Origin of the sequence: Microbacterium wangyouchuni, assembly GCF_051546305.1 — a bacterium.
Taxonomy (GTDB): Bacteria; Actinomycetota; Actinomycetes; order Actinomycetales; family Microbacteriaceae; genus Microbacterium.
Genome location: NZ_JBPTMA010000002.1, coordinates 1 through 115,343, shown reverse-complemented (window position 1 = coordinate 115,343; position 115,343 = coordinate 1). Strand labels below are relative to the sequence as shown.

Here is a 115,343-nt window from a genome sequence, read left to right as displayed (position 1 = left end):
CACCGTGCGTCGGGCGCTCGAGCACGTCGAGGCCACCCACCGCCGATTGTCGAGACAGGGCACACGCTGGGTCGTGCACCCGGAGCGGCTCGCCCAGGATGTCACGGAGCTGCGCTCCTTCGGGCAGTGGGCGAAGGCGATCGGGCACGAGCCAGGCGGACGCACGGTCTTGTGCTGCGAGGGCCGCGCGACACCGGAGGAGGCCCTGGCCCTCGCCATCAGCCCGCAGCGGCCAGTGCTGCGCATCACTCGGCTGCAGTACCTCGACGATGCGCCGGTGATGGTCAAGCGCACCACCTTCCCGCAGTGGCTCATGCAGACCATCGCGCAGCTCCCGCCGGATGCCCGCTCGATCATGGAAGTCGTCGAGCGCGAGCACGGGCCGCAGCTCGCTCACGGCGAGCACCTGATCTCGGCGGTGCTGCCGGATCCAGAGGACGCCCGCCTGCTCGGAGTGACCCGCACCACGCCTCTGCTGCGCGTGCAGCGCTCCGCGCGCACCTTCGATGGCAGGCCGTTCGAGTACAGCGATGACCGCTACCTCGCAACGGCCACGTCATTGAGCATCGTGAATTCTGCTCGACTGCCTGAGCGCGCCATCGCGCAGTGACCGTTTCCGCCGACTGTCAGTCCGCGTCACCAGGTCTTCGCTCGACGGTGTCCCAGACGTCGGGCTCCGGGCAGGGACGCGACGTGCGCGCCTTCTTGAGTGGAGTCGCCCACCCGGGCGAACCTCTCCCCTTGGAAGGAAACACTCATGACCATTCGCCGTTCGCGCTTATCGCGTCTCGGAGCTGTCTGCGTCGCCACGACCACCGTATTCGCGGGCGTTCTCGCCCCGGGCATCGCGCACGCAGCCACATCAGCTCCGACAGCCACGGATGTTCCCGTGGATGATCGCGTCTTCCTCTCCGAGTCGTTCGACTCGGGCACGATCCCGGAGAACTGGAATGCCGTCGCAGGAACCTGGAGCGTGAAGGACGGCGAGCTCGTCGGTAACGGCACCGGCGGTAACGCCAAGATCCTGTTCGGCGAAAACCGCGAGAACTTCGCGATCGAGGCCGACATCACCTTCGAATCGGCCGCGGACAGCGCACGCTGGCTGGCATTGGTAATCGATGCCCCTGCCGATGGCTCCGGCCCCTGGCAGCACGCAGCGCTGCGCAATGGCTCGAGCTCGGGCAACGGCGTCGAGTTCGCACAGCTCAATGCATCCGGCAACTGGAATGTCACGGACGCCGGTTCCACGGCCAGCGACATCGGCATTGGCACCCAGGCGCACCTTCGCGTCGAAGTGAACGGAAACGTCGGAACCTGGTACATCGACGACAAGAAGATCATGACCACGCGTCAGCTGGTGCGCACCGCGGACGGCGTGCAGGGTCTGATCGCGAACAACTCGGTCGTGCGTTATGACAACGTCGTGCTCACCGAGATCGACCCGCTGCCTCCGATCACGCTCCGTCAGCCCGGCGAAACCGGCGTCATCGTCGGACACCGTGGAAACTCGACCGTGACCCCGGAGAACACGATGCCGGCGTTCGTTTCGACGACTCGTGCCGGTGCCGAATACTTCGAGATTGACATGTACCTCTCCAAGGACCGCGTGCCCGTGGTCATCCACGATGGCACGGTGGATCGCACCACTGATGGCACCGGCTCGGTGACGAACATGACACTTGAGGAACTGCGTGCGCTGGATGCCGGATCCTGGTTCTCTCCTGCATTCGCCGGTACGAAGATCCCCACGTTCGACGAGGTGCTCACCTATGTCGCGAATGGTGGGGCGGATGTCGTCATCGAGTACAAGGGTGAGTGGAATGTCGAAGACACCCAGCTCACGGTCGACATGATCGAAGCCGCCGGTGTCGAGAACAAGGTCCTCGCGCAGAGCTTCAGCGCTACAACGGTCGCAAACTTCGCCACGGTTGCACCCGACCTCCCGGTCGGCTGGCTCACCGGTGGGATCGACGCATCGATCATCGCGACCGCCGAGCAGATCGGCGCGGATGCCATCAACCCCTCCAACGCGACCGCGGAGAGCGTCGCTCTGGCACACGAGCACGAGCTCGGCGTCTTCGTGTGGACGAAGAACAACGCGGCCGATTGGGCCTCCCTGACGGCCATGGGCGTCGACGGCATCATCACTGACCGTCCCGACGCACTCCGTGGCTGGATGCAACGCTACAACCAGGCTCCTCCGGTCGTCGAAGAGCCCGGTACACCCGCCGAGCCGGTGCCCAACGAGCAGGCCATCAACGTGAACATCCCGGAGGCTAACCAGCCGGCTGGCGAGTTCACCTGGCGCTTCAGCTCGCAGGATGTCGTGTCGCTGGGTGAAGCGACGCAGCTCGGTGACAGCTACGTCGCCACCGGTGTATTGAACGACATCGAGATCACCGACACCCGCGCCAACCCCTCCTCGAGCTGGACTCTGTCGGGCCAGGCCGCGGCCTTCGCCTCGGCGGACGACGCGTTCGAGGCGAGCGCGCTCGGCTGGACACCGCGTCTGACGGCCGAGGGCGCTGGCGCCATTGCCGGTGACCCGGTCGAGGCTGGCGTCGGCAACGGCCTCGCAAGCGCAGCCGTGCTCGTTTCGGCTCCGAGCGACGAGTTCAAGGGCGTCGACACGGCGGTTGTCGCGGCCGACCTCGCCCTGCGCCTGCCGCTCGGCCAGGCCGCAGGCGACTACGCCTCGACCCTGACGGTGACCGTCATCCAGTAATGAACGGCGGGGTGCGGCCTCGCGGCCGCACCCCGCTTCCCCTCTTATCGATCCGAAAGGCCTCCCGATGCTCCGTCTGATCCGCCGCTCCCGATTTCTGCTCGGCGCCGTCGCTGCCGCAGCGCTCGTCGTCCTGACTTCGACAGCTACCTCCGCGCTCAGCGCCCGCGCAGATGACACTTCCCTGGCATCCTCCGCCAGCCAGGTCGCGTGGAGCATGACGCCGGTGATCACCGACGTCGGCGAGGAGCGCAGCAACTTCGCCTACGCCCTCGACCCGGGCGCGCGCGTCGATGACGCCGTACTGGTCCGCAACTCCGGCGCGACAGCACTGGATCTCGCCGTGCATGGCTCAGACGCGTTCACCGACGGCACGGGTGCCCTCGACATCGCCACCGAGTCCGTGGCCGACGGCGTCAGCGCGTGGATTTCACCGGCCGTCGACACTGTGCACATCGCACCGGGTGAACTCGTCCGCATTCCGTTCAGCGTCGCCGTGCCCGCGGATGCCCAGCCCGGCGAGCACGCGGCTGCCCTGCTCACGGTGCTCGCCAGTGCGGGCGAGACCGTCTCGGTCGATATGCGCTACGCGACACGGGTCACCGTGACAGTCGCGGGAGAGCTCACCGCCGGGCTGTCGCTGGATCAGGCGCAACTCGAGGTGACGACCGGATTCTGGCCGTGGGAGTCGGCCTCCGCCGATGTCTCCTACGCGGTCGGCAACACCGGCAATACTCGTCTCACCGCTATGCAGCTGATCACAGCCCCGGGCGTCGAACTGTACTCGTCACCGGATGCTTCGACGGGCCTGCTCAGCCTCGCCGAGCTTCTTCCCGCGGCTGCCGTTGATGTGCAGGCAACGGTTGATGGGCTCTCTGCATGGTCGCCCTTCACCGCGGTGGAGGTGTCGGTCTCGCCGACGGTCATCGCAACGACGGCCTCGGCCGAGATACCGACGATCGCCCAGCAACAGCTCAGCCTCTCCGCTCTCGCCATCGCCCCGGGATGGTGGGTCATTCTCGCGGCCGTCCTGCTGTTGATCATCGTCGCCGTACGCGTGGCCGTGCGCAGACGCGTCATTCCCCCGCGTACGCCGCGCTGAACTCTGCGGACGGTTCGATCGGCTCGATCACGTCAATGAGCACTCCACCCGGTGCTTCGATGATGAAGTGCCGCTGGCCGAAGTCCTCGTCGCGCAGAGAGAGGCGCTCCGGCAGGCCGAGAGTCTCGACCATGCGGACGTGTTCGGCCGCAGCATCTGGCACCTCCACGTTGAGCAGCAAACCGCGCACGGAGTCGCGGAAGCCTTCGGGGATGGTTTCGTGCGTGCGGTTCAGAATCGCGAGTTCGCCGCCGTCAAAACGCAGACTTACGTACCAATCAGTCTCGAACGTCGTATCGAACCCGAGCACGTCGCGGTAGAACTGGGCAACAGTGTCGACGTCGTCGACCATGAGCACAGGGTAAAAACTGGAGAAGTTCATCATTCCTCTTACATTCATCGTGTTTGTATCGGCGGATACTAAGATACATACACATCGCACGTAAGGGAAGGTTATGGCTCGAACAACTGCGGCGGAAGCCGCCGAAACCTCTCGAAGGATCCTCGAAGTCGCTACCGCTCAATTCGCCGAGCATGGTTACGCGGCGGCAGCTGTCGACGACATCGCTCGCACGGCCGGCGTCACGCGCGGAGCGGTCTACCACCATTACTCCTCGAAGCCCGGGCTCTTCACCGCAGTGGCCTCCGGGCAACAGCAGCTGATCGCGGACGCCATTGCCACTTCAACAGACGGGGCGGATGCCATGAGCGCACTCCGCCTGGGAAGTCACGCCTTTCTCGACGCGATCACGCAGGGCCCCGCAGCCCGCGTGCTCCTCGTCGACGGACCCGCCGTGCTCAGCTGGGATGAGTGGCGCCGGCTGGATGCCGATGGGCCAGCGACGCAGCTGCGGGAGGGACTGGCAGAGGCAGAAGTCCCGCCGGCGCTGATCGACGCGCTGACCGCCGCACTGTCCGGCTCAATGAATGAGCTGGCGCTCTGGCTCTCCGAACGCCCTACCAATACAGAGGCGCGCATCCGCGCACACGAGACGCTTGATCTGCTGTTGTCCGCCGTGCTGGCATCCGGCCGCGGCTGATCACACGCCGCGTTCGCCAAATATAACGAAAAGGTCTCGACGGGAACGCTCGCCTCTGGCAGGATGCAGATCATGAGCGTTCATCGTCGACGCCTGTGGTGCGCAGGAGCCGTCTGGGTTGTCATGTGGGCAGCCGTCAGCGCACTGTCATCCCCCGCACATGGCGCTCTCGCTCAGTTCCCCAGCGACGCCAGCACTTCGTACTCGTCCGCCAGCGACAGACCCTCGCTGCTGACGCTTGACACGATCATCCTGCGGCCGCTCGTGGTGCTTCGCGAGCCCGGGCAGCCGGGGGTCGTCATCGCGCATCGAGGCGATTCAGCGGTGGCACCCGAGAACACGATGCCCGCGTTCGCATCGACGACGGATGCCGGCGCCAAGTACATCGAAATCGACATCCGCATGTCGAAGGACGGTGTACCGGTCGTCATCCATGACAGCACGGTGGACCGCACAACGAACGGGACGGGCATGGTCTCGGAGATGACCATCGAGGAGCTGCGTGCGCTGGACGCGGGCTCCTGGTTCGACGATTCCTTCACCGGCACGAAGATCCCCACACTCGACGAGGTGGCATCTCACATCGCCGACAGCAGCACGGACGTCATGATCGAGTACAAGGGCACCTGGTCTCAGTCCGCCATTCAGACCACCGTCGAGATGCTTGACGCCGCGGGTCTCGACGGCCGTGTGATCACGCAGAGCTTCAGTAAGAAGACCGTCGCGAACATCTCAGAGCTCGCACCGCGACTCCCGGTGGGCTGGCTCACTGAGAAACTCGATCCGTCCACCATCGCGACAGCGCAGAAGATCGGGGCGGATGCCGTAAACCCCAGCCGCGCCAGCGCCCAGGGCGTCGCGCTCGCGCACCAGGCCAAGCTCGGGGTCTTCGTCTGGACTCATGATTCAGATCCGGACTGGGAATCACTGACGGCGATGGGCGTGGACGGCATCATCACGAACCATCCCGTTGCCCTTTACGAGTGGATGCACGGGAAAAAGTGAAGGCCCCAGGGTGGAGCCCGGGGCCTTCACTATCAGTCTAGTACTTAGAGCGACTCGACGATTGCACGCATGAGGTCAGCCGCCTCGGACGGGGTCTTCCCGACCTGGACGCCAGCAGCCTCGAGTGCTTCCTTCTTCGCCTGCGCGGTGCCAGCAGAGCCCGACACGATGGCGCCTGCGTGGCCCATGGTCTTGCCCTCCGGAGCGGTGAAGCCCGCGACATAGCCGACGACCGGCTTCGTGACGTTCGCCTTGATGTATTCGGCGGCACGCTCTTCAGCGTCACCACCGATCTCACCGATCATGACGATTGCCTTGGTCTCGGGGTCGGCCTCGAACGCAGCGAGTGCGTCGATGTGCGTGGTGCCGATGACGGGGTCGCCGCCGATGCCGATGGCGGTCGAGAAGCCGAGGTCGCGCAGCTCAAACATCATCTGGTAGGTCAGGGTTCCCGACTTCGAGACGAGGCCGATCGGGCCCTTGCCGGTGATGTTCGCCGGCGTGATGCCGACGAGTGCCTCACCGGGCGTGATGATGCCGGGGCAGTTCGGGCCGATGATGCGGGTCTTGTTGCCCTTGCTCTTCGCGTACGCCCAGGCTTCCGCCGAGTCGCCGACGGGAACACCCTCGGTGATGACGACGAGCAGCGGGATCTCGGCATCGATGGCCTCGATCATGGCGTCCTTGGTGAAGGCGCCGGGAACGAAGGCGATCGACACATCAGCGCCGGTCTCCTTCATGGCCTCTTCAACAGAGGCGAAGACGGGCAGCTCGACCGGGTTGCCTGCGGCATCGGTGTGCGAGACGGCAGTGCCGGCCTTGCGGGCGTTGACGCCACCGACGACCTGGGTGCCGGCCTTCAGCATGAGGGCGGTGTGCTTGGTGCCCTCGCCTCCGGTGATGCCCTGGACGATGACCTTGGAATCCTTGTTCAGGAAGATCGACATATCTCTAATCCTTCTGTCTCAGGCGTTCGCCAGCGCGGCGGCCTTGTCAGCGCCCTCGTCCATGGTGGCGGCGAGGGTGACGAGCGGGTGGGCGTACTCGGCGAGGATCGCGCGACCTTCGTCGACGCGGTTGCCGTCCAGGCGGACGACGAGAGGCTTGGAGGCGGTGTCGCCCAGAGTCTCGAGGGCGCCCTTGATGCCGTTGGCGACGGCGTCGCAGGCGGTGATGCCGCCGAAGACGTTGACGAAAACAGACTTCACCTGGGGGTCACCGAGAATGACGTCGAGGCCAGCAGCCATGACAGCAGCCGAGGCGCCGCCGCCGATGTCGAGGAAGTTCGCAGGCTTCACGCCACCGTGGTTTTCACCGGCGTAGGCGACGACGTCGAGCGTCGACATGACCAGGCCCGCACCGTTGCCGATGATTCCGACCTGGCCGTCGAGCTTGACGTAGTTCAGGCCCGACTCCTTGGCCTTGGCCTCGAGCGGGTCCGCAGCATCCTTGTCCTCGAGCGCTTCGTGCTCGGGGTGACGAATCTCGGACGCGTTCTCGTCGAGCGTGACCTTGCCGTCGAGGGCGATGATGGAGCCGTCTTCGGTGCGAACGAGCGGGTTGACCTCGACGAGCGTCGCGTCCTCACCCTTGTACACCTCGTACAGCTTGACGAAGACGTCGGAGACCTTCTCGATGAGGTCTTCGGGGAACTTCGCGGCCCGGGCGATTTCGACGGCCTTGGCCTTGTCGATGCCGGTCAGCGGGTCGACCTCGATGCGAGCGAGCGCCTCGGGCCGCTCAACAGCGAGTTCTTCGATCTCCATGCCGCCCTCAACCGAGCAGAGGCTCAGGTAGGAACGGTTCGCACGGTCCAGCAGCACAGAGAAGTAGAACTCCTCAGCGATGGCTGCACCCTGGGCGACCATGACGCGCTTGACGATGTGGCCCTTGATGTCGAGACCGAAGATCGTCTTTGCTGCTTCGTATGCCTCGTCGGGGGTCTTGGCGACCTTTACGCCACCAGCCTTGCCGCGGCCACCGGCCTTGACCTGAGCCTTGACGACGACGACGCCGCCAATCTTCTCCGCAGCTGCTTTCACCTCCTCGGGGGTGTCAGCAACGATGCCGGCGAGAACCGGCACCCCATACTTCTCGAAAAGGTCTCGTGCCTGGTACTCGTACAGATCCACTGTGCTTCCTTCGCTGGGCTGCGGTCCGGAAAGTCTCTCGATGTCGAGATATCGACCAGTATCAAATCTTACTACCTCTAGATGAGCGGTCCCGTCGGTCTAGGCTTCTCGCTATGCATGAAACCGCAGAACCGCGCACCGGCGTCGTGGCCGCCGCGCTGAAGCTGTTCCAGGAGCAGGGCTTCGACCAGACCTCGGTCGAACAGATCGCCAAGGCGGCTGGAGTCTCTCGATCAACGTTCTTCCGCCAGTTCGGCGGTAAAGAAGATGTGGTCTTCGCCGACCACGAGGCACTGCTGGAAGATTTGCGTGCGTTCCTCGCCGAAGGGCACAGCGACCCGTGGGAGGCCGTCTGCCAAGCGTCCCAGCACGTGTTCTCGCACTTCGCGCACGACCCGGAACTGGCCAGGCTGCGCTACCAGATCGTCCGCCGAGTACCGGCACTGCGCGAACGAGAGATCGTGACTGTGTTCCGCTACGAGCGGCTGTTCGATGACTACCTGCGTCGTGCGCTGCCGGGAATCGACCCTCTGGATGCCGTCGGCTTCGCCGCCATCGTCACCGCGGTGCACAATCATGTGCTGCGACAACTGTTGCGGGGCACGAAGAAGGTGGCGCCGTCTGTGCTGCAGAACGCACTGGACGATGCTCGCCGTCGCTATGGCGTGTTCCCGGATGCCGCAGGCTCTGCCCCCGACGACATGGTTGTCGCCGTGTTCCCCCGCGCGATGCCGCTCGCGGAGGTTTCACGGCGTCTTCAGACGCGGCTCGAGCGATAGTCGCTCAGCAGCTGCAGGTGCCCGAGGCGGTGCGCACCATGAAGCAGACATCGCACACGCCGTAGTCTCGCTCGATCGGTTTAGCTACGCGGGCCACCCGCGGCTCTGACGATGCCGTTGCCGCCTTTCGCGGTGTGCGCGACGATGCCGCCGGTGCAACCGGCCGGAATTCGCTGGGGTGCGTGACGTAGAAGTACGGCGCGCGGCCCTCGCTCGCCCGCAGGCGCAGCGTTGTGGAGCCGACGACGATCTGCTCGTCTTCGGCGAAACCATTGGTGTAGGTCTTGCCGATGTGCAACGCGGTGCCACCGTCGCGACGGACCGCTTCGATGTAGCGACCGCGGTCGATGAAGGACGAGATTCCAACAGCATCCGTGATCGCTGTGATGAACTCGTGGTTCGCAGGTTCGATTCGGTGCGCGCGCAGCGCCTCCGGGAGGTTTCGGTAGGGACGGGATGTGCCGGCGGGCGTTGGCCCCTGAGTTTCGTTCATCTTCTTCAGGATCCCATGGAAGACTGAGCGTGTGGCACAGGCAACCATCGTCGGCAGCGGCCCGAACGGGCTATCCGCAGCAGTGACGCTCGCACGCGCAGGATATGACGTCCGCGTTGTGGAGGCGTCCGACACGATCGGCGGCGGTGTGAGCACTGTCGATTCGACGCTTTCCGGGTTCCGCTACGACGTCGGCTCGTCCGTGCATCCTGCGTCCCTCGCTTCCCCGTTCTTCCAAGCGTTCGGGCTGGCCGAGCGCGTTGACTGGATTCGTCCGGAGATCTCGTACGCCCACCCTCTCGACAACGGCCGCGCCGGCATCGCGTGGCACGACATCGAACGCACTGCAGCGGGACTGGGCGTCGACAGCCGTTCCTGGTTGTCGCGCTTGCGTCCGCTCAGCCAGCACATCGACGGTGTGGTCGATTTCACCGGCAACCAGATGCTGCGCATCCCCCGCGACCCGCTCACAGCAGTGCGCTTCGCGTTGCGGATGCTGGACCAGGGCACACTGCTGGCGCGCTCGTCATTCCGCACGGATGAGGCGGCAGCTCTCATGTCGGGGGTGCTCGCACATGCCAACACTCCGCTGCCATCGCTTGCGGGAGCGGCAGCAGGTCTGCTGCTTGCCGCGCAGGCGCACGCTGGCGGCTGGATGTACCCGCGCGGCGGTGCCCAGAAGATCACCGATGCCCTTCTCGCCGATCTCGAGGCGCATGGCGGCAGCGTCGAGACCGGTACGCGCATCACTGATCTGTCCGCACTCGATTGGGGAGACGCCGAGCGGGGCGATGTGCTGCTGCTGAACTCGTCGCCGCGCCTTGCGCTCACGCATCCGGATATCCCCAGCCGGTATGCCCGAGCGATCGCCTCGTACCGCTACGGACCTGCGGCTGCAAAAGTCGATTTCGCGCTCGATGGGCCGGTGCCGTGGACGAACGATCAGGTCGCCCAGTCCCCCACCGTGCACGTCGGCGGCACGCAGGCCGAGGTCTGGGCGAGCGAGAACGCTGTGGCGAAGGGGCACGTCAGCGACCGGCCGTATGTGCTCGCTGTGCAGCCGTCCGTCCTCGACGACACCAGAGCGCCGGAGGGCAAGGCGGTGCTGTGGTCGTACATCCATGTCCCGCAGGGGTCGGATCTCGATGCCACCGAGCTCATCACCCGCCAAATCGAGCGTTTCGCCCCGGGTTTTCGCGAACGGATCCTCGCGCATTCGTCTGTTCCCGCATCGTCTCGAGAGGCGATCAACCCGGCGAACATCGGCGGTGACATCCTCGGCGGCGCATTCACGATCCCGCAGGCGATCCGGCGCCCCGTGCTATCGACGGCGCCGTGGCGCACGCCGATGCGCGGCGTCTATCTGGCGTCAGCATCCACCCCGCCCGGTCCTGGGGTGAACGGCATGGCCGGTTGGCACGCTGCGCGCACCGTGCTGGCGGATGCCGGTGTCCGCAGCCGCACGTTGCTCGGCGAGCTGTTCAGCTCCCGCTGATTCCGCAGGTACAGGTGTCGGTCGATTTCCACACCTGTCAGCCCATCCGGCGTGTTTCCGGCCGACACACGTGCTGTTCGGCTGACGCCTGTACCCCTTCCGCGACCTGCGAGATGGCGCGAGGATGGACGCATGCGCTACGAGATCCCCTCGCCGATGCTCGCGAAAGCCGCCGCCGCCGTACCTGACCCCTCGAAGGCGGCGGGTGGGATGCTGTTCGAGCCGAAGTGGGACGGCTTCCGCGGGCTCATCGCGTGGGACGGCGAAACGGTCGAGATCGGTTCACGCGGCGCAAAGCCTCTGACTCGCTACTTTCCCGAGCTCGTCGAAGCCATACCGCAGATCCTCACGGCTCCGTGCTTGCTCGACGGCGAGATCGTCGTCGCAACGGGCGAACCCGGGTCCCAGCGGCTGGATTGGGAGGCGTTGAGCCAGCGCATCCATCCGGCAGCGTCCCGCGTTGCGCTCCTGTCCGAACAGACACCGGCGATGTTCATCGCGTTCGACCTGCTCGCCCTCGGCGAGGAGATGCTGCTGGATGAACCGTTCGCGCAGCGCCGCGCGCGCCTCGAGGGGTTGCTCGCCCCGGCCCAGCATCCGCTCCACCTCACGCGCACGACGACCGACCGTGACACGGCCGTGCGCTGGCTCGCCGAGTTCGAGGGCGCCGGTCTCGACGGCATCGTCGCTAAACCGCTCGACCAGCCCTATGCGCCCGGAAAGCGCACGCTGATCAAGGTGAAGCATGCACGCAGCGCCGACGTGGTCGCGCTCGGATATCGCATCCACAAATCCGGCTCCGGGGTTGGTTCGCTGCTGGTCGGTCTGCACGACGCGGATGGGGTGCTGCGCCAGGTCGGCGGCGTCGCGGCCTGGAGCGACAAGCGACGTCAGGAGCTCATCAACGAACTAGCGCCACTGGTTGAGCGTGACGATGCGGGCGCAGCGGTGACCGGCGAAGGAGAGCGCAGCAGGTTCACCGGCTCGAAGGACGTCTCCTTTGTCCGGCTGCGCCCCGAGCGCGTGCTGGAGGTGCGATACGACCAGCTTGAGGGAGCACGTTTCCGACACACAGTGCAGTTCGAGCGCTGGCGCCCCGACCGCGACGCCCGATCGTGCACCTACGACCAGCTCGAGACAGTCGCCGGTTACGACCTCGACGACGTGCTCGCCTGACTGCAGCGCGAACGGGGCCGGGTCAGCCCTCGATCGGGTTGCCCTCTGCGTCCCAGTTCTCGGCGACCATCTTGCTGGGTTGCACGCGCGGCGGCTCACCCGGCATCTTCGGGAAGTCCGGGGGGAAGGACAACTCGCCGAGCCCGTTGTCGAGATCTCTCATCCACCAGCCGAGCAGCGTGTCAATCCGCCCGGGTGCTGTCTGAATATCGGCCCATGGATCGCCGATGTCGGCCAGACGCTGCGGGATGCTGCGCACCGTGAAGACCGTCGGATCCAGTCCGTCCAGTTCATCCCATTCCACCGGCGTCGACACCGTTGCGGCGGGAAGCGCACGCGGGCTGTAGGCACCCGCCATCGTGCGGTCGCGATTGGCCTGATTGAAGTCGACGAATATGCGCTCGCCGCGTTCTTCCTTCCACCAGTTCGTGGTGACCTGCTCAGGCATGCGGCGCTCCAGCTCTCGTCCTGCGGCGATGACCGCGTGACGCACGTCGAGGAACTCCCACTCCGGCACGATCGGGCAGAACACATGCAGGCCGCGGTTGCCGCTGGTCTTGATGAAGGGCTCGAGATCGGCTTCTCGCAGCACCTCGCGGAGACCATGCGCGGCGGTGACGGCATCCGCGAAGTCCGTGCCCGGCTGCGGATCGAGGTCGATGCGCAGCTCGATCGGGTTGTCGGTGTCGGACGCAAGTGACGCCCACGGATGAAAAACGATCGTATTCATCTGCGCAGCCCAGACGATCGCGCTCGGCCGGTTCAGAACGATCTGCGGATGCTGCCTGCCGCTGTTGTAGGTGACGGTCACAGCGTCCACGAAATCGGGCGTGCTCTTGGGTGGGTTCTTCGAGAAGAAGCTCTCGCCGCCGATGCCGGCGCGGAACCGTTCGAGCGACACCGGCCGGGCACCATTGGCATTGAGGAATGGATCGGCGACGACCTGGAAATACTCAGCGAGCTCCGCCTTCGTGATGCCGGCCCCTGAGCCCGGCGAAGGCCAGATCACTTTGTTCGGGCTCGACAGCTCGACTTCTCGCGCTCCCTCCGGGTCGGCGATCGTCAATGTCACGCGCTCACTGGCCATGCACCGACCTTAGAACGGCACCGCCGCGAACGGTAGTGGTCAGTCGCCGACGTCGACCGCGAGCACGAGCACCGCGGCGAGCGCATCCCGCTCGACGAGGATCGACGGTCCCGCCGGGTCGACGATCACACCGGCGATCGCGCTGTGCGTGGTGAGAACCTTCGCCAACTGCTCCGGTGTGAACGGCATCGGCTTGTCGCTGCGGCCGAGTGCAACAACCTCGAGCGGATGCGAGAAAACCTGCAGGTAGCGCTTGCCATCAGCCGTCTGCGCCTCAGCGATACCGATCTGGCCTCCGCCGCTGCCGTCGTTGACAGCCACGTAGACCTTGCTCTTGGCGAGCGCGTCACCGACCTTCTTCGCTGTGTCCTGTTCACGCGGGGCAGCGATCAACGTCTTGACGGCCATCGCGGGATCGGCCTGCTCAAGCGCCTTCGACAGGATCTCAGTCGGGAAAACAGCACGGTGCACACCGGAGGCGTTGTCGAGGATGATGCCGCTGAAGTTCCCGGAGACCACCTGCTGGAGCACCGCCGTGACCGGCTGCGCAACGGCAGAGGTTGCCGTCGGCTCGGTCTCGCGTTGCACAGAGTCCCGAACGGCAACAGCCGAACTGAACGCGAGCATGAAGGCGCGCTCGCCGTCTCGGACCACGGCGATCGACAGCGGCTTGCCCTCGGCGATCTGCGTTCGGGCATCACCGTGCACGCGCAGGTACAGGTGCCCCTGCATCATCTGACGCAGCACCCCGATCAGCTGCTCGTTGCTCGGGCCCTCTTCCAGCTCGGCAAGCGCCGTGCGCAGCAGGACGTTGTCCTTCATGCCCGGCACCGATTCGGTCTGCTCGGGCGGAAGAGCAGGTGCCAGCGGGAGCGTGCGCTTCTCTGGAACGAGCGGCGTCGCGGTGGGGTTCTTCGGCGCGACAGCCTGTCGCGCGGGGGCTGGCGCATCCGGATCCGGAAGAGTCACCTGCGGGCCGGCATCGGCACCGACGCCGCGGAACGCCTGCACAGAGATGCCGATCTGTGGCACGGGTTCGCTCTGCACCGCATCCGCGGGAACTTCTTCGTCCGGGGCATCCGCCTCGGCAGAGGTCTGTGATTCGGGAACGACGTCGTCGGTCTTCTTGCGGCGGGAGAACAAAGCCATATCTGTCAGCCTATCCCGCACGGCCCGTAGCATGGGGCCATGGCAGCGCCCGAGAAACTCTCTGACATCGTCACCACGTTTCTCGATGTCGTGCACGACCGTCTCCTCTCTGACCGTCGCGGCACGGTCGCCGATTACATCCCGCAATTGGCAAGCGCGGACCCCGAACTGTTCGGTATTGCCCTGTGCGGTCTCAACGGGCGCGTGTACGAGAGCGGCGACACGGGTGTCGACTTCACAATCCAATCGGCGTCGAAGCCGTTCGTGTACGCGCTCGCGCTCGATGACCAGGGTTTGGATGCTGTACATGCACGAGTCGGCGCCGAGCCCAGCGGCGAGGCGTTCAACTCGGTGAAGCTGGAAGCGGGCACCGGACGGCCGCCGAACCCGATGGTCAACGCCGGGGCGATCGTCACAACGTCGCTTGTTACCGGCAGCTCGCCCGAGCAGAGGTTTGCCCGCATTCTCTCCCGCCTCAGCGCGTTCGCCGGCAGGGATCTGAGCGTCGACGAGACGGTTTTCGCGTCCGAGGAGGAGTCCGGCGACCGAAATCGAGCATTGGCCTACCTCATGCGCAGCGCCGGATCGCTCACCGCACCGGTGTCGGAGACGCTCGACACATACTTTCGCCAGTGCTCTGTGCTCGTCACTGCCCGCGATCTTGCAGTGATGGGGGCGACTCTGGCGAACGGCGGGGTGAATCCGCTGACGCACGAACGGGTCACGAGCGCCGAAACCTGCCAGCACGTCATGACCATCATGGCCACCTGCGGTATGTACGACTATGCCGGCGAGTGGTTGCTGCGCGCCGGGCTACCGGCGAAGTCCGGCGTTGCCGGTGGCCTGGTTGCAAGTTCACCGGGTGAGTTCGGCCTTGGCCTGTTCAGCCCGCGGTTGGATGCCAGCGGCGCGAGCCTCCGCGGCGTCGTGGCCGCGCAGCGCCTCGCGAACCGGTTCGGCCTGCATGTGCTGCACCGCCCGCTCACCCTTTCGGCCGCCGAAGTGACGGCGGCGAATGATGAGCTCGCCGCGGGATTGGGGGCCGAGCAGGATGCCGTGGCCACCCAGATCCTGCAGGAGAACGCCGACGACCTCGCCGTATGGCGGCTGCGCGGGTACATCGACTTCGACGGAGCGGAACGACTGCTGCTCGATCTGGACGCGTGGCTTGACGCTCGTCCGGCGGACCGCGAGTCGCCGGCAGTCATTGTTCTGGATCTCACCGAGGTCACACAGCTGCAATCGGTCGCGGTGTGGATGCTGGCGGCCCTGGCCACCTGGTGTCGTGAGCGGGGGATTCGTGTGATCGCGAGCGATCCGCAGGGCCGCAGCCTCGGCGTCGCGGGGCTCTCGCAATCCGCCGACTTCGACGACGCCGTTCGCGACGCGGCAGCCGGTACCCAGCAGGACGAGGACTGAGCGTTACAGCTTCTCGATCGGAGCGATCTTGATGAGCAGCTTCTTCAGGCCCGCGGCGTCGAAACGCACGTGCGCGATGCGCTTCGCACCTTCGCCGGTGACGGCATCCACTCGTCCCTCACCGAAGTCGGAGTGACGGATGCGGTCGCCCGCGGTAAGTTCGAGGTCGCCGTTGTCGCGCACCTTGCCGGTGACCCTGTTGGGGAACTTGTCCATCGAGGTCGATAGCGGCTTGAGTCCGTCGCGCGCAGCGAGCGGTTTGACCGCGAACCGGTCATTGCCGCCGCCTCCTGCCCCTGCCGAAGCGCCATAGCCTCCCCCACCGAACCCGCCGCGCCGCGCATTCAGCGCACGCGACTGCATGCCACCACGCGAATTCACGTCGCCCGGCGACTGACGCCAGTCGACGAGTCCGGCAGGAATCTCTTGCAGGAACCGGCTGGGCATGGCAACGGTGACCTCGCCGAACTGTGCCCGGGTCATGGCCAGCGACAGGTGCAGGCGCTTTCGTGCCCGGGTGAGGCCGACGTAGAACAGGCGCCGCTCCTCCTGCGGGCCGCCAGGTTCCCCCGCCGAGATTCGATGCGGGATGAGGTCTTCTTCGACACCGGTGACGAACACCGCGTCGTACTCCAGCCCCTTGGCCGTGTGCATCGTCATCATCGACACTGTTCCCGACTCGTCATGCAGATCGTCCGCATCCGAGACGAGCGCGACCTCGGTGAGGAAGTCGACGATCGTGCCCTCGGGGTTGTTGCGGGCGAAATCACGCGCGACCGCGACGAACTCGTCGAGGTTCTCGACTCGAGCTTCGTCTTGCGGATCACGGCTGGCGCGGAGCGTGTCGAGGTAGCCACTCTTCGAGAGCAGCACGCTGAGACCGTCGGCCACGGCTGTCGGCGGCGGCACTTCGCCGGATGCTGGCAGCATGAGTGCGGTCGCCTCTTTCAGCACAGCATCCAAATGGCCGATCGCCGTCTGAATCTTCGGCCCGACGCCAAGCTGGCTGGGAACGGACAGGGCGTCACGGAAGCTGATGCCGTTCTCTTCGGCGAAACGGCCGATCGCTGTCTCGGTGACCTCGCCGATTCCGCGGCGCGGCTTGTTCAGGATGCGGCGCACCGCCATGTCGTCGGCGGGATTCGACACCGCGACGAGATAGGCCAGCGCATCTTTGATCTCGGCACGGTCGTAGAACTTCGTGCCACCCATGATCTTGTATGGCACAGCCGAACGGATGAAGATCTCTTCCAGAGCGCGCGACTGCGAGTTGGTCCGATAGAAGACCGCCATCTCGGAATACGGCATTCCCGCCCGGCGCAGCACCTCGACCTCATCGGCGACGAACTGCGCCTCGTCGTGCTGCGAGTAACCGGTGAAACCGACGATCTTGTCGCCGTCGCCCTTATCGCTCCAGAGCTTCTTGTCTTTACGATCGAAGTTGTTGCCGATCACGGCGTTCGCGGCCGACAAAATGTTCTGCGTCGACCGATAGTTCTGCTCGAGCAGCACCACCTTGGCACCGGGGAAATCACGCTCGAACTCGCTGATATTGCGGATGTCAGCGCCGCGGAACGCGTAAATCGACTGATCGGAGTCGCCGACAACGGTGAGCGATGCCCCCGCGACAGGATCGACTGAGGGCGCGTCGAAGATCATCATGCCGCTGTCGCCGTAGGCTTCGCCGTCTGCCTCACCCGAGACCGGCTTCGTCAACTCGTGAATCAACGAGTACTGCGCATGGTTGGTGTCTTGGTACTCATCGACCAGGATGTGCCGGAACCGGCGGCGGTACGTGTCGGCGACCTTCGGGAACGCCCGGAACAGGTACACGGTCTGGCCGATGAGGTCGTCGAAGTCGAAAGCGTTGGCCTTGCGCAGGTTGCGCTGATAGTCGGCGAATATCTCGACGAACTTGCGTTCGGCCGGGTCGCTCATGTTCGCATCGCGCGAGTAGGACTCAGCGTCTTGCAGTTCGTTCTTGAGCTTCGAGATCCGCGACTGCACGGATGCCGGGGTCAGCCCGTAGGCGTCGGCCTCGTGCTCTTTGACCAGACGCTTCAACAGCGCCCGCGAATCGCCGGAGTCATAGATCGTGAACGACTTGGTGAAGCCGAACTGTTCTGCTTCACGGCGCAGGATCCGCACGCAGGCGGAGTGAAAGGTGGAAATCCACATGCCCCGAGCAGCTTCGCCCACGATGTCGGCAACACGCTCGCGCATCTCACCGGCGGCCTTGTTGGTGAAGGTGATGGCGAGGATCTGACTCGGCCATGCTTCACGATTGCGCAACAGCGAGGCGATACGGCGCGTGAGCACGCTGGTCTTGCCGGAGCCTGCCCCGGCGACGATCAGCAGCGCCGGACCACGGTAGGTCACGGCGTCGAGCTGTTGCGGGTTAAGGCCGGAGAGGAGGTCGTCCTGATCGCCGGCAGACGAGCGTGGGCCAGCGGATTCGGGAACGATGAGAGGTGCGTCGGTCATGTCTCTACGAGTCTAGGCCGGGCCGCCGACGTTGCGATCCTGGTGCTTTCAGGGTCTCAAGTGCCACAATCATGCTCATGCGCACGATATTGAACATCATCTGGGTGATCCTCGCCGGCTGGGCGCTCTTCCTGGGTTACATCCTGGCCGGAGTCCTGTTGTGCATCCCGATCATCACAATCCCCTGGGCGATCGCCTCGTTCCGCTTGGCGGGCTACGCGCTGTGGCCGTTCGGTCGGCAGGTGGTCGAACGTCCGACTGCAGGGGTCGGGGCATTCCTCGGCAACGTCATCTGGGTGATCCTCGCCGGCTGGTGGCTGGCGATCGGGCACATCGTCTCGGGCGTCGCCCTGTGCATCACGATCATCGGCATCCCGATGGCCATCGCCGATTTCAAGATGGTGCCGATCTCGCTCATGCCGCTGGGCAAAGAGATCGTCTCCACACGCCGGGGCCCCTTCGACGCGAAGTGATCCGCACACGCAGGTGAAAGCCGAGGCGCCGAGGAACGACTGTTCCTCGGCGCCTCGGTGGTGTCAGACTCGCTGCCTGCGGCGGCGCGCAACCAGTGCGATCCCCCCGGTCAGCAACAGCGCGAGCGCCAGCACGGAAGCGCCGATCGGCAGCTCAGTTCCCGTGGTCGCAAGTGCGCCCTCCCGTTGGGTCGGTTCGTCCGGTGCGATGGGGCGCTCGGGGGCGTTTGGCTCAGTCGGAGCGTCGGGGGTGCCCGGCGCTTCAGGCTCTGTCGGCGTCTCAGGCTGAGTCGGAACCGTGGGCTCTGTCGGTGTCTCCGGCTCCACAGGAACCTCCGGCTCCACAGGAACCTCCGGCTCCACAGGAACCTCCGGCTCCACAGGAACCTCCGGCTCCGCGGCGACCGGCAGCGTTCCGGTGCGCAGCGACTCAGAGGCATAGCCGTCGGCGAACCACCACACCGGACGCTGATCGTCCACCGCGAGCGAGGACGGCGCCGTGGCGAAGCCCTCGTTGTTGATGTCGGGCAGACCTGCTGGACGGGCGAACTGCGCGATGCCGGGATCAGCTGTGCCGTTCAGTGTGATCTGCGCGGAGCGCCCCTGGCATCCGTCGTCGCACACGGCCCACAGAACTCCGAGAACGGAGTCGTAGTCCAGGCTCATGACGCCGGCAAGCCCGGGGTCGATCGTCGAGACGAGCTGCGCTGAACCGTCTGCGGCGAGCGCGAAGGCGTACACGCCGCCGCCATCCTCGACCGCGACGAAGAACAGTCCGTCGCCCGCGTACGCCGACGGATCGTATGCTGCCTGCGTGTTGTCGTCGAAGAGCATGCCCGCGAGCATCTCATCCGAGACCCATTCGACCGCTTCGATGCCGAGGTTCGCGCCGACTGCCGGAAGCAGTTCGGTGAGATCCCATTCGTTGAGCGCGATGAGGTCGGGGCCAGCTTCATCCGGATCAACCTGCAGCACCGTGTTCTGGTTGACGCCCTTCACGCTGTTGTCGCGCTCGGATGCGACGTAGACGAGGCCATCACCGTCGACGGTGATGCCTTCGGTGTCGGGTCCAGCGGCGCCCGGGGTGTCAGCATCCCTCTGAAAGCGCACCCGCTTGCCGTCTTCCCAGCCGTCCACAAGCGCGACTGAGCCATCGGCAGACGCTTCAAGCTTCCAGATGCGTCCCTCACCATTGTCAACGGCCCAGAGGAATGCGCCGTCGGCGGTCTCCTGCACGTCGAGCCCCGAGCTGTCCTCCAGGAAGGTCGGCACGGTGTCAAGAACCCGTACGTCGGCGGAACCGGGCCACGGCGTGACGGCGATCTCGCCGACGCAGACGTTGGCTGCGCCCGGGGTGGGCTCGGCGGTCTCAGCGAATGGTCCACTGATGTCCGGGCAACGACCCCATGTGGTGGCCGCGTGGGCTTCGCCCCATGAGACCTGGTCGACCAGCTGGTCGCCATCGAAGACCCGGACCGTGTCGTCCTTGCCGATTCCGAAGTCGAAATCATCGAGCACGAGGTAGCCGCCCGCGGGAATGCTGGTGGCAGGAGGGATGATGTACTCGTGCGAGTCGTCGTCATCCTTCACGATGATGCCCGAGATATCGAGGGCAGCATCGGTCGGGTTGACCAGCTCCACCCAGTCGGGCTCACCATCGGACTCGACCTCGTTGATGCGTACCGGGTTGCCGCAGGCGTTGCGGATGCCTGGAGTGCCGACTGCGACGTCGACGAAGTCGCCCGTACCGTCCTGGCAGCGGGCCCAGAAGCCCTCCGCGTGCGCGGCGTAGGCATGCTCAGCGACGGTCAAGCCGTCGGCATTGCGGATGGTGACTGTGTCGCCGTTTCCGAGGCCGAAGGTGAAGTGATCGGTGCCGTTGAACACGAAGTACCCACCGGGCTCGAGGATCGTGCCAGCGGCCAGGGGAGTCACATCCGCGGCGTGGCCCGCCGGGTCGTTGTCCATGAGCGTCCAGCCGGAGATGTCGAGCGGCGCCGTGCCGGTGTTGACGATCTCGGCCCAGTCCGGCGAGCCATTCGAGTCGATCTCGTTGATGCTGATCGTCGGCGGGACGCAGTCGTTCGCCGCGCCCGGAGTTGCATAAGCGAGGGAGAACTCTCCGACGCCATCGAGGCAGCGCGCGAGCGTGGCCGCGATCTCGTCACCGTCGATGTTGGCGTGGCCCTCCCACGCGCCGGTCCGATCGGTCAGCACACCGGCACTGTCGAAGAGCCGGATCTCGTCGGTGCTGCCGATGCCAATCGGTGCGTCGAAGCGTGCAAGCTCTCCATCGACGATGCCGATCGAACTCGCCTCTACGACGAGGAACTGCCCGGCTGCGATCGATGTCCCGTCCTGGAATGCCCAGCGGTGATCATCCGAATTGTCGCGAAGCTCGTAGCCCGAGATGTCGAAGGATTCGGTCCCGGGGTTGTACAGCTCTACCCAGTCGGCCGGACCCGAGTCGACCTCATTGAGCAGGATCGATCCGGCGACTGTCGCAACGCTGCAGTCGTTTGCGGCGCCAGGCGTCGCGGTGGTCGCATGCGCCCACTCGCCGGTGCCGTCGGGGCAACGGGCGAAGGTCGCGATCGGCGAAGTGTTCGCATAGAGGTAGGCGTCGACCTCGACGCTGTCGGCGTCGTAGAGAACGACCTCATCGCCCTTGCCGAGACCGAAGTCGAAGTCGACATCGGTGACGAGCACAGCGAATGCACCCGGGGCGAGAACCGTGCCGTCTGCGAACGGCGTGCTGAATCGATCACGCTTGTCGTCCGAGATCGTCCAGCCCCCGATCGCAACGGTCTCGGTGCCGGCGTTGTAGATTTCGACGCGGTCGCTGTGGCCGGAAATGTCGTCGTAGATGATCTCGTTGAGGACGACACCCGAGCCGGGTGTCTCAGGCTCGGCACCGAGGGCAGAGGTAGGAACAGCGAGCAGCAGAGCAGCGCTGAGGGCGCATACCGCTGTTGTCGCGAGTCCGCGTTGCAGGCGGGACATGTGACTCCATGGTCAAGAGGCGGGCGGGGTGCCTCCAGACCATCGAGTTGCGCTTACGCCTCCGCGTCGAAACGGTGTACTGCACATGAACAGCGGCTGTCCGGCGGTGCCCGCGACTCAGACCGGTCCGCTGCTCAAGCGATGCGTGTGCCCGGCGGCAGCATCCGCGCCGGCGTGCGCGTGCGCGCCCAGGCACCGGCGAACAGCCCACCGGCGATCACAATCTGGATGCCGAGACCGACGAACCAGCTCGGCACACTGTTGTCGATGACTTCCTCTGCCGTGGGCGTCATGTCGTTGCCCATTGCCGCGCACTCATCCCAGCGGTACTCCGCAGGCGACTGCTGTGCGCTGCGCAGACCGTACTTGATCTGGCCGAACAGGTCGACGGGCCAACCGCTGTCATCGAACGCTGTCGGTGTGGCATCGGCCAGCACCACGAAGGGATTAGCCGCGAGCGCCCACCAGACCCGATCGAATCGGGGTGTCTCGTAGGTGTAGCTGTCCCATCGCTCGCAGTCCACATTTCCGGCGTTGTCGTACGGGCGGCTGTAGCCGGTGACCTCGCTGCGCAGCGCCGTGCCGCCCAGTCCGAACGCAATGAGCGTGCCGATCGTCAGTGCCGCCACGACGAGGTACGTTGCGGCAACGGAGAACAGCGGGCGTGCAATGAGCCCGCTGAGCCCCACACCGACGGCTGCGACGATGATGATCTCGGCGGCAAGCACGAGCAGTGACACCGCAAAAGTCGCCGGGCGGACCCCGCCTCCGAACAGCGAGACTGCCAGGAACGGCAGCGCGACGAGCAGGAAGACCCCGCCGGTAGCGATTGCCGCCAGAAGCTTGCCGAGCATGATGTCGCCAGTGGATGCCGCGGTCACCTGCACTGCGGCAAGCGTCGCCGCCTCACGGTCGCCGTTGATGGCGTTTCCGCTGAGCGTCGGGGATACCAGGACGACAAGCAGCAGCACCATATTGACGACGATCGAGTAGACGCCCGCACCCGTCACCCCGGTATAGGAATACACCACGAACGCAAGACCGGTGACGGCGAGCAGGATCAAGGCGAAGATCCCGAGCAGGATGTACCAACCGACGCTGCGCAGGCGCTGTGTGAGCTCAAGACGCGCAACAGTGCCGATGTGTGCCAGGGTCATGATCCGGTCTCCGTCCGTGGCAGGTTGAGGAACCTATGCTCCAGCGCGCTCTGCGCCGGCACGAACTCACTCACCGCAAGACCCGCTTCCACGATCCTGCGCAGGCCGTCGGCAGCCGCCAGCTCGGATGAGAATCCGACGAGTAGGGCGGTTCGATCGATGCCGAGCGATTCCGGTGCCATGGACAGCGCCGTGGCGACCCGCTCCGCGTCGCCACGCAGCTGCCGTTCTCCGGATCCGGCAAGACGAATGCGCCAGGCGCGGACCGCCGATTGCGAGGGCGCGGCGTCCACGACGGATCCGGCCACGAGGAACACCGCATCATCGATGACCTCCTCAAGTTCGGAGAGGATGTGGCTCGAGATCAGCACCGTGCGCCCCTCACTCGCGAGTCGCCGCAGCAACCCGCGCAGCTGCACGCGAGCTTCCGGATCGAGACCGGATGCCGGCTCGTCCAGCAGCAGCACTTGGGGGTCGTGCACGAGCGCGCGGGCCAGCCCGAGCTTCTGCTTCTGCCCCCGCGAGAGCACTTTCGCCGGGGCATCCGCCAGGTCTACGAGACCAACCAGCTCCAGCAGTTCGGCGGCGCGCACGTGTGCGGCGGAGCGTTCCATGTCATAGAGCCGCGCAGTGGTGACGATCGTCTCCCGCGCCGTGAGTGACGGCCAGGCACCGAGGGCGTCCGGCATCCAGCCGAGAAGTCGGCGCGCGCCCAGGGGGTCGGCAAGCGGATCGATTTCACCGATGCGGATCATGCCGGTATCTGGCGCGAGCAGGGACGCCAGCATCAGCAGCAGCGTGGTTTTTCCTGCTCCGTTCGGCCCGATCAGGCCCGTCACCCGTCCCGGCGCGGCATGGAAACTCGCGTCTCGGACAGCCTGTACGTGGCCGAAGGCTCTGCTGACACCGTCAGCGACGATTCCGCTCATGCCGTCAGTCTGGCACCATCAGGACGCCGCGCTATGCGGCAGGCGCTCAGCCGCGGAAGAAAGCTACTCCGAGGTCTGGGTGGTCGACGAAGACACCGTCCACGCCGGTGCGTGCGATCGCCGCCCACTCCCCCTCATAGTCGCCGAATGCGGGCTTACCTCCATCGCCACGGAACTCCGCCGAAAGGAAGGCATTCTCGGGGCGGGCCGTCCAGGTGAAGACCTTCAGGCCACGGGCGTGGGCATCTGCGACGATTGTGTTCTGCTTGGCCAGCAGCATCCGCTTATTGACGCTGATGCCATCGACCTGACCGATCAGGCCATTCAGTCCCTCCGGTGTGACCGTCGCTTTGTACGTGGGTGCCGCCCGTCCGTGCGCGACAAGCTGATCGTAGGGGCGACCGGATGCCTCGATCAGATAGATGTACGACGCCGAGATGTCGTGCTTCTGCAGGTGCCGAAGCACGGTGGATTCGAACGCCTCGATCACCAGCGGAAGTTCGCCATCGGCCCACCCGGCCGCCCGCAGGTCGCGCACGATCAACGGCACGAGATCCAGTCCGATGCTCGCGAAGTACGTTGCGTGTTTGACCTCGAGCACGACGCCGATCTCGCGTCCGTGCTCAGCAGATGCGGCGCGCACCAGATCGAGAACATCGATCAGGCGCAGGATGCCCTGCGCGCCGTTGAACGACGCGCTCGAGGTGCGGATCTTCGGTAACCGCTCGGTCACCCGCAGCGTCGCCAACTCACTCCAGGTGAAATCCTCGGTGAACCACCCGGTCAGCGCTTCGCCGTCGATGCGTTTGGTTGTTTTGCGATCAGCGAACCGCGGATGCTCGGCGACATCAGTCGTGCCCGAGATCTCGTTCTCGTGCCGAACGACCAGGACACCGTCTTTGGTGGCCACGATGTCCGGCTCAACAGCATCCACACCCATTGCCAAGGCGAGCTCGTACGAGGACCGGCTGTGCTCGGGTCGGTAACCAGGCGCGCCCCGATGACCGATGACGAGGGGAAACTTCCTGGGCATGCTCTCAGCGTAGAACACCCCCTGCAAAGAAAACGCCCGCTATCGTTGAGGAAAGCGACCTATATACCCCACTTGGAGTGAGGCCCACCGATGAGCAATTTCGCGTTCAACAATCCCGCTTTCCAGAAGCAAGACCCCCGTAATGTGGCGACCTATCCGGGTAGCCCACAGGCCGGGGCTCAGACTGCTTCGTTCCAGCACGCCGGCATGGATGCTGCCGCGAACGCGCAGTTGGAGGGAATGTACGCCGCTCCCCCCGCCGGCGCCATCGAAACCGACCGGATGACTGTCGAGGACACCGTCTGGAAGACCGCAGGTCTCTTCGGGATTCTGCTGGTCACCGCCGTTATCGGCTGGATCTGGACGCTCGGTGGCACACAACTCGCCTCGGCGGCCTCCATCTCGATGGTGCCCTGGCTGATCGGTGCGCTCGGCGGATTCGTCCTCGCCATGGTGATCACCTTCACGTCGCGCAAGAAGGTACGCCCGGCGCTGATCTTCGCCTACGCGGCTCTTGAGGGTCTGTTCATCGGTGGCATCTCGGCGTTCTTCGAGATCATCTACCCGGGCATCGTCCTGCAGGCGACGCTCGCGACGCTCGCCGTGGTCGGTGTCACCCTCGCTCTCTTCGCCAGCGGCAAGATCCGCGCGTCCAAGAAGATGACCAAGATCTTCATGATCGCGATGGTCGGATACCTGGTCTTCTCGCTGTTGAACCTCGTACTCATGTGGACCGGCGTCAACGACAACCCGTTCGGCCTGCGCGGCGCTGAGATCATGGGCATCCCGCTCGGACTCATCCTCGGCGTGCTCGTCGTCTTCATGGCTGCCTACTCGCTGGTGCTCGACTTCGATCAGATCCAGCAGGGTGTGCGCAACGGCGCTCCCCGCCAGTTCGGCTGGATGGGCGGCTTCGGCATCATGGTCACCGTCGTCTGGCTGTATGTCGAGATTCTGCGCATGATCGCGATCGCTCGCAGCAACTAGTCTCTGTGCTTTAAGGGTGTCCGTCTCGTCCGAGGCGGGCACCCTTTCGCATTGAGGGCGCGCCTGTCAATGGGTTGCGTCGCTTTCTTGGGCGGAGCATGATTGCCTCACCGTCACCAACGACGTAAGGAGCACATCATGGGATTTCTTGGATTTCTTATTCTCGGCCTCATCGCCGGTGCAATCGCAAAGCTGATCCTGCCCGGCAAGCAGGGCGGCGGATGGATCGTAACGCTGATCCTTGGCGTCGTCGGAGCGCTCTTGGGCGGATGGATCGGAGGCATGCTCTTCGGCCGTGGCCTGGAGGAGTTCTTCGACCTCGGCACCTGGGCCCTCGCCATCGGTGGCGCGATCATCGTGCTCCTGATCTACGGTCTGATCGTCGGACGAGGTAACAAGGTCCGCGACTAACACCGACTACTCGGAGGCTTTCGCTTCCAGAAGGGCGTGCTCCCTGTCGTTCCCCGCAAGTTTTGCGGCGGTGGCGAACTCGGAGCGCGCCTCTTCTTTTCGTCCCAGACGCACCAGCATCTCACCGCGGGTTGCCGGCAGCAGGTGGTAGCCCGGCAGGGAATCGGATGCGACCAGCCGGTCGATAATGCGCAGAGCGGATGCCGGCCCGGTCGCCATCGCAACCGCAGCTGCCCGATTGAGCTCGATCACCGGCGAGGGCGCGATGCGGCCCAATGCCTCGTACAGCACGACGATCTGTTCCCAGTCGGTGTCATCGATGGCTGCTGCGATGGCATGGCACTCGGCGATTGCGGCCTGCAGTGCATAGGCGGTACGTCCGCCACCGAGTGCGTCGGCTCTGGCCAGCGCCGCCCGTCCACGGGTGATGCGACTACGGTCCCAGCGGGATCTGTCCTGATCGGCCAGAAGCACCGGCTCGCCCTTCGCATCCGCCCTGGCAGGAAAACGCGCGGCGGTGAGTTCCATCAGAGCGAGCAGACTGTGGGCATCGCGCTCTTTCGGCACGAGCGAAGTGAGTACGCGGGTGAGCCGGATGGCCTCGGCGCCGAGTTCGGGGCGCATCCAGTCTGCGCCGCTGCTCGCCGCGTGCCCCTCATTGAAGATCAGGTAGAGCACGCCGAAGATCGCGCTCAGACGTTCGGCATACTCCTCGCGAGGCGGCACTTCGAAGGGCACGTTCGCTGCGGTCAGCGTCTTCTTCGCTCGCACGATGCGCTGCTGCACTGTCGCAACCGGCACGAGGAAAGCGCGCGCGATCTGCTCGGTGCTGAGCCCCGCGACAACCCGCAGGGTCAGCGCGACACAGGCTTCACGCGAGAGCACAGGATGGCACGAGATGAAGACGAGCCGCAGCACGTCGTCGTCGATGACGTCGGGGTCCCAGGGGTCGGCATCCGCGGCATCAGCCTGTTCGCGTTCGAGGTCATGGGCGATCCCGGCGATGCGATCGTCATAGCGCTCTTGGCGGCGCCATCCGTCGATCGCCTTGCGTTTGGCGATGGCAGTCAGCCATGCTGCGGGATTACGCGGCACGCCCTCAGCGGGCCACTGCTTCAAGGCATCGATGAGGGCTTCCTGGTCGAGGTCTTCGGCAAGGCTGAAATCGCCGACCATGCGCGTGAGCGTCGCGATGATCTTGGCTGATTCGATGCGCCAGACAGCGGCGATGGCACGCTCCGCCTGCTCGACGGAGCGTGCCACCGCGTGGCCAGACCGATCGGTCATGACTCCTGCGCGCGCTTCGCCTGTTCGCCGCGCATGATCTCTTCCTTCTCGATCCACTCGTTGTCAGCAGGGAAGTCTTCGACTCCGGTGACCCGGCGCACCTCGAGAAAAGAGCCGGGGCCGAGCGGGGCGCGCCCTGCCCACTGCGCAGCTTCTTCCCGGGTGGAGACCTCGATGATCCAGAAGCCGTTGAACAGCTCCTTCGTCTCACCGTAGGGGCCGTCCGTGACCAGCGGCGTTTCCGCCGAGAAATCGACGACGAAGCCCTCAGCGGCGTCCGTCAGGCCCTCGCCGGCGAGAAGCACTCCGGCTTTCATCATCGACTCGTTGTACTTGCCCATGGCTTCGATGACCTGCTCGAATGGCACGTCCTTGTATGCCTCTACAGCCGCGTCGGTCGCTCGCATGATCAGCATGAACTTCATGATTGTTCTCCTTCAGTCGCGGGTCGTTTTAGACCCTCTCACTGAAGACGTCGAACGGGAAGAGCTCAGATCGACACAGAGCAGAAACTTCTTCGCGCTGAGATATCGCAGAACAGCACTAATTTCGCAGAAGCTGCCGAGGAACCTGCGAAATTCGTGTTGTTCTGCGAGAACAGTGCCTGCTAAAGCGGAAGCGGCTCGCGCCTACTCCCACTCAATGGTTCCCGGGGGCTTCGAGGTCACATCGAGCACTACACGATTGACGTCGCGCACACCGTTGGTGATGCGGTTCGAGATCTTGGCGAGCACGTCGTAGGGCAGACGCGTCCAGTCAGCCGTCATCGCATCCTCGCTGGAGACGGGACGCAGCACGATCGGGTGACCGTAGGTGCGGCCGTCGCCCTGCACGCCGACCGAGCGGACGTCTGCGAGCAGTACGACCGGGCACTGCCAGATCTCGTTGTCGAGGCCGGCCTTGGTCAGCTCTTCGCGAGCGATAGCGTCGGCCTCACGCAGAATCTCCAGGCGATCGGCTGTGACCTCACCAACGATGCGGATGCCGAGGCCAGGGCCCGGGAACGGCTGGCGTCCGACGATCGCCTCGGGAAGACCGAGGTCGCGGCCGATCTGGCGCACCTCGTCCTTGAAGAGGGTGCGCAGCGGCTCGATGAGTTCGAAGTCGAGATCTTCGGGAAGACCGCCGACGTTGTGGTGCGATTTGATGTTCGCGGTTCCCGCGCCGCCGCCAGACTCGACGACGTCGGGGTACAGCGTGCCCTGCACGAGGAACTTCACCGGCTCGCCGGATGCCTTGGCCTCGGCGACGAGGTCCAGCTGCACCTTCTCGAACGCACGAATGAACTCGCGGCCAATGATCTTGCGCTTCTGCTCGGGGTCGGTGACACCCTGGAGGTGACCGAGGAATGTGTCTGCGGCATCCACCGTGATCAGGCGCACACCCGTCGATGCGACGTAGTCGTTCTCAACCTGCTCGCGCTCACCCTTGCGAAGAAGTCCGTGATCGACGAACACGGCGGTGAGCTGGTCGCCGATCGCCTTGTGCACAAGAGCCGTGGAGACAGCCGAGTCGACGCCACCGGAGAGCGCGGAGATGACGCGGGCGTTGCCGACCTGCGCGCGGATACGCGCAACCTGCTCGTCGATGACGTTGCCGCTGTTCCAGTCCGCGGCGAGCCCGGCCGCCTTGTGGAGGAAGTTCTCGATGATCGCCTGGCCGTGATCGGAGTGCTTGACCTCGGGATGCCACTGCACGCCGTAGAAGCACTTCTCGGCGCTGCCGAATGCGGCGACCGGAGTATCTGCCGTGGATGCGAGCACCTCGAAGCCCTCGGGGGCACGGGAGACCTGGTCGCCGTGGCTCATCCACACGTTCTGGGTGCTCGGCTGGCCGCCCATCAGCACGCCGCCGTCGTTGGCGATGACCGCGTCGGTGGCGCCGTACTCGCGAAGACCGGTGTTGGCCACTTCGCCCCCCAGAGCCCGCGCCATGACCTGGAATCCGTAGCAGATACCGAGTGTCGGGACGCCGAGTTCGAAGATTGTGTTGTCCAGCGACGGCGCGCCATCGTCGTAGACCGAGGAGGGGCCGCCCGAGAGGATAAGAGCAACGGGGTTCTTCGCGCTGATCTCAGCGGCGGTGACCGTGTGCGGAACGATCTCGCTGTAAACGCCAGCCTCGCGCACGCGTCGCGCAATGAGCTGTGCGTATTGGGCGCCGAAGTCGACGACGAGGACGGGACGCTGGGCGGTGTCTGCGCTCATCGCGCTGCCTCCTGGGTCTGGGATTCAGCAGCGATCGCTGCTTCACGGGATACGAGGTAGGCCTTGACCTCACGGGAGACCTTCGCCTCCATGATGAACGAGAGCACGGGCACGATGCCGCCCAGGGCGAGCACGATGAACCGCGGGAACGGCCAACGCATCAGGCTCCACATGCGGAAGCAGGCGAAGAGGTAGACGACGTAGAACCAGCCGTGCGCCACGAGAATGAAGAGCGAGAGGTTTGCACCGCCCGCTGTCTGCCCCGTCGAATCGAGCTCGCAGCCCATCCCGCCCGGGACGAACAGCGAGTACCACTGGCATCCGTCGCCGACGATGACCGGCGCAAACCAGAGAAGGCCACCATCGCCACCGGCGAAGAGTTCCACGTGGATCGGGCTGTACTTCAAGATCATCTCGGCCAGCAGCAGAAGCAGCATGACGCCGGTGATGATCGACGCGATCTGGTAGAACGTCAGCGCCCCGCGGATCTTCGGGAATGAGGCGACTTTCGGTTCAAGCATGAAGTCCAGTCTAGCCGTGCCTGGGGTGGACGAACGCCGAAGACCGGCGGGATCACTCCCACCGGTCTTCGCGCGTTCGGTCAGCTCTCGGTGTCCTCGATCTCCCCGACTTTGCGGCGGCGTCGGAGCACGAGGAACCCGGCGCCGAGCAGCAGCAGAATCGCGCCGATCACGATGTACGGAGTGGAATCCGCACCGGTTCCTGGCAGCTGTCCGCCGCCGCCAGGAGCCGCGGTCACCACGAGTGTCGCCGTCGCTTCAGCACCATCGGGCTGAATGGCGGCGAGCGTGTGGTTGCCTGCTGCCGTGTTCTTCGGCACCGTGATGGTGGTGCTGAACGTTCCGTCTGTCGCGACCGTCACCGTGCCGACCTGCACCGGTGCAGAGCGCAGTTCCAGCACCAGCTCGAGGCCGGCTTCGAACCCTTCACCGCTGACGACCAGGGTGCCGCCGGCTACGACCGAAGTCGCGCCGAGCTTGATGGTTCCTGGTGCGTCCGGGGCATCCGGTGCGTCAGCGAACATGATCGGAAGCTGCACACTCGTGCCGGCTTCAGCCGTCGCCACGGTGAGCTCCTGAGCCCCGAAGACATCTTCGGGAACGGTGAAGGTCACGCTGGCTCGGCCTGCTTCATCGGTGGTGTCTACCGGCGTGGAGTCGACCGCAGCGCTTGCCAGCACCGACTCCCCGAGCGAAACCGTGACGTCACCCGGAGCCGCGTCACCACCGGTGAAGGCCAGCGAGGAAAGATCAAGTGTGACCTCATCTCCCGCACTGTAGCCATCGGCATCCGGGGCGCTCATCACCACGCCCACCGCGCGCTGCGCAAGATCCGGTGTTGCCGTGCCGTTGGCATCGAACCACTCCACCATCGAAGATAGGTCGCTCTTGCCGGTGTCGGCCTGGTTCGCACCGTCAGCCAGCGTGGTGAAGTTGTCGCCGCCGGATGCGAGGAACGAGTTCGCCGCAACCCGATAGCTAGCCTCAGCATCGATCGCCTCACCGTTCAGGGTGACGGAGGTGATCCGCTCCCCCGCTGCTGCCGTCGGATCGTAGGTGTACTGCACCCCTTCCGAGACGCCGAGCTTGAGGAACGGCCTGCTGGAGCCCTCCGGCTGCCACTGTTCCTCGAGCACGCTCTTGAGCTGAGCGCCGGTGAGGTCGAGAGTGACCAGAGTGTTCGCGAACGGCTGCACGGTGGCGGCCTCACGGAAGGTGACGTTGCCGTCCGGGTCAGCCGTTCCCGAGGAGGCGTACGTCAAATCGGTGCGGATACCGCCCGGGTTCATCAGCGCGAGGTCCGAGTCCGTCGCCCATTTGTGCACGTCTGCGACGAAGTTTCCGATCGTCGATTCGCCGCCGCGGTTCTCTGAAGCATCCGTCTGGCGCGCACGGTTGAAGTCGGCCGTGATCTCGCCCACCGGCTCTGCCCCGAGCACATCGGCCTCGGCGACAGCCGCGTCGACGATGTCCTGCACGCCCTGCACAGCGGGATACAACGGGGCCCCCTCCTCATCGGTGAGAGGCATGATCTCGTTGGTGATCGAGATGAGTTCCTTCGACTTGGCGTCGACCTGCAGGTTCATCAGACCGAAATTCTCGCCGTATTGACCGGCCGAGACAACGGGTCGACCGTCGATGACATGGTTATACGCGAGGTGGGTGTGCGCCGAGACGATCGCACTGACCTTGTCGTTCACGCCCGCGACGATCTCGCCCAGAGCCGATTCCGGGGTGATGCTGGCGACGTCGGTCGACGTCGCGCCCTCGTGGACGAGCAGGATCAGCACATCGGCCTCACCATTGGCATCATCACCGTCAGTAAGTTCATCGGCGACCGCGTTCACGGACTCCGCGATGTCGCGAACTTCGAGATCTGCGATTCCCTCCTGAGCGACGAGCGAGTCGAGCTCTTCCGTCACCGCGCCGATGAAGCCGACCTTCACACCATCGAGTTCCGAGACCCAGGCCGGAGCGAGCGCCGTCTCACCCGTTTCGGTCAGGAACACGTTCGAGGAGATGTACTCCCAGTCCGCGCGATCCTGCACGCGGTCACGCAGGTCTTCCCAGCCCTGATCGAACTCATGGTTTCCGGCGGCGCTGACATCGAGCCCCGCGGCGTTGAGAGCGTCGATCGTCGGATTGTCGTCAGCGATGAAGGATGTGAAAGTGGATGCCCCGATCAGGTCACCGGCTGCCGCGAACACCGTGTTCGCGTTCGCATCGCGCACCGACTGCACAGCACCCGCCAGAACCGCGGCTCCTGCAGCTGCTCCGTCAGCTTCGATGCGACCGTGGAAGTCGTTGATCGTGACGACGTCGATACTCACCGGCGGCACGGCGCTGGAGACGCCGACAACCACCGGATCGTGATCGCTGGAGCGGAACGGCGTGCCGGATTCAGCGGCGCCGAAGGAATAGCCGCGGTCGCTCCACTCGGGCGAGTTGATCGTCCATACGCCGGTGCCGGTCACCGATGCCGCCAGCGCGGGCGACGCGATGGCGTGATCGAGCGAACCGAGCTCGCCGTCGAAGGTGTAGGTGTACTGACCGGCGGCCTGCGCCGGTACCAGATCGGTCCAGCCGGCCTGGGCGAAGACCTCGATCGGGTCTTCCTGGGCGTAGGCGTTGAAGTCGCCGAGCAGGAGGATATTGTCGCTGCCGCTGCTCTCAGCCAACGTCTGCGTGAAGCCGAGCAACGATTGTGCCTGAGCGGTGCGGTCTTCGTTGAAGAAGCCCTGGCCGTCGGCCGGTTCGTCCCCGCCTTCCTCCGGCGGCGACTTCGACTTGAAGTGGTTTGCGACCACCGAGACGAGCTTTCCGTCGATGTCGAAGGTCTGCGCGATCGGTTCGCGAGCGTTGTCCCACACCTCTTCGTCGATGACCGTGGCGCTGTCACCGACGGGGGTGACGGCATCCGTCCGGTAGATGATCGCGTTGGTGATGACATCTGTCGTCGCGGTGTCTTGCAGGGCGACCGGGGTCGGCACATAGCCCCAGACCTCGGAGCCTGCTGCGGCGTTGAGCCCGGCAACCAGATCAGCGACAGCGGTGTCGACCGGCTTGCCGAAGTGGATGGAGTTCTCGATCTCCATCAGCGCGACGACATCTGCGCCGAGGCCGCTGATCGCGGTGACGATCTTGGACTTCTGAATCGCGAACTTCTCCGCGTTCGCCGCACCGCGTGCTTCCGAGTTTTCGCTGCGCAGTGTCGTGAAGTAGTTGAAAACGTTGAACGCGGCGATCTGCGCGTCACCGCCGACGTCGGGTGCGGTGTCGCTGCGCGGGTTCTCGGTCGTGAACGTGGCCTTGTACGCTGCATCGCTCGAGTCATCGATGGCAATGACGGGCTGCAGCCGCCAGTCGTCGAACCCGTACTGCAGCACATAGCCGTTCTCAGCGAAGGAGACGACGTCACCGTTGCGCACTGTCGTGCCGGTGGTGAAGTACGGTTGCTCGCCCGGGTGCGCATTGCTCACGACCTGCGAGTTCCAGCCATCATCGAGCAGAATGCGTTCGGCGCGGTTCTGCGCGGCGATCGTATTGGCATCCGAGCCCGGTCGCGTGGTCTCGGTGCTCTTGACGTTCAGCTCTCCAGGGTTGAGCCACAGCGTTCCGAAGTTGTAGAGCTGGTGACTGGATGCCAAGCGGTACGTGCCCGAAGGGGACACGAACATGTTCTCGTAGGCTTCACGATCCGTGCCGATCACCGAGTCCGGGAGCGGTGTCACCGCAGGCACGCCGACCGCCGCAGTCACGACGGCGACGTCTTGCTCAGCGGCGGGTGCGATCTGCGTCTGACCGTAGTTCTCCGAGACGACGCCGGTCACCGTGACGAGGTCGCCGATTTCGAGCGTGGGTGCGAGGTTGTTCAGGTAGACGAAGATGCCATCGGATGCCCCGGGCGTAGCATCCGTCTCGCCACCGCTTCCCGCGGTCTGAATCGAGATGCCCGCGTAGCCGCCGACACGATAGTCGCCGGTAACGATGCCCTCGACCGTGACTGTCTGGCCGACAAACGGCGAAGACTCGCCGGTGCCCTGCACAGCGGCGATCGACTGCGTTGCGGCAGAAGCCGGAGCTACAGCAAGCCCACCGAAGGCGAGAGCCGCAGTCGCGATGACAGCGAGAGCCGCGCGGCGTCCCCGACTGTGAAAAAAGGATGATCCTGTGCTCGGCACTGCACAGTCAGGAACAGACATCATTGCGGTAGTTCTCCTCGACGTCGACTCAAGAACTTCGCGCGCCGTCGTGAGGCACACGAAGAGGCGTCCCCCAGTACACACATCTATGTGTGATTCAGGCGCCTAGCTGTGAGCATATGGCTCCCCGCCGACATCCTCAATGGTGTTCGCCGAATGGCCACCACCGCGTCACCGTAAAACGTGCTCGTCAAGCGGCGGTCGCGCGTTCCTCGAACTCCTCGACTTCGAGCTCCCAGCGATCCTTCGCCAAGCGATACCAGATGTAGAAAGCGAAGCCCGCGAAAACAGCCCATTCCAGCGCGTAGAAGACGTTCAGCCAGTTGACTGTGGCGAGTTCTTCCGGTGCCGGGGAGACGATATCGATCAGTGCCTCAGGAGCATCCACAGCAGCAAGATAGGTCCGGTAGACCGACAGTTCCTCGATGTCGTGCCACTGCCCCAGCAGCATGGCCGGAGACATCCTGTTCATCGAGTGCGGGTCGTCCTTGGTCGGCAATGCCGTGCCCTCATCCGAAATGATGCGGCCCAGGACCGTCGATTCGGTGCCGGCAATCGTCTGCTCAAGAACGGATGCCGCGGCATCCGCTGATTCTTGATCCGGGGCCCACCCCAGCGCCACGGCGATCGAAGTGCGCTCGGCGACACGCAACTGGCCGGTCACCCAATACCCTTCGACGTCGTCGTTGAAGCGCGCTGATACGACGAGAAAGTCGTCGGCGATCCAGGTGCCGGTGGTTTCCACTCGCTGTCCGACATAGGGCTCGGGCAGATACTCCCCCGGAGAAACCACATCCCGGAGCTCTCGGACATCCTCGGTGATCCCCACCGGGGCGGGATCAGTATCGATCGCGCGTTCGAGCTGCCACTGCCCGAGGAACGCGAACACCCCCGCGACGACCAGGCACGCGATCAGCACTCCGATCCAGCGTGCACGGAGCATGACCTCGCGAAGGGTCGGTGGGAATTCCTGGGGTGTCGTCACAGCGTGCAGTACTCGTCAGGCCTGTTCGTATGGAGCAAGCACAACTTCGACGCGCTGGAACTCCTTGAGATCGGAGTATCCCGTGGTGGCCATCGACTTGCGAAGTGCGCCCATGAGGTTGGCTGTGCCGTCGGCGACCGGCGCCGGTCCGTACAGGATCTCTTCCAGCGTGCCGATGCCCCGGGTCTCGACGCGACGGCCGCGCGGAAGGTGCGGGTGATGAGCCTCCGGGCCCCAGTGGAAGCCCCGGCCCGGAGCATCCGTGGCACGAGCAAGCGCGACGCCGAGCATGACGGCATCCGCGCCCATGGCGAGCGCCTTGACGATGTCGCCAGACGTGCCCACGCCACCGTCGGCGATCACGTGCACGTAGCGTCCGCCGGATTCGTCGAGGTAGTCACGGCGGGCAGCGGCGACATCAGAGACGGCGGTGGCCATCGGGGCGTGGATGCCGAGCACCGCTCGCGTCGTGGATGCTGCTCCCCCGCCGAATCCGACGAGGACGCCTGCGGCGCCGGTGCGCATGAGGTGCAGAGCTGCCGTGTAGGTGGCAGCGCCGCCGACGATCACCGGAACGTCAAGGTCGTAGATGAACTTCTTCAGGTTCAGTGGCTCGGCCACGCTGGAGACGTGCTCAGCGGAAACGGTCGTACCGCGGATGACGAACAGGTCGACACCGGCCGCTGCGACGGTCTCGTAAAGCTCCTGCGTGCGCTGCGGCGTGAGAGAACCCGCGACCGTAACACCACCCTCGCGGATTTCCGCCAGACGTGACTTGATCAGCTCGGGCTTGATCGGCTCGGAGTACAGCTCCTGCATCCGCACCGTCGCCTGGGCAGCGGGCAACGAGGCGATCTCGGCGAGGAGCGGCTCGGGCTTCTCGTAGCGGGTCCAGAGACCCTCGAGGTCGAGCACACCGATGCCGCCGAGCTTGCCCAGCATGATCGCGGTCTGCGGGCTGACCACGGAGTCCATCGGAGCGCCGATGATCGGGGTATCGAAGTGATACGCGTCGATCGACCATGAAGTCGAGACGTCTTCGGGGTTACGTGTCCGCCGTGACGGCACCACCGCGATGTCGTCGAAAGTGTACGCGCGACGCGCGCGCTTGCCTCGGCCGAGTTCGATGTCCATGCTCACCCGTCCAGCCTACCCGCCCCGCAATATGCTTCCCACGTGCGTGAAGTGGCAATAGGCGCCACCTTGAGTGACACCGAAGTCCGAGAGGTGTCGCTCGTGGTCGCGTCGCTGCATGTGGTGCGACCACGAGCGACCCCTCAAGCAGGGGCAGACGGGATGCCGGAGACAGGTATATGCCGAGCAGATCAGGCGATCAGCTCTGCGGAGGCGCCTTACCTGTCGACCCGGAAGCACCCGATCGCAGGTGCGGCGCCCGAGCGCGCGTGGCTCAGGCCAGAGCGCCGGAGGTCGGCACGGGGTTCGTGAAGACGTCGAAAACGGGGCAGTGCGCGTCGACGACCTGGCGCAGGTTCTCGTACTGCTCGGCCGTGTCGGGTCCGGTGATGTCGACCTTTACCCGCACGTCTCGGAATCCTGCCCGACCGGACTCATCGATCCCGAAGAGCTTGCGCACATCGAGGTCACCTTCGGCCGTGATCTCGATCTCGTCGATCGTGAGCCCGAGCGCCTGTGCGTAGAGGCGGAACACGACAACCTGGCACGACACAAGCGCGCCGAGCGCATATTCGACGGGGCTGGCCGCCGCATCGTCTCCGGCGAGAGCGCTGGGTTCATCGACGAGGAAACGGTGCTTGCCCGCGCGGATCTCAGTCGCGACCGAGCCGATTCCTCGGCCGACGACCTTGTAGGTGAGCTGAGCGTTCGTCGCATCCGCGGCGATGCGTTCGTTCCACGCCGTGCCGGCCTCGGTGAGGCGCCGCGTCCGCTCGGCTGCGGTGACGTCGGTGACGTCGGTGACGGATGCGATCTGGTCCTGAAGAAGAGTCATAGCGCGACGATAACGGCGACGCTGGCCTGCGGCGAAGGAGGCCGTCATCCGCCGTCACATCACAGGATTATGTCGTGGCGCGCGCAGCTCGCTTCTCCTCCTGGAAGACGCGGATCGCCTCGTAGCGCTCGGCGGAACGGGCACGGCGTTTGGACGCCTCCTGCTCGCGGTTCTTCGGCGGCGCGGTGGTGATCAGTCCATCGAGAAGGGCACGGGTTGCCCGCGCGATCTCTGCGACGGCACGGTCGAAGACCACCTGATTGGCGCGGGAGGGTGCGTTCGCGCCGGAGACCTTGCGCACGAACTGCAAAGCGGCATCCTGACACTCCTCGTCAGTCGCGGCGGGTTCCAGGTTGTTCAGCGGGACGATGTTGCGGCACATGCCAGCACGCTACGCCGGTTCCTGAGGTGGCGCGAGTGGTCGCTTCACCACAGCGCGAGCGGCGCGAAGCGACACCTCCCCGCGACGGACTCCCCTCCCGCAGCGGGCCAGGCATCCGCCGCGGGCTACTTCTTGTAGTTGGGCGCCTCTACGACGATCTGCACGTCGTGCGGGTGCGACTCCTTGAGCCCCGCCGCAGTAATGCGCACGAACTTGCCGCGGGTCTTGAGCTCGTCGATCGTGCGAGCACCGACATAGAACATCGACTGACGCAGGCCACCGACGAGCTGGTACGCGACTGCCGAAACCGGACCGCGGTACGGAACCTGTCCTTCGATGCCCTCCGGGATGAGCTTGTCGTCGCTGGGCACATCGGCCTGGAAGTACCGGTCCTTCGAGTACGAAGTCTGCTTGCCGCGAGTCTGCATCGCACCGAGCGAGCCCATGCCACGGTACTGCTTGAACTGCTTGCCCGCCTGGAAGACGATCTCTCCCGGTGACTCGTCGGTTCCGGCGAGGAGCGAGCCGAGCATCACAGCATCCGCCCCGGCGACCAGCGCCTTGGCGATATCGCCCGAGTACTGCAGACCACCGTCGGCGATCACCGGGATACCGGATTCACGCGCGGCGAGCGAGGCTTCGTAAACGGCTGTCACCTGCGGCACACCAACGCCGGCTACAACGCGAGTGGTGCAGATGGATCCGGGACCCACCCCGACCTTGACGGCATCCACGCCCGCATCGATCAGCGCCTGCGCACCCTCGCGAGTGGCGACGTTGCCGCCGATCACGTCGATGTGCTCGAACGTCGGGTCTGCCTTCAACCGCTGCACGAGGTCAATCACACCCTGGGACTGCCCGTTCGCGGTGTCGACCACGAGCACATCCACACCGGCGTCGCGCAGCGCCTCCGCACGTTCCCAGGCGTCGCCGAAGAATCCAATCGCAGCACCGACACGCAGCCGGCCCTGCTCATCCTTGGTGGCCAGCGGGTACTTCTCGCTCTTGTCGAAGTCCTTGATCGTGATCAGGCCGGCGAGCTTGCCGTCGTCATCGATGAGCGGCAGCTTCTCGACGCGGTGCTTCGCGAACAGCGCGATGACCTCTCCTGCCGGAACACCGACGGGAGCGGTGACCAGGTTCTCGCTGGTCATGACGTCCTTGACGAGTGTGGTCTGACGTTCACGCCCGCTGACGAAACGCATGTCGCGGTTGGTGATGATGCCGACCAGGTGTCCGGTGTCGTCGATCACCGGAAGCCCCGAGATGCGGTATCTCGCACACATCTCATCGACCTCTTCGACCGTTGCCTCGGTCGTGGTCGTGATCGGGTCAGTGATCATGCCGGACTCGCTGCGCTTGACGCGATCCACATGAGCGGCCTGATCGGCGATCGAGAGATTGCGATGCAGGATGCCGATACCGCCCTCGCGCGCCATGGCAATTGCCATGCGGCTTTCGGTGACGGTGTCCATCGCGCTGGACAGCAGGGGCGTGGCAACCGAGATGCGGCGGGTGATCCGCGAAGAAGTATCCGCGTCGCTGGGAATCACATCGGTGTGCCCGGGAAGGAGCAGAACATCATCGTATGTGAGTCCGACGAAACCGAAGGGATCGGGCTGGTCCATGAAATCTCCTCCTGCAGGCGCGTTGCGGTGTACCAATTCTAAGCGTGCGGAGACCGCGAATATTCCGGTCGAGCGCCGCCTCTGCGACACCCCCGGCATTGCGATCAGGAAACAGTTAGTACGCATTTACCCAAGTCCGCGTTACGCTCAGTGCGACGTCCGTCACTCGACAGCCTCCCGACGGCTGCGCGAGGGCACTCAATGTGGAGGATGCGTGGGACTCAGATCATCGGCGCTTCAGCGCCCCAAGAACACCCTGTGGGCGCTGCTGGCGGCGCTGACAGTCATCTTCGTGCTGGTCGGGATTCCGTCCGGCACGGCTGTGGCAGACACGACCGACGACGGCCAGGAAGTGACAGACTTCTACTTCGCCGGCAACATCACCTTCGAAGGCACGCCGATCGAGGGCGTCACCGTCGCTGTGGACGGCAACGGTTTCGATGCGAAGACGGAAACGGATGCCGACGGCAAGTGGCGGTTGTACGTGCCCGAGAAGGAGCAGTACACCCTCGCCGTCGATGAGGACACGCTGCCCGAGGGCGTCATCGTCGATCAGACCAAACTCCCCGAGGGCGTCGCAGCGGTCGAGGGCACGAGCGGTTCGTTCGAAGCCGAGTTCGGGCTCACCGGAACCAAGATCATCAACCTGTTCCTCGGTGAGGGCGAGCGGGTCACGGTCTCCTTCATCGATCAGCTGATCTCCCGCATGGTGGGCGGCATCAACTTCGGTCTGCTGCTGGGGCTCGCCGCGATGGGCGCGGCCCTCATCTACGGCACGACCAGGCTGTCGAACTTCGCACACGGTGAGATGGTCACCTGGGGTGGCGTCGTCGCGGTGCTGTTCACATCCTTCTGGCAGCTTCCGCTGTGGGCCGGTCTCATCGCCGCGGTGATCGGCGGTGGTGCGCTGGGCTTAGCCATGGATGCCGGACTCTGGCGTCCGTTGCGCCGACGCGGCCTCGGCATCGTGCAGTTGATGATCGTCAGCATCGGACTGTCGCTCGCACTGCGATATGTGCTGCAGTACATGGTTGGCGGCGGTACCCATCAACTTCCGGGGGCAAGCCCGACGCCGATGCAGTTCGGACCGATCACCCTGTCGTACATCGACCTGATCAGTATGGGGATCAGTCTCGCCGCCATCCTCGGCATGGCCTATTTCCTCACCCGCACTCGCATCGGCAAGGCGACGAGGGCGATCTCCGATAACCCACAGCTGGCGGCAGCATCCGGAATCGACGTCGACAAGGTCGTACGCATCGTCTGGATCGTCGCCGGCGCGCTGGCGGCGATCTCCGGCGTTCTGTGGACGTACTTCCGGCCTGGTGTGAAGTGGGACATGGGCATGCAGATGTTGCTGCTGATCTTCTGCGCGATCACCCTGGGCGGTCTCGGCTCGGCGATCGGCGCTCTGATCGGCTCCCTCATCGTGGGCATCGCCGTCGAGGTCTCGACGCTGCTGGGTGTTCCCTCCGACCTCAAGTACGCCACCGCGCTGGTCGCACTGATCGTGATCCTGCTGGTGCGGCCTCAGGGCTTGCTCGGGCGCAAGGAAAGGCTGGGCTGACATATGGACTTCGGATCGATCTTCGGCAACACCGCCGCATACATCTTCAGCCCCGTCACGATCGCGTACGCGCTGGCGGCCACCGGGCTTGCCGTGCACTTCGGCTATGCGGGTCTGCTCAACTTCGGCATGGCGGCATTCATGGCCGTGGGCGCCTACGGCTATACGATTCCCGTCCTCGTGTTCGGAGCACCATGGTGGCTCGGCATGCTCATCGGCCTCCTTGGTGGCGCCGTATTCGCCCTGCTGCTGGGTATCCCGACGCTGCGGCTGCGCGCTGACTACCTCGCCATCGCCACGATCGCGACAGCGGAAGTGGTGCGACTACTGTTCTTGACGAGGCTGTTCGAGGAGTGGACGGGAGCGGCAGGCGGGCGTACCGGATACCACGCCAGCTTCCGCTCGGCGAACCCGTTCCCCGAGGGGACCTACGGCTTCGGTCCCTGGACGTACAACGCCACTGAACTGTGGGACCGGGTGTTCGGCCTGATCCTGCTGGCCATCGCAATTCTGCTGGTGTGGGCCCTGATGCGCAGCCCCTGGGGCCGTGTACTCAAGGGCATCCGTGAGGACGAGGATGCCGTGCGCTCACTGGGCAAGAACGTCTTCGCATACAAGATGCAGGCGCTCGTCGTCGGCGGTGTGATCGGCGCTGCCGGTGGCATGGTCTTCGTGCTGCCCTCGGCAGTGGTGCCCGGCAGCTATTCGACATCGCTGACGTTCTTCCTGTGGACCGTGCTGCTGCTCGGAGGAGCGGCCACCGTGTTCGGCCCCACTCTCGGTGCGGTGCTGTTCTGGGTGCTGTTCGCGTTCCTCGGCAACCTGCTTCCACAACTGGCGAGCAACGGCCTGCTGCCGATGACGGCGTCCCAGGCCGAGGTCGTCCGCTGGATCCTGGCTGGTGTCGCGCTCATGCTGATCGTGATCTACCGCCCGCAGGGCATCCTCGGAGACAAGAGGGAGATGACCTTTGTCAAGTGAAAGCACGCCGGTCAAACGGCAGAAGTCAACGGGCCTGGCCAAGGGCGAGGCTGTCCCCGGAGTCGCCAAGGTTGACCCGATCCTCGTCGTGGATGCCATCGAGCGCCGCTTCGGCGGACTCGTCGCCGTCGACGTCGACCATCTCGAGATCCCCCGCGGCGCGATCACCGCCCTGATCGGGCCGAACGGTGCGGGAAAGACCACCCTGTTCAACCTGCTCTGCGGCTTCGACAAGCCCAACGCTGGCACCTGGGAATACAACGGCAAGAGCCTGGCCGGCATCCCGTCGTTCAAGGTAGCCCGCATGGGGCAGGTGCGAACCTTCCAGCTCACAAAGGCACTGTCGCTGCTGACGGTGCTGGAGAACATGAAGCTCGGCTCCCCCGATCAACCCGGTGAAAAATTCTGGGCCAGCCTGTTTCCCGTGATCTGGCGCAAGAAGGAAGCCGAGATCGAGGTCAAGGCCCGAGAGCTGCTCACGCTGTTCAAACTCGATGCCAAGGAGAAGGACTTCGCCGCCTCCCTCTCGGGAGGTCAGCGCAAGCTGCTGGAGATGGCGCGGGCGCTGATGAGCGATCCCAACCTCGTCATGCTCGACGAGCCGATGGCCGGCGTCAACCCCGCTTTGACGCAGTCCCTGCTCGATCACATTCTCGGGTTGAAGGACCGCGGTATGACCGTGCTGTTCGTCGAGCACGATATGCATATGGTGCGCCACATCGCCGACTGGGTGGTCGTCATGGCCGAGGGCCGCGTCGTCGCGGAAGGGCCACCGGAGACGGTCATGGAGGATCAGGCCGTGATCGATGCGTATCTCGGCGCTCACCAGGACGTGGACCTCGGCGAGGTCACCGGGCGCATCGCGGTGGTATCGGATGCCGAGGCAAGCCGCATCCGTGAAAAAATCGAGTCCGAAGCCGAGGCTGAGCTCGATGAAGGGGAGAAATCATGACCGATGCTTCGCACGTCCGCCAGCAGATCGGCGACGCTGCCCCGCCCGATGATCGCGACATCGTCGTCGAGATGAAGGACGTGCACGCCGGGTATCTCCCGGGCGTCAACATCCTCAACGGTGCGAACCTCGTCGCGCACAAGGGCGAATTGGTCGGCATCATCGGCCCCAACGGTGCGGGAAAGTCCACGCTGCTGAAGGCGATCTTCGGCATGCTGCAGGTGCGCGAGGGCGAGATCACCCTGAACGGTTCGAGCATCGTCGGTCTCAAAGCCGACAAGCTCGTTGCCCGCGGGGTCGCCTTCGTTCCGCAGACCAACAACGTCTTCCCGTCGCTGACCATCGCCGAGAACCTGCAGATGGGGCTCTATCAGAACCCGAAGATTTACAACGAACGCCTCGCGTTCGTCACGGAGATCTTCGCGGAGCTCGGCTCACGGTTGAAGCAACGCGCCGGATCCCTGTCGGGCGGCGAGCGTCAGATGGTGGCGATGTCTCGCGCGCTGATGATGGACCCCTCCGTCCTGCTGCTGGATGAGCCCTCGGCAGGGCTTTCGCCGGTGCGCCAGGATGACGCCTTCATCCGCGTCTCCGACATCAACAAGGCCGGCGTAACGACGATCATGGTCGAGCAGAACGCTCGCCGCTGCCTGCAGATCTGCGACCGCGGCTACGTGCTCGACCAGGGTCGCGACGCTTATGAGGGCAGCGGACGTGACCTGCTCAACGACCCGAAGGTGATCGGCCTGTACCTGGGAACGCTCGGCCAAGACGCCGCCTGACCAGCGCCACAGTGAAACGGCCCCGGATGCGTCGCATCCGGGGCCGTTCTCTTCTCCGCGTGTTACTTGATGCGGGTGTGTAGGTTGCCCTCACCGTATTCGTAGACGCCGATGGCTGCGCCCTTCGGGTCGTTGTTCTCATCGAACGTGACCGAGCCGGACAGGCCCTCGTAATCGACGGTGCCGCCGTCGTTGATGATCGCGGCGCAGTCAGCGAAAGTGCTGCACTTCTCGCCTTCGCCCTCACCGCCCGAGACCTCGCGCATCTTGCCGGCGATGTCGGCGCCCTCGACAGACTGCGCGGACAGCGCCGACAACGCGATCAGGATCGTGGCGTCGTACGCCTCAGCGGAGTACGTGACGGCGTCGATCGGGTCATTGCCCTCAGCGGTCCAGATCTCGTTGAGCTGGTCGATGAAGTCATCGGGCAACTCGGCTCCCGCACGCGTTCCCTTGGAACCGGTCAGGTCGATTGGGAGGTCAGGCCAGTCCTTCAGGTTGCCATCGACCAGGTACAGCTTGCCGGTGTCGACGCCCGCGTTGCCCAGCAGCGGGGCGATCGTTGCGAACTGGTCGTACGAGACGATAGCGACCGCGTCGGGGTTCGCCGCGGCAATGGTGTCGACCTGGGCGTTGTACTGGCCGTCGCCCTGGTTGTAGGACGCTTCTGCGACGACTTCGCCACCGGCGGATGCGAAGGTCGCCCCGATGGCCTCTGCGAGGCCGGTACCGTAGGGGTCATTCTGGTAGAGGATGCCGAGAGTAGTGTTGCCATCCTCAGCGATCTGGTTGCCCAGCACCTCGCCCTGCAGATTGTCACTGGGAGCGGTACGGAAATACATCGGGTCGATGCCGGTGAAGTCCGCCGAGGTGTTCGACGGCGACACCGTGACGATACCGGCACCGACGTTGCCGTCGAGGATGAGCTTGGAGACGCTGGAGGAAGCCGCACCAACCATCGCTGTGATGCCAGCGCTCTGCAGTTTGGCGATCGAGGTCTCGTAGGCCTTGTTGTCGAGGTCGCCTTCATCACCGGTCGACAGTTCGACGGTGATGCCTGCATCCGCCTCATTGATCTGCGAGACGGCGAGTTGCACACCGGCCTCCATCGGAGCGCCGAGGAACGAGAGCGTTCCGGACGCCGGCAACAAAGAGCCGAGCTTCAGCGTCAGGTCGACCGCCGCCGGCTTGTCTTCACCGCCGCCATTGTCTGTGGGCGTCTCGGCTGGGGTGCTGCTGCACCCGGCAATGACCAGTGCGGAGGCGCTTGCCAGCGCAAGCCCCGCGAAGATCCTCGCGGATCGCGAGCCCTTCATAGCGTTCATGTTGCTCCTTTGCGTAACTGAACGTGGATAACCACCTTCGGGTGCCTATCACCCTAATCTCTTGTATGTGCGGACAGTCGATGCTTCTGTCTCGGTCCCGCAACAATCCTCAGATCAGCGCGGCTGGGGCCGCGCGGCGGCCACGCTGCTTCTTCAGAGCGAGGTCGACGAGGAACACGCCGATCGCCACCCAGACGATGGCGAACCCGATCCACCGTTCGGTCGGCATCGGCTCTTTCAACAGCGCCCAACCGACCAGGAACTGCATGACCGGGGTGATGAACTGGAACATTCCCACCAGGGTCAGATCGATCCGCCTGGCACCGGCAGCGAAACACAGCAGGGGCACTGCTGTGGCGATACCGGCACCGGCTACCAGCACCGTGTGCCAGACGCTCACGGCACCGAAGGTGATGCCATCGGTACTGCCGACGATGATGAGTGTGACCGCGGCGACCGGGATCAGCCAGAAAGATTCCATGGTCAGTCCGCTGACAGCATCCACCGCCGAGCCGATCTGCTTCTTGACGAGTCCGTAAAGGCCGAACGATGCCGTCAACGACAGTGCGATCCAGGGGAACCGTCCGTGGGCGATGATGATCACCACAACCGCGACGGCGGCGATGCCGATCGCGGTCCACTGCAGTTTTGAGATGCGCTCGCGCAGCACGAAGACGCCCAGCAGCACCGTGAAGATCGGGTTGATGAAGTACCCGAGACTCGTCTCGATGACCTGCCCGCTGAGGGTTCCGATCAGGAACACCTGCCAGTTGCCGTAAATGAGGATTCCGGCGAGCGCCGTCCACCCCAGCAGCCGCGGCTGCCGGATGATCGCCCGCAACGACGCCCAGCCGCGTGTGACAGCGAGCAGCACGAGGCAGAAGACGAACGACAGCAGCACCCGCCACGCGACGACCTCCCATGGGCCGGTCGGCACGAGCATCAGGAAGTACAGCGGCAGCACACCCCAGAGCAGATAGGCGCCGACGGTGTAGGCGATGCCGCTGCGGCTTGCTCCCATCCCTTCACCCTATCCGCCCCCTCCGCCCCTTAACCCCTTGCGAGTGGTCGCTGGTGGCTCATAATTTGACGAAAATCGAGCCACCAGCGCCCACTCGCAAGGGGTGGGGGCGGGGACGCGGAAGGGCCCGGATGCCGAAGCATCCGGGCCCTTCTTTGCTTTACTGAAACGCTCAGCGAACGACGACTGCGAGGACGTCGCGAGCCGAGAGCACGAGGTACTCATCGGCGCCGAACTTCACCTCGGTGCCGCCGTACTTGCTGTACAGAACGCGGTCGCCGACGGCGACGTCGATCGGAACGCGGTTGCCGTTGTCGTCAATGCGGCCGGGGCCAACGGCCACAACCTCGCCCTCCTGGGGCTTCTCCTTGGCGGTGTCAGGGATGACCAGGCCACTTGCTGTGGTCTGCTCGGCCTCGACCTGCTGGATGACGATGCGGTCTTCGAGCGGCTTGATGGAAACCGACACGGTCTACCTCTTCTTTCTTGACGCTGACACGAAAGACTTGTTCGCACTCTCAACCCGAGAGTGCTAACCCAAGTGTATGCGGTCGGCTGGCACTCACGCAATGCGAGTGCCAGTTTTGTCGTCACAGACCCGACGGACACACCTCGTAGGCTGGTCCCGTGGACATGTCCGAACTCACTGCCCTACTCACCCCCGATGGCCTCCGGCTGCTCGACGAGGTGGGCACGATCGAGTCGACGGCGGATGTGGCGCAGACCGTTTCCCGCCTGCGTGCGGCGGGCCACTCCCCCGATCTCGTATCCGCTGTCGTCGGGCAGGCGCATCTGCGCGCAAAGGGTGCTGCGAAATTCGGTGGCTTCGCCGAGCGGATGCTGTTCACCAGAGCAGGCTTCGAACAGGCCACCCGCCTGGGAGTTGCAGCACGCCATGCCGGACGCATGCGCCGCGCCGGCATCACCCGGGTCGCAGACCTCGGTTGCGGCATCGGCGGCGACGCACTCGCGTTCGCCGGTGCAGGGCTGAGCGTGCTGGCCGTCGATGCGGATGAGGTGACCGCAGCCATCGCCGCGTACAACCTCGCTCCATTCGGCGATGAAGCGACCGTCAAACACAGCACAGCCGAGACCACCGATCTCACCGGCATCGACGCAGTGTGGCTCGACCCCGCACGCCGGACTGCCGGTCACAGCGAGACGCGGCGGGTGACGGCATCCGATTATTCCCCGTCACTGGACTGGGCATTCGAGCTCGCATCGCGGGTGCCGACCGGCATCAAACTCGGCCCCGGGCACGACCGTGAGTCGCTTCCGGCAGACGCCGAGGCGCAGTGGGTCAGTGCTGACGGCAGCGTCGTCGAACTCGTGCTCTGGTCTGGCGTGCTCGCTCGCGAAGGTGTCCGCCGTGCGGCGCTGGTGATCCGCGGCGACGAGTCGCATGAGCTCACCGGCGGGGCGGATGCTGAGGACGCCGACGTCCGTGAACTCGGCGCATTCCTGCACGAGCCCGATGGCGCGGTCATCCGCGCACGTCTGATCGGCGACGTGGCACGCAGCCTGGAAGCCGGGATGCTGGACGAGAAGATCGCTTACATCACCGGAGATGCGGCGCTGACGAGCCCGTTCGTGCAGTCGTTCCGCGTGCGCGAGGTGACCGCTGCGAACCCGAAGGCCATCAACGCGGTGCTGCGCGCCGGCGACATCGGCACGCTGGAGATCAAGAAGCGCGGGATGGACATCGATCCCGCCGCGTTCCGCAAGAAGTTGAATCTGAAGGGAACGAAGTCGGCGACGTTGATCCTCACGCGCACGGGCGACAAGCGGATGGCGATCCTCGCCGACCGGGTATGAGCCGGAGTCATCTCACTCGTTGATGTCCCCGGTTTTGTCGTCGATCTCGACCTGCTCGCCTTCGGTGACTTCGACTCGAGTGCCGGGAACCTTCACGATCGTGAGTTGCTGACCGCGCGTCTCGGTCTGATGCACGATGTACTGTGTCGGGATGCCGCCGACGGGTGCCGTGACGACCAAGTCCGTCATGGGCATTTCCGCGGTCGATGAACAGCCCGACGCGATGCCGGCATCAGATTCCACGATCAGGCACATCTCGTTGCCCCAACTCGTCCAGATCGGCCTCTCGCCGTCATAGCCGAGAATACTGAGCGAATTTCGATCGAAACCTGCTGCTTCTACGCGGTCGAGGGCTTCGCGTTCTTCCTCGCTGAACTGCGACTCCCAGTTGTGGTCTTCGGGATTCCAGAGCTGGATCGCGGGGACAACCTCCCCATTCGCCGATAGCAGCAGGAACACATTGAGCATCTGCCCCTCGGCCTCATCGCCCTCCGGCACCGTGATGGAGACGTTGGCGGCCCCCAGGTTGCTCTGATCCAGCTCCGCGCATCCGCTCTGCTTCTGCACCGGCGTCGTGACGATGATGCACGTCCGCTCGCCCTCTTGGCTTTCTGCACGCCAGATGACCACTCCATGACTCTCCGACAGCGCGGCGACGGTTCCCGGGTCGTAGTCACCGGATTTCTCCAGTTCGGCGCGTTTCTCGGAGTGTGTGGTGGCGAGGGCGAACTCGGCCGTGTTCCAGCCCCAGAGCGTCCATCCGACCCCCATCCCGATGAGCAGGGCCCCGACAGCGGCGAGTGCGAGTCGCCGGCGACCGCGGGTTGGTCGGGATGGTGCGGATGCTTCAGGCTCTGGATTCGGCGATTCCTCGGGCAGCTCGGACCCGTCCGGCACCTCGGACCCCGCGGGCGCCTCCACAGCCTCCGCGCCCCAGACCGGGGCTGCGCGCTCCACAGGCTCCACGACGGAAGGCGCCGCGACGGAAGGCGCCGCGACGCGTGGGCGCAGCTTCGACTCCAGCTCGTGCAGGCGCGCCGCATCCTCGGCGGCCAGCCCACCACCGCGTCCGTACGCACGTTTCTGAAGCGACCGCAGCTGCGCGGTCTCTGATTCGTCCAGCATCCGTCCGATCATGTCACCCGTCGAGGCTTCGGTGCACATCCAGGTGCACGGCCGGCTCCCGTCCAGCGGTGAGCAGCAGCGTGGCGTACGCCTCGTCGGTGTAGCCGTCGCCGTCGATCCGGTGCACCACGGCGAGCCCGTCGGATGCCACCCGATCCTCATCGCTGCACGCAGTGGTTGCGTCGAGGCCATCATCGACGATGAGGCACAGCGTATCGCCGCCGTCGGTCATCGCGAGCCAGACGATCACGTCGTCGTGTGCGATCATCGCCCGCAGCGCGTTCGCGTCATAGCCGCCATCAGCGACGAGCTCATCCCCTCTCAGCCGTTGCTCCTGCGTTAATCCGATCGATGAACTGTCCGCACGTCCGAACAGCGTCCAGCCGACGCCGATGCCCACAGCGAAGACGGCGATGACTGCGAGCACGGCGCGCCACATCCGGATGCGCGAAGACGGCTGCGGCGGTGCGCTTCCAGATAGATCAGCACCGGATGCGCCGCCGGACGGCCCGGTATCGCGGCGCCGCTCCAGGTCTCGCAACCTCGCGATCTGCTCCGCTGACAGATCACCATCCTGCCGATACACCTGCGCCTCAAGCATCCGCAGTTCTGCGAATTCGTCGGCGCTCAGCATCCGTTTATCCGAGTGTCTCGAACTGCATGGCGGCCCAGATCAACCAGCCCAGGCTGAAGATCGTGGCGGCGATCCCGAGCACAAGTGCCCACCGCGCAATCGCGCGGTTCTCGACCGGACGACGCAGCGACATGATCGCGGCTACCACCGCGACGATCGCCAGCGGGATGCCCCAACCCACGAACCACGACGCGACCAGGGCGACGATTGCTGCGACAAGCGCCCAGGGCGCGAGGCGCGCATTGTCATCGCTGACCACCGCGTCGTTCGGAGCCCACTGCACCGCAGGCATACCCGCGGTGTCGGCCGGACCACTGGCGACGACCGGCTCTATGCCGACAGGGCCCGTGGGCAGCGTCGTGTAACCCTCGCGCGGCGCTCCGGGCATCCGCGCTGTGCCGGCCGGCCGCTCAACCTCTGAGCTCGGCTCCTCAACTCTGGGCTGATCGCTGGGCTGATCGCCGGGCTCGCTCATGCGGCTTCCTCGTGCGCGGCATCCGTTCGCTCGGCGACCTGGATCTCGGTGACCGGCAACGTCGAATCCGCCCCGAATGCGAGCGTCGAAGGGCGACGCCCGGAAGCAATGAGGTCAGCAGCGAGCGCGGCGATCATCGCACCGTTGTCCGTGCACAGTGACAGCGGCGGGATACGCACGGTGACGCCCGCTTCCGCCGCACGGGAGAGAGCAACCTCGCGCAGCCGCTTGTTCGCGATCACGCCACCGCCGAGCAGCAGGCGAGGCACCCCGAGGTCGGCGCAGGCGGCCAGCGCCTTGGTCACCAGCACATCGATGACGGCTTCACGGAAGCTCGCTGCCACATCAGCAACCGGCACCGGTTTACCTTCGGCCTCACAGCGTTCGACCCAGCGGGCGACGGCGGTCTTCAATCCGGAGAAGGAGAAGTCGTAGCGGTGCTTTTCCATGTCCGAGGCCTTCGACAGCCCGCGCGGGAAACGGATCGCCTTCGGATCGCCGTCGAGAGCCACCCGGTCGATCTGCGGGCCGCCCGGATACGGCAGCGACAGCAGTCGGGCGACCTTGTCGAATGCTTCACCAGCCGCGTCATCGATCGTTTCGCCCAGCAGTTCGACGTCGGTGGTGAGGTCGCGCACGTGCAGCAGCGATGTGTGTCCACCGGAGACGAGAAGTGCAATCGTCGGGTACTCGAGTGGTTCGGAATCGGGGGTCACGATGTCTGCGGCGATGTGCCCGACGAGGTGGTTCACCGCGTAGAGCGGCTTGCCGAGCGCGACGGCCAGGCCCTTGGCCGCTCCGACTCCGACCATGAGTGCGCCGGCGAGGCCCGGACCGCTGGTGACCGCAATCGCGTCGAGGTCGGCGAGCTGTACCTGAGCTTCGGCGAGCGCCGCCTCGATCAAGGGTTGCAGCGCTTCGAGGTGCGCGCGGGCGGCGACTTCGGGCACGACGCCCCCGTACCGGGCGTGCTCATCCATGCTCGAGGCGATCGTGTTCGACAACAGCGTGCGTCCACGGACGATGCCGATGCCGGTCTCGTCGCAGCTCGTCTCGATCCCGAGGACCAGTGGCTCGCTCATGCTGTCTTCTCCTCGTCACACTGTTGGGCGGAGTTCGCGCTGTTGGGCGGAGAAATCTCCGCTGAAGTTCCGCCCATGGGTGCGTTTTCCGCCCGAGCGTGCGGCGCGGCAGCGGCAGCGGCAGCGGCAGCCCTATCCGCCCACGCCCGCAGGTCGAGCTTCATCACGATCGCATCCACATTTTCCGGCTGGTAGTACCGGGGGCGGCGGGCGATCTCATCGAACCCCTCCGAGAGATAGAGCGCCTCCGCACCGGGGTTGTCAGCGCGAACCTCCAGGAAGACTTCCCGGGCTCCGCGAGCGGATGCCTCGGCGAGCAGCGTACGCAGAAGCGCGCGGCCGCGGCCCTCTCCCCTGCGTGCTTCGAGTAACGCGATCGTCTGGATGTCGGCATCCGCATTCCCGCGGATCGAACGGAGGCCGGCGTATCCGATGATGTCGCCGGCATCCTCGTCGACGAGATACTGGCTGTGCTCGGTGGCGAGTTCCGCTGCCATCGACTCGCTGCTCCACGCGTCGGTGGGAAACGATGCGTTCTCGATCGCCATGATCGCGTCCAGATCAGCGGGAGTCGCGATACGGATGGTCACGAGCTCACTCGTTTCGGAGCGCCGGGAACGGTGACATCCGGCTGGCGGAGGTAGAGCGGCTCAGCGCCGGTCAGCACGCGTGCGGCGTTCGCGGCACGGATGCCGACGCGGCCGAGCGCGGCGCCATCGATGGTTGCGACCTCAATGGCATGGATGCCGCTGAGCCGCTCCTCCGAATCGGCGCGAGGCACGAGCACCGTGGGTGCTGTGAGGTTCGGGATGCCGTCGGCATCGAGGCCGTCGAACACGCTGATCGCGACCTCTCGGCGGCGAGCATCCGTCACGATCGCGAAGGGGGTGTCCGGAGCTTCTGCCTCGATCACTGCGAGCGCGGCACCGAAATGGCTGGGCACCGCGATGACCGGGATGCCGCGGGCGAGCGCGAAAGCTCGGGCTGTGGCGATGCCGATCCGCAGGCCAGTGAAGGGGCCGGGGCCCATGCCCGCGACGACCTGGGTGACATCCGCCGCATCTGCTTCTGACAGCGCCCGCTCGAGGAGCGCGCCGATGACCTCGGCGTGCCCGAGCGGGTCAGGGCTCGAGGCATCCGCTCGCAGACGCCCATCGGCATCGATCAGAGCGACGGCAGTGCCCAGGGAAGTATCGACGGCAAGGATCACCTCTCCAGGGTAGTCGGCGCTGGCACCGGGAGCCTGGCGACTGGCTCACGCGTTCAGCGCTCGACGCGCTCGATCGTCACGATTCGGGGGGCATCGGCATCCAGATCCTCGTCTGCGACACCGTCGTCGGCGACGCCTACGGGCCGCTCCAGCTCGATGTCCCACCAGGAATCGGCGATCGACGAGGCCATCTCACGACCCCACTCGACTACGACGACCGAATGCGCGAGGTCAACATCGAGGTCGTCGAGCTCCGCGGCCGATCCCAGCCGGTAGGCGTCGACATGCACGAGCGGTGCGCGCCCGACGAGCGAGGGGTGGGTGCGAGCAATGACGAAGGTCGGACTCTGCACAGGGCCGCGCACGCCGAGTCCTTCAGCAAGCCCACGCGTGAAAGTCGTCTTGCCAGCACCCAACGGACCCGTGAGCACCAGCAGATCACCTGCTTCGAGCTGCTCCCCCATGACGAAGCCGAGACGCTCCATGTCGTCCGCGGTGGCGATCTCGCGGCGACCGAGGAATGCCGGGTCGACGCTCATGCGTTTCTCCGCGGCACCCGGTTGCCGATGCGGGTGACGATCTCATAGTTGATCGTGCCGGCGGCATCCGCCCAGTCCGTGGCCGATGGCGCACCCAACGTCGGGTCGCCGAACAGCACGGCTTCATCGCCCACCGCCACGGAGGTATCACCGACGTCAACGACGAACTGATCCATCGCGATGCGTCCGGCGACGCGGAATCGGCGACCGTTGATCAACACGGGTCCACGTCCGGATGCTTGGCGCGGGATGCCATCGGCATAGCCGAGCGGAATCAACGCCAGGGTGGTCTCTCGGTCGGTTCGGTGGTCGTATCCGTAGGAGACGCCGGCGCCGGGCCCGACCCGGCGCACCGCAGCGACAGCGCCGCGGAGAGTCATAGCGGGGCGAAGGCCGAGATCGGCTGAGGAGCGGTCGTCGAACGGCGAGAGCCCGTAGAGGCCGATCCCGATGCGGACGGCATCGAGGCGGGTTTCAGGCAGATCGATGGCGGCCGCGGTGGCCGCGATGTGCCGGATCTGAGGTCGGACACCCGCGGCTGCCGCGGCAGCCGTCCCCTCGTCGAACTGGGCGAGCGCGGCCCGGTCGTCAGCAGCCGAGGCGTTGGAGAGGTGGCTGAACAAGCCGATGATCTGGACCCGGCCGATGCGCTCGAGGCGCGCGGCCTCAGCAAAGATTCGCCCCCAGTCAGCGGGTGCGATGCCGTTGCGGGACAGACCCGTCTCGAGCTTCAGGTGCACGCCGACGGGGCTATCGACGCCGGCTGCGGCTCCGGCGGCTTCCAGCTGGTCGAACGAGGAGATTCCCACCTCGATGCGGTTCGCGGCGGCGAGATCGAATCGCTGGCCCGGCTCGTGCAGCCACGCCATAATCGGGGCGTTGACGCCCTGCCGACGCAGGTCAATGCCCTCGGGCACCTCGGCGACGCCGAGGCGGGTGGCTCCGCCGGAGAGCGCTGCGACGGCGCTGGAAGCGGCACCGTGTCCGTAGGCGTTGGCTTTCACGACGGCGATGACCTCGGTGCCGGTGAGTCGGCGCAGGTGCCGGGTGTTATCGGCGATCGCATCCAATTCGATGGTCGCTTCGCGGAACGGGACAGTCACAGCGGCGCTCCTTCAGCGACGACGAAGGCGGTGGCAAGACCAGCATCGTGGGACATGGTCAGGTGCAGGTTCAGGATGCCCCGACTGGCCACGGCCTCGGCTGTTGTGCCGGACAGCACGAAGTGCGGCTTGCCGGACTCTTCGGATGCGATCTCGATCTCGGTCCAGTGCACACCGTCGGAGCCGCCCAGAGCCTTGATCAGAGCCTCTTTGGCGGCATAACGCGCGGCAAGCGAAGCTAGCCGGAGCGTACGCTCCGACGGGGCGAAGAGTCGCTCCATGAGCCGCGGTGTCCGGGACATCGTGCGCTCGAACCGCGGGATGTCGACGAGGTCGATGCCGGTGCCGATGATCACGCTTCCAGCCTACTCGCGCAGTGGCCTGGCACAGATTTCGCCCGGGCGGCCGGCGGCGCGGTGGCGCCGGCACGGATGTCGGCTCGGCTCTACGGATGCCAGGAGATTCGGGGGAATTGGACTGACCGGTGTGGAAATCCACCGACAAGTGGACCAGAGCCACCCGCGGCCTGACCAGTTCTGCACATCTCGGGCTATGCCCGTTTTGTCCACAATCGCCCGTTTCGGCCTCGTTCGAGGCCGCAGTTCCGGCACGCTCGGGACATGTTTCCTCCTGCAGTCCTCCTTGACCGTTTCGGCGGCATCGCTCGCGGCACTTTCCTTCAGCAGTTCGGATGTACGCGAAAACAGCTTGCTGCCGACGTGCGAATCGGCAGCATCCACAGGGTCCGTCCCGGTGTTTTCGCCATCCCGACGGCAGACGCGAGAGTCGTATCCGCCGCAGCGCATGGCGGAGCGCTCACGTGCAACGCAGCGCTTCGTTTCCACGGAATATGGATTCTGCCCGATCCAGACGACGAGGTTCACGTCTGGATGGGCGCGGCGGGCCGCAGCCATCCGCATGAGCGATGCGTCTGCGTGGTGCATTACTCTCCCGGCCGCGCCGAACTCGGACTCGCCCCGGTCGCCGCGGCCCTCGTCCATGCGTACCGGTGCCTGAGCCAAGAGGCGTTCTTCGCCGCGTACGAATCGGCATGGAACAAGCGACTCATCTCCGCGACCGACCGGGCACGTATCCGTCGTGAGCTGCCCAAGACCGCAGGCTGGCTGCTTGATCTGGCACGCGCTGACGCTGAGAGCGGCCTGGAATCGCTTCTGCGGCTTCGCCTGCATCTGCTCGGTATCCAGCTCGAATGCCAAGTAGCCATCGATGGGGTCGGCCGCGTGGATTTCGTGATCGGTGGACGTGTGATCCTCGAGGCAGATGGCAAAGACAACCACACGGGCGCGAAGCGCCACAAGGACCTGATGCGGGATGCCGCGGCATCCGTTCTGGGATACGAGACTCTGCACTTCGACTACGCGATGATCCTGCACAACTGGGATCTGGTCGTCGCTGCCATTCTGCCAGCGATCGCGCGCGCTCGCGCGTGACGACAGGTACGGATGTCAGTCAGAAAACACGGATGCCTGCGCAGCCACCTGATTCCGGCAAACATCCGTGGAATCGACCGACAAGTGTGCCCGGGCGGCCAGCAGCGCGGCCGCACCCGACCCGGTTACTCGACGGTGACGGATTTGGCCAGGTTGCGCGGCTGGTCGACGTCGAGTCCCTTGGCCGTGGCCAGTGCCATGGCGAAGATCTGCAGCGGAACGACGGTGAGGAGCGGCTCGAACATTGCGCCGGCGAGCGGAATGCGGATGACCTCATCGGCGAAGGGCAGCACTGCGGCATCGCCCTCTTCGGCAACCACGATCACCTTGGCGCCGCGAGCGCGGATCTCCTGGATGTTCGAGACGACCTTCGAGTGGATCAGCGCCGAGTGACGCGGCGACGGCAGGATCACAAACACCGGCTGGCCGGGCTCGATCAGCGCGATCGGACCGTGCTTGAGCTCACCTGCAGCGAAGCCTTCGGCGTGGATGTAAGAGATTTCCTTGAGCTTGAGCGCACCCTCGAGCGCGATCGGATAGCCCACGTGGCGGCCGAGGAACAGCACCGAACGGGTATCTGCCATCCAGCTGGCCAACTGCGAGACGTGGTCGTGCTCTTCTTCCAGCACCCGAGCGATCTTCTCGGGGAGGGTGGCGAGCTCTTCGACGGCGGTCTCATCGGTCAGCGTGTCGCGCACACGACCCATGTGCAGGCCCAGCAGCAGCAGCGCCGTGATCTGCGCAGAGAACGCTTTGGTGGATGCGACAGCGACCTCGGGGCCGGCGTGGGTGTAGACGACGGCATCCGATTCGCGCGGAATCGTCGCACCCTGCGTGTTGCAGATCGACAGCGTCCGGGCGCCGCGCTCGCGCGCGTACTTGACGGCCATGAGTGTGTCCATGGTCTCGCCGGACTGGCTGATCGAGATGACGAGCGTGTCGTCGCCGATCACCGGGTCGCGGTAGCGGAACTCGTGCGCGAGCTCGACGTCGGTGGCGATGCGGGCCCACTGCTCGATGGCGTATTTTCCGACGAGGGCTGCATAGGATGCCGTGCCACAGGCGGTGATGATCACCCGGTTGATGCCACTGAAGAGGTCATCGAGCCCCTCGAGTTCGGGGATGACGACCTGTCCGTCCTGAACGCGGCCACGAATGGTGTTCGCGACAGCCTCGGGCTGCTCGGCGACCTCCTTCGCCATGAAGGAGGACCATCCGCCCTTTTCTGCGGCGGCAGCATCCCAGGAGACGTCGAACGGCTCGGCTTCGACGGGCGTGCCCGCGAAGTCGGTGACGGTAACCGCGGCGGGTGTGATCGAGACGATCTGATCCTGGCCGATCGCCAGGGCCTTGCGGGTGTGTTCGACGAAAGCGGCAACGTCGGATCCGAGGAAGTTCTCCCCCTCGCCGAGTCCGATCACCAGCGGAGAGTTACGGCGAGCGCCGACGACGAGGTCGGGGTGGTCCTGGTGCATCGCGAGCAGAGTGAAGGCGCCCTCGAGACGGTTCACAACGTTCTGGAAAGCGGTCTGCAGGTCGGGGGTCTTCGCGTATTCCTGGCCGAGGAGCGCGGCGGCGACCTCGGTGTCGGTTTCGCTGCGGAACTCGACGCCCGCAGCAAGCAGCTCTTCGCGCAGAGCTGCGAAGTTCTCGATGATGCCGTTGTGGATGACGGCGAGCTTGTCACCATCGGCGAGGTGCGGGTGGGCGTTGACGTCGGTCGGTCCGCCGTGGGTCGCCCACCGCGTGTGGCCGATCCCGGTGTTGCCGTCACTCAGCGGCGAATCAGCGAGCGATTCGCGCAGCATACTGAGCTTGCCGGCTTTCTTTCGCATGCCGAGGTGGCCGTCACCATCGATGATGGCGATACCAGCGGAGTCGTAGCCACGGTATTCCAACCGTGCAAGGCCGGCGATAAGGATGTCCTGGCTGGGGCGCGGCCCCACGTATCCGACGATTCCACACATAAAGTACAGAATAAACGCGATATTTTGCGAGTCGCCCGAACGAACCCTGCGGCAGTGTGGTCAGAGTTTGCGCAGCAGCACGCTCTCGACTGAGTGATCGGCACCCTTGTTCAGAACAAGGCTCGCCCGATGCCGAGTCGGCATCACGTTCTCGACGAGGTTCGGCATGTTGATGTCGTTCCAGTATCCGAGCGCGGTGGCGCGTGCCTCATCGTCAGTGAGATGGGCGAACACGTTGAAGTACGACGACGGGTTACTGAACGCGCCCTTGCGCAGCGCGAGGAAGCGGTCGACGTACCATTTCTCGACGTGCGCGACATCGGCGTCGACGAAGACTGAGAAATCGAACAGATCACTGACGGCGACGTCGTTCGGCGCGGGTGGCGGCTGCAGCACGTTCAGCCCCTCGACGATCACGACATCGGGCCGGCGCACGACGACGCGTGCATCGGGGACGATGTCGTAGCGCATGTGCGAGTAGAAGGGTGCCCGCACCTCGGGTGCACCAGATTTCACCTCGGTGAGAAACTCCAGCAGCGCGCGCCGGTCGTAGGACTCGGGGAAGCCCTTCCGGTCCATCAGCCCGCGCCGTTCAAGCTCAGCGTTCGGGTAGAGGAAACCGTCTGTGGTTACGAGCTCGACCCGGGGCGTGCCCGGCCACCTGCTCATCAGCTCACGCAGTAGACGTGCGATCGTCGACTTTCCCACCGCGACGGATCCTGCGACGCCGACCACGAACGGGGTCGTGACGTCATCTTCCTGCAGGAAATCACTGGTAGCCGCACCGAGTCGCTTCGTCGCCGTCGCGTACAGGCTGAGCAGACGACTCAGCGGCATATAGACCTCACGCACCTCATCGAGGCTGAGGCGGTCTCCGATCCCTCGGATCTCGACGACCTCGGTCTCGCTCAGCGGCTGATCCAGGCCCTCGGCCAATCGCGCCCACTCCGCACGTCCGATCTCGCGGTACGGCGACAGTGGCAGCGTGGGGTCGGCGGTAGTCACGGCATCCATCGTATCGGCGTGGATGCCCTGGACCATCGCTCCGAGTCATAACGCTTCTACACCGGCAGCAGCCGGCAGCAGCCGGCAGCAGCGACCGAGCACCTCGACATCACGCTCCGACGTTGAACTGCCGAAGTCGCGCCGCATCTCCTTCGACGTCAAGGACAGTGAGGCTGGGTGCTGCGACGGGATGGATGCGGCTGGCACCGAGTCCAACGAAACGATCCAGCACCGCACGGATCGTGCCGCCATGGGTAACGACCAACACCGGTCCCGGATGGGCTGCCGCGCTACGCACAGCGCCAGATACCCTGGCACGGATCGCCTCCGCCGGTTCACCGCCCGGAGGAATGAGCATGCCCTCGCGCCACTGGTGGTAGGCGGGACCGATCATCTGCGGCGTCGCGCCTTCCCATTCACCGAGACTGTGCTCGATCCACGCTGTGTCGATGATGGGTGGGACATCGCTCAGCAGCGCGGCTGTGGTGCGTGCGCGGGTGAGCGGTGAGACGACCACGGTCTGCGGGTTCCAGGGTGCGATGATCTCCGCGAGCGCCGTGACCTCTGCGCGACCTTGCTCGGAGAGATCGATGTCGGTCCTTCCCTGCATTCGCTGCTGACGATTCCAGTCGGTCTCTCCGTGTCGGACGAGTAGCAGTGTCGTCACAGTCGCTGTCCGTCCGCACCAAAGCACGCCGCCGGTCTCTCCGGGAATCGAAGGCGAGTGCTCTCCCCCGGAATCGCTGCCCGGTCGCTGACCACGGTGATCCGATGTCCTGCCTCAGGAGCAACGCGTCCGGTGACCAGGTGTCGTCCCGCCTGCGGCGTGGATTCGACGACCTCGAAATCAAGCGTCCCCTGCGGATGCATGGCGACCTCATCCGGGCGGAACATGAGGTGTGCGGCATCCGCCGGGAGCGTCATCGCGGTGTCGAGAATGATCTCAGCACTCCTGGGCAGGAGGACCGCTGCGGGGCTTCCCAGGAAGGAGGCGACGAACATCGTGGCGGGAGCCTCCAGCAGCTCCGTGGGTGTGCCGAACTGCTCGAGCCGCCCACCGTTCATCACCGCGATGTGCGTGGCGAGCGCCAGCGCCTCGACCTGGTCGTGCGTGACGTACACGCTCGTCGCGCCGCTACTACGGTGCACGCGGCCGAGCTCAGAACGCGTCTCGACTCGCAGGCGCGCGTCGAGGTTCGACAGGGGCTCGTCGAATAGCACCACCTGCGGACGGGGTGCGATCGTGCGGGCTATGGCCACACGCTGCTGCTGCCCGCCTGAGATCAGCGCCGGTGTGCGATCGGCCAGATGCGCGATCTCCAATGATTCGAGAACCGCTTCCACCCGCGAAGCACGATCTCGGCGCGACCATCCGGCAACGGTGAGCGGCCACTCAACGTTCTGCTTCACCGTCATGTGCGGCCAGAGCGCATAGCTCTGGAATACCATGCCGATGCCCCGCTTCGAGGGCGGGACGCTGATTCCGCGGGTCCCGTCCGCGATTACGCGGTCTTCGAACGAGATGCTGCCGCTGGTTGGGTCCTCGAGACCGGCGATCATCCGCAGCGTCGTGCTTTTACCGCAACCTGACGGGCCGAGCAGCACAAGGAAGGCGCCGGAGGGGATCTTCAGCGACAGATCTGCGACGGCATCCTGTGCTCCGAAGCGCTTGCCGAGCCGATCGATGGTGATTTCAGTCATGAGATCTTCCGTTCAAGAGAGCGGTTCTTTTCGAGCGAACGCGCGCACAGGGTCGCCGCCACTGAGATGGCCGCGATGATCAGGGTGATGACACCGGCCTGCTGGGCGAAGCCCTCCGAGGCATAGCGGAAGGTCATCATCGACAGCAGCGGGGTCGCCGGCGTCACGAGCAGCACGACGACCGAGAGATCGCGCACCATGGTGACGAAGACGAGGATGCCGCCGTTTGCAAGTCCCCTCGCCACAAGCGGAATCGTGATGCGCGCGAGGCGGCGAGGACCACCTGCCCCCGTAAGCACGGCGGCTTCGTCGAGTTCGGGTGCAACCTGCCCGAGCGCGGACTTCGCCGTTTGGAACGCGAACGGGATGCTCGCGGCAATGCCGGCAAGCACAAGGATGCCGAACGTGCCGTACAGCGATCCAAAGGGCCCGATCGGCGCGCCGAACTGCGCGATGAACGCCGCTCCGAGTGCCACGCCAGGAATGAGGAAGGGCACATACGCCAGCAGATTGATCGCGCCATTCATTGTGCGCGCCCGCGGCATCCTCCGGATGACGTATGCGGCGACCAGTCCGATGAGAACCGCCCCGATCGCGACGGCTGCCCCGAGCCCGAGGGTTCCTCCGAGCGCCTGCAGCACGGTGGGGTCAAGTAGCACGCCGCGCATGCCGTGCGAGATCGACGGATCGGACTCCCCGATCCAGTAATGGAGTGTGAATCCGCCGTCGAAACTGTTCGTGCGCCTCAGGAACGTACTCACAATGAGCACGATGGCGGGAATGATCGCGGTGATCACGACTGTTGCCCACGCAGTCGTCGCCAACGGCGCCCTCCAACCGCCCGTTCGAGTGACGCGTGCACGGGTGGCCTTGCCGGTGATGGTGGAGAACGACCGACCTCCGGTGATCCGGTTGCCGCCGAAGAGAATGATGCCGGCGACGACAATGAGCAGGATCGAGAGCACATAGCCACGTTCGGCATCGCCTGTGGAGATCGCTCCGTACAGGCGTGTGCTCAGCGTCTGGAACCGCACCGGGAGTCCCAGCAGCGCGGGGACGGCGAAGTTCGATACGCCTTCGGCGAAGGCGAGGAGGAACCCGGAGAGCACGGCCGGTGTCACAGCGGGGATGACGATGCGCGCGGCGACGCGAGTACGGGAGGCTCCCGTTAGCTCGGCGGCGGCGACAAGATCTCCCCCAACGTTCGAGAGAGCTGCGGCGATGACGACGAAGCTCAGCGAGTAGTAGTGCGCAACGAGGGTGAGGATGACGGGAACCGGACCCCAGGCGAGCCAGTCCGGCACCGGAACACCGAGCGAGAACAACAGTCCGGTGCTACCGCCGATCAGGTCGTTGCGGAAGATGCTCTCCCAGGCGAGTGCGATCGCGAAGCTCGGCAGCGCGAACGGAATGGCGGCGAGAACGCCGATCACCCGGCGACCAGGCACGTCGCTCATGACGACGATCCAGGCGAGGAAGGCGCCGATAACGGTGGCGATGATTCCGGTTCCGAGGCCTACGAGCAGCGAACCGCCCAGCGGCTGCCAGAACAGCGCCGCCGACATCGGGCTGGCGAGCACATCGCCCCAGGCTCCGTCGGCGTCCTCTCCGACAGTGGCCGCCGTGAGCCCCGCCAGTGGCAAAGCGACAAGGATGACGAGTACCGCGAGCACGGCGATGGCCAGCCACAGAATGGGCCGGCGCACCGCCGCGCGCACGCGGATGGAAGCACTCACTGGATCGTGAGAAGGAAGTCCGCGACGTCGGAGCGGTGCTCGGCCGAGGCCTCCGGGTCGATCTGCCAAGCGCCCAGCTCGTCGAGGCTCAGAGCATCGGCGGGTGTATCGATGTCCGTGCGGGTCGGATAGTCGCCCGCGACGTAGAACGGCTCGAATCCGGCTCCTCCGGTGGAACTGTCGTCACCCATCATGTAGTCGATGAGCAGACGGGCAGCGGCCGGGTTCTCCGCCCCGGCGGTGACGCCGAGGTACGCGGGGAAGACGATCCCGGGCGCGGGAGCGACACCTGAGGCCACTTGCAGCGCCCAGCCTTCCTCTTCGTTATCGCGGCGGTCGGAGTACGACGTGAACCCGACGGGTGGAGCGTCCTGCCCCGTTGCGCCAACGGCGGCATTGACCGTGTCGGTGTCATCGACGAGCACGGCGTCATTGGCGTAGAGGTTCTTCAAGAACTGCAGTCCGGCATCCGGCATACCGTCTTCGAGAGCGATCTCCTCACCGAAGTGCTCGGTGTATGCATCCGCCATCTCGTCGGCGCGCAGCGAGAACTCCGTGGCAAGGTCGAGGTAATCGCCACGCACGTTGGGGTCGACGAGCACGACTTTACCGGCCCATTCCGACTCGGTGAGCTCCCAGAGATTCGACACTGGCGCACCGTCAGGGTGCGCTTCTTCGTTGTACATGAGCACCTTCGTCGAGAGGCGGTTCGCGACCAGCGGAGCCTGATGCTCGGACGGCAGCGCCTCGGCTACACGTGCGGGGAGGTATGGCAGCAGTACGCCATCGGCGAGAAGCTCGGTGACGACGACGGGGGCGTCGGAGACGTAGGCGAGGTCGGCCGTCGCGCTGCCGGCTGTGTGCTCGGTCGCAAGTCGTGTGATGAGCTCACTGGAGGAGATGTCGCTGGCGACGACGTCGATGCCGGGGTACTCGGCCTCGAACGATTCCTCGATGGCGGCGATCCGGCTGGTGAAGGCGTAGACGACGACTTCGCCTTCGTCGGTGGCCATGTCGACGAGCTCATCGTGCGTGAGGGCATCCCAGTCGACATCGGCGGACGGCGCGGATGCTGCGGGTGCGCTGCATCCGGCGAGCGTGACCGCCAGGCCGCAGGCGACGAGGACGGCGGTGGCGGCGGTGATCGGGCTGCGGAGCGGTTGCCAGGTCATGATCGTTCCTTTCGAGGGATTTTCAAGGGAATTTCGAGGGCGTACGGGGTAAGCGACTACGGATGCGGTGGGACGGATGCTGCGAGCCGGTGTCACCGGTCGAAGCGCTCGAGCAGAGACTCGAGACGGTCGAGCGAGCGCAGGACGCGGTCGGGCGCTTGGCGGGCGATGGTGAGAATCAGGGCGTTCGCGATGGCCATAGGGACGGTCAACGTGAGGAACTCGTCCCCACCGCCGCGCGGTGCTGCGAGCACAGCATCCGGTTGGGGCGACAGCGAAAGCAGGGTGTCTGTGAGCAGCGCGGTGTATGCGCCGGTCTCACGTGCGAGCTCGAGCACGGGTACGAGGTCGCGCGGTGCCCGACGGAAAGCGCAGGAGAGGATGAGATCGCCCTCGCTGAGCGTGGCGAGCTGCTCGGCGACATCGCGGACAGGACCGTCCAGGGCGGTGACGCGGATGCCACTGCGGCGCAGCCGGCGCTCGAGCAGGTCGACCAATACGGTGGCGTTGCCGTGTCCGAAGAGGTACACGTGTCCAGCGGCGAGCACCCGGGCGGTGAGGTCGTCGAGGTCATCCTGACTGATGTGCTGTGGGAGGGCTGTCAGAGCGGCGATCTCGTCGTCGACGAATCCACCGATGACGTCGTCCGGATGCCGCTCCAGACGGCCTCGGATCCGCTGGGAGGGGCCGGAGCCAGCTAGGTAGTCCTGTCGGAGGGCGTCGCGCAGCCGGGGGTACCCGTCGAACCCCAGACGCTGCGCGAAACGCGTGGCAGCCGACTGGTGCAGGCCCAGGGGATCGGTGAGCTCGGCTGCCTGCCAGAATGCGGCCTCTGCAGGTCGTGCCTGCAGCACGGCGACGAGTCGACGGTCGGTCGCGGTCAGCGCGGAACCGTGGTTCTTGGCGAGGTCGGTGATGAGCACGTTCTGGACGCTATGCGCAATTTCACTTGCATTGAGCGCAAGCCATGCGAGTTCACGTGCCGTTCATCGGTCCGCCGACCCGCGGTCACCACGAGCCGTCGCCGATGCGCTTGTCCGCGCAGTTACGCCAGATGCGCGTAGTCTCTTTCCGTGCGCTTGGGAATCCTCGATATCGGTTCGAATACCGTCCATCTCCTCGCCGCGGATGCCCGCCCCGGTGGCCGTCCGCACGCGACGACGAGTGACCGCACTGTGGTGCGCCTGATGCGCTTTCTCACACCCGAGGGCGCGATCAGCGAGGAGGGCGTGCGTGCGCTCGAAGCCGCCGTCACCCGGGCGCGGCACATCGCTGAGGCTGAGAGAGTTGAGACGCTGCTGGCCACGGCAACCAGCGCGATCCGTGAAGCGGCCAACGGCACCGAGGTCATCGCGCGCATCGAGAAGGCTCTCGGTCAGCCCCTGCAGGTGCTTACCGGCGAGCAGGAGGCCGATCTCACATTCCTCGCCGTCCGGCGTTGGTTCGGCTGGGATGCCGGACGCATCCTGCTGCTCGATATCGGCGGCGGCTCATTCGAGTTCGCGGCCGGCGCGGACGAGACCGCGGAGATCGCAGCATCCGTCCCGCTCGGGGCTGGGCGCATGACCGTGCAGTTCCTGCCGGAGGATCCGCCCGGTGAGGATGCTGTCGAGCTGCTGCGCGCGCACGCGAGAACGGTGCTCGCACCAGTGACCGAGAAGCTCAACGCCCTCCCCCGCCCTGATCACATCGTCGGCTCGTCGAAAGCGATCCGGTCGCTGGCGAACCTTGCTGGTCGCGAAGTGTCCGGGCTGGGATTCAACCGCACAGTGATGTCGCGCTCGGCCCTGAAATCGTGGATTCCACGGCTCGCTCGCATCCCAGCATCCGCTCGTCAAGAGCTGCCGGGAATCACGCCCGATCGCACGTTCCAGATCGTCGCCGCCGCCGTCTGCCTGCATACGGCGATGAGCATGCTCAACCTCGATGAGCTCGAAGTCTCACCCTGGGCACTGCGCGAAGGGGTGCTGGTGCGCTACACCGAATCGCTCAGCTGGGGCGGCGTCGGGATCTGACGCGCGAGGTCGACAGACCCGCCTAGCAGCCCTATCGCCGCACACTTGCAGGGTGATCGTACGGCTGCAGGGCGAAACGCCGATGGATGCCCCGACATCCGTGCATACGCCCTGCAAGTGTGCCGGGTCGCACTCAGCAGGGTCGCACTCAGCCGGGGCGCACTCAGCAGGGTCGCACTCAGCAGGCGCCGACACTCAGAGCGCGAGCCGCTCCTTGACCACATCGGCGAGCTTCTCCGCGTGCGCCTGAGCGGACTCTACGTCCGCGGCCTCGACCATCACACGCACGAGGTTCTCCGTGCCGGACTTGCGCAGCAGCACTCGTCCGGTGTCTCCGAGTTCCGCCGTCACTGCGGCGACGGCATCCTGCACGCCCTCATCGTCAGCGCAGCGCTCCTTATCAACGTTTCGGACGTTGATAAGGACCTGCGGATACACGGTCATGACGCTGGCAAGTTCGGCGAGCGACTTCTTCTGGTGCGCCATCTCGGCCACCAGATGCAGCCCGGAAAGCACACCGTCGCCCGTGGTGGCGAATTCGCTCATGATGACATGCCCGGACTGCTCGCCGCCCAGCGCGAAACCGCCGGCGTTCATGTCCTCGAGAACGTAACGGTCTCCGACAGCGGTCTGGCGCACGGTGATGCCGTGCTCTTTCATCGCAATATGCAGACCGAGGTTGCTCATCACGGTCGCCACAAGCGTGTTGTCGGTGAGGTGTCCGCGTTCCTTCATCGCCACGGCGAGAATCGCCATGATCTGGTCTCCGTCGACGACATTGCCGTCGGCGTCGACCGCGAGGCAGCGGTCTGCGTCGCCGTCATGTGCGATGCCGACGTCAGCGCCGAGTCGAACCACCGCCTCGGCGAGGTTGTCGAGATGCGTCGAGCCGACACCGTCATTGATGTTGATTCCATCGGGTTCTGCCCCGATGACGGTGACCGTGGCACCGGCGGTCTTGAATGTCTCCGGTGAGACTCCGGATGCTGCGCCGTGCGCACAGTCCAGCACCACGTGGATGCCGTCGAGCTGATGCGGAAGCGACGCGAGAAGGTGCAGCTTGTAGCGGTCCTCCGCGTCGGAGAAGCGCTGGATACGACCGACGCCTTCACCGGTGGGAAGAAGCATCTCCCCCGTCATTGCCGCTTCGATGCGCTGCTCGACGACGTCCGGGAGCTTTACGCCACCGCGGGCGAAGATTTTGATTCCGTTATCGGGTGCCGGGTTGTGCGAGGCAGACACCATGACGCCGAAGTCGGCATCATGGTCGTTGACGAGGAATGCCAACGCCGGAGTCGGAATGACGCCAGCGTCCAGAACGTCGACGCCGGATGCTGCGAGGCCGGCAGAGACAGCGGCTACGAGGAATTCACCGGAGACGCGCGGGTCGCGGGCAACCACGGCGGAGAGCCGCTTGCCCTCGGACTTGCGAGTCTCTGCAGTGCGGCCCTGGCCCAGGACGACAGCTGTCGCCTGGGCCAGGGTGAGCGCGAGGTCGGCGGTGAGGATGCCATTGGCAAGTCCTCGCACACCGTCCGTGCCGAAAAGCGGCATCGGGACTGTGGACCTTAGCGCTTCGAGTACTGAGGCGCCTTGCGGGCCTTCTTGAGACCAGCCTTCTTGCGCTCGATGACGCGGGCGTCACGCGAGAGGAAGCCGGCCTTCTTCAGGGTCGGACGGTTGTTCTCAACGTCAATGCCGTTGAGGGCACGGGCGATGCCGAGACGCAGTGCGCCGGCCTGGCCCGAGTCGCCGCCACCCGAGATGCGTGCGATCACGTCGTACGCACCCGTGAGGTTCAACACGGTGAAGGGGTCGTTGATCAGCTGCTGGTGCAGCTTGTTCGGGAAGTAGTCCTCGAGCGTACGGCCGTTGACCGTGATCGTGCCCGAGCCGGGGACCAGACGCACGCGGGCGATGGCCTGCTTGCGACGGCCGACGGCTGCGCCGGGGACGTTCAGCACGGGACGGGGAGCCGTCTCCGTTGCCGTGGTCTCCGCGCTGGAGGTCGAGTAGTTCTGAGGGGTTTCGGTGGTGTCCTGAGTATCAGCCACGAGAATGTCCTTCGTAATCTTTGCGGCGCTTACTGGGCGACCTGGTCGAGTGTGTACGTCTGAGGCTGCTGCGCGGCGTGCGGGTGCTCAGCACCGACGTACACCTTGAGCTTCGACAGCTGCTGACGGCCGATGCTGTTCTTGGGGAGCATGCCGCGGACGGCCTTCTCGACAGCGCGGACGGGGTTCTTCTCGAGGAGCTCCTCGTAGGTGACCGCCTTCAGGCCGCCCGGGTAGCCCGAGTGGCGGTAAGCCTTCTTCTTCTGGAGCTTCTGACCCGTCAGCGCAACCTTGTCGGCGTTGATGATGATGACGAAGTCACCGGAGTCCATGTGGGGGGCGAAGGTCGGCTTGTGCTTGCCGCGCAGGAGCGCTGCGGCGTGCGAGGCGAGGCGACCGAGAACGACGTCGTTTGCGTCGATGACGACCCAGTCACGCTGAATCTGCCCGGCCTTCGGGGTGTATGTACGCGTCACAATAGTGCTGCTTTCTTGTCGAACGGAGAGGTTCGTGAATCCCACTCCGGGGTGGTTCCCTGAGGAACACGCCAGTGGAGGGCTCACGTTCGTGGCACTCGGCAGTCGAGTACCAAAGATATAGCTTACGCCATCAGCCTGATGCGGCCAAATGGACATCGGCGTGAGGGGCGCCTCGGTGGCAGGGGTCACCTCGTGCCGCACACCCGGCCGCACCGCGACCACACGCGCCACCTCCGCAACCCGCGACCCTCCCTGCACAGGTTCCGAAGGGACCGAGTTCTCCACGGTTCGTGGTGTTCGGCATCCCGAGCATCCACCTCGACGAGCACAGTTGCCAATATGTCCCCATCTCCCCGACCTCTCCCACCGGAACTCGGCGGGCAGTTCTCTGTTCGCCGCGCGTCCGATGCCGGCGCCACCCGCCGCAGGATGCGCGCACGCGACCTCACCCGCCCCTTCCGCGGCGTGCGCCGCAGCGTCAGATTCATCGAGGAGCGGGGTGCCGCAGCCGAAAGAGACAATAAGCCGTACGCCGAGTTCCGCCGCAAGCGCCAAGAGCTGATCGACGACGCGCACGCGTATGCGATGGTCATGCCGCCAGGCGCCTTCTTCTGCGGCGCAACGGCGGCGGTGATCGGCGACAGCCTGCCGGTGAAGTTCCCTGACGCGCTGGACGTCGCAGTAGTCGCGCCGCAACGCGCACCTCGGGCGAAGGGCGTGCGTGGGCGGAAGGTAGCCGAGCATCTTGTCACAATCGGCCAGTTCGAGGGTCTGCGGTTGACGAGTCCGGCGAGCACTTGGGCGATGCTCGGCCGTGATCATGACCTGCGCGATCTCGTGGCGATTGGTGATGCGCTCGTGCAGATTCCTCGCGACAACTTCGGGCTTCAGCATCCGGAGTTTGCACGCGCCACCATCGCTGACCTTGCCACCGAACTCGCCCGCGGTCCGCGTCCACCGTCGACGAAGAAGCTTCACGAAGCCCTGGGGCTGATCCGCGTGGGAAGTTCCTCCGTACTCGAGACGGAGTTCCGACTGGATGCCGCGGCTGCAGGCCTGCCCGACCCTGAGCTTGACATGGAGATCCATTACGACGGCACCCGACTGGGGATCTCCGAGTTCGTGTACCCGCGATATCGAGTGGTCGTGGAAGTCGAGGGCGATCACCATCGCACATCCCGAGGTCAATGGAATCGTGACATCGAGAAGTATCAGGCCTACGTCGAAGCAGGGTGGGAGACCATCCGCCTGACCTCATCACACATTCGCGGTCGCGAGGCGGATGCCGTGCAGCGGGTTGCCGCAGCTCTCAAGCGCCACGGCTGGGTCGGCTGAGCATCCGTCACGCAGCGAAGCCGCGCCACGCCGCTCGCGTGGGTGTCGCAAACGGCCGCGCCAGGCGCCCGCTCCCGCCACCAAGCGACACCTCCCGCGCATGCCCGACCCACCGAACTCACGCCGCGCTGAAGCGGGTGTCGCAAACGGCCGCGCCAAGCGCCCGCTCCCGACACCAAGCGACACCTCCGCGAGCGGGCGCGCCGCGTCGGCGTGGCGCTACGCGGGGAACGGTACGTGATGAGCGCGGCCGGATGGCGCGTGCTCGTATCGCTTCTCGGCCCGCAGCCGCTCCTTCTCGATCCCCTCGAAAGCAGACCAAACCGATTCGGCGAACACGTCTCCCCCGGCTGCCGCCGGATGGATCCCGTCGCCGGCGAGCAGATCCTGATGGGGAGCGATGGCACCCGACCAGTCCGCGATCCAGACCCGACGGTGACTGTCGGCGAACGCCTCAAGGTCTGCGTTCACGCCCGGAATCCAGTCGCGCGGTGCGACCGCGTTGACGAGGATCAGATGCCGCTCCGGTCCGATGATCTGCAGCATCTGATTGAGCACGCCCGTATCGACCGGCCCATTCGTGCCAAGCGCGACGACGACGTTTTCGCGCAACTGCCCGTTCCCGGCCAGAGCCGAGAGAATGTCGGGCCCGGCCCAGATCGATCTGGACACCTCCGCGTCCACGCTGATCCCGGGAAACTTCTGCATGAGTGATGGCGCCGACGCCAGCATCACCGAGTCACCCACGGCGGTGATATCCACGCCTTCCGGGATGACGATCTGATCGTCGGATGCTTCGGGCGAAGCCGAAGCCGAAGCCGCCGGCGATGCGGACGCAGACGGCGACGGAGACTCGGACGGCGACGCGGACGCGGCTTCTTGCACAGCCTGCTCGCCGCGGTGGATCGCAGCCGACGCCGAGGTCGCATGCGGCGCCTGCACGATCGCGGCAGAGGTTCCGGCCACGGCGATGAGCGCGACGGTCAAGGCTGCCAGTCCGGCGAAGCGCGCGAGCGGCCTTCCCGTGATCCGCCTCCCGAGCGCGCCCAGAGAGCGCCGGAAACCGTAACGGCGAAGCGGCTGCTCCACGAAGCGATAGGAAAGCGCCGTGGCGACGAGCGACAGCACGAGCGCCAACATTCCCTCCGCCCACGGCACCCCGCCCTCCGGTCCGTAGCCACGCACCCCCGACAGCACCAGGACCAGAACCGGCCAGTGCCAGAGATATATGCCGTAGGAGCGGTCCCCAACCCAGCGCAGCGGTGCAGCATCCATTCCCCGGCCGAACCAGGACCCCGGCCAGATGCCGGCAAAGACTGCCAGCACGCTGCCGGCGGTCGCCAGTAACAGGGTTCCGGGGAATGTCACCAGATCAGGTGATTCCGGGATCGTCGAGGCAACGACGATCGCTCCGATGCCGACGATCCCCACCAGCAGCGCGCAGACCTGCATCCCCCGCCGGCGCATCCATTCCCGATCGGGCATACCGGCCGTGGCCAGAGCCAGCGCAATGCCGAGCAGCAGCCCGAAAGCGTGCGCGTCGGTTCCGAAGTAGGCGCGTGTGACCTCCCCGGCCGACACGAGCTGTGCCATCCACCAGGCCGACCCGCCGGCTGCGACCATGAGGAGCGCGACGCGCGACCATCGTCCCGGGATCAGCAGCACCAGCGGAAGTAGCAACGGCCACACCACATAGAACTGCTCTTCGACGGCGAGCGACCAGAAGTTGCGGAACAGCTCCGGGGCGGTCGCGGTGAAGTAGTCCGTTCCGTCCGCGACGGCGAGCCAGTTGTAGCTGAAAGTGGCCGCCCCCAGCACCTGCCTGCCCATTCCCACCAGCAGGTCGCCGCCGAGCAGCCACGCCACTGTCGCACACACCGTGATCACGACCACGAGCGCGGGCAGCAGTCGACGAGCGCGACGGCGCCAGAAATCGATCAGTCGACCAGGTCCGCGGTGCGAGGGACGCAGCAGCAGCGAGGTGATCAAGAACCCGCTGATCACGAAGAAGACGTCGACACCGACGAATCCGCCCGGCAACGGAAGTGCCGGGAAGAGGTGGTAGACGACAACGAGGATGACGGCGACTGCACGCAGGCCGTCGAGGCCCGCGAAGCGCGTGGAGGAGGAAGGAGTCTGCGTCATCGTGGAGAGGTATGCATCGGCGTGCGGCCGAGAAGAATTCAAAAGCCCAGTCTAAGCTGGCCAGGTGCGAATTCGGCTGGACATCGCCTACGACGGCACCCACTTCCGCGGCTGGGCGAAGCAACCGGGGCTGCGCACGGTGCAGGGATCGCTGGAGACGGCACTCGAGCGGATCGTCGGCTCCCCGGTGCATCTCGTCGTCGCCGGACGAACGGACGCCGGAGTGCACGCCTCCGGCCAGGTCGCGCATCTCGATCTCACCGAGCCGCAATGGGCACGCCTCGAATCGCGAAATGGCCGCAGCGCCCACAGCCCGGCGGAGTCGATAGCTCGCCGCGTGCGCGGGGTGCTCGGCTCATACCCAGATGTCACCGTGCACCGCTCCTCGCTCGCGCCGACCGGTTTCGATTCCCGATTCTCGGCGGTGTGGCGCCGCTATCGCTATCGCCTCGCAGATGATGTCACCGGCTTCGACCCCGCCCGCCGCCTCGACACCACGAGCATCCGGGGTGAGCTCGACGTCGAGACGATGGATGCTGCGGCGCAGTCGCTGATCGGACTCCATGATTTTGCGGCCTATTGCAAGCCGCGGGAGGGCGCGACGACGATCCGAACCCTTCTCGACTATCGCTGGCAACGCGATGCCGACGGGGCACTGGTCGCCGAGGTGAAGGCCGATGCTTTCTGCCACAGCATGGTGCGGGCGCTGGTTGGTGCGTGCGCAGCCGTGGGTTCCCGCAGACTCGATGTCAGTGACCTCGTCGCACTGCGCGATGCACTGGAGCGCACGAGCCGCTTCGCCGTCCTCGCCGCGCGCGGACTCACACTGACTGAGGTCGGCTATCCGTCAGATGATCTCCTCGCCGTGCGCGCCGAGCAGACGAGGGCGCGACGCAACTTCGAGTAGCAGTGCCACTACCCGGTGGCCTCCCCCCAGCAGCCACCGGATAGTCGATCGAGCGGACGAAGCCCCATTGATCGCCCCGCGATACGACGGCCCCGGCATCCGGAGGGACGCGATCGGAACCGTACAATGACCTTATTGGTGGGTTCTTCACAGGGATCGGGGGAAACTGTGACGAAGAACGATTCTGACTACGACCGCAGATTCGCCGCTGCGCTGAGCGAGGCGATCATCGCACGCGATGTCTCGCTCACCTGGCTTCATCGGCACCTGCACGATCGGGCCACTCCGGTGTCGATGGCCACGCTGAGCTACTGGCGCTCAGGAGATCGACATCCCGAAGGCACCACCTCACGCGCCGCCGTCGACGAGATCGAAGCATTGCTCGGGCTGAGTCCCGGCAGCCTCAGTGAGCTCATTCAACCCATTGCACGAGTCGGCGCGCTCCCTGCCGCATACGTGCCGAGCGCTGCGGAGATCAGCGCTGCGATCGAGGAGATCACCAAAGTGCTCGGTACCACTCCGTCTTCGGGGCTTCGCGATCTGAGCACGCTGACCACGGTTGAGGTCGGTTCAAACGGTGCGGTGGAGAGCGTCACGATGCGCGCCCTGGTACAGTCCACGATGCCCAGCATGACGTCAGTGCCCCTGTTCGATTTCGTCCCCGAGCCAGGTGTCGAGCCGAAGAAGATAGTGAACGTGATCGGTGGCACGCTCGCCCCTCCGTATGTGCATCCGGGTGGGAAGGTCGTGTGCGACGTTCTCACACTCGACCGGCCTGTCCCTGCCGGCGGGACCACGATGATCGAGTTCACTGAGCTGTATGCACCGGGGTACCCGCAGACTCGGCAGGCGTCTCACGCGGTGTCCAGACCCGCACGGCAGACGGCGATCTGGGTGCGTTTCCATCCGGATGCTGTTGCGGACTGGTGCGAGGAGTTCGTCGATGCCGGGGAGGGTGAGGCCGTCAGGTCGCTTGAGGTGGCAGGTACCTCAGTGCACGTGTTCCGGTTCGGTTTCGGTCCGGCCACGCTGGGAGTGCGGTGGGGCTTCGACGACTGAGCACCGGTTGGTCGTCCATCACGCGGCAGATCGCAGTAGCGTGGACGGTGTGAAGGTCATCTCGTACAACCTACGCAAACACCGTGCTGCAACCGAGCTCGAGGAGCTCGCCGCCGAGCACGCGCCGGATCTTCTCTGCCTCCAGGAATGCGACGTGGCTGCCCTGCCGGACGAGATCGGCGGCCTCGCGCTTGCGGATGCCACGCACGGCAACCGCCTCGGGCTGGCGATCTACTACCGCACGAACACCTTCCGACTGCAGGAGATTCGCACATTCGGGTTGAAGAAGTCGATGCATGACCGCGTTCTCAAGCCCGCTCACGAGCGTGTGCTCGGAGTGCGTCTGCTGGACATCGACGACGGACACGAGCTGATCGTGGCATCTTTCCATGCCGCCCCTCTCACGGCGCTGAACTCGCTGCGCCGGAATCAGATCCGCGCTGCGCTGTCCGAGCTCGAGACGATGGGAGTAGGGCTGCCGGTGCTCATGGTGGGCGACTACAACTACCCGGTGTTCAAGGAGAGCCTCAGCCAGAATGTGCGCGACCACGGCTACACGCTGACGCTCAGCGACGACCGCACCTACACCCGGTATCGAGTGTTCAAGGGGCACTACGACTTCGCCACCTCTGATGGCTTCACAATCGACAGCATCCGCACCCTGCCGCAGCGCTCCAGCGATCACCGACCGATTCTGGTCACCGCGAAGGTGGACTGAGCGGCCCTACCGCCGCAGCACGCGTTGCGCGAGCCAGTTGCCGAGCAGCTGACCGACCTGCACGATCACGATGACGATCGCGACGGTGACCCAGGTGACCTCCTGGTTGAACTGCTGGTAGCCGTAGATGATCGCGAAGTTTCCGAGTCCGCCGCCGCCGATGTATCCGGCCATCGCCGACATGTCGACGACTGCGATGAACATGAACGTGTAGCCGAGGATCAACGGCGCAAGCGCCTCGGGGATCACGACGCCGAACAGAATAGAGATGCGCTTCGCGCCGATCGCGAGGGCCGCCTCGACGACGCCGGGATCAACAGCGACGAGGTTCTGTTCTACGACGCGGCCGATCACGACCGCCGCCATGATCGTCATCGGCACGATCGCAGCGTCCGTGCCGAGGGTCGTTCCGGCGATGACCTTTGTCACCGGCCCCACGGCGGTGAGGAAGATAATGAATGGGATCGGGCGGATGACGTTGATCACCAGGTTCATCAGGTTGAACACGACGCGGTTGCCGAACAGGTTTCCGGGGCGCGTGGCGTAGAGCACCGCACCGATCAGAAGACCTGCCACACCGCCGATCAGCAACGTGACAACCACCATGTAGATGGTTTCCTGGATCGACTGCATCAGCACCGGGCTGAGGGAACTCCAGTCGGTGGCGAGTTTTGCGCTGTTCATTCTGCGACCGCCGATCCGGATGCCGCGACTGCACCTTCGGCGCGGAGAACCTCGGCCCTGGTGCGCACGGAGAGATCGGCAACGACAGCGGCGCTGGCATCCGCCGCCGCCTGCACGCGATACGTGAGCGTGCCGAGCTGGCGCCCGCGGATATCCGTGACTCCGCCGAAGACGACCGCGCGGCGCACGGCGTGCTTCTCGAAGATCTCGTCAACATCCTCGCTGGTGAACTCGTTGATGTCGACGCTGATCAGCGTGCCACCGCCGGCGAGCAGGGCTTCGCGAGTCTCGCCGGTTGGTACGCCCTGCGTGACAGCGGCGACGAAGCGCTCGGTCAGCTCGGCCCGCGGATGCGCGAACACACGGTACGTGTCGCCGCTGTCGACGACCCGGCCGCCGTCCATCACGACGACCTGATCGCACAGCTCGTGAACGACCGAGATCTGATGAGTGATGACGACGATCGTGATGCCGAGAGTGCGATTGATCTCGCGCAGCAGCGCCAGCACCTCACCTGTGGTCTGCGGGTCGAGAGCGCTGGTGGCTTCGTCTGCGAGCAGCAGTTCGGGGTTCGCGGCGATCGCACGGGCGATGCCGACGCGCTGCTTCTGCCCGCCAGAGAGCGCACGCGGGAACCGGTCGGCTTTGTCGCCGATGCCGACGAAATCGAGCAGTTCGGTGACGCGCGGACCGATGTCGGCCTTCTTCCAACCGGCGACCTTCAACGGATACGCGACGTTGCCGCGCACCGTCCGCGAGGCGAACAGGTTGAACTGCTGGAAGATCATCCCGATGCGTCCGCGCAAAGATCGCAGCTCGCTCTCGGAAGCCCGACCGACATCGGTGCCGAGGACCTTCACCGTGCCGGAGCTGGGCTTCTCGAGCCCGTTGATGAGGCGAACCAGCGTGGATTTACCGGCGCCGGAGTATCCGATGACTCCGATGATCGATCCGCTGGAGACCTCAAGATCAACGTCTTGCAGTGCGTTGACGACGGGTCCCTTGCGCGTTCCGGGGAACGCTTTGGAGACCTGTTCGAACGTGATGATGCTGTTCATGGGACCCGTCGTCGTGCGCGTGCTCGTCTGCGTTATTTGCTCTCGCGCAGCTGGTCTTCGAGGGTGGTGAGCTCGGCCCGCAGATCCGCTGCGGTCCAGTCGCCCTTGAACTGCAGGTTGTCCTGGTTCAACTCAGCGACCGCGGCCTCGACCTCGGTGGAGTGGTAGGCCTCGATGAGCGTGGCCCAGCGCGGATCGTCCTTGTTCTCGTCCTTCACGACGAACGCGTTGATGTAGGGCGCGAGCTCGGGGTTGTCGAGGTCTTCCTTGAAGATGATGACGTCGTCGCCGAGGCCGCCCTTCTGCGCCTGGGTGTTGTTGACGACAGCTGCTCCAGCGCTGCCGTCCTTGAGAGCGGTGACGGTCTGGTTCGAGTCGACCGCGAGGATCTCGATCTTGCTGTCGACGATGTCCGCCTCGGAGGAGAAAGCGTCGCCGCCGTCCTTCAGCTCAAGCAGACCTGCGCGCTGCAGGTTCAGCAGAGCACGTGCGAGGTTGGTGGGGTTGTTCGGGATCGCGACAACCGTGCCCGCGGGGATGTCTGCGACATCGGTGTACTTCTCCGAGTACAGCGCGAGCGGGTACACCGCCGTAGCGCCGACTGGCACGAGGGTTCCGCCACTGTTCACGTTGAAGTCGGAGAGGAAGATGAGGTGCTGGAACAGGTTGATGTCGGCTTCGCCGTCCTGAACGGCCTGGTTGAGCTGCACACCGTCGGTGAGGGTTCGCACCTCCAGTTCGATGCCTTCGTCGGCCAGCTTCTCCTTGAGGATCGTCCAGTGTGCCTCGACACCGTCATCGGCGGCGAGCACGATCTTGCTTTCGTCGCTGCCGGAGGCCTCGCCCGTTCCGGAAGCCGCGGCGCCACCACCCGCGCAGGCCGCCATCGACATCGTCAGCACACCGGCTGCGAGGACGCCGAAAACGGACAGGAGCTTCTTGTTCACACGGGTTTTATTCACGAGAGCGAGTGAACCACGCGCTCACGCCCGCCCCTACTCCGACGGTAACGCCGCGTAACGTGCCTCCCCCGCTCGATCATCGCTGTACGGTGATGGCGTGACTCTTCTGGAAGACGAAGCGCTCAGCTTCGTGCGCGAACTCATCCGCATCGACAGCGTCAACACCGGGGATGCGGCAACGATCGGTGATGGTGAGACGCGCGCCGCCCGCTTCGTGCAGGCGAGGCTGGCTGAGGTGGGAATCGACACGACGTTCGTCGAGCCTGTTCCCGGTCGCGGCAGTGTTGTCGCGCGACTGTCCGGGAGCGATCCGGATGCCCCGGCGCTGATCGTGCACGCGCATCTCGATGTCGTTCCGGTGAGCGGGCAGGACTGGGTTCATCCGCCGTTCGGCGCCGAAATCGAGGACGGGCTGCTGTACGGCCGTGGCGCCGTCGACATGAAGAACTTCGCCGGCGTCATTCTCGCAGTGGCCCGCCACTTCGCTCGTTCCGGCATCCGTCCTCGTCGTGATCTGATCTTCGCGTTCCTCGCCGATGAGGAGAGCGGGGGCGTCTGGGGCGCATCGTGGCTGGTCGACAACAGGCCCGAGCTGTTCACGGGTGCGAGTGAGGCCATCAGCGAGGTGGGCGGGTTCTCGGTGCCGTTGGACTCCGACCGCCGCGCCTATCTGATCGCGACGGCGGAGAAGGGCGTCGGCAGTGTGAGGCTGACCGCGCGCGGTGAGGCGGGGCATGCGTCGAGGCCGCGACCGAGCGATGCCGTGCCGCGGCTAGCGGGCGCGGTGGCGCGGATCGGTGAACACCGCTTCCCGGTCGTGCGTACCCCCGCGTTGACGAAGTTCCTGTCCGAGTTCGGGCATGCGCGCGGTGTCGTTTTCAGCGATGCGAACCTGGATGCTGAGCTGGAAGAGATCGGGTTCGTCGGACGTGTTATCGCCGCAGCAGCGCGGAACACGGCCGCCGTCACGGTGTTGCGCGCCGGCGACAAGAGCAACATCATCCCCGGCAGGGCCGAGGCGATCATCGATTATCGAGCGCTGCCGCAGGGTGAGGCTTCCCTGTTGGCCGAGCTCGAACTGCTCGCTGGTGATGGCGTCGAGGTCGAGCAGTTCCGGTCGATGGATCCGATCGACTCTCCGATAGATTCGGCGCTGATCGAGGTGATCCGCGCCGCTATCGCAGACGAGGATGCTGGTGGGGTCGTCGTGCCCTATCTGCTGCCGGCATCCACGGACAATAAGCACTTCGCCCGGCTGGGAGTGCACGGGTATGGGTTTGTGCCACTGCGCGTTCCGGACGACTTCGACGTCTACGGCCAGTTCCATGCGGTCGATGAATGCGTACCGGTGGATGCCCTGTACTTCAGCGCCCGCGCGACCGCGCGGATCCTGCAGACGGCATAGCCAGCTCGTCCCCCCTCGCCCCCCACCGCCCCCCACCGCGAGACTTCACTTGTGTCTCTAAAACACACTGTTTTGGTGACACAAGCGAAGTTTCGCGGTCAACGGCGGACGAGGATGCCGTCTTCGTCGGAGTACAGGTGCGCGCCGGGGCGGAACATCACTCCCCCGAACGTGACATCGACATCGAGTTCGCCCGTGCCGAGCTTGCCGCTCTTGCGTGGGTTCGTTCCCAGCGCTTTGACTCCGAGGTCGAGGCCAGCGATCGCGACGCTGTCGCGGATGGCGCCGTGGATGACGACCCCGGCCCAACCGTTCGCGACGGCGGATGCGGCGATCAGGTCTCCCATGAGTGCTGTCTGCAGCGACCCAGCTCCGTCGACGACGAGAACAGCACCTTCGCCGGGCGTTGCCAGCATCGATTTCACGAGGGCATTGTCTTCGAGGCAACGAATCGTGCGGATCGGACCATCGAATGCGGATCTGCACCCGAAATTGCGCAGTTGGATGGGCAGGGATTGGATGCTCTCTCCGAGCTCGTCGTAGAGGTCAGCGGTGGCGATGGACATGTCGACATCATGACATAACGAGAGATTCGGAATACCCCCCTGGGGTACTCTGTTACTCTGAGTGAACGGCCCCGCCGGGGCATCCGAGCAGACGACCAGAGGAGCAGACGATGAGCACGATCGAATACCAGGTCACCGGAATGACCTGCGGACACTGTGAGATGTCCGTTCGCGAAGAAGTAACCCAGGTCGCCGGGGTCGAGTCGGTCGAGGTCAGCGCACAGAGCGGCACGCTCGTCGTCACAGCATCCGGCCCGATCGCAGACGACGCCATCCTGGCCGCCGTTGACGAGGCCGGGTACTCAGCGACCCGCGCCTGACACAAGGAATCCCGTCCTTCCATCCGCCGTTTCCGAGGAGCACCCGATGAGCACCCCCACAACCCGAGGCGCGAGCGTTGAGCTCGAGATCGGTGGGATGACCTGCGCGTCGTGCGCAAACCGCATTGAGCGCAAGCTGAACAAGCTCGACGGCGTCGCCGCAACGGTCAACTATGCGACCGAGAAGGCGAAGGTCACCGCTCCCGCCGGGATCGACCCGATGCTCCTGATCGCCGAGGTGGAGAAGGCCGGATACACCGCTGCGCTTCCCTCGCCAAAGGCGGCTCCCATCGAATCCGACGCGGATCCTGAGCTCACGGCCCTGCGCCAACGGCTGATCATCTCGGTCCTTCTCACTGTGCCGGTGATCCTGATGGCGATGATTCCGCCGCTGCAGTTCACGTACTGGCAGTGGGCGTCGCTGACATTGGCTGCCCCCGTGATCGTCTGGGGCGCGTGGCCGTTCCACAAAGCCGCCTGGACGAACCTGAAGCACGGCGCCGCGACCATGGACACGCTCATCTCGATGGGCACGCTCGCGGCGTTCTTCTGGTCGCTGTATGCGCTGTTCTTCGGAACCGCCGGCATGCCGGGCATGACGCACGGCTTCGAGTTCGCGCTTTCCCGCTCGGACGGTGCTGGGAACATCTACCTCGAGGTGGGCGCGGGTGTGACGATGTTCATTCTCGCCGGACGCTACTTCGAGAAGCGTTCCAAACGTCAGGCCGGCGCCGCTCTGCGGGCGCTTCTCGAGCTGGGCGCGAAGGATGTCGCTGTGCTGCGCGACGGTGTCGAGTCGCTCATCCCCGTTGACCAACTGCGTGTGGGCGACGAGTTCGTCGTGCGTCCCGGCGAGAAGATCGCCACCGACGGAGTCGTGACCTCGGGCAATTCGGCCGTGGATGCGTCGATGCTCACCGGCGAATCGGTGCCGGTGGAGGTCGGCGAGGGGGATGCCGTCACCGGGGCGACCGTCAACGCCAGCGGGCGTCTCGTGGTGCGCGCGACGCGCATCGGAGCGGATACCCAGCTCGCACAGATGGCCACGCTCGTGGAGGATGCGCAGACCGGCAAGGCCGAGGTCCAGCGACTCGCCGACCGGATCTCCGGTGTATTCGTGCCGATCGTCATCGTGATCGCTGCTGCAGCTCTTGTCGGCTGGCTCGTCGCCGGATTCCCGGTATCGGCAGCCTTTACCGCTGCCGTCGCAGTGCTCGTCATCGCCTGCCCGTGCGCCCTGGGTCTCGCGACTCCGACCGCATTGCTGGTGGGTACCGGTCGCGGCGCGCAGATGGGGATTCTCATCAAGGGCCCAGAGGTTCTCGAGTCCACGCGCAAGGTCGACACGGTCGTGCTTGACAAGACCGGCACCGTCACCGCCGGGCGCATGACACTCACCGACGTCATCGCGGAGGACGGAACGGATGCTGATGAGCTGCTGCGCCTGGCCGCAGCGCTCGAGCACGCATCCGAGCATCCAATCGCTCAGGCTGTCGCGAAGGCCGCACCGGCACCGCTGCCCGCGGTCGAAGACTTCCGCAACATCGAGGGCAAGGGCGTGCAGGGGGTTGTGGAGGGGCACAGCGTCGTCGTCGGGCGCGAGTCGCTGCTTGCCGACTGGTCGCTCACCCTCTCCCCTGGCGTCGCCGCCGCGAAGGCCCAGGCCGAGGCCGAAGGCAAAACGGTTGTCGCTGTCGGCTGGGACGGCGCCGCCCGCGGCGTCCTGGTCGTGGCTGACACAGTCAAGCCGACCAGTGCCGAGGCGATCCGCGGGCTCGTGGCCCTGGGGCTGAAGCCCATCCTGCTGACCGGAGACAACAATGCCGTGGCGCAGCACATCGCCGCCGCCGTGGGCATTGACGAGGTGATCGCCGAGGTTCTTCCGCAGGACAAGGTCGATGTCATCAAGCGGCTGCAAGCCTCGGGCAGGGTCGTGGCCATGGTTGGAGACGGCGTAAATGATGCGCCTGCGCTAGCCCAGGCAGATTTGGGGCTCGCCATGGGCACCGGCACCGACGTCGCGATCGAAGCATCCGATATCGCGCTCGTCCGCGGCGATCTGCTCAGTGCCGTAGATGCGATCCGGCTGTCACGCCGGACGCTCAGCACGATCAAGTCGAACCTGTTCTGGGCCTTCGCCTATAACGTCGCGGCGATCCCGATCGCAGCGCTCGGAATGCTCAATCCGATGCTTGCCGGCGCCGCCATGGCGTTCTCCAGCGTGTTCGTGGTGGGCAACAGTCTGCGGCTACGCCGGTTTCGCAGCGTGACGCAGTGACCGCCGCGGGGTGAATCTCGGTGTCTGAATGCCGGCATCGTAGTTCGGCTGTCAGATACGCAAAAACCCCCGACTTCCCGGGGGTTTCTATCTGTAGCAGGAGAGAGATTTGAACTCTCGACCTCACGATTATGAGTCGTGCGCTCTCACCAACTGAGCTACCCTGCCGCAAGGCATTCCACTCTCCCAAGCGAATGCTGCGAGCCCCGACCGGGATTTGAACCCGGGACCCCTTCCTTACCATGGAAGTGCTCTGCCACTGAGCTATCGGGGCGTTGTTACCTCGCTGAGGCAACCATACGAGAATACCAGTTATTCGGCGTTCTCAAAAACCGAGACGGTTAGTAGTCGTACCTTCCCGCATTCTCCTGCAGCCACGGCAGCGGATCGATGGTCGAACCGTTGACGATGAGCTCAAAATGCAAGTGCGAACCGTAGGAGCGGCCGGTGTTTCCAACCAGTCCAACAATGTCGCCGACCTTGACCTTGTCTCCGGCGCTGACGCGCAGGGAACCGTACTGCATGTGCGAGTAGTGGCTCGTGATGACCTTGCCGTCGATGACGTGATCCACGTATACGGTGACCCCGAAGTTGCCGCCGGATTCGGTCGCCGTGCGCACTGTACCGTCGGCAATCACCTGCACCGGAGCGCCGTCACCGGGCACCAGGTCAATACCCTCGTGCATGCGACCCCAGCGCGCCCCGTAGCCGGAACTCATCGACACACCGACCACGAACGGCCACTGAATAGCAGCGTCCGGATCATTCGTGTAGAGGTTGTTCGAGTACTGGATGCCCTTTTCCGCAGCGAGATCGATGAGCGAAGCCGTCGAGAAGCTCTCGGTGCGCTCAATCGTGTCGTTCTGCACGTCGGAGGACGCGACGTACGCCTGGATCTCGTCCTCAGCGACGTCGGATGCGACAACCTGCGAGCCAGTAACCAGCGACGTCACCGTCTGGTTCTGGGTGCCCTGCACCGCCGCGACTGCTTCTGCCGGAAGCGTCATCGAAACCGCGAGCATGCCGGCTACACCCATGACTCCCACCGTGGCACCAACGGCCAGCAGCTTGCGGCGAGCTTTGCTGCGCCGCGGTGCTACATGAATCGTGGTGGCCTCGGGTGGAAGCGACTGCTCGCGAGCGGCATCGAAAATCGACGGCTCCGCGGCAACCGCGCGAAACGCGCGCGATGCGCATACGAACAGGTCAGAATCTGGTTCGTCGACGACATCCGAAGCCCCGGACTCCACGCGAACCTGTCCGGCCGGGTCTGCCACAGCTTCGACCAACACCTCGGCGACAGCAGCAACCTGCTGCGCAACATCCGCGACAAGCGACTCGTCAACGATCTGCGTCTCGGCGGCTGCCGCACGGTAACGCTCACGGATTTCACGACGCGAGAGCGGCTGCTCAGGGGCCGAGCCAGTGCCGTTCGGAGTCACCGAATTCGCGGTCCGTGCGCGGCTGGAACGGCGCGTTGGCACAGGTTCAGCCAGGGGGGAGTCGAAGGGCAAAACGGTTCTCTCGGGTACTTGGGAATCGGGGGGAAGATCTTCGAAGTTCGGGCTACGAAGATAACGAACGGGTAAACACTACCGTGATCGGTCTGTGAATGCCATGTGCGACGGTCTAGCTCTCATTGTGGAGAACAGAAGAAATCTGGGCGTGGATCTCGGGCCCAGCAGCAACGAGCATCGGCCGCTCGGATGCTGTATCCGTTCTCGTCACGACACCACCGGCTTCGGTGACCAGGAGCGCACCGGCGGCGAAGTCCCACGGGCGCAAGCCGCGTTCGAAGTAGCCGTCAAGTCGGCCGGCCGCGACATAGCTCAAATCGAGCGCAGCGGAGCCCATCCGGCGTAGGTCGCGTGCGAGCGGCATGATCTGGCGCACGGTAGCGAGGTCACCATCGTGAGTCGTCGGATCGTAGCCGAAACCGGTCGCTAGCAACGCGCCGGCCGGAGCCTCAGCGTTGACGGAGAGCCTCGTCTCCCCCAGCCATGCTCCTTCACCGCGCGCTGCGGTGAACAGTTCACCGAGCACAGGAGCGTAGACAGCTCCGGCAAGCCCGATCCACGTCTCCGGGTCGGCGTTCCCCTCGACCACGGCAATGCTGACGCTATAGGCGGGCATGCCGTAGGCATAGTTCACCGTACCGTCGATCGGGTCGACGACCCAGGTCAGGCCGGTTGCACTGTCCGCTCCGCCCGACTCTTCACCCAGGAATCCGTCACCCGGGCGCTCAGCACTCAACCTGTCGCGGATGAGCTGCTCTACTTCACGGTCGGCCTCTGTGACGATGTCAGCGACAGTTGATTTGGTTGCCGCCAGCAGAACGCCTTCGGCTCGGCGCAGGCGGGCAAGCTCGCCCGCTTCTCGCGCGATATCCGTGGCCAACTCCCGGAGTCGGCGAACGTCGTTCACTTCTCGGCTCACAGCGGCGGCGCCGGCGGAGGAGGAGGGAACGATCCAGGAGTCGGATGCTGACCAGGAATCGGATGCTGGCCGGGCGCAGGCTGCTGAGGCTCAGGCTGCTGGACAGGCGCAGGCTGCTGAGGCTCAGGTTGCTGGACAGGCGCAGGCTGCTGAGGCTCAGGTTGCTGGACAGGCGCAGGCGCAGGCTGAGCAGGCGCAGGCGCAGGCTGCTCCGGTGCTGGTGCGGCCTGCTCCGGCGCGACCGGTTCCGGCGTCACCGGGAAGCCCTGCGCAGAAGTCTCAATCCACGCCTGCTGCTGCGTCGGATAGCCGGTGTAATAGGCGTTCCAGTCCGGTGATCCGTCCTGCAGCACGGGCAACGGGGTCGCGCCGTCCGCGTATGTCGGCCACGGCTGGGCGGCGACCGGCGGCGCGGCAAGCGCTGGTGAAGAGCTCGCGAACGAGTTCGGCGCGTAACCATGCGGCGCAGCTGGCTTCTTCGGAGCGAACAGCGCGTTCAGCAGCGGGATGAGGGTGGTTCCGACCGCGGCAAGAATCGCCAGCGCAACGACGATGCGCCAGTAGAGGTCGCCGTAGTCGAAGGTGTGCGGGAATGCCAGGAAGAACACCAGCAGTGCAACCAGTCCGACCAGGATCGAAATCGTGACGTAGTAGATGACCTGCGTGAACGTCGTCACGTAGCGCTGCGCCGCAGCCGTGAACAGTCGCGCATGAAGCAGACCGAGCTGCAGCACACCGACGACGAGCAACAGCATGAAGAAGCGTCCGACACCCATCGTGTACTCGTCCGGAGCCTCGGGCATCCAAATCTTGATCGCACCGACCAGCAGCGCGACGATCCAGGTGATCATGCTGGCGAGCGCGAGCCAGTCCGGACGGTTCGGCGCGAGGCTGGCTTCAAGAATCGCAACGCCGGCAAAGGCCGCGAGCAGCAGGATCGTCAGGAACGCACGGCCGATGATGCCGTCCTGGTTGCCGATAAGCACCCAGATGACACAGACGATGGCGGCCGCGATCAACGCGCCGATAGCGATCCAGATCGCCCCTCTGATCAGCAGGGAGGCGTTCGTCTTCCCAGCCTCGACTGTTGTGACCTCTGACATGGTGGTCCCCTCTTCGGCCGTCGTTGCTTTCATCCTGCCACGCGCCGCCGTCGGATACCGCTGAGCTGCGGGAGTGTGGATAAACCCGACGCGTCAGCGCGCCTTCTTCGCGGATGCTTCGGCGAACGCCGCGACGCGGGCTTTCGCATCCGCCGTGTCGAAAGCGGCCCCGATAGAGCGTGCTTCCTCTGCCAGCTGATCGACGAAAGTGCGTTCGGGGCGCGAGCGCACCAGCCGCTTGGCCTGGCCGTAGGCGCTGGCTGCACCGGCGAGCCAGAACCGTGCGATCTCCTCGGCTCGCGAGCGCACGCGGTCTGCTTCTTCCGCGGCATCCGCACCTGCCACGATCTCGGCGGCGATCCCCCACTCGAGCGCCTCTTCGGCTGTGAGGAGGCGGTCCTGCAGAACGAGCTGCAAAGCGCGGCGCTGTCCGATAGCGGCGGCGAGCTGCGCGGATACCGACAGGTCAGGGGTGAGTCCGATATTCGCGTACAGGCTGCCTACTTTGGATCGTCCGCCGATGACGGCGTAGTCCGAGCAGAGCAGGATGCCGAGGCCACCACCCGCCGTCGTACCGTGCGCTGCCGCCACCACCGGGATCGCGGACTCTGTCAGGGCACGGATGCCGATATTGATGACGCCGGCGAGATCGGCGATCTGCGAGCCCTCACCCATCGTCGTCGCCATGTCGAGGACGTCGCCGCCCGCACAGAAGGCTGGCCCCGAGGCATCGAGCAGAATCGCCCGAACATCATCTCGCGTCGTCGCTTCGATCGTCGCGTCACGCCATGCCTGAGCCAGATCGGCGTTGAAGGCGTTGAGGCGGGTCGGACGGTTCAACGTCAAACGCGCGAGGCCGTCATCGACCGAGAACAGGATGGCATCGCTCATGGCATCTCCTTTGAAGCACTGGGTGGGACTGGGATTCAGCTTAGCTGCGACCCGAAGTCAACCGGTCTCCTCCTGCACACGCGCGACGAGACGCTCCATCCGTCGGCGCGTGCCGTCCAACCGGAAGTCGACCTGCCCTTCGGCGCGCACTTCATTGGGCGCGAGCGGATGCGCCAGCCGCACACTCTCGTGACAGGAAAGATCGGCGCATATGTACGTGCCGACGCTGTCACCGCGGTGCCCAGCCGCACCGGAACGACGAGCAGTGAACAGCGCGACCTGATTTCCCGGCTGCATCGTATGGCAGATGTTGCACATTCCGGAGCGCGTGCGGCCGGGGTCATTTGGCCGCAGGACGATGCCGGTCACGCCTTGATCGGTCTGGACCACCACGCAGCCACGTTTACTCGAGGCCGGGTCACGCCAGGCGAGAAAGTCGTTGAACTCCCAATCGAGCAGCAGGAAATCGTGCGGCATCTCGATGAGGGCGAGTTCATCCTTCGTGGCGTTGATGAAGGATGCACGGACCTCAGATTCTGTGAGCGCTCGCATCTGTCCAGTCTATGAAGCCGTTGCAATGCGGGGCTCGCGATCACGGCCGCGGATGAGGAAGCCGAACCCGAACGCGATGAAGAACATGAGCACGCCGTACACGGCAGCGGGCAGACTCAGCTCAACCGATCCCAGCACCGTCTGTGCGATCACGATCGCGAGGGTCGCGTTGTGGATGCCGATCTCGAACGATGTCGCGATCGCCTGGCGCCGCCCAACCTTCAGCGCCCGCGGCACGAAGAATCCGATGGCGAGGCTGATCAGGCAGAACAGCACGGTGATCAGGGCGAGGCGAGCGAAGTTATCCACCAGGAGTTGCCAATTGGACGCCACAGCTCCGCCGATCACGACGATGAGGATAATCACGCTCGCAATGCGAACGGGTTTGTCCATACCGGCGGCGAACTTCGGCCAGAAGTGGCGAACGAGCATACCGAGCACAACGGGAAGCAGTACGATCGCGAACACTTCCAGCGCCTTCGACCACTGCAGCCCGAGCTGGTCGTCAAACGGATTGAAGTACATGATCGCGAAGTTCGTGATCAGTGGCAGGGTGATCACCGCGATCACCGAGTTCACCGCGGTCAGCGAGATGTTCAACGCGATATCGCCGCGGAACAGATGACTGTAGAGGTTTGCGGTCGTTCCTCCTGGCGAGGCCGCCAGCATCATCATGCCGACGGCGAGCACCGGCGGGAGCTGGAACAGCAGCACGAGTCCGAAGCAGACAACCGGCAGCACAACGAGCTGACAGACTAACGCGACGAGCACCGCCTTCGGCTGTTTCAGCACTCGTGCGAAATCCGCTGGCGTGAGGCTCAATCCGAGCCCGAGCATGATGATGCCGAGTGCAACCGGCAGTCCGATGGTGGTCAACGCTGATCCCATGACCCTCAGTGTGGCCGAGAACGAGCCTCGGTGCCACTATCCCGGGTCGACCATTTTCCGGTGGCCGTACTCGCCGAAGCTGAAATGACTGAAGGCCCCGCTTTCGCGAGGCCTTCAGTCAGGGTTTTGGTGGCGAGTACTGGATTCGAACCAGTGAATGCGTAGCAGTCTGATTTACAGTCAGATCCCTTTGGCCGCTTGGGTAACTCGCCAGGTGCACACCCGTCCAGCCTGTTCAGCCAACCGGGGGCGCGAGTATCAAGCATACCCGCCAGAAGCGACTGCAAGAAATCGAAAGCTCAGCTGCCCCGAACTCCGCGATCACCGGCATCCAACGACTCCGGCGTGCGCAGCAGACCACCCTCGGCGCGGCATGTTGCGGCGGCGACATCCATCGCCCGGTCCAACAGCTTCTGCCACTCCCCCGCCGCTTCCGGGCGCGCGCCGACGAGGCCTTCCGCAACGGCGGAAAGAGTCGCATCCCCGGCGCCAACGGTATCGACAATGGGTCCGGGCAGGGTCGCGATCGGCGCTTCAAGGAGACCGGCATCTGACTCCAGCACGGCACCATCTGATCCGGCGGTCGCGAGCACCGCCTCCGCACCCAGTGCGCGCAGTCGCACCCGTAGTTTCGTTAGATCGCCGTCGTACAGCAGCGCGGCATCGTCTGCGCCGACCTTGACGATGGCGGCCCCGGCGACGAGCCTCTCGAACCCGCGGACGAACTCATCCCGGTCGCTGAGCATGCCCGATCGCGGGTTCGGGTCGATCGCGACGCGAACGCCGGCAAGGGCGTCAGCGACAGCATCCACCTCGCCGGGCACATCAAAGGGAAAACAGCTGATCACAGCGAGATCTGCGGCCTGCAGAGCCTGTCGCGCTTCTTCGCCATAACGGATGCTGCGGCGCTGAGCTGCTTCGTTGAAAACATAGGTCGGCTCACCATTCGCGTCGCGCTGCACAACTGCTCGCGACGAGCCGTGCGGGGCAACGCTTTCGATCAGCTGCACCTGGTGATCACTCAGGTACTCACGAATGTGAGCGCCTGCCTCGTCATCACCGACCATCGCGATGAGCGTCGTCGGCACGCCGAGACGCCGGAGCCCGACCGCGACATTCAACGCGGCACCTCCGACCAATTCGCGCACGCCGCCGGCGTCGTGGATCTCGTCGATCAGGGCGTCACCGATCACCACGGCACTGGGGGAATTCTGCTGCATCCTGCCATTCTGTCGCATTCGGCGCCGCCCACATGCGTTCCGGTCGCACTTGACGCCGCCCCACATGCGTTCCGGTCGCACCAGGCACCACCCCACATACGTTCCGGTCGCACTTGACGCTGCCAAAACGGGGTTTTAGCAGCACGAAGTGCGACCGGAACGGGGTGGGGGCGACCGGATGGGGGGCGACCGGGGACGGGGTGCGGGGGCGCGGTGGGTCGCGGTGCCCCGGAACGGAGAAGGCCCCGGTTCCTGTCGGAACCGGGGCCTTCTCAATGGACTATCGCTCAGTTATAGGTACCGGGCGTGACGTCGTCCGTTGAGAACGCGTCGAAGTCGACGTAGCCGAAGTCGCCCTCAGCGTACGCACCGTCGGATGCGAAGATCCGGTTCGGGTAGCGCTCGCTCTTGGCTTCTTCCGTCGCCTCGACAGTGATGTCGCGGTACTTCGCAAGACCGGTTCCGGCGGGGATGAGCTTACCGATGATGACGTTCTCCTTGAGACCGATCAGCGGGTCGCGCTTGCCTGCCAGAGCAGCCTCGGTGAGCACGCGGGTCGTCTCCTGGAACGACGCAGCCGACAGCCACGATTCGGTCGCAAGCGACGCCTTCGTGATACCCATCAGCTCCGAACGGCCAGAAGCCGGACGCTTGCCCTCGGCCACGGTCTCGCGGTTGATCGCCTGGTAACGCTTGAGGTCGACCATCTCACCCGGCAGCAGAGTCGTGTCGGCGTGATCGACGACGGTGACCTTGCGGAGCATCTGGCGGACGATGACCTCGATGTGCTTGTCGTGAATCGGCACACCCTGCGAGCGGTACACACCCTGAACGCCGTTGACGAGGTAACGCTGCACCTCGCGGGCACCCATGACACGCATGACCTCCTTGGGGTCAAGCGTGCCGACCAGGATCGGCTGACCGACGGTGACGTGCTGGCCGTCTTCGACGAGAAGCGTTGCACGCTTCAGCACCGGGTAGACAACCTCTTCTTCACCGTTGTCGGGCGTAAGGATGACCTTCTTGCCCTTGTCGTTCTCGTCGATCGTGATGCGGCCATCGGCCTCAGCGATCGGCGATGCACCCTTGGGGGTACGAGCTTCGAAGAGCTCTTGCACGCGGGGCAGACCCTGGGTGATGTCATCCGCCGATGCCGAACCACCAGTGTGGAACGTACGCATCGTCAGCTGGGTACCGGGCTCACCGATCGACTGTGCGGCGATGATACCGACGGCCTCACCGATGTCGACGGTCTTACCCGTCGCCAGCGAGCGACCGTAGCACTGTGCGCAGACACCGACGGCCGAGTCGCACGTCAGCACGGAGCGCACCTTGATGGTGTCGACACCGAGCTCGACGAGACGGTCGATCAGAACGTCTCCGACGTCGTCACCAGCCGAGGCGAGAACCTCACCCGACTCGTTCACGACATCGGCAGCCAGCGTACGAGCGAACACCGAGTTCTCGACGTTCGCGTCGCGCACGAGCTCACCCTGCGAGTTCGGAGCGGCGATCGGGAGCTCAAGGCCCTTCGACGTGCCACAGTCCTCTTCGCGGATGATGACGTCCTGCGAGACATCCACCAGACGACGGGTCAGGTAACCCGAGTCGGCGGTACGCAGAGCGGTGTCAGCCAGACCCTTACGGGTACCGTGCGTCGCGATGAAGTACTCCGCAACCGACAGCCCCTCGCGGTACGAGGAGATGATCGGGCGAGGGATGATCTCACCCTTCGGGTTGTTCACCAGACCACGCATACCGGCGATGTTCCGGATCTGCAGCCAGTTACCACGAGCACCGGAGGACACCATGCGGTTGATGGTGTTGTCCTCGGGGAAGTTCTCGCGCATCGCGACCTGAACCTCGTCCGTTGCCTCGGTCCAGATCTTGATGAGCTCCTGACGACGCTCTGTGTCAGTGGTGAGACCCTTCTCGTACTGGGACTGAACCTTCGCAGCCAGCTTCTCGTGCTTGGCGACGATCTCCTTCTTGTTCGGAGGAGTAAGGATGTCGCTCAGAGCAACGGTCACACCGGAGCGCGTTGCCCAGTAGAAACCGGCATCCTTGATGCGGTCCAGCGTCGCAGCCGTCTCGACCTTGGGGTATTCCTCGGCGAGCTTGTTGACGATCTGCGACAGCTTGCCCTTGTCGGCAGGTTCGCGGACGAACGGGTAGCCCTTCGGGAGCGTGGCGTTGAAGATCGCCTGGCCGAGCGAGGCATCCAGCAGGTGGTGACGCTCGTATCCCTCGGGCGCTTCGCCCTCGAGGAACGTCAGTCCCGGAATACGGATGCGGACCTTCGCCTGCAGGTCGAGGGTGCCCTCGTCCTTAGCCAAGATCGCCTCGGAAACCGAGCCGAATGCGCGACCCTCACCCTTGGCGCCGTCCTTGACCACCGTGAGGTGGTGAAGGCCGATGATCATGTCCTGCGAAGGCAGCGTGACCGGACGACCGTCCGACGGCTTCAGGATGTTGTTCGATGCGAGCATCAGAACGCGAGCCTCAGCCTGCGCCTCAACCGACAACGGCAGGTGAACAGCCATCTGGTCACCGTCGAAGTCAGCGTTGAACGCTGCACACACGAGCGGGTGAAGCTGGATGGCCTTGCCCTCGACGAGCTGCGGCTCGAACGCCTGGATACCCAGGCGGTGCAGCGTAGGTGCACGGTTCAGCAGCACCGGACGCTCGCGGATGATCTCCTCGAGCACGTCCCAAACCTCGGGACGGGTGCGCTCGACAGCGCGCTTGGCAGCCTTGATGTTCTGCGAGTGACCGAGGTCGATCAGACGCTTGATCACGAACGGCTTGAACAGCTCGAGAGCCATCTGCTTGGGGAGGCCACACTGGTGCAGCTGCAGCTGCGGGCCGACGACGATGACCGAACGGCCAGAGTAGTCAACACGCTTTCCGAGCAGGTTCTGACGGAAGCGACCCTGCTTACCCTTCAGCATGTCGCTGAGGGACTTCAGGGCACGGTTTCCGGTACCGGTGACGGGGCGACCACGGCGACCGTTGTCGAACAGCGCGTCAACGGCCTCCTGCAGCATGCGCTTCTCGTTGTTGACGATGATCTCGGGGGCACCGAGGTCGATCAGACGACGAAGACGGTTGTTGCGGTTGATCACACGACGGTAGAGGTCGTTGAGGTCGCTCGTTGCGAAGCGGCCACCATCGAGCTGCACCATCGGGCGCAGCTCCGGCGGGATCACCGGAACGACATCCAGAACCATGGCTGCCGGGCTCATGCCGGTCTCCAGGAACGAGTTGACGACCTTGAGGCGCTTGATCGCGCGGATCTTGCGCTGGCCCTTGCCCTCGGCGATCTGCAGGTGCAGGTTCTCCGATTCGGTCTTCAGGTCGAAAGCTGCCAGGCGACGCTGGATCGACTCGGCGCCCATGTAGGCCTCGAAGTACTGACCGAAGCGGTCCTGCAGCTCGTGGAAGACGTCGTCCTCGGGACGAAGAGCCCCGACCTCGAGTGTGCGGAAGTCTTCCCACACGCGCTCGAGCTTGGCGATGGCCTCGTCTGCGCCCTTGCGCAGCAGAGTCATCTCCTTCTCGGCGGCATCCTTGACCTTCTTCTTGGCGTCGGCCTTTGCACCCTCAGCCTCCAGGGCTGCGAGATCCTCTTCCAGCTTCGTCATGCGCTCGGCGATCTTCGCGTCGCGACGATCACCCAGCGTCTTCAGCTCGAGGCGGACGTTGTTCTCCTGGGTGGCGAGGTCGCGGTGACGAGCATCCTCGTCAACCGAGATCACCATGTAGGCGGCGAAGTAGATGACCTTCTCGAGGTCCTTCGGCGCCATGTCCAGCAGGTAGCCCAAGCGCGAGGGGACGCCCTTGAAGTACCAGATGTGGGTGACGGGTGCGGCCAGCTCAATGTGGCCCATGCGCTCACGGCGGACGGAGCTCTTGGTGACCTCTACGCCGCAACGCTCACACACGATGCCCTTGAAGCGGACACGCTTGTACTTACCGCAGGCGCATTCCCAGTCGCGGGAAGGTCCGAAGATCTGCTCGCCGAACAGACCGTCCTTCTCGGGCTTGAGCGTGCGGTAGTTGATGGTTTCGGGCTTCTTGACCTCACCGTAGGACCATCCGCGGATGTCGTCAGCGGTAGCCAGGCCGATGCGAAGCTCATCGAAGGTGTTTGACTCGAGCACTAGTTCTCCTGTGTCTCAATAAAATTTCTGCGAAATCGGGCGCTGTCGAAGCGTCAGATCTCGTCGATCGAGGCGGACTCGAATCGGCTGGAGATGTTGATACCGAGCTCTTCCGCTGCGCGGAATGCCTCGTCGTCAGTGTCGCGGAGGTTGACCGCGGTGCCGTCCGCCGAGAGGACCTCGACGTTCAGGCAGAGCGACTGCATCTCCTTCATGAGCACCTTGAACGACTCGGGGATGCCAGGCTCCTGGATGTTCTCGCCCTTGACGATCGCCTCGTAGACCTTCACGCGGCCGAGGATGTCATCAGACTTGATCGTGAGGAGCTCCTGGAGCGCGTATGCCGCACCGTAGGCCTCAAGCGCCCACACTTCCATCTCACCGAAGCGCTGTCCACCGAACTGTGCCTTACCACCGAGCGGCTGCTGGGTGATCATGGAGTACGGTCCGGTCGAGCGGGCGTGGATCTTGTCGTCCACCAGGTGGTGGAGCTTCAAGATGTACATGTAGCCCACCGAGACCGGCGCAGGGAACGGCTCGCCAGAACGACCGTCGAACAGGACCGTCTTTCCGGTCGAGTCGATCAGGCGGTGGCCATCGCGAGTCGGCAGCGTCGAGTCGAGAAGACCTGCAATCTCGTGCTCTTCAGCGCCGTCGAACACCGGGGTGGCGACCTTGGTGCCAGGAGCGGCCTCGAAAGCGACCTCGGGCAGCGTTGATGCCCACTCCGGGTTACCTTCGACCTTCCATCCCTGCTTGGCGATCCATCCGAGGTGGGTCTCCATGACCTGGCCGAAGTTCATACGTCCCGGGATACCCAGCGGGTTCAGGACGATGTCGACCGGGGTGCCATCCGGAAGGAACGGCATGTCCTCGATCGGGAGGATCTTCGCGATGACACCCTTGTTGCCGTGACGGCCAGCAAGCTTGTCGCCCTCGGTGATCTTGCGCTTCTGAGCGATGTAGACCACGACGCGGCGGTTGACGCCGCTGCCGAGCTCGTCATCGCCATCTTCCGCGTTGAACTCCTTGACAGCGATGATCGTGCCCTGCTGACCGTGGGGAACCTTCAGCGAAGTGTCGCGAACTTCACGGCTCTTCTCGTTGAAGATCGCACGGAGCAGACGCTCCTCAGCGCTCAGCTCGGTCTCGCCCTTCGGCGTGACCTTGCCGACGAGGATGTCACCGGGGCGAACCTCGGCGCCGATGCGGATGATGCCGCGCTCGTCGAGGTCCTTCAGCAACTCGGGGCTGACGTTGGGGAGGTCACGGGTGATCTCCTCCTTGCCGAGCTTCGTGTCGCGGGAGTCAACCTCGTACTCTTCGATGTGAATCGAGGAGAGGGTGTCGTCCTTCACCAGGTCCTGGCTGAGGATGATCGCATCCTCGAAGTTGTAGCCTTCCCACGGCATGAACGCGACGAGCAGGTTCTTGCCGAGCGCGAGCTCACCGTTCTGGGTGGCGGGACCATCAGCGATGATCTCGCCGACCTCGACCCGCTCGCCTGCGGAGACGACGACCTTCTGGTTGTAGGACGTGCCCTGGTTCGAGCGGTCGAACTTGCGCAGGTAGTACTCCTGCGTTCCACCCTCGTCGAGCTGAACGACAACGCGGTCTGCGGAGACCTCGGTGACGACTCCGGCCTTCTCAGCCGAGATGACATCACCGGCGTCGATGGCTGCGTAGCCTTCCATACCGGTTCCGACCAGCGGCGAGTCGCTGCGCAGCAGCGGCACAGCCTGACGCTGCATGTTCGCGCCCATGAGCGCGCGCTGTGCGTCATCGTGTTCAAGGAACGGCACGAGCGAGGTTGCAACCGACACCATCTGACGCGGCGACACGTCCATGTAGCCGATCTCGGCGGGCTCGAACATGTCGACCTCACCGCTACCGCCCTTAGGACGAGCAAGCACGTGGCTGTCGAGGAAGGCGCCATCCTTGCCCAGCGGCGCGTTGGCCTGAGCAATGTTGAAGTCAACCTCTTCGGCTGCCGTGAGGTAGTCGATCTGGTCGGTCGCCTTGCTGTCGACGACGCGGCGGTACGGGGTCTCGATGAAACCGAAGGCGTTGATGCGCGCGAAGGTTGCCAGCGAACCGATCAGACCGATGTTCGGGCCTTCAGGGGTCTCGATGGGGCACATGCGGCCGTAGTGCGACGGGTGAACGTCACGCACCTCGACGCCTGCGCGGTCACGTGAGAGACCACCGGGGCCGAGGGCCGAGAGGCGGCGCTTGTGGGTCAGACCCGCGAGCGGGTTGTTCTGATCCATGAACTGCGACAGCTGCGACGTTCCGAAGAACTCCTTGATCGCGGCGACGACAGGACGCACGTTGATCAGGGTCTGCGGCGTGATCGCTTCGATGTCCTGTGTGGTCATGCGCTCGCGAACGACGCGCTCCATACGGGACAGACCGGTGCGAACCTGGTTCTGGATGAGCTCGCCAACGGCGCGGATGCGACGGTTGCCGAAGTTGTCGATGTCGTCCGTCGCCATACGGATCTCGGCCTTCTTGCCGCCGCGGAGGCCGGTGAAGGTCTCATCGCCACGGTGCAGACGCACGAGGTACTTGATGGTCGCGACGATGTCTTCGACCGTCAGCACCGAGGAGCCCAGCGGCTGGTTCAGGCCCAGCTTCTGGTTGATCTTGTAGCGACCGACCTTCGCGAGGTCGTAGCGCTTCGAGTTGAAGTAGAAGTTATCCAGCAGCGCACGGGCGGCCTCAGCGGCAACCTGCTCGCCCGGACGGAGCTTGCGGTAGATGTCGCGAAGCGCGTCTTCCTTGGTGAGGATGGTGTCCTTGGCCAGCGTCTCCTCGATCGAGGGGAAGCCACTGAACTCAGCGAGAATCTCTTCGCTGGTCATGCCGAGGGCCTTCAGGAACACGGTGACGGACTGCTTGCGCTTGCGGTCGATGCGCACGCCGACCTGGTCGCGCTTGTCGATCTCGAACTCGAGCCATGCACCACGGCTCGGGATGACGCGAGCGGAGACGATGTCCTTGTCAGAGGTCTTGTCCGGGGACTTGTCGAAGTAGACACCCGGGGAGCGCACCAGCTGCGACACGACGACACGCTCGGTGCCGTTGATGATGAACGTGCCCTTGCCGGTCTGCAGGGGGAAATCACCCATGAAGACGGTCTGAGTCTTGATCTCACCGGTCTGGTGGTTCATGAACTCGGCTTCGACGTACAGCGGAGCAGCGTAGGTCTTGCCACGCTCCTTGCACTCGTCGATCGAGTACTTCTCCGGCTCCAGGTACGGGTTCGTGAAGCTCAGCTGCATGGTCTCGCTGAGGTCTTCGATCGGGGAGATCTCCTCGAAGATCTCCTCCAGACCACTGAACTCATTGAGGTCCGTACGGCCGGCCTTCTTGCCTTCGGCGAGACGGGTCTTCCACGCTTCGTTGCCGACGAGCCAATCAAACGACTCGGTCTGCAACGCGAGAAGGTCAGGAACCTCCAGCGTGTCGGAGATCTTGGCGAACGAGAGCCGCGAGACGCCGCGCCCGTTCTTGTTGGTGGTGGATGTGGATGCGTTGCGAGCAGCAGCCAAGGGAATAACCTCCGTGAGCCCCGCAGGGCTTCTCGATTCCTTTGTCGTCAGGTGAGTGCGCGTTCGTATGCTCAACAACTGCCGACCACCATATGAGGGCAGGGAGAACCGAGGCGCAAAGATCAACTATACGTCGGATTTCGCGACATGGCAAGCGGAATCCTTGACCAATTCCGGATGCTGCGGTATTGGCATCCGTTCGTCAGGAGGCGATGTTGAGTTCGTTGCCGGGAATGGATGCCAGCAACCGCCGTGTGTACGGGTCTCGAGGGTTCGTGAAGATCTCCTCACTGGTGGCCGCCTCGACGAGTGCGCCGTCCTTCATCACGCATACGTAGTCGCTGATCAACCGCACGACGGCCAGATCGTGCGAGATGAACAGATAGCTCAGCCCGTACTCACGTTGCAGGTCGCCCAGCAGCGTCAGGATCTGATCCTGCACGAGCACATCCAGCGCCGAGACCGGCTCATCGCAGACGATCAGCTCCGGCGACAAAGCCAGCGCCCGAGCGATTGCTACGCGCTGACGCTGACCGCCGGAGAGCTCTGCCGGGTACCGGCGCAGCATCGACTGCGGCAGCGCCACATCATCCAGCAACTGTCGCACCCGTTTACGCCGATCGGCGCTATTGCCGCGCCGGTAGAACTCCAGCGGTTCAGCGATCAGACGCTCGATCGTGAACATCGGGTTCAGGCTCGAATACGGATCCTGGAAGATCGTCTGCACGCGCTGCCGGAAGTCGCGCGTCTCCGCACGGCTGAGCGCGGAGATGTCTTTGCCCTCGAACGTGATCAGGCCGCTGGTCGGCTCGATCACCTTCAACAGCATCCGCGCTGTCGTGGTCTTGCCCGACCCCGACTCCCCCACGATCGCGACCGTCTCGCCCCGAGGAATCGCCAGGGAGACATCGTCGACGGCGACGAAGTCCTCGCCGCGACCGCGCACCGGGTACACCTTGGTGAGGTTCTTGATCTCGACGATGTTGTCGGATGCGACGGAGGCACGTTTCGCCTCGCTCCGCTCACTCACCGACCGGGTCTTGTCGGATGCCGCAGTAAATGCCGCCGGCTGCAGGCGCGCCACCGCGACCGACGGTGCCGCCGCGACGAGGGACTGCGTGTACGGATGCTGTGGGGCTTCCAGGATCTGCTTCGCCGCGCCCTGCTCCACAACCTTGCCGCGGTGCATCACGATCACGCGCTCTGCCCGCTCCGCCGCCAGGCCGAGATCGTGCGTGATCAGCAGCACCGCGGTGCCGAGCTCGCGCGTCATTGCACCGATCTGATCGAGAATCGTCTGCTGCACGGTGACATCCAGCGCACTCGTGGGTTCGTCCGCGATCAACAGGCGCGGATTGCACGCCAATCCGATCGCGATCAGTGCACGCTGGCGCATGCCGCCGGAGAACTCATGGGGGTACTGCTTCGCCCGCTTCTCAGCATCCGGAAGCCCCGCGGCTTCCAGCGCCTCGACGACCTTCGCAGACACGTTCTGCCGGGTGGCAAGACCGTGCGCGAGCAGCGTCTCGGCGACCTGCGTTCCGATCTTGGCGACCGGGTTTAGGTTCGACATCGGGTCCTGCGGAACGAGCCCGATGTCGCGCCCGCGAATCTTCTGCAGCTCGGACTCGGATGCTTTCGAGATCTCCGCTCCGTCTAACCGGACGCTGCCGGCGGCGATGCGTCCGCCACCGGCCAACAGCCCGATGATCGCCATGGCCGTGGTGGATTTGCCGGAGCCGGACTCCCCCACGATCGCGACTGTCTCGCCCGCGGAGATCTCCAGGCTCACGCCCTCGACCGCGTGCACGACGCCGTCGACGGTATTGAAATCCACGGCGAGATCCTCAACAGAGAGGAGGGGGGCGGTCATGCTCTGCTGCTTCATCGACATATCAGCGTGCTCTCGTTCTCGGGTCCATGGATTCGCGCAGCGCCTCACCGAAGAGGGTGAAGCCCAGAGCTGTGACGGCAATACAGATACCCGGGAAGAACGCCAGCCACGGCGCAATCGCCAGTTCACTCTGTGCGTAGGTCAGCATCCGCCCCCATTCCGCCGTCTCCGGACGCCCGCCGCCGAGGCCGAGGAACGACAGCGCTGCCGCATCGATCACGGCCGTCGCCAGGGTGAGTGTTGCCTGCACGATGACGGGGCCGATCGCATTCGGCAACACGTGCGACATGGTGATTCGTCCGCGGCCGAGGCCCAGTGTCTGCGCGGAGAGCACGTAGTCGCTTGAGCGCTGCTGCAGCATCGATGCGCGCAGGAGCCGAGCGAAGATCGGCACCTGTGAGGCACCGATGGCGATCATGACCGCAGATGGCGTCTGTCCCAGGATCGCCGCGATGGAAACCGCCAGCAGCAGGTTCGGCACCGACAGGATGATGTCGACGATGCGCATGATGACCGTGTCCACCCAGCCGCCGAAGGTTCCGGCGATAAGGCCGAGGATCATGCCGCCCACCAACCCGATGGCGGTGGAGATGACGCCGACCATCAACGATGCCTGCGCACCCCAGATGAGCTTCGACAGCACGTCGCCGCCGAATCGGTCCAATCCGAGAGGGAATTCCGGGAGCTCACCCGGACCCGGAATATTCGTCGGCGTGATGAACTTCGCACCGGGAAGAGCGGTCTCCGGATACGGCGCCAGCAACGGAGCGAGAGCCGCGATGAGCAGGAAGATGAGCACGATGGCCGCGCCGATCCATGCGGTCGGATTGTGCCGCAGCCGGCGGAAGACATCACGCCAGAAGCCGCCGGTGCTGTCTTTGAGTTCGGACTGTGCGATGGCAACGGTGTCGATGACCTCGCCGCCCTGTGCTGGTGGAAGCGGAACGCTCATTGCACCCTCACTCTCGGGTCGATGAAGCTATAGGAGACGTCCACCGCGAGGTTAATCAGCGCGTAGGCGATGGCGATGAAGATGATGAAGCCCTGCAGCACGGGGAAGTCACGGGTGAAGATGGCCCGCGCCAGGAACGAGCCGATGCCGGGGAAGGCGAACACCGTCTCGGTCAGCACCGCCCCCGAGATCAGCAATCCCGTCTGCAGACCGATCGTTGTGATCACCGGCAGCATGGAGTTGCGGAGGATGAAGCGTCCGCGCAGCGTCGATGCGGACACACCCTTTGCGCGTCCGGTGCGCACATAGTCGGCGTTCTGCACCTCGAGCACGCTCGCGCGGGTGATGCGGACGATGATCGCCAACGGGATGGTGCCCAGTGCGAGTGCGGGCAGGACCAGATGCAGGAACGCATCCCACGACGCATCGAATTCGCCGGTGATGATGCCGTCCCACACGTAGAAGCCGGTGGGATGAGTGGCATCTATTCGCGGGTTCTGGCGCCCGTCCGAGGGCAACCAGCCCAGCTGAACGGCGAAGATGTATTTCAAGATGAAGGCCAGGAAGAACACCGGAATGGTGATGCCGACCAGGCTCAGCACAACAGCAGCGTGATCGCTGAACTTGCCGTGTCGTCGCGCCGCCCAGTATCCCAGCGGAATGCCGACGCCGACCGCGAAGATCAGAGCGGTGATCGACAGTTCAATCGTCGCGGGGAAGCGGCGGAGGAACTCTTCCAGCACCGGACGGTTGGTCTGAATAGAAGTGCCGAAATCGCCCTGCAGCAGCCGACCGATCCAGATGAAGTACTGCTCGATCAGCGGCTTGTTGAAACCATAGAGTTCGTTGATTCGGGCGACGGCTTCTGGCGTCGCCTTCTCTCCGAGAAGTGCGACCGCCGGGCCGCCGGGAAGAGCTCTGACCCAGGCGAACAGCAGAATGCTCAGGCCCAGCAGAGTCGGAATGAGAAACAGCAGTCGCCTGCCGATGGTGCGCAGCAAAAAGTACTCCCAGCTTTTCAGGTGCGTGGTGGCACCCGGTTCGCACCGGGTACCACCACGCGTGAATCCTTACTTGGTGAGGACGATGTCCGTGAAGACCTCGTCATTCACCGGGCTGGCAGGGTAGCTTTCGACCCGCGGGTCGAAGGCCAGGGTGGGTGCCGGGTGCGCGAGCGGGACGCCGGGGATGAACTGCGCGACATCCTCGTTGATCTGCTCGTACAGCGCGCTCTGCTCTTCCAGGTTCGCGATGCCGCGCGCCTCGGCGAGCTTCTGGAAGAGGTCAGGGTTGTCGAAGCCCCACTCGGAGCTCTGCTGGCCGAAGAAGACTCCGACGAAGTTGTCGGTGTCGTTGTAGTCACCCGTCCAGCCGAGCAGGTGGATGCCGTGGTCTGCGGTGCCGGTCGTGCGGTCGAGGTACTCGCCCCACTCTTCGGATACGGGAGTGGTCTCCACGCCGACGGCCGCCAGCTGTGTCGAGAGCACGGTGAAGATCTGCTCGGGGTCCGGCATGTACGGGCGCGAGACGTTGACCGGGTAGTTGAAGTCCAGCTTCAGCGGATTGGCCTCGGTGTAGCCGGCCTCCGCGAGAAGCTCCTTGGCCTTCTCGGGGTCGAAGTCGTAGGTGGTGACGTCTTCGTTGTAGCCGTTGACGACCGGAGGCATGAACTCGATCGCCTTCTGTGTTCCCTCGGGAAGAACCTGAGTGATCAGGGCATCCTTGTCGATCGCGAACGACAGCGCCTCACGAACAGTGGGGTCCTGCAGCTCGGGGATCGCCTGGTTGAACGCCAGGTAGAGGATCGTGAACGGCGGACGGGAGACCATCTGGAATCCGTCCTCCTCCAGCGCCTGTGTGTCTGCCGGGCCAACGAGGTCGTAACCGTCGATCGCCCCGGACTCCAGCGCCTGGCGGCGGGCTGTCGGGTCATCGATCGTACGGAAGATGATCTCGTCGATCTGGCCCTGTTCACCCCAGTAACCGTCATAGGCCGTGAGCGTGACCTGCTCGCCCGGAGCCCACTCATCGAACTGGAAGGGGCCGGTTCCGACCGGGTGCGCCATGCCGTACTCGGACATCTGCGGAGCCTCGGCGGAGCCGCCGACCTCGTCTGCGCCGAACTCCGCCATCGCGGAGGGGCTCTGCATCGAGAATGCCGGCAGTGACAGAGCGGGGATGAAGCCGGCGAACGGCTTGTTCAGCTCGACCGTGACGGAGTAGTCGCCGTCCGGGGTGCATGACTTGTAGACAGCCTGTTCCGGGTTCGACGCGAAGCCCTGGAACAGCTTGTAGTAGTAGTACCCGAAGGCCTCGGACGCGGCAAGGCCCGTCCAGTTGTACCAGCGATCGAAGTTGGAGCAGACGGCCTCGGCGTTGAATGGGGTGTCGTCGTGGAAGGTCAGCCCTTCCTTCAATGTGAAGGTGTGGCTCATGCCGTCTTCGCTGGAGTCCCACTTCTCCGCGAGCAGAGGCGCGGGGTCTGCGGTTCCGGGCTCGGTACCGATCAGGCCCTCGAAAATCTGACGTGAGACGCGGAACGTCTCGCCGTCCTGGGCGAAAGCCGGGTCGAGAGCCACGGGGTCCGAAGACGCGGCGAACACGAATGTGCCGTCGATGTCGCTCGTGCTCTCACCGGAGTCCTCGGTGTCGGCTTCTCTCTCGCTGGCGACACAACCCGCGAGCAGCATGGCTGCGATCGCGGTGCCGGTGACGGCGATGAGGCCTCGTCGACGCATGGATGAGTGGTTCATGCTGGGTACCTTCCCTGTGGGCGCTTCGTTGCGCGTGCTAGGGCGTCGTCGCCCCATCACGGTGATGATCTGACGCTACCCAGCACGCTCCAGTTATCCAAACGCTTCCGTGTTTCGATCTGGTATCGGCTGGGTAACGCTTGCGCCTCCGCGCGGACGACCGTCGCACCGTAGGCTCGTTCCCATGGGTAGAACGCGCACAAAAGACACCGAGCATCCTCAGGCCCATCTGGACCACGGCGGCATCGCGCGGATCATCCCGTCGGAGTTCACCAGCGGATTCGAACTCATCGTCGACGACACCCCGCAGTCGCATGTCGATCTCGACGACCCGACGCATCTGCACTTCGAGTACATCGTGCGCATGGGTGCCGTCATCGATCAGCTCACGTCCCCGGGCGCAGCCCTGACAGCCGTACATCTCGGCGCCGGAGCGCTGACCATTCCGCGCTACATCGCTGCGACCCGGCCGGGTTCTCGTCAGCAGGTGATCGAACTGGAAGCCCCACTCGCAGCTCTCGTTCGCGAGCATCTTCCCCTGCCGCGCGACGCGTCGATCCGCGTGCGCATCGGCGATGCGCGGGAGGGCGCGCGTAAGCTCCCACCTGCGCTGACCGGTGTGTGCGATCTGGTCGTCTCTGACGTCTACTCCGGCGCACAGACACCAGCACACTTGACCAGCGTCGAGTTCTACACGGAGCTCCGCACCCTCCTCGCGCCATCAGGGGTGCTGCTGGTCAACGTCGCCGATGGCCCCGGTCTCGCCTTCGCAAGACGGCAGGTCGCCACAATCGCCACCGCCCTTCCGGAGGTCGCACTGCTCGCCGATACGCAGGTGCTCAAGGGGCGCCGGTTCGGGAACCTGGTCATCGCAGCATCCGCCTCTCCCCTGCCCACCGAGTGGCTGCCCCGGATGCTGGCTGCTGGTCCCCATCCGGCGAAGATCGCTCAGGGCGCCGAGATCGCGGCCTTCGCGAAGGGCGCCCACATCGTCACAGACGCGGATGCTGTGGCATCCCCGAAGCCGGATGCATCGCTGTTCCTGCGCTGAAATGCCCTTCCGGGGCGCGCCAGCGGCCCCTCCTGCGCAATGACAGGCAGACTAGGACAAGCGCTGCGAGAGGAGAGCACAATGGGTTACATCAAGGGTTACGACCCAGACACTCTTCGGGAACAGGTCGACCAGGTCGAATGCGCTGCCCGACTGTCTGAGATCGAAGCTCAACGGAGCCTGCCGGCGCTGCTTGAGCGCGTCTGGCTGTTGAAGGTTCTCGACCGTCTGGATGAGGCGCTGCACCTCTCGGACGAGTCCGTCCGGGTCGCACGCATGGCGGGGACTCGAAAGGACGTACTGCGTTCCCGTGTGCTGCACGCGACGATTCTGCAGTACCGCGGCGCGTATGCTGCCGCGGAGCAGGAATTGGCAACCTGCGCGTCTGAAGCCGAAGGACAGGGCTGGGCATCGATCGCGGCATTCGCGTACCAGCATCACGGCAAGAATGCCTACGATGCCGGCGACTTCGACCAGGCTCGGGACAGCTTCAAGCAGGCGCTGTTCCTGCGCCGCGAGGCCGGTGCTGCCGACCCCGAGCTGGAAACCGCGCTGCTGGCGATCGAGGCTGCAGAGAAGCGCCGCAGCGGACAGCTCGTCTTCCCCTGACCACCGGGTCGCCCCGAATGTCTGCGGGATGTTTTACGCTGGGCGCATGGCGGACCTGAACCGTGTGCGCGTCTGGGGCGAGGCGCTGATTCGGATGCACCTCGACGAGACCTGGTCCTTCGGCTTCGACCATGCCAAGCGCCGTGCCGGGCAGTGCGATTTCGGGGCGAAGAAGATCACTGTGTCGCGCTATCTCGCGGCACGTTTCGACGACGACGAAATCCACCAGGTGCTGCTGCACGAGGTCGCTCATGCCCTCGCCGGGCACAAGGCCGCGCACGGGGCGAAGTGGAAACGCATCGCCCGTGACCTCGGCTACGTCGGCGGCACCACGCACCACGGCGAAACGGCCGAGGAGCTCGCACCGTGGGTCGGAACGTGTCCGACCGGCCACGTGACCTATCGTCATCGCCGCCCTGGCCGGCCGACCTCATGCGCCAAGTGTTCGCGGGCGTTCGACGCGCGGTTCGCGTTCGAGTGGGTTCGTCGCGAGATCAGCCCGGCGACGAAGCTCGCCGCTCAGACACCGCGCTGACTCGTCGCCCTACCGGAACGTGATGAACTTGCCCCCGTTGAGCACGGGCACGGCGTCTGTCGCATCGATTTCGGCTGCCGCCTTCGGCTCGGTCGGAACGATCCCCGCCGCGATCATTCGCTCGGTCGCCACTGCTCCCCCGACCCCCGCTGCGAGTTCTTTAGCCGATCCCGAGGCCGTGAGCAGATGCCGCATGGCCCGGCGCAGTCCGCGCGCGGATTCGCACGCTGCGGCCGCTTCCGGTGAGGTGTGATCTGCGCCGAGATCGCTGAGCGCGGAGATGATGGTTCCGGCTCCCAGCTGGTCTTCGACGGCGAAGCGGAGGTCACCGGCATCCGTTCGCTCGCCAGCGGCGATCACGTTCACCGAGGTTCGCATCTGACGGCGATTCTGGATCTCGAGCACCGCGCGCGCAACGGCCGAAGCGTTGCGCAGCGACCCGAGCAGGACGGTGGCACCCTGCGCGGCCGCGGCGACGGCGGCCCCGTTCGGCGACCACTGCCGTGCATCGGCGAGTTCGATGGATTGCCCGGATGCCACGGCATCCGTCACCGACGAGGAGAACCGCAGCACGTCGACCACGACCACGACGTCGGCCGCGGCCAGCCGCTCGAGTCCGGCGATTCCCCAGTCGAAACGGACCTGAAACGACGACTGATCGAAGGGGTGCGACATGTGCCTAGCCTAGAAGATTCCCCATGACCGAGCCGTGGCAGTGGCACCGGCCCTGGCGCCGGCCCCGGCACCGGCCCCGGCACCGGCCCTGGCGCGCGCCTGGCGCGCGCACCCGCTCAATCGACGGCGAGCGCCTCGACCGGGGCGACGCGAGTCGCGAGGCGGGTGGGGGTCGCTGCGGCGATGAGCGTCAGCATCCCCGTTGCCACCACGATCACCGCAATCGGCAGCCATGGCACGGCGGGTGCCACGAGTCCCGCAGCTTGGTCGAAGTCCGGCGGCATCTGCACCGAGCCGAGCAGCGACTGCGCCGCGATCCATCCGTAGGCGATGCCGAGCAGCAGCCCCGTCGCCGTCGCCGTGATTGTGATGTGCAGTGCCTCGAGCAGGATCATCTGCCGCACCTGACGGTTGGACAGACCAACCGCGCGAAGCAGCCCGAGCTCGCGCCGACGCTGCACGACGCCGATCGTCAGCAGGTTCACCAACCCCACTCCGGCGATCACCGCCGAGATTCCGACCAGCACCATCATGATCGTGCCGAAGCTGTCCATGATCATCGAGAAGTCAGAGTCGAGCTCACCACCGGCCGCTTTCGTGAGCAGCACCTCCACCGACTCGAGTGCGACAGCAAACATCGTCACCAGAGTGACGCCCATCACCACGCCGATGGCCATGCGGCTGGAACGCTCCGGGTAGCGCAACGCGTTCTCCGCGGCGAGCTTCGCCGTCGCGGAGCGGCCAAAAAGCCGCCCGACGATGCGCAGCGCCGGCGGCATGATGAGCACCGCGCCCACCGACAATCCGGTGAACGACAACAGCCCGCCGAGGAACGACACGATCACACCGAGCGGAGTGACCAGCCCCGCCAGGACGCCCAGCGCGAGCAGCACCGCACCCACGACGAGCAGCACCAGCGCCCCGACGTGACGGGCCGGCCGTGCCGCAGCATCCGCATGTGAGCGCTCGACGGAACCGGCAATCGCCTGCAACGGCGTCACAGCCAGCACGCGGCGAGATCCGACCCATGCGGCGGCCCAAGTCGTCAGCACGACACCGACAGCCGGAATGAGGATCGTCGGCTGCGTCATCGTGAAGTCGGAGACGGGGCCCAGGAAATTTTCGGCAAGATAGACCCCGGCTGCCGCGAGCAGGAGGCCCACGATCAGCCCCTGCACCGCACCGATCACGCCGACGACAAGGCCCTGCTGTGCCACTTCTGCCCGCTGCGAGCGCGCGCTGGCCCCGATCAGCCGCATCAGCGCGATGCGTCGGGTGCGTCCGGCGATGATCGTCGAGAAGGTGTTCGCCGTGACGATGGCCGCGACATAGAGAGCCACGCCGACCAGCAGCACGCTGAGGATTGTGACGACCGCTGCGAGTGTGCCGCTGTCGCCGATGTAGGGGTCGGACTTCAGCATTGCGCCGATGTAGGCGGTCGCTTCGACCAGCACGACGCCGAACGCCGATGAAAGCGCCGCGACCAGAATGCTGGCGCCCATCCCCCGGTCGCGCAGCCAACCGAACCGCGGACCAGTGGCCGTCGACTCCGGAACGAACGTCGCCACGGCGCTCATACTGCTACCTCGGCCGCCAGCATGTACGACGCGATCTGCTCGGCGCTCTGACGCGGGTGGTCGGCGACGATGCGGCCATCGCCGAGGAAAAGCACCCGGTCGGCGTGACTGGCGGCGATCGCATCATGAGTGACCATGGCGATCGACTGTCCCTGCTCGCGGCTGGCGGTTGCCAGCAATTGCAGCACCTCACGCCCCGAGCGCGAGTCGAGATTGCCGGTCGGCTCATCGGCGAAGACGAGGTCAGGGGCCGTAGCGAGCGCGCGAGCGATGGCGACGCGCTGCTGCTGTCCGCCGGAGAGCTCGTGCGGGCGGTGGGTCAACCGGGTCGCCAGCCCGAGCCGGTCGACAAGCCCGTCGATGCGCGCTTTCTCGATCGCGCTGGGTCGCCGGCCGTCGAGCTCGAACGGCAGCATGATGTTTCCAAGAGCGTCGAGGGTGGGCACGAGGTTGAACGCTTGGAAGATGAAGCCCACACGCCGGCGGCGCAGAATCGTCAGGTCGAGGTCGCTGAGGCCGGTGATGTCGGTGTCGCCGATCCACGCGCGCCCAGCAGTCGGCGCATCCAACCCCGCCATGATGTGCATGAGGGTGGACTTTCCCGAGCCGGACGGCCCCATGATCGCGGTGAACTGTCCGCGCCGGATGCCGACGCTGACGTCATCGAGTGCGGTGACGGCTCCGGCTCCTGAGCCGTACGACTTGGTGAGGTGCTGCACGCGGGCAGCGAGCCCGAGGTCGGTGGTTGTGATCTCCATACCTACGACGTTACGAAGAGCGGATGCCATGACACATCGCCCGTACGGAGCATCCGTGTACATCCCAAGGATGATCCGCGAGACTTCACTTATGTCCGCAATATCGCGGAATTTGGTGACATACGTGAAGTTTCGCGGGGGGGGTGTGGGGGTGTGTCAGGGGGTGGTCAGTCCGTGCTCGAACGCGAAGACGACCAGCTGCACGCGGTCGCGCAGGGCGAGTTTGGTGAGGATACGACTGATGTGCGTTTTCACCGTGGCCTCGCTGAGGAACTCCCGCCCGGCGATCTCGGCGTTCGACAGACCGCGGGCAGCGAGTGCGAAGATCTCCCGCTCGCGGTCGGTGAGAGCCGCGAACTGCGCCGGCACCGGCTTTGCCTGCTCTGTGAAGTGCGCGAACAGCTCACGAGTGGCGGATGCTGCGATCACGCTCGACCCGGAATGAACGGTGCGGATCGCCGCCAGGAGAAACTCCGGATCAGCGTCTTTCAGCAAGAACCCGCTGGCGCCCTGACGGATCGCTCTGGCGGCCGCCTCATCGAGATCGAAAGTGGTGAGCATCACAACCCGGGGCGCATCCGACTTCTTCAGGATCTCAGCGGTGGCGGTGAGTCCGTCCATCACCGGCATCCGGATATCCATCAGGACGACATCCGGCCGTGATCCGGTCACCGCGGCGAGCGCTTCTTGCCCATTGCCCGCCTCGGCGACGACTTCCATGTCTGGTTGCGAGGAAACCAGCATCCGGATGCCGGCACGAAACAGTGCCTGATCATCGACGAGCATTACGCGGATCATTCATTCTCCTCCGAAATTACAAGAGCATCGGATGCTGTTCCGATCGGCAGCGACCCACACACCACGAATTCATCGCTCTCGCGCGCAGCGGTGAGGGAACCGCCGATGAGTTGCGCGCGTTCACGCATGCCGACCAGGCCGTGCCCGCCCGGCACTGACTGCGTCGCATCCGCGGTGACAGCGTTGCGCACTTCGAAGTCGACTCGGTCCGGCATCCAGGCCAGGCGCACATCCACAACGGCCTGCGCGCCGCCCGCACCATGCCTGATCGCATTCGTCAATGCCTCTTGCAGAATGCGATACACCGCGAGCTGAATCGCCCCGGGCGGCTCGCCCGGTGGCATCGGATCAACGGTGACGCGCGGCTCAACACCCGCCTGGCGCACATGCTCGAAAAGCTGTTCGAGGTCGGCGAGGGTCGGTTGCGGGCCATCACCCTGGCGGTGGCGGAGTTGTGTCAGCAGCATCCGCACGTCGGACAGTGCCCCTCGGGCCGTCTGCGCAATCGTGCCGAGCGCCTCGGTGGCCACGCCAGGATCGGATGCTGCGGCATAGCGAGCCCCGTCAGACTGAGCCACAATCACCGCCAGCGAATGCGCGACGATGTCGTGCATGTCGCGTGCGATGCGCACCCGTTCCTGTTCTTCCGCTGCAGAGAGCTCGGCGACCGACTGTGCTTCGCGGCTGGTGCGCCAGCGCAGCACCATACGCCACCCGAAGCCTCCGAGCCAGGGCGAGCCGAGCGCAAGGATGCTCATGATCGCTACAAGGACAAACGTGGCCACCGCGCTGGCGAATCCGGTCGCGGTGAACCCGCCGAGGACGAACGCGATCTGCGCGGCAGCGACGATGCCGCCGACGAACGATGAGGCAAGCCCCGCCCAGAAGACACGCGTCGTGCCCCACGCGGCCGTCGCGTACAGCACACCCAGGATCGCAAGGTTGATCGGCAGTGGGCCGAGTCCACCCGCCAATTGCACGATCGCGCCGGCCCAGGCTGCGATGAGCGCGATTCCGGGAGCAAGTCGTCCGATCGCGACCGCGCCAAACTGCAGCACCCCTGCGATGACCAGGGCGATGACGCCGACGGCCTCAGTCATTGTCGTGCTGAGGTTTCCGGACCCGTAGAACGCCAGCGATGTCAGTGTCAGTATCGCGAACAGCACGAACGACCCGACGACGTCGAGGACGAGCGAGGTGCGAGACAGCGGTCGGATCACCCTCTCACGCTACGCGAGGCACCGTGCCCCGGCATCCGCCGGAAGATGTATCCGCGAAACTTCACGTATGTCACGCGCAGCGCCCTTTTTAGCGACACACGTGAAGTTTCGCGGATGGGGAGGGCGCGGGCGGCGCTCAGGCGCGTGCGAGGATCTCGCCGTGCGGGAGGAGATACCAGCCGTCGCCGTCGTCCGCCCAGGCACGCCACGCGGTACTGATGCGCTGGAGGTCTGCGCCGGTCGCCATCCCGCTATCGACAAGTTGGCGTGCGAGCGCCGACTCGAGAATGCGGTCGGCCCACATACCGCCCCACCACGCGCGCTCCTCAGGCGTCGCATAACACCAGGTGGATGCTGTCGCCGTCACCTGTTCGAACCCCGCAGCCCGAGCCCACGAGAGTAGTCGGCGTCCGGCATCCGGCTCCCCGCCGTTCGCGCGCGCCGCAGCCCGGTACAGCCGCAGCCACTCATCGAGTTCGGGCAGCAGCGGAAACCAGACGAAGCCGGCATAATCGGCGTCGCGCGCAGCGACGATTCCGCCGGGCTTCGTGATCCGTCGCATCTCGCGCAGCGCCTGCACCGGATCAGCCACGTGCTGCAGCACCTGGTGCGTGTGCACGATGTCGAAAGAGTTGTCAGCGAAGCTCAGCGCGTGCACGTCTTCGATCGAGAAGTCGATGTTCGCCACGCCCGACTCTGCGGCGAGTTTCTGCGAGAGTGCCAGCTCGGCCGGGCCGATCTCGGTCGCGGTGACGTGCGCGACGTGATGTGCGAACTCGACCGTGATCGTGCCCGGTCCCGCACCGACGTCGAGAAGTCGCGCATCAGCATTCAGGTGCGGGCGAAGGTACTCCGCCGAGTTCGCGATCGTCCGGTTGCTGTGCGAGCGCAGCACAGACTCGTGGTGTCCGTGGGTGTAGTTCGCCATCCCTCCAGCATCCCACGCCCCCTGCGCCCCTTGCGCCCCTTGCGCCCCTTGCGAGTGGGCGCGCGTGGCTGCATTTCCGGCAAAAGTGGAGCCACAAACGCCCACTCGCAAGGGGTTTTTAGAGCAGGCGGCGGACGGCCTCGCGGTCGGGCTTGCCGGATGCCAAGGTGGCAATCTCGTCGACGATGAGAAGCCTGGCGGGACGCGCAGGCTTGCCCAGCTCTGCAGCGACGACCTCGCGCGCATGCTCGAGCTGCTCGGCCTCGCTGCGGCGCAGCGCCGGCCCCCGCGCGGCAACGATTACAGATGCTTCGCCCCACCGCTCGTCCTCGACGCCGACAGCCACGGCACCGGTGAGCCCCGGGATGCTGCGAACCAGCCGTTCAACACGATCGAGCGAAATGTTGACGCCGCCGGAGACGATCACATTGTCGGCCCGGCCGTGCACGCGCACGACGCCGTCCTCGACGATGCCGAGGTCGCCAGTGCGATACCAGCGGATGCCGTGCTCATCGCGCACGAACGTCCGCGATGTGAGGCCGGGGTCGCCGAGGTATCCATCAGCGAGCATGGGGCCGGCGATGCGCAGCTCCCCCTCAACCTCTCTCACAGCAACGGTTTCCAACGGGATGCCGTCGTACACGCATCCACCACTCGTCTCGGACGAACCGTAGGTGCGGACAAGACGAGCGCCCATCCCCGCTGCGCGCTCGCGCACGGGCTCAGGCAGCGCCTGTCCGCCGACGAGAATCGCCTGGTATGCCTGGAGAGCGGCGAGTACTGTCGTGTCTTCCTGCGCCGCTTCGAGAAGTGTCGACACCTGAGCGGGCACGAGCGAAGTAAACAGCTGCTCGGTGCCGGTACGAAGCATTGGCAGCGTCGCCTCGGCGAAGGATCGAGGCGAGAATCCGCCGTCCAGCGTCGCTGGTGTCGTGCCCGAGAGAATTGATCGGACCAACACTTGGAGCCCCGCGACGTATCCCGCGGGAAGAGCGAGCAGCCAGCGGCCGGTCCCGATCCGGCTCGCAGTCGCTTCGGCGCTGGCACGCAACGCTTCGGCACTCACGACCACTCGTTTGGGGATGCCACTTGATCCTGAGGTACCGATCACCGCGGCCGTGCCGTCAGCGACGGTGGCTGGCCGATCGCCCAGCATCCCGAGCCCGAGAGCCGGCCCGCCGTCCAGTGCCCCCCTCAGCGCACCCAACAAGGCAAGTGGATCTTCCCCATCCGTCGAAATCAGCGCGCGAGACTTCGCGTATGTACTGTTCTCGGGGTCAATCTGGGACATAAGTGAAGTCTCGCGAGCCGTGTGCGGGGTGGTCAGAAGTGGTACGGGAAAGGGGACCAATCGGGGTCGCGCTTCTCGAGGAAGGAGTCGCGGCCTTCAACAGCCTCATCGGTGCCATAGGCCAGACGCGTCGCCTCGCCGGCGAACACCTGCTGCCCCATCATTCCGTCATCGACAGCATTGAACGCGAACTTCAGCATGCGGATCGCCGTGGGCGACTTCGTCAGCACCGTGCGCGCCATCTTCAGTGCTTCACGTTCCAGATCCTCGTGCGGCACGACACGGTTGACCGCACCCATCTCATAGGCACGCTGCGCGGAGTACTCCTCGGCGAGGAAGAACACCTCGCGCGCGATCTTCTGCCCGGTCTGACGCGCCATGTAGGCCGAGCCATAGCCGGCGTCGAAGCTGCCGACGTCGGCATCCGTCTGCTTGAACTTGCCGTGCTCGGCAGAGGCAACCGACAGGTCGCAGACGATGTGCAGCGAGTGACCGCCACCGGCCGCCCACCCGGGGATCACAGCGATGACTACCTTCGGCATGAAGCGGATCAGGCGCTGCACCTCGAGAATGTGCAAGCGTCCGGCGCGAGCCGGGTTGGCGACCGCAGTCTCGTCCTCGGAGTACTTGTATCCGTCACGGCCACGGATGCGCTGGTCGCCACCGGAGCAGAACGCCCAGCCGCCGTCCTTCGCGCTCGGGCCGTTGCCGGTGAGCAGCACGGCGCCGATCTTTGGGTCCTGGCGGGCGATGTCGAGTGCCCGGTACAGCTCGTCGACCGTGTGCGGGCGGAACGCGTTGCGCACCTCCGGACGGTTGAACGCGATGCGGGCGACGCCGCCGTCGACGGAGACGTGCGCGGTGATGTCGGTGTAGTCCTCGGCGCCGGGCGCGAGCACCCATTCGGCCGGGTCGAAGAGATCGGAGACCATGAGTCCAGCCTATGCCTGGGCCGCTGTGCGACGCGCCTTGCGCCAGCCGTCGATGCTGTCCCACACGGCGATTCCGACAGCCGCAAAACCGGTCAGGATTGCGAGGATGCGCAGCGCGTCTTCGTCCACTGCTCCGGTGAACGCGAAGTCGATGAACTCGGGATTGATGAGATCGCCCCGACCGAGCAGCGTCAGCCACCAGCTCACGAAAAGCACGGCGAGTGCAGTGTTGAAGATCGCGAGGCCGCGGTTCCAGCTCTTATTCCCGTACACAGCGATGGCGAGCACGACTTCGGCGGCCAAGAGCACGAAGAGTCCTCCGATCCACCACGGCCACAGCTCGGGGTTGAGGATCGCGATGGGCTCGCCGCCGGTGGGAAAGAATCCGCGGAAGTGATCCCAGAGCACCGCGCCGGTCACGATCACCAGGTAGGCCAGGGAGGTGATGAGTTCAGTGCGTGGCGCCTCCTTCACCTGCGGATCCGGGAGCTGGTCCACGTCCCAGCGCACCCCGGTGTCTGCCCCTGTGCGCTCCAGCACGGCGAACACCAGCGTCACCCAGAATGCGATGTGCACGGCGACGCTCAGCCCGATTCCAATGGCCGAGCCGATGGTCTCACCGATGTTCCCGCCCGCGATCGCCTGACCGAGCGCGACTGCGCCAGCCACCGATACCGGAACAATGATCAGCAGCAGCTTCAGCAGGCGCCACCAGGTGAGGTAGTAGCGCGGACCGATCAGGTGCAGCGGCCGATCGGCGAAGCCCGCGGCGAGCGCAGCCGGATCGCCCAGCTCGGTGAGCACTGTGCGCTCGGCATCCTCTTGTGTTTGCCCCTGCTCGAGACGCGCATCGACGGCATCCGCGATGGATGCCTCGAGCTCGACGCGCACGTCGTCCCGTGCGGTGGGGTTCAAAGTTTTCGTGACGGCAGCGATGTACCGCTCGGTGAGTGTGGCGGTCATTTCAGTGCTCCTCGGTGTCTGAAGATGTGGAGGTGAGCGTGGCGATCGCGGCAGTGAGCGCGAGCCAATCCTGGGTGAGCGTGTCAGCGAGCCGGATGCCCGCCTCTGAGGTGCGGTAGAACTTGCGGGGCCTGGCCTCGTCGGTGTTCCACTCGCTGGTGAGGTACTCCTGCTTCTCGAGCCGGCGAAGCAGGGGGTACAGCGTGTTCGCATCGGTGGCGAAGCCGCGACGCACGAGTTCCTCGAGCAGCGCGTAGCCGTACCCGGGACTCCGCAGCAACTGCAGACACGCAAGCACGACAGTGCCGCGCCGCAGTTCCTGCAGATGCGTATCCAGCGTCTCACTCATGTCGATCACATTACTGTGCCTCACACACTATAGTCAATGCCACATTATTATTCAGGCCCTGATCCGATCGACTAACGTCGATCACATGCCTGTGCACCTCACCCGAATCGACCCTTTCGACAACGATGCCGTGGACATCTGGTGGGAGATCTACGCGGCCGCGGAGCGCGCTGATCGCGGCCAGGACACCCCGGTGTGGACACTCGAGGAATCTCGACTCGAACTGCAGCAGCGCACCGACACGATCGAGCGGCGCGCCTACCTTGCGCACCTCGACGGCGATGTCGCCGCATCCGCGCGGCTCGCACTGCCCCAGCGCGACAACGTGCACAGCGCCGAGCTCGGCGTGCATGTCGCACCGGCGCTGCGACGACGCGGGATCGGTAGCGCCGTACTGACACTGCTAGAAGGCGACGCACAAGCCGCCGGGCGCAGCATCCTGAACAGTGAGACCTCCTGGCCATATGCCGCGGGCGAGGACGGCACCGGAATCCCCGGCCGTGAGTTCGCCCGACGGCACGGATACGCGCTGGCGCTCGGCGACGTGCAGAGCCGGCTCCGACTGCCCGTCGACGCTGCGCTACTCGATGGGCTCGATGCCGAGGCATCCGGGCACTCCGCCGGGTACACACTGCAATCATGGGTCGGGGCTGTGCCGGAGGAAGTCGTCGCGGGCTGGGCAGCGTTGGATGCCGCGGTCGAAACAGAGGCGCCGATTGGTGCGCTCGAGATCGAAGCGCGCACCGCGGACGTCGCAGATGTGCGCGCGACCGAAGCCTTGCTGGCGCAGCAGAATCGCACCAGCTACGGCACGATCGCGCTGGATGCCGACGGCCGAGTCGCCGCTTTCACGCAAATCGTCGTGTCCGGAGGCGATGGGAACGCGTACCAGTGGGGCACGCTCGTGCACCGCGATGCCCGCGGAAACCGACTCGGCACTGCGGTGAAGCTTGCGAACCTGCGGATGCTGCAGGCCCACTCTCCGGAGACCGCGGCGGTGTACACATACAACGCCGGCGTGAACGAGCACATGCTCGCCATCAACACCCGCCTGGGCTTCGCCCCCTCCGAACGCCTGGGCGAACTCCAAAAACGTTTGACCTGACTGGCATCCCAATTCCCAGACAGGCCCGCGGTGCCACGGCGTGTCGGCCGTATGACACGCCGTGCTGAGCACTCTGCATCTGGGATTCGGCACTCCGCGAGTGCATGATGGGGACATGAACGTCCCGCTCGCAGAGTTGCTCGGTACCGCCCGCGTCGTCGCATTGCCGATGACCACGCGCTTTCGTGGAGTGGACGTACGCGAAGCGCTACTACTGGAGGGGCCTGAGGGCTGGGCGGAGTTCTCCCCGTTCCTCGAATATGCGGATGCCGAGGCATCCGTCTGGCTCGCCGCAGCGATCGACTACGCCTGGAATGCGCAGCCAGCGCCGCTGCGCGACCGGATCCCGGTCAATGCCACGGTGCCCGCCGTCGCCGCCGACCGCGTTGCCGACGTGCTGGCACGTTTCCCCGGATGCCGCACCGCCAAGGTGAAGGTCGCAGAGCCCGGCCAGCACCTGAGTGACGACATTGCCCGCGTGCAGGCCGTGCGCGAAACGCTCGGGCCCGAAGGACGCGTGCGCATCGACGCCAACGCCGCCTGGAACGTGGACGAGGCAGAACGGGCCCTGCATGCTCTCGCCGAATTCGACCTCGAGTACGCCGAACAGCCGTGCGCGAGCATCGACGAGCTGGCCGAAGTGCGCCGCCGCGTGAAGTACATGGGCATTCCGATCGCCGCCGACGAGAGCATCCGCAAGGCGCAGGACCCGATCGCTGTGGCCCGCGCAGGCGCCGCCGACCTGATCGTCATCAAGGCACAACCCCTCGGCGGCATTCGCCGAGCGCTGGACATCGTCGCCGAAGCGGGTCTTCCGGCAGTGGTCTCCAGCGCATTGGATACAGCAGTCGGCCTCAGCCAGGGCGCGACCCTTGCCGCCGCACTCCCCCAGCTCGACTTCGACTGCGGCCTGGGCACCGGTGCACTGTTCGTCGAGGACGTCGCCGACCGCACACCTGTCGACGGAGCGATCCCGGTGGGCCGCGTCACTCCCGATGCATCGCGGCTCGACAGGCTCGCGGCATCCGCGGACCGTCGCGAGTGGTGGCTCGAACGCCTGACTCGCTGCCACGCGCGGCTCGCAGCATCCGCCAACTGACGCGAGAAACGTCTTACAGCACGAGAAACGTCGCAGTTCGACCTGTCTCATGTGTGATGTCTCAGGTCTTCGGTGACGGTTCTTGTCTCAGAACATTGGTGACGGTTTCTGTCTCAGGAGATGGGTAACGGTTCATGAAGCCGCGGGGTTTGCCGTTGC

General features: G+C 65.1%; 102 protein-coding genes and 3 tRNA genes (1 of these 105 running past the window's edge). 31 read left to right on the top strand and 74 right to left on the bottom strand.

All coding sequences use genetic code 11. The features are described 5' to 3' along the window. The 3 genes from ACSS7Z_RS03900 to ACSS7Z_RS03890 all read left to right on the top strand — a co-directional run. Nucleotides 1-610, top strand: the 3' portion of a protein-coding gene (locus ACSS7Z_RS03900; protein ID WP_438253172.1) for a GntR family transcriptional regulator. The gene continues 146 nt to the left of window position 1, outside the view; the window shows 610 of its 756 coding nt (coding positions 147-756); the start codon falls outside the window, past its left edge; the stop codon is at nt 608-610. A 147-nt stretch (nt 611-757) separates the two neighbouring features. Then, entirely contained in the window at nt 758-2,725 is a 1,968-nt protein-coding gene (locus ACSS7Z_RS03895; protein ID WP_438253171.1) for a glycerophosphodiester phosphodiesterase, read from the top strand. Nucleotides 2,726-2,792: 67 nt separating this feature from the next. Further along, entirely contained in the window at nt 2,793-3,827 is a 1,035-nt protein-coding gene (locus ACSS7Z_RS03890; protein WP_438253170.1) for a hypothetical protein, read from the top strand. Here the strand turns inward: ACSS7Z_RS03890 and ACSS7Z_RS03885 are convergent. Next, the gene (locus tag ACSS7Z_RS03885; protein WP_438253169.1) at nt 3,802-4,179 is read right to left on the bottom strand and encodes a VOC family protein; all 378 of its coding nucleotides are present in this window, start codon (nt 4,177-4,179) and stop codon (nt 3,802-3,804) included. The genes ACSS7Z_RS03890 and ACSS7Z_RS03885 overlap by 26 nt on opposite strands. A 103-nt stretch (nt 4,180-4,282) precedes the next feature. Between ACSS7Z_RS03885 and ACSS7Z_RS03880 the strand changes: the two genes are divergently transcribed. After that, nucleotides 4,283-4,867, top strand: a complete 585-nt coding sequence (locus tag ACSS7Z_RS03880; RefSeq protein ID WP_438253168.1) for a TetR/AcrR family transcriptional regulator — start codon at nt 4,283-4,285, stop codon at nt 4,865-4,867. A 72-nt stretch (nt 4,868-4,939) separates the two neighbouring features. Continuing rightward, nucleotides 4,940-5,872 carry a glycerophosphodiester phosphodiesterase gene (locus ACSS7Z_RS03875; RefSeq protein ID WP_438253166.1) on the top strand — a complete coding sequence of 311 codons (933 nt, stop codon included), beginning with the start codon at nt 4,940-4,942 and terminating at the stop codon, nt 5,870-5,872. A gap of 44 nt (nt 5,873-5,916) precedes the next feature. Here ACSS7Z_RS03875 and sucD read toward each other — a convergent pair whose 3' ends face one another. Beyond that, nucleotides 5,917-6,819: a succinate--CoA ligase subunit alpha gene (gene sucD / locus ACSS7Z_RS03870; protein WP_438253165.1), complete on the bottom strand. Its 903-nt coding sequence runs from the start codon at nt 6,817-6,819 to the stop codon at nt 5,917-5,919. 18 nt (nt 6,820-6,837) lie between these two features. Beyond that, a complete protein-coding gene (gene sucC, locus ACSS7Z_RS03865; RefSeq protein WP_438253164.1) occupies nt 6,838-8,004 on the bottom strand; it encodes an ADP-forming succinate--CoA ligase subunit beta in 1,167 nt (388 codons plus the stop codon). Between the two features lie 113 nt (nt 8,005-8,117). Between sucC and ACSS7Z_RS03860 the strand changes: the two genes are divergently transcribed. Next, the gene (locus tag ACSS7Z_RS03860; protein WP_438253163.1) at nt 8,118-8,783 is read left to right on the top strand and encodes a TetR/AcrR family transcriptional regulator; all 666 of its coding nucleotides are present in this window, start codon (nt 8,118-8,120) and stop codon (nt 8,781-8,783) included. 4 nt (nt 8,784-8,787) lie between these two features. Here the strand turns inward: ACSS7Z_RS03860 and ACSS7Z_RS03855 are convergent, their stop codons facing one another. Next, nucleotides 8,788-9,276 carry a hypothetical protein gene (locus tag ACSS7Z_RS03855; protein ID WP_438253162.1) on the bottom strand — a complete coding sequence of 163 codons (489 nt, stop codon included), beginning with the start codon at nt 9,274-9,276 and terminating at the stop codon, nt 8,788-8,790. A 31-nt stretch (nt 9,277-9,307) separates the two neighbouring features. Between ACSS7Z_RS03855 and ACSS7Z_RS03850 the strand changes: the two genes are divergently transcribed. Together ACSS7Z_RS03850 and ACSS7Z_RS03845 are read left to right on the top strand one after the other, a co-directional pair. Beyond that, a complete protein-coding gene (locus ACSS7Z_RS03850; RefSeq protein ID WP_438253161.1) occupies nt 9,308-10,771 on the top strand; it encodes a phytoene desaturase family protein in 1,464 nt (487 codons plus the stop codon). Nucleotides 10,772-10,903: 132 nt separating this feature from the next. Then, a complete protein-coding gene (locus ACSS7Z_RS03845; RefSeq protein ID WP_438253160.1) occupies nt 10,904-11,947 on the top strand; it encodes an ATP-dependent DNA ligase in 1,044 nt (347 codons plus the stop codon). 22 nt (nt 11,948-11,969) lie between these two features. Here ACSS7Z_RS03845 and ligD read toward each other — a convergent pair whose 3' ends face one another. Further along, nucleotides 11,970-13,034, bottom strand: coding sequence for a non-homologous end-joining DNA ligase (gene ligD / locus ACSS7Z_RS03840; protein ID WP_438253159.1), 1,065 nt, complete (start codon nt 13,032-13,034; stop codon nt 11,970-11,972). Nucleotides 13,035-13,073: 39 nt separating this feature from the next. Continuing rightward, a complete protein-coding gene (locus ACSS7Z_RS03835; protein ID WP_438253158.1) occupies nt 13,074-14,183 on the bottom strand; it encodes an SseB family protein in 1,110 nt (369 codons plus the stop codon). Nucleotides 14,184-14,222: 39 nt separating this feature from the next. Between ACSS7Z_RS03835 and glsA the strand changes: the two genes are divergently transcribed. Further along, on the top strand, nt 14,223-15,602 hold the full coding sequence (glsA, locus tag ACSS7Z_RS03830) for a glutaminase A (RefSeq protein WP_438253157.1): 1,380 nt from the start codon (nt 14,223-14,225) through the stop codon (nt 15,600-15,602). A 3-nt stretch (nt 15,603-15,605) separates the two neighbouring features. Here glsA and ACSS7Z_RS03825 read toward each other — a convergent pair whose 3' ends face one another. Further along, nucleotides 15,606-18,086 (bottom strand): ATP-dependent helicase, encoded by a 2,481-nt coding sequence (locus ACSS7Z_RS03825; RefSeq protein ID WP_438253156.1) that lies wholly within the window; start codon nt 18,084-18,086, stop codon nt 15,606-15,608. Between the two features lie 77 nt (nt 18,087-18,163). On the opposite strand from ACSS7Z_RS03825, the gene ACSS7Z_RS03820 reads away from it, so the two are divergent. Continuing rightward, nucleotides 18,164-18,559, top strand: a complete 396-nt coding sequence (locus ACSS7Z_RS03820; RefSeq protein WP_438253155.1) for a YccF domain-containing protein — start codon at nt 18,164-18,166, stop codon at nt 18,557-18,559. Between the two features lie 63 nt (nt 18,560-18,622). On the opposite strand, the gene ACSS7Z_RS03815 is transcribed toward ACSS7Z_RS03820, so the two are convergent. The 4 genes from ACSS7Z_RS03815 to ACSS7Z_RS03800 all read right to left on the bottom strand — a co-directional run bounded on the left by ACSS7Z_RS03815 (nt 18,623) and on the right by ACSS7Z_RS03800 (nt 24,681). Beyond that, entirely contained in the window at nt 18,623-21,562 is a 2,940-nt protein-coding gene (locus ACSS7Z_RS03815; RefSeq protein WP_438253154.1) for a lamin tail domain-containing protein, read from the bottom strand. A 134-nt stretch (nt 21,563-21,696) separates the two neighbouring features. After that, complete coding sequence (locus ACSS7Z_RS03810) at nt 21,697-22,719, bottom strand: ABC transporter permease (protein WP_438253153.1); 1,023 nt, start codon at nt 22,717-22,719, stop codon at nt 21,697-21,699. Further along, nucleotides 22,716-23,648, bottom strand: coding sequence for an ABC transporter ATP-binding protein (locus ACSS7Z_RS03805; protein WP_438253152.1), 933 nt, complete (start codon nt 23,646-23,648; stop codon nt 22,716-22,718). The genes ACSS7Z_RS03810 and ACSS7Z_RS03805 overlap by 4 nt, the downstream gene beginning before the upstream one ends. A gap of 46 nt (nt 23,649-23,694) precedes the next feature. Continuing rightward, a complete protein-coding gene (locus ACSS7Z_RS03800) occupies nt 23,695-24,681 on the bottom strand; it encodes a glycerophosphodiester phosphodiesterase family protein (protein ID WP_438253151.1) in 987 nt (328 codons plus the stop codon). A gap of 90 nt (nt 24,682-24,771) precedes the next feature. Between ACSS7Z_RS03800 and ACSS7Z_RS03795 the strand changes: the two genes are divergently transcribed. Together ACSS7Z_RS03795 and ACSS7Z_RS03790 are read left to right on the top strand one after the other, a co-directional pair. Next, nucleotides 24,772-25,668, top strand: coding sequence for a Bax inhibitor-1/YccA family protein (locus ACSS7Z_RS03795; RefSeq protein WP_438253150.1), 897 nt, complete (start codon nt 24,772-24,774; stop codon nt 25,666-25,668). A gap of 138 nt (nt 25,669-25,806) precedes the next feature. Further along, complete coding sequence (locus ACSS7Z_RS03790) at nt 25,807-26,079, top strand: GlsB/YeaQ/YmgE family stress response membrane protein (protein WP_438253149.1); 273 nt, start codon at nt 25,807-25,809, stop codon at nt 26,077-26,079. Nucleotides 26,080-26,085: 6 nt separating this feature from the next. On the opposite strand, the gene ACSS7Z_RS03785 is transcribed toward ACSS7Z_RS03790, so the two are convergent. The 10 genes from ACSS7Z_RS03785 to guaB all read right to left on the bottom strand — a co-directional run bounded on the left by ACSS7Z_RS03785 (nt 26,086) and on the right by guaB (nt 39,260). Next, a complete protein-coding gene (locus ACSS7Z_RS03785; protein ID WP_438253148.1) occupies nt 26,086-27,366 on the bottom strand; it encodes an RNA polymerase sigma factor in 1,281 nt (426 codons plus the stop codon). Further along, entirely contained in the window at nt 27,363-27,791 is a 429-nt protein-coding gene (locus ACSS7Z_RS03780; RefSeq protein WP_438253147.1) for a YciI family protein, read from the bottom strand. Before ACSS7Z_RS03780 ends, ACSS7Z_RS03785 begins: the two co-directional genes overlap by 4 nt. Before the next feature lie 204 nt (nt 27,792-27,995). Further along, on the bottom strand, nt 27,996-29,573 hold the full coding sequence (guaA, locus tag ACSS7Z_RS03775) for a glutamine-hydrolyzing GMP synthase (RefSeq protein WP_438253146.1): 1,578 nt from the start codon (nt 29,571-29,573) through the stop codon (nt 27,996-27,998). After that, nucleotides 29,570-30,094: a DUF3817 domain-containing protein gene (locus ACSS7Z_RS03770; RefSeq protein ID WP_438253145.1), complete on the bottom strand. Its 525-nt coding sequence runs from the start codon at nt 30,092-30,094 to the stop codon at nt 29,570-29,572. Before ACSS7Z_RS03770 ends, guaA begins: the two co-directional genes overlap by 4 nt. Before the next feature lie 80 nt (nt 30,095-30,174). Continuing rightward, a complete protein-coding gene (locus tag ACSS7Z_RS03765; RefSeq protein WP_438253144.1) occupies nt 30,175-34,299 on the bottom strand; it encodes an ExeM/NucH family extracellular endonuclease in 4,125 nt (1,374 codons plus the stop codon). Between the two features lie 187 nt (nt 34,300-34,486). Next, nucleotides 34,487-35,281, bottom strand: coding sequence for an SURF1 family protein (locus ACSS7Z_RS03760; RefSeq protein WP_438253142.1), 795 nt, complete (start codon nt 35,279-35,281; stop codon nt 34,487-34,489). 15 nt (nt 35,282-35,296) lie between these two features. Next, entirely contained in the window at nt 35,297-36,415 is a 1,119-nt protein-coding gene (locus ACSS7Z_RS03755) for a GuaB3 family IMP dehydrogenase-related protein (protein ID WP_438253687.1), read from the bottom strand. A 274-nt stretch (nt 36,416-36,689) separates the two neighbouring features. Beyond that, nucleotides 36,690-37,250: an OsmC family protein gene (locus ACSS7Z_RS03750; protein ID WP_438253141.1), complete on the bottom strand. Its 561-nt coding sequence runs from the start codon at nt 37,248-37,250 to the stop codon at nt 36,690-36,692. Nucleotides 37,251-37,317: 67 nt separating this feature from the next. After that, nucleotides 37,318-37,632 (bottom strand): DUF2277 domain-containing protein, encoded by a 315-nt coding sequence (locus ACSS7Z_RS03745; protein WP_438253140.1) that lies wholly within the window; start codon nt 37,630-37,632, stop codon nt 37,318-37,320. A gap of 125 nt (nt 37,633-37,757) precedes the next feature. After that, nucleotides 37,758-39,260: an IMP dehydrogenase gene (guaB, locus tag ACSS7Z_RS03740; protein ID WP_438253139.1), complete on the bottom strand. Its 1,503-nt coding sequence runs from the start codon at nt 39,258-39,260 to the stop codon at nt 37,758-37,760. A 214-nt stretch (nt 39,261-39,474) separates the two neighbouring features. Here guaB and ACSS7Z_RS03735 point away from each other — a divergent pair, with 214 nt between their 5' ends. The 4 genes from ACSS7Z_RS03735 (at nt 39,475) to ACSS7Z_RS03720 (ending at nt 43,542) form a co-directional block, all read left to right on the top strand. Then, nucleotides 39,475-40,827 (top strand): ABC transporter permease subunit, encoded by a 1,353-nt coding sequence (locus tag ACSS7Z_RS03735; RefSeq protein WP_438253138.1) that lies wholly within the window; start codon nt 39,475-39,477, stop codon nt 40,825-40,827. A 3-nt stretch (nt 40,828-40,830) separates the two neighbouring features. After that, nucleotides 40,831-41,808 (top strand): branched-chain amino acid ABC transporter permease, encoded by a 978-nt coding sequence (locus tag ACSS7Z_RS03730; RefSeq protein ID WP_438253137.1) that lies wholly within the window; start codon nt 40,831-40,833, stop codon nt 41,806-41,808. Then, the gene (locus ACSS7Z_RS03725) at nt 41,798-42,760 is read left to right on the top strand and encodes an ABC transporter ATP-binding protein (RefSeq protein ID WP_438253136.1); all 963 of its coding nucleotides are present in this window, start codon (nt 41,798-41,800) and stop codon (nt 42,758-42,760) included. The genes ACSS7Z_RS03730 and ACSS7Z_RS03725 overlap by 11 nt, the downstream gene beginning before the upstream one ends. Nucleotides 42,761-42,831: 71 nt before the next feature. Beyond that, nucleotides 42,832-43,542, top strand: a complete 711-nt coding sequence (locus ACSS7Z_RS03720) for an ABC transporter ATP-binding protein (RefSeq protein ID WP_438253686.1) — start codon at nt 42,832-42,834, stop codon at nt 43,540-43,542. Between the two features lie 62 nt (nt 43,543-43,604). Here the strand turns inward: ACSS7Z_RS03720 and ACSS7Z_RS03715 are convergent, their stop codons facing one another. The 3 genes from ACSS7Z_RS03715 to groES all read right to left on the bottom strand — a co-directional run bounded on the left by ACSS7Z_RS03715 (nt 43,605) and on the right by groES (nt 46,357). Next, nucleotides 43,605-44,867 carry an ABC transporter substrate-binding protein gene (locus tag ACSS7Z_RS03715; RefSeq protein WP_438253135.1) on the bottom strand — a complete coding sequence of 421 codons (1,263 nt, stop codon included), beginning with the start codon at nt 44,865-44,867 and terminating at the stop codon, nt 43,605-43,607. 109 nt (nt 44,868-44,976) lie between these two features. Next, nucleotides 44,977-45,888: an EamA family transporter RarD gene (gene rarD, locus ACSS7Z_RS03710; protein WP_438253134.1), complete on the bottom strand. Its 912-nt coding sequence runs from the start codon at nt 45,886-45,888 to the stop codon at nt 44,977-44,979. 172 nt (nt 45,889-46,060) lie between these two features. Next, nucleotides 46,061-46,357 carry a co-chaperone GroES gene (gene groES / locus ACSS7Z_RS03705; protein ID WP_028502311.1) on the bottom strand — a complete coding sequence of 99 codons (297 nt, stop codon included), beginning with the start codon at nt 46,355-46,357 and terminating at the stop codon, nt 46,061-46,063. A 158-nt stretch (nt 46,358-46,515) separates the two neighbouring features. On the opposite strand from groES, the gene ACSS7Z_RS03700 reads away from it, so the two are divergent. After that, nucleotides 46,516-47,703: a THUMP-like domain-containing protein gene (locus tag ACSS7Z_RS03700; protein ID WP_438253133.1), complete on the top strand. Its 1,188-nt coding sequence runs from the start codon at nt 46,516-46,518 to the stop codon at nt 47,701-47,703. Between the two features lie 12 nt (nt 47,704-47,715). Here ACSS7Z_RS03700 and ACSS7Z_RS03695 read toward each other — a convergent pair whose 3' ends face one another. From ACSS7Z_RS03695 to ACSS7Z_RS03655, 9 genes are read right to left on the bottom strand one after another with little or no spacing between them, the layout of a single operon-like run. Continuing rightward, the gene (locus ACSS7Z_RS03695) at nt 47,716-48,867 is read right to left on the bottom strand and encodes a hypothetical protein (protein WP_438253131.1); all 1,152 of its coding nucleotides are present in this window, start codon (nt 48,865-48,867) and stop codon (nt 47,716-47,718) included. After that, the gene (locus ACSS7Z_RS03690) at nt 48,842-49,462 is read right to left on the bottom strand and encodes a hypothetical protein (RefSeq protein WP_438253130.1); all 621 of its coding nucleotides are present in this window, start codon (nt 49,460-49,462) and stop codon (nt 48,842-48,844) included. The genes ACSS7Z_RS03695 and ACSS7Z_RS03690 overlap by 26 nt, the downstream gene beginning before the upstream one ends. A 4-nt stretch (nt 49,463-49,466) precedes the next feature. Further along, on the bottom strand, nt 49,467-49,937 hold the full coding sequence (locus ACSS7Z_RS03685; RefSeq protein WP_438253129.1) for a hypothetical protein: 471 nt from the start codon (nt 49,935-49,937) through the stop codon (nt 49,467-49,469). Continuing rightward, nucleotides 49,934-51,019, bottom strand: a complete 1,086-nt coding sequence (tsaD, locus tag ACSS7Z_RS03680; protein ID WP_438253128.1) for a tRNA (adenosine(37)-N6)-threonylcarbamoyltransferase complex transferase subunit TsaD — start codon at nt 51,017-51,019, stop codon at nt 49,934-49,936. Before tsaD ends, ACSS7Z_RS03685 begins: the two co-directional genes overlap by 4 nt. Further along, the gene (gene rimI / locus ACSS7Z_RS03675) at nt 51,016-51,609 is read right to left on the bottom strand and encodes a ribosomal protein S18-alanine N-acetyltransferase (RefSeq protein WP_438253127.1); all 594 of its coding nucleotides are present in this window, start codon (nt 51,607-51,609) and stop codon (nt 51,016-51,018) included. Before rimI ends, tsaD begins: the two co-directional genes overlap by 4 nt. Next, a complete protein-coding gene (tsaB, locus tag ACSS7Z_RS03670) occupies nt 51,606-52,229 on the bottom strand; it encodes a tRNA (adenosine(37)-N6)-threonylcarbamoyltransferase complex dimerization subunit type 1 TsaB (RefSeq protein WP_438253126.1) in 624 nt (207 codons plus the stop codon). The genes rimI and tsaB overlap by 4 nt, the downstream gene beginning before the upstream one ends. 53 nt (nt 52,230-52,282) lie before the next feature. Beyond that, entirely contained in the window at nt 52,283-52,768 is a 486-nt protein-coding gene (gene tsaE / locus ACSS7Z_RS03665; protein WP_438253125.1) for a tRNA (adenosine(37)-N6)-threonylcarbamoyltransferase complex ATPase subunit type 1 TsaE, read from the bottom strand. After that, the gene (gene alr / locus ACSS7Z_RS03660) at nt 52,765-53,871 is read right to left on the bottom strand and encodes an alanine racemase (protein ID WP_438253124.1); all 1,107 of its coding nucleotides are present in this window, start codon (nt 53,869-53,871) and stop codon (nt 52,765-52,767) included. The genes tsaE and alr overlap by 4 nt, the downstream gene beginning before the upstream one ends. Then, nucleotides 53,868-54,227, bottom strand: a complete 360-nt coding sequence (locus ACSS7Z_RS03655) for a holo-ACP synthase (RefSeq protein WP_438253123.1) — start codon at nt 54,225-54,227, stop codon at nt 53,868-53,870. Before ACSS7Z_RS03655 ends, alr begins: the two co-directional genes overlap by 4 nt. A 264-nt stretch (nt 54,228-54,491) precedes the next feature. Here ACSS7Z_RS03655 and ACSS7Z_RS03650 point away from each other — a divergent pair, with 264 nt between their 5' ends. After that, nucleotides 54,492-55,322 carry an endonuclease domain-containing protein gene (locus ACSS7Z_RS03650; protein WP_438253122.1) on the top strand — a complete coding sequence of 277 codons (831 nt, stop codon included), beginning with the start codon at nt 54,492-54,494 and terminating at the stop codon, nt 55,320-55,322. Nucleotides 55,323-55,447: 125 nt separating this feature from the next. Here ACSS7Z_RS03650 and glmS read toward each other — a convergent pair whose 3' ends face one another. The 7 genes from glmS to ACSS7Z_RS03615 all read right to left on the bottom strand — a co-directional run bounded on the left by glmS (nt 55,448) and on the right by ACSS7Z_RS03615 (nt 63,826). Further along, on the bottom strand, nt 55,448-57,289 hold the full coding sequence (gene glmS / locus ACSS7Z_RS03645; protein WP_438253121.1) for a glutamine--fructose-6-phosphate transaminase (isomerizing): 1,842 nt from the start codon (nt 57,287-57,289) through the stop codon (nt 55,448-55,450). Nucleotides 57,290-57,349: 60 nt separating this feature from the next. Further along, nucleotides 57,350-58,303, bottom strand: coding sequence for a type I pantothenate kinase (gene coaA / locus ACSS7Z_RS03640; protein ID WP_438253685.1), 954 nt, complete (start codon nt 58,301-58,303; stop codon nt 57,350-57,352). A gap of 100 nt (nt 58,304-58,403) precedes the next feature. Further along, a complete protein-coding gene (locus ACSS7Z_RS03635; RefSeq protein WP_438253120.1) occupies nt 58,404-58,961 on the bottom strand; it encodes a histidine phosphatase family protein in 558 nt (185 codons plus the stop codon). Next, nucleotides 58,958-59,995: an ABC transporter ATP-binding protein gene (locus ACSS7Z_RS03630; RefSeq protein ID WP_438253119.1), complete on the bottom strand. Its 1,038-nt coding sequence runs from the start codon at nt 59,993-59,995 to the stop codon at nt 58,958-58,960. Before ACSS7Z_RS03630 ends, ACSS7Z_RS03635 begins: the two co-directional genes overlap by 4 nt. Continuing rightward, on the bottom strand, nt 59,992-61,731 hold the full coding sequence (locus tag ACSS7Z_RS03625; RefSeq protein ID WP_438253118.1) for an ABC transporter permease: 1,740 nt from the start codon (nt 61,729-61,731) through the stop codon (nt 59,992-59,994). The genes ACSS7Z_RS03630 and ACSS7Z_RS03625 overlap by 4 nt, the downstream gene beginning before the upstream one ends. Further along, nucleotides 61,728-62,903: an ABC transporter substrate-binding protein gene (locus ACSS7Z_RS03620; protein ID WP_438253117.1), complete on the bottom strand. Its 1,176-nt coding sequence runs from the start codon at nt 62,901-62,903 to the stop codon at nt 61,728-61,730. Before ACSS7Z_RS03620 ends, ACSS7Z_RS03625 begins: the two co-directional genes overlap by 4 nt. Before the next feature lie 92 nt (nt 62,904-62,995). Then, nucleotides 62,996-63,826, bottom strand: a complete 831-nt coding sequence (locus tag ACSS7Z_RS03615; RefSeq protein WP_438253116.1) for a MurR/RpiR family transcriptional regulator — start codon at nt 63,824-63,826, stop codon at nt 62,996-62,998. A 150-nt stretch (nt 63,827-63,976) separates the two neighbouring features. Between ACSS7Z_RS03615 and ACSS7Z_RS03610 the strand changes: the two genes are divergently transcribed. After that, entirely contained in the window at nt 63,977-64,918 is a 942-nt protein-coding gene (locus ACSS7Z_RS03610; protein ID WP_438253115.1) for a Ppx/GppA phosphatase family protein, read from the top strand. Between the two features lie 195 nt (nt 64,919-65,113). Here ACSS7Z_RS03610 and glmM read toward each other — a convergent pair whose 3' ends face one another. The 3 genes from glmM to rplM are packed head-to-tail and all read right to left on the bottom strand — an operon-like array spanning nt 65,114 to nt 67,448. Then, nucleotides 65,114-66,472, bottom strand: coding sequence for a phosphoglucosamine mutase (gene glmM, locus ACSS7Z_RS03605; protein ID WP_438253114.1), 1,359 nt, complete (start codon nt 66,470-66,472; stop codon nt 65,114-65,116). Nucleotides 66,473-66,486: 14 nt separating this feature from the next. Next, nucleotides 66,487-66,972, bottom strand: coding sequence for a 30S ribosomal protein S9 (rpsI, locus tag ACSS7Z_RS03600; RefSeq protein WP_438253113.1), 486 nt, complete (start codon nt 66,970-66,972; stop codon nt 66,487-66,489). A gap of 29 nt (nt 66,973-67,001) precedes the next feature. Next, nucleotides 67,002-67,448, bottom strand: a complete 447-nt coding sequence (rplM, locus tag ACSS7Z_RS03595) for a 50S ribosomal protein L13 (protein ID WP_438253112.1) — start codon at nt 67,446-67,448, stop codon at nt 67,002-67,004. Between the two features lie 342 nt (nt 67,449-67,790). Here rplM and ACSS7Z_RS03590 point away from each other — a divergent pair, with 342 nt between their 5' ends. Further along, nucleotides 67,791-68,786, top strand: coding sequence for a putative endonuclease domain-containing protein (locus tag ACSS7Z_RS03590; protein ID WP_438253111.1), 996 nt, complete (start codon nt 67,791-67,793; stop codon nt 68,784-68,786). A gap of 219 nt (nt 68,787-69,005) precedes the next feature. Here the strand turns inward: ACSS7Z_RS03590 and ACSS7Z_RS03585 are convergent, their stop codons facing one another. Next, entirely contained in the window at nt 69,006-70,973 is a 1,968-nt protein-coding gene (locus ACSS7Z_RS03585) for an acyltransferase family protein (RefSeq protein ID WP_438253110.1), read from the bottom strand. Between the two features lie 22 nt (nt 70,974-70,995). Here ACSS7Z_RS03585 and truA point away from each other — a divergent pair, with 22 nt between their 5' ends. The 3 genes from truA (at nt 70,996) to ACSS7Z_RS03570 (ending at nt 73,615) form a co-directional block, all read left to right on the top strand. After that, a complete protein-coding gene (truA, locus tag ACSS7Z_RS03580; protein WP_438253109.1) occupies nt 70,996-71,838 on the top strand; it encodes a tRNA pseudouridine(38-40) synthase TruA in 843 nt (280 codons plus the stop codon). A 168-nt stretch (nt 71,839-72,006) separates the two neighbouring features. Continuing rightward, nucleotides 72,007-72,897 carry a hypothetical protein gene (locus ACSS7Z_RS03575; protein WP_438253108.1) on the top strand — a complete coding sequence of 297 codons (891 nt, stop codon included), beginning with the start codon at nt 72,007-72,009 and terminating at the stop codon, nt 72,895-72,897. A gap of 49 nt (nt 72,898-72,946) precedes the next feature. Beyond that, complete coding sequence (locus ACSS7Z_RS03570; RefSeq protein ID WP_438253107.1) at nt 72,947-73,615, top strand: endonuclease/exonuclease/phosphatase family protein; 669 nt, start codon at nt 72,947-72,949, stop codon at nt 73,613-73,615. Between the two features lie 6 nt (nt 73,616-73,621). On the opposite strand, the gene ACSS7Z_RS03565 is transcribed toward ACSS7Z_RS03570, so the two are convergent. The 3 genes from ACSS7Z_RS03565 to ACSS7Z_RS03555 are packed head-to-tail and all read right to left on the bottom strand — an operon-like array spanning nt 73,622 to nt 76,319. Beyond that, entirely contained in the window at nt 73,622-74,299 is a 678-nt protein-coding gene (locus ACSS7Z_RS03565) for a methionine ABC transporter permease (RefSeq protein WP_438253106.1), read from the bottom strand. After that, nucleotides 74,296-75,357, bottom strand: a complete 1,062-nt coding sequence (locus ACSS7Z_RS03560) for a methionine ABC transporter ATP-binding protein (protein WP_438253105.1) — start codon at nt 75,355-75,357, stop codon at nt 74,296-74,298. Before ACSS7Z_RS03560 ends, ACSS7Z_RS03565 begins: the two co-directional genes overlap by 4 nt. Nucleotides 75,358-75,389: 32 nt before the next feature. Beyond that, complete coding sequence (locus ACSS7Z_RS03555; RefSeq protein ID WP_438253104.1) at nt 75,390-76,319, bottom strand: MetQ/NlpA family ABC transporter substrate-binding protein; 930 nt, start codon at nt 76,317-76,319, stop codon at nt 75,390-75,392. Between the two features lie 97 nt (nt 76,320-76,416). Between ACSS7Z_RS03555 and ACSS7Z_RS03550 the strand changes: the two genes are divergently transcribed. Continuing rightward, nucleotides 76,417-77,724 (top strand): M20/M25/M40 family metallo-hydrolase, encoded by a 1,308-nt coding sequence (locus ACSS7Z_RS03550; protein ID WP_438253103.1) that lies wholly within the window; start codon nt 76,417-76,419, stop codon nt 77,722-77,724. A gap of 98 nt (nt 77,725-77,822) precedes the next feature. Here ACSS7Z_RS03550 and rraA read toward each other — a convergent pair whose 3' ends face one another. Then, nucleotides 77,823-78,290 (bottom strand): ribonuclease E activity regulator RraA, encoded by a 468-nt coding sequence (gene rraA / locus ACSS7Z_RS03545; RefSeq protein ID WP_438253102.1) that lies wholly within the window; start codon nt 78,288-78,290, stop codon nt 77,823-77,825. A 110-nt stretch (nt 78,291-78,400) separates the two neighbouring features. On the opposite strand from rraA, the gene ACSS7Z_RS03540 reads away from it, so the two are divergent. Continuing rightward, nucleotides 78,401-78,610 carry a heavy-metal-associated domain-containing protein gene (locus tag ACSS7Z_RS03540; RefSeq protein ID WP_438253101.1) on the top strand — a complete coding sequence of 70 codons (210 nt, stop codon included), beginning with the start codon at nt 78,401-78,403 and terminating at the stop codon, nt 78,608-78,610. A gap of 46 nt (nt 78,611-78,656) precedes the next feature. Beyond that, a complete protein-coding gene (locus ACSS7Z_RS03535; protein WP_438253100.1) occupies nt 78,657-80,888 on the top strand; it encodes a heavy metal translocating P-type ATPase in 2,232 nt (743 codons plus the stop codon). A 94-nt stretch (nt 80,889-80,982) separates the two neighbouring features. On the opposite strand, the gene ACSS7Z_RS03530 is transcribed toward ACSS7Z_RS03535, so the two are convergent. The 16 genes from ACSS7Z_RS03530 to ACSS7Z_RS03455 all read right to left on the bottom strand — a co-directional run bounded on the left by ACSS7Z_RS03530 (nt 80,983) and on the right by ACSS7Z_RS03455 (nt 101,294). Then, a tRNA-Met gene (locus tag ACSS7Z_RS03530) sits at nt 80,983-81,056 on the bottom strand. Nucleotides 81,057-81,090: 34 nt separating this feature from the next. Next, nucleotides 81,091-81,162 (bottom strand) — tRNA-Thr (locus ACSS7Z_RS03525). 67 nt (nt 81,163-81,229) lie between these two features. Further along, nucleotides 81,230-82,330 (bottom strand): M23 family metallopeptidase, encoded by a 1,101-nt coding sequence (locus ACSS7Z_RS03520; protein ID WP_438253099.1) that lies wholly within the window; start codon nt 82,328-82,330, stop codon nt 81,230-81,232. A 187-nt stretch (nt 82,331-82,517) separates the two neighbouring features. Then, entirely contained in the window at nt 82,518-83,312 is a 795-nt protein-coding gene (locus ACSS7Z_RS03515; protein ID WP_438253098.1) for an inositol monophosphatase family protein, read from the bottom strand. Nucleotides 83,313-83,320: 8 nt separating this feature from the next. Further along, nucleotides 83,321-84,427 (bottom strand): hypothetical protein, encoded by a 1,107-nt coding sequence (locus ACSS7Z_RS03510; RefSeq protein ID WP_438253097.1) that lies wholly within the window; start codon nt 84,425-84,427, stop codon nt 83,321-83,323. A 93-nt stretch (nt 84,428-84,520) separates the two neighbouring features. Next, nucleotides 84,521-85,318: an enoyl-CoA hydratase/isomerase family protein gene (locus tag ACSS7Z_RS03505; RefSeq protein ID WP_438253096.1), complete on the bottom strand. Its 798-nt coding sequence runs from the start codon at nt 85,316-85,318 to the stop codon at nt 84,521-84,523. A 57-nt stretch (nt 85,319-85,375) separates the two neighbouring features. Further along, entirely contained in the window at nt 85,376-85,870 is a 495-nt protein-coding gene (locus ACSS7Z_RS03500) for an FBP domain-containing protein (RefSeq protein ID WP_438253095.1), read from the bottom strand. Nucleotides 85,871-85,879: 9 nt separating this feature from the next. Continuing rightward, nucleotides 85,880-86,758 (bottom strand): bile acid:sodium symporter family protein, encoded by an 879-nt coding sequence (locus ACSS7Z_RS03495; RefSeq protein WP_438253094.1) that lies wholly within the window; start codon nt 86,756-86,758, stop codon nt 85,880-85,882. A gap of 127 nt (nt 86,759-86,885) precedes the next feature. After that, nucleotides 86,886-86,970, bottom strand: a tRNA-Tyr gene (locus ACSS7Z_RS03490). An 87-nt stretch (nt 86,971-87,057) separates the two neighbouring features. Next, nucleotides 87,058-87,978 carry a carbohydrate kinase family protein gene (locus tag ACSS7Z_RS03485; protein ID WP_438253093.1) on the bottom strand — a complete coding sequence of 307 codons (921 nt, stop codon included), beginning with the start codon at nt 87,976-87,978 and terminating at the stop codon, nt 87,058-87,060. Between the two features lie 287 nt (nt 87,979-88,265). Further along, nucleotides 88,266-92,141, bottom strand: coding sequence for a DNA-directed RNA polymerase subunit beta' (gene rpoC / locus ACSS7Z_RS03480; protein WP_438253091.1), 3,876 nt, complete (start codon nt 92,139-92,141; stop codon nt 88,266-88,268). Nucleotides 92,142-92,194: 53 nt separating this feature from the next. Beyond that, a complete protein-coding gene (gene rpoB, locus ACSS7Z_RS03475) occupies nt 92,195-95,695 on the bottom strand; it encodes a DNA-directed RNA polymerase subunit beta (RefSeq protein ID WP_438253090.1) in 3,501 nt (1,166 codons plus the stop codon). 202 nt (nt 95,696-95,897) lie between these two features. Then, nucleotides 95,898-97,568 carry an ABC transporter ATP-binding protein gene (locus tag ACSS7Z_RS03470; protein ID WP_438253089.1) on the bottom strand — a complete coding sequence of 557 codons (1,671 nt, stop codon included), beginning with the start codon at nt 97,566-97,568 and terminating at the stop codon, nt 95,898-95,900. A gap of 22 nt (nt 97,569-97,590) precedes the next feature. Further along, on the bottom strand, nt 97,591-98,541 hold the full coding sequence (locus ACSS7Z_RS03465; RefSeq protein ID WP_438253088.1) for an ABC transporter permease: 951 nt from the start codon (nt 98,539-98,541) through the stop codon (nt 97,591-97,593). Further along, entirely contained in the window at nt 98,538-99,542 is a 1,005-nt protein-coding gene (locus ACSS7Z_RS03460; protein ID WP_438253087.1) for an ABC transporter permease, read from the bottom strand. The genes ACSS7Z_RS03465 and ACSS7Z_RS03460 overlap by 4 nt, the downstream gene beginning before the upstream one ends. Before the next feature lie 69 nt (nt 99,543-99,611). Continuing rightward, nucleotides 99,612-101,294: an ABC transporter substrate-binding protein gene (locus ACSS7Z_RS03455; RefSeq protein ID WP_438253086.1), complete on the bottom strand. Its 1,683-nt coding sequence runs from the start codon at nt 101,292-101,294 to the stop codon at nt 99,612-99,614. Between the two features lie 184 nt (nt 101,295-101,478). Between ACSS7Z_RS03455 and ACSS7Z_RS03450 the strand changes: the two genes are divergently transcribed. The 3 genes from ACSS7Z_RS03450 to ACSS7Z_RS03440 all read left to right on the top strand — a co-directional run bounded on the left by ACSS7Z_RS03450 (nt 101,479) and on the right by ACSS7Z_RS03440 (nt 103,489). Beyond that, entirely contained in the window at nt 101,479-102,345 is an 867-nt protein-coding gene (locus ACSS7Z_RS03450; protein WP_438253085.1) for a spermidine synthase, read from the top strand. Between the two features lie 81 nt (nt 102,346-102,426). Then, nucleotides 102,427-102,954 (top strand): hypothetical protein, encoded by a 528-nt coding sequence (locus tag ACSS7Z_RS03445; protein WP_438253084.1) that lies wholly within the window; start codon nt 102,427-102,429, stop codon nt 102,952-102,954. Nucleotides 102,955-103,000: 46 nt separating this feature from the next. Beyond that, nucleotides 103,001-103,489, top strand: coding sequence for a SprT-like domain-containing protein (locus tag ACSS7Z_RS03440; protein ID WP_438253082.1), 489 nt, complete (start codon nt 103,001-103,003; stop codon nt 103,487-103,489). A 9-nt stretch (nt 103,490-103,498) separates the two neighbouring features. Here the strand turns inward: ACSS7Z_RS03440 and ACSS7Z_RS03435 are convergent, their stop codons facing one another. From ACSS7Z_RS03435 to ACSS7Z_RS03390, 10 genes are all read right to left on the bottom strand, one after another. Beyond that, on the bottom strand, nt 103,499-104,164 hold the full coding sequence (locus ACSS7Z_RS03435) for a 2-phosphosulfolactate phosphatase (protein ID WP_438253081.1): 666 nt from the start codon (nt 104,162-104,164) through the stop codon (nt 103,499-103,501). Nucleotides 104,165-104,280: 116 nt separating this feature from the next. Beyond that, on the bottom strand, nt 104,281-105,741 hold the full coding sequence (locus tag ACSS7Z_RS03430; protein WP_438253079.1) for an ABC transporter permease: 1,461 nt from the start codon (nt 105,739-105,741) through the stop codon (nt 104,281-104,283). Beyond that, on the bottom strand, nt 105,738-106,499 hold the full coding sequence (locus ACSS7Z_RS03425) for an ABC transporter ATP-binding protein (protein ID WP_438253078.1): 762 nt from the start codon (nt 106,497-106,499) through the stop codon (nt 105,738-105,740). Before ACSS7Z_RS03425 ends, ACSS7Z_RS03430 begins: the two co-directional genes overlap by 4 nt. A gap of 156 nt (nt 106,500-106,655) precedes the next feature. Then, on the bottom strand, nt 106,656-107,297 hold the full coding sequence (locus ACSS7Z_RS03420; protein ID WP_438253077.1) for a response regulator: 642 nt from the start codon (nt 107,295-107,297) through the stop codon (nt 106,656-106,658). After that, nucleotides 107,294-108,517 (bottom strand): sensor histidine kinase, encoded by a 1,224-nt coding sequence (locus ACSS7Z_RS03415; RefSeq protein WP_438253076.1) that lies wholly within the window; start codon nt 108,515-108,517, stop codon nt 107,294-107,296. The genes ACSS7Z_RS03420 and ACSS7Z_RS03415 overlap by 4 nt, the downstream gene beginning before the upstream one ends. Before the next feature lie 136 nt (nt 108,518-108,653). After that, entirely contained in the window at nt 108,654-109,445 is a 792-nt protein-coding gene (locus ACSS7Z_RS03410; protein WP_438253075.1) for a class I SAM-dependent methyltransferase, read from the bottom strand. 118 nt (nt 109,446-109,563) lie between these two features. Next, entirely contained in the window at nt 109,564-110,736 is a 1,173-nt protein-coding gene (locus tag ACSS7Z_RS03405) for an AMP-binding protein (RefSeq protein ID WP_438253074.1), read from the bottom strand. A gap of 32 nt (nt 110,737-110,768) precedes the next feature. After that, on the bottom strand, nt 110,769-111,668 hold the full coding sequence (locus ACSS7Z_RS03400) for a 1,4-dihydroxy-2-naphthoyl-CoA synthase (protein WP_438253073.1): 900 nt from the start codon (nt 111,666-111,668) through the stop codon (nt 110,769-110,771). Nucleotides 111,669-111,677: 9 nt separating this feature from the next. After that, entirely contained in the window at nt 111,678-112,631 is a 954-nt protein-coding gene (locus ACSS7Z_RS03395) for a permease prefix domain 1-containing protein (RefSeq protein WP_438253072.1), read from the bottom strand. Between the two features lies 1 nt (nt 112,632). Next, nucleotides 112,633-112,980, bottom strand: coding sequence for a PadR family transcriptional regulator (locus ACSS7Z_RS03390; RefSeq protein ID WP_438253071.1), 348 nt, complete (start codon nt 112,978-112,980; stop codon nt 112,633-112,635). An 85-nt stretch (nt 112,981-113,065) separates the two neighbouring features. Between ACSS7Z_RS03390 and ACSS7Z_RS03385 the strand changes: the two genes are divergently transcribed. Both ACSS7Z_RS03385 and ACSS7Z_RS03380 read left to right on the top strand, forming a co-directional pair. Further along, nucleotides 113,066-114,085: a GNAT family N-acetyltransferase gene (locus tag ACSS7Z_RS03385; RefSeq protein ID WP_438253070.1), complete on the top strand. Its 1,020-nt coding sequence runs from the start codon at nt 113,066-113,068 to the stop codon at nt 114,083-114,085. A gap of 115 nt (nt 114,086-114,200) precedes the next feature. Beyond that, the gene (locus ACSS7Z_RS03380; protein WP_438253069.1) at nt 114,201-115,184 is read left to right on the top strand and encodes an o-succinylbenzoate synthase; all 984 of its coding nucleotides are present in this window, start codon (nt 114,201-114,203) and stop codon (nt 115,182-115,184) included. Nucleotides 115,185-115,343 lie beyond the last annotated feature (159 nt).

Bases quoted from the DNA above. Each gene is read 5' to 3' on its own strand.
- ACSS7Z_RS03860 (WP_438253163.1), top strand. From the start codon at position 8,118: ATGCATGAAACCGCAGAACCGCGCACCGGCGTCGTGGCCGCCGCGCTG.
- ACSS7Z_RS03895 (WP_438253171.1), top strand. From the start codon at position 758: ATGACCATTCGCCGTTCGCGCTTATCGCGTCTCGGAGCTGTCTGCGTC.
- ACSS7Z_RS03815 (WP_438253154.1), bottom strand. From the start codon at position 21,562: ATGTCCCGCCTGCAACGCGGACTCGCGACAACAGCGGTATGCGCCCTC.
- ACSS7Z_RS03885 (WP_438253169.1), bottom strand. From the start codon at position 4,179: ATGGTCGACGACGTCGACACTGTTGCCCAGTTCTACCGCGACGTGCTC.
- ACSS7Z_RS03565 (WP_438253106.1), bottom strand. From the start codon at position 74,299: ATGAACAGCGCAAAACTCGCCACCGACTGGAGTTCCCTCAGCCCGGTG.
- rarD (WP_438253134.1), bottom strand. From the start codon at position 45,888: ATGGGAGCAAGCCGCAGCGGCATCGCCTACACCGTCGGCGCCTATCTG.
- guaA (WP_438253146.1), bottom strand. From the start codon at position 29,573: ATGAGCGCAGACACCGCCCAGCGTCCCGTCCTCGTCGTCGACTTCGGC.
- tsaD (WP_438253128.1), bottom strand. From the start codon at position 51,019: ATGAGCGAGCCACTGGTCCTCGGGATCGAGACGAGCTGCGACGAGACC.
- ACSS7Z_RS03500 (WP_438253095.1), bottom strand. From the start codon at position 85,870: ATGCGAGCGCTCACAGAATCTGAGGTCCGTGCATCCTTCATCAACGCC.
- ACSS7Z_RS03485 (WP_438253093.1), bottom strand. From the start codon at position 87,978: ATGCAGCAGAATTCCCCCAGTGCCGTGGTGATCGGTGACGCCCTGATC.
- ACSS7Z_RS03855 (WP_438253162.1), bottom strand. From the start codon at position 9,276: ATGAACGAAACTCAGGGGCCAACGCCCGCCGGCACATCCCGTCCCTAC.
- ACSS7Z_RS03835 (WP_438253158.1), bottom strand. From the start codon at position 14,183: ATGGCTTTGTTCTCCCGCCGCAAGAAGACCGACGACGTCGTTCCCGAA.
- sucD (WP_438253165.1), bottom strand. From the start codon at position 6,819: ATGTCGATCTTCCTGAACAAGGATTCCAAGGTCATCGTCCAGGGCATC.
- ACSS7Z_RS03880 (WP_438253168.1), top strand. From the start codon at position 4,283: ATGGCTCGAACAACTGCGGCGGAAGCCGCCGAAACCTCTCGAAGGATC.
- ACSS7Z_RS03395 (WP_438253072.1), bottom strand. From the start codon at position 112,631: ATGACCGCCACACTCACCGAGCGGTACATCGCTGCCGTCACGAAAACT.
- ACSS7Z_RS03650 (WP_438253122.1), top strand. From the start codon at position 54,492: ATGTTTCCTCCTGCAGTCCTCCTTGACCGTTTCGGCGGCATCGCTCGC.
- ACSS7Z_RS03435 (WP_438253081.1), bottom strand. From the start codon at position 104,164: ATGTCGCACCCCTTCGATCAGTCGTCGTTTCAGGTCCGTTTCGACTGG.
- ACSS7Z_RS03400 (WP_438253073.1), bottom strand. From the start codon at position 111,668: ATGGTCTCCGATCTCTTCGACCCGGCCGAATGGGTGCTCGCGCCCGGC.
- ACSS7Z_RS03445 (WP_438253084.1), top strand. From the start codon at position 102,427: ATGGGTTACATCAAGGGTTACGACCCAGACACTCTTCGGGAACAGGTC.
- ACSS7Z_RS03715 (WP_438253135.1), bottom strand. From the start codon at position 44,867: ATGAACGCTATGAAGGGCTCGCGATCCGCGAGGATCTTCGCGGGGCTT.
- ACSS7Z_RS03825 (WP_438253156.1), bottom strand. From the start codon at position 18,086: ATGACCGACGCACCTCTCATCGTTCCCGAATCCGCTGGCCCACGCTCG.
- ACSS7Z_RS03630 (WP_438253119.1), bottom strand. From the start codon at position 59,995: ATGACTGAAATCACCATCGATCGGCTCGGCAAGCGCTTCGGAGCACAG.
- ACSS7Z_RS03780 (WP_438253147.1), bottom strand. From the start codon at position 27,791: ATGAAGTTCATGCTGATCATGCGAGCGACCGACGCGGCTGTAGAGGCA.
- ACSS7Z_RS03535 (WP_438253100.1), top strand. From the start codon at position 78,657: ATGAGCACCCCCACAACCCGAGGCGCGAGCGTTGAGCTCGAGATCGGT.
- ACSS7Z_RS03690 (WP_438253130.1), bottom strand. From the start codon at position 49,462: ATGCTGAGCGCCGACGAATTCGCAGAACTGCGGATGCTTGAGGCGCAG.
- ACSS7Z_RS03420 (WP_438253077.1), bottom strand. From the start codon at position 107,297: ATGATCCGCGTAATGCTCGTCGATGATCAGGCACTGTTTCGTGCCGGC.
- glmS (WP_438253121.1), bottom strand. From the start codon at position 57,289: ATGTGTGGAATCGTCGGATACGTGGGGCCGCGCCCCAGCCAGGACATC.
- ACSS7Z_RS03845 (WP_438253160.1), top strand. From the start codon at position 10,904: ATGCGCTACGAGATCCCCTCGCCGATGCTCGCGAAAGCCGCCGCCGCC.
- ACSS7Z_RS03765 (WP_438253144.1), bottom strand. From the start codon at position 34,299: ATGATGTCTGTTCCTGACTGTGCAGTGCCGAGCACAGGATCATCCTTT.
- ACSS7Z_RS03795 (WP_438253150.1), top strand. From the start codon at position 24,772: ATGAGCAATTTCGCGTTCAACAATCCCGCTTTCCAGAAGCAAGACCCC.
- ACSS7Z_RS03495 (WP_438253094.1), bottom strand. From the start codon at position 86,758: ATGGGATCAGCGTTGACCACCATCGGACTGCCGGTTGCACTCGGCATC.
- ACSS7Z_RS03425 (WP_438253078.1), bottom strand. From the start codon at position 106,499: ATGGAGATCACAACCACCGACCTCGGGCTCGCTGCCCGCGTGCAGCAC.
- ACSS7Z_RS03470 (WP_438253089.1), bottom strand. From the start codon at position 97,568: ATGACCGCCCCCCTCCTCTCTGTTGAGGATCTCGCCGTGGATTTCAAT.
- ACSS7Z_RS03875 (WP_438253166.1), top strand. From the start codon at position 4,940: ATGAGCGTTCATCGTCGACGCCTGTGGTGCGCAGGAGCCGTCTGGGTT.
- ACSS7Z_RS03450 (WP_438253085.1), top strand. From the start codon at position 101,479: ATGGGTAGAACGCGCACAAAAGACACCGAGCATCCTCAGGCCCATCTG.
- ACSS7Z_RS03405 (WP_438253074.1), bottom strand. From the start codon at position 110,736: ATGTCCCAGATTGACCCCGAGAACAGTACATACGCGAAGTCTCGCGCG.
- ACSS7Z_RS03430 (WP_438253079.1), bottom strand. From the start codon at position 105,741: ATGAGCGCCGTGGCGACGTTCGTTCCGGAGTCGACGGCCACTGGTCCG.
- ACSS7Z_RS03510 (WP_438253097.1), bottom strand. From the start codon at position 84,427: ATGTCAGAGGTCACAACAGTCGAGGCTGGGAAGACGAACGCCTCCCTG.
- ACSS7Z_RS03800 (WP_438253151.1), bottom strand. From the start codon at position 24,681: ATGCCCAGGAAGTTTCCCCTCGTCATCGGTCATCGGGGCGCGCCTGGT.
- tsaE (WP_438253125.1), bottom strand. From the start codon at position 52,768: ATGAGCGTCGACCCGGCATTCCTCGGTCGCCGCGAGATCGCCACCGCG.
- ACSS7Z_RS03590 (WP_438253111.1), top strand. From the start codon at position 67,791: ATGTCCCCATCTCCCCGACCTCTCCCACCGGAACTCGGCGGGCAGTTC.
- ACSS7Z_RS03730 (WP_438253137.1), top strand. From the start codon at position 40,831: ATGGACTTCGGATCGATCTTCGGCAACACCGCCGCATACATCTTCAGC.
- ACSS7Z_RS03380 (WP_438253069.1), top strand. From the start codon at position 114,201: ATGAACGTCCCGCTCGCAGAGTTGCTCGGTACCGCCCGCGTCGTCGCA.
- ACSS7Z_RS03820 (WP_438253155.1), top strand. From the start codon at position 18,164: ATGCGCACGATATTGAACATCATCTGGGTGATCCTCGCCGGCTGGGCG.
- ACSS7Z_RS03465 (WP_438253088.1), bottom strand. From the start codon at position 98,541: ATGAGCGTTCCGCTTCCACCAGCACAGGGCGGCGAGGTCATCGACACC.
- ACSS7Z_RS03440 (WP_438253082.1), top strand. From the start codon at position 103,001: ATGGCGGACCTGAACCGTGTGCGCGTCTGGGGCGAGGCGCTGATTCGG.
- ACSS7Z_RS03685 (WP_438253129.1), bottom strand. From the start codon at position 49,937: ATGAGCGAGCCCGGCGATCAGCCCAGCGATCAGCCCAGAGTTGAGGAG.
- ACSS7Z_RS03390 (WP_438253071.1), bottom strand. From the start codon at position 112,980: ATGAGTGAGACGCTGGATACGCATCTGCAGGAACTGCGGCGCGGCACT.
- ACSS7Z_RS03505 (WP_438253096.1), bottom strand. From the start codon at position 85,318: ATGAGCGATGCCATCCTGTTCTCGGTCGATGACGGCCTCGCGCGTTTG.
- guaB (WP_438253139.1), bottom strand. From the start codon at position 39,260: ATGGACCAGCCCGATCCCTTCGGTTTCGTCGGACTCACATACGATGAT.
- ACSS7Z_RS03785 (WP_438253148.1), bottom strand. From the start codon at position 27,366: ATGACCGATCGGTCTGGCCACGCGGTGGCACGCTCCGTCGAGCAGGCG.
- ACSS7Z_RS03410 (WP_438253075.1), bottom strand. From the start codon at position 109,445: ATGGCGAACTACACCCACGGACACCACGAGTCTGTGCTGCGCTCGCAC.
- ACSS7Z_RS03770 (WP_438253145.1), bottom strand. From the start codon at position 30,094: ATGCTTGAACCGAAAGTCGCCTCATTCCCGAAGATCCGCGGGGCGCTG.
- ACSS7Z_RS03620 (WP_438253117.1), bottom strand. From the start codon at position 62,903: ATGACCTGGCAACCGCTCCGCAGCCCGATCACCGCCGCCACCGCCGTC.
- ACSS7Z_RS03695 (WP_438253131.1), bottom strand. From the start codon at position 48,867: ATGTGCACCGAAGCCTCGACGGGTGACATGATCGGACGGATGCTGGAC.
- glmM (WP_438253114.1), bottom strand. From the start codon at position 66,472: ATGCCGCTTTTCGGCACGGACGGTGTGCGAGGACTTGCCAATGGCATC.
- rraA (WP_438253102.1), bottom strand. From the start codon at position 78,290: ATGTCCATCGCCACCGCTGACCTCTACGACGAGCTCGGAGAGAGCATC.
- ACSS7Z_RS03805 (WP_438253152.1), bottom strand. From the start codon at position 23,648: ATGAGCGGAATCGTCGCTGACGGTGTCAGCAGAGCCTTCGGCCACGTA.
- ACSS7Z_RS03750 (WP_438253141.1), bottom strand. From the start codon at position 37,250: ATGACTCTTCTTCAGGACCAGATCGCATCCGTCACCGACGTCACCGAC.
- ACSS7Z_RS03810 (WP_438253153.1), bottom strand. From the start codon at position 22,719: ATGACCCTGGCACACATCGGCACTGTTGCGCGTCTTGAGCTCACACAG.
- ACSS7Z_RS03890 (WP_438253170.1), top strand. From the start codon at position 2,793: ATGCTCCGTCTGATCCGCCGCTCCCGATTTCTGCTCGGCGCCGTCGCT.
- ACSS7Z_RS03755 (WP_438253687.1), bottom strand. From the start codon at position 36,415: ATGGACATCGAACTCGGCCGAGGCAAGCGCGCGCGTCGCGCGTACACT.
- ACSS7Z_RS03385 (WP_438253070.1), top strand. From the start codon at position 113,066: ATGCCTGTGCACCTCACCCGAATCGACCCTTTCGACAACGATGCCGTG.
- ACSS7Z_RS03745 (WP_438253140.1), bottom strand. From the start codon at position 37,632: ATGTGCCGCAACATCGTCCCGCTGAACAACCTGGAACCCGCCGCGACT.
- ACSS7Z_RS03560 (WP_438253105.1), bottom strand. From the start codon at position 75,357: ATGAACAGCATCATCACGTTCGAACAGGTCTCCAAAGCGTTCCCCGGA.
- ACSS7Z_RS03540 (WP_438253101.1), top strand. From the start codon at position 78,401: ATGAGCACGATCGAATACCAGGTCACCGGAATGACCTGCGGACACTGT.
- glsA (WP_438253157.1), top strand. From the start codon at position 14,223: ATGGCAGCGCCCGAGAAACTCTCTGACATCGTCACCACGTTTCTCGAT.
- ligD (WP_438253159.1), bottom strand. From the start codon at position 13,034: ATGGCCAGTGAGCGCGTGACATTGACGATCGCCGACCCGGAGGGAGCG.
- coaA (WP_438253685.1), bottom strand. From the start codon at position 58,303: ATGGATGCCGTGACTACCGCCGACCCCACGCTGCCACTGTCGCCGTAC.
- ACSS7Z_RS03790 (WP_438253149.1), top strand. From the start codon at position 25,807: ATGGGATTTCTTGGATTTCTTATTCTCGGCCTCATCGCCGGTGCAATC.
- ACSS7Z_RS03720 (WP_438253686.1), top strand. From the start codon at position 42,832: ATGAAGGACGTGCACGCCGGGTATCTCCCGGGCGTCAACATCCTCAAC.
- ACSS7Z_RS03455 (WP_438253086.1), bottom strand. From the start codon at position 101,294: ATGAACCACTCATCCATGCGTCGACGAGGCCTCATCGCCGTCACCGGC.